This window comes from Paractinoplanes abujensis (genome assembly GCF_014204895.1).
GTDB lineage: Bacteria > Actinomycetota > Actinomycetes > Mycobacteriales > Micromonosporaceae > Actinoplanes > Actinoplanes abujensis.
The window spans coordinates 6018624-6130344 of record NZ_JACHMF010000001.1 but is presented as its reverse complement, the minus strand read 5'-3'; the positions used below and the strand labels follow the sequence as shown (position 1 = coordinate 6130344).

Here is a 111721-nt window from a genome sequence, read left to right as displayed (position 1 = left end):
CCACAACGAGTCCACCGGCCGCCGCGGCCGCGGCCGTTAGTCCGGCTCAGAACGTGTAGGTCTTGGCCACGGCGAGCAGTTCGCTCGTGTGGGAGCCGACGATGCCGACCGCGGCCGGGCGGGGCCGGAAGCCGGGCAGCTCGGTCAGGCCGTCGCTGCCGTCCATCGCGCGGAACCTGACCGGGCCGGTGGCGCGCACGGTCAGCGTGACCTCGACGCCGTCGGGGGGTGGGGCGTGGAAGACGAAACCCCAGCCCCAGGCGCCGTCGATGGGTTCGCGCGGGGGCATCGTCCGCCCGCCCACGGTCGCGGAGGCGACCGGGGTGCCGGCCGCCACGTGCAGGGTGACCAGGCGGGCTTGCCGCTGCGGTTTCAGTCGCACCGTGAGCGTGCGGGTTTCCCCCGTACGGCTGTCCGACTCGACGGTCAGCGCCGGTGCGGGCAGAGCGGCCGCGGGGGCGTCGCCGGTGCGCACCTGCTCGGGCCCGAACGACGGCAGCGTGTCGTCGACCCGGTGCGGCTCGCCCCGCACGAACTGGCCGGTCCAGTCATGGACCGCGGGCTCCTCGCTGATCCAGCGGGCGGTGTTGTTGTCGGCGTCGAGCGCATACATCAGCTGGGTCAGGGCGGGTCGCTCGGCGTCGAACCGGTCGACCGCCAGGCCCGTGACCGTGCAGACCAGTGCGGCCACGACCGCGGCCAGGGCGGGCAGCGCGGCCCGGCGCCGGCTGCGCAGGGCCTCGAGGCCGCGCTGACCACCGGCCCGCGGGTGGATCAGATCGATCACCGGCAGCAGGGCCAGGCCGAGCAGCACGGTCAGGAACGCTCCGGCCGCACCGAGACCCATGCCCAGCGCGGGGAACAGCATGATCACTGTCGGCAGCAGGATGACCGTGGCCACCACGCCGCCCAGCGTCACCGCGACGATCGGCAGCCGGCCTCTGGTGCTGACCGCGAACAGACCGGTCAGTGCGCCGGCCAGCGCGGGGACGGCAGCCAGGTAGGAGCCGCCGGGCACGAACGCGGCCAGCACGATGCCGAGAACGGCCAGCCAGCCCAGCCCGGCGATCGCCAGGGCGGCCGGGCCGAGGCGGCGGCGCAGCAGCGCGAACCAGCCCAGCACGACGGCCGCGGACAGCAGGATCACGGCCACGCGGTAGAGGCCCGGACGATACGGGTCGATCGGCAACTGGGCGTACGGGGGACGGATCTCGGTCAGCAGGAACCAGAGCCCCTGGGCCAGCAGCGGCGCCACCACGATCGGGACCAGGGTCAGCGCGCCCGCCTTGAGCAGGCGCCGGCCCCCGGTCAGCCGGCGGCGGCGGGCCAGCCAGGCCAGCGCGGCCACCGCGACCAGGGCCAGGATCGCGAGCGGCCGGACCAGCGCGCCGGGATAACGCACCAGCAGGCCGGGCACGGGGAAGTAGGTGGCGTCCCCGCCGTCCGAGCCCACCAGCGGGGCCAGGTCGCGGCCGGCCAGCTCGCGCGTCACGGCCAGCGTGTTGGCCCCGTGATGCTGCAGACTGTCGCGGTTCATCGCGGCGGGCACGTCGGTCGGCGCGTGATAGACCGCCGCGCCGTCGATGTAGGCCGCGTTCATGCCGGCGAAGCCCGACTCGCGGAACGGGGTGAAGTCGGTGTCGTTGGGCAGCAGCCGATAGATCTCGACCGCGAACGACGTGCCCACCGGTTTCGCGGCGTGCGCGTAGGCCCCGATCAGCCCGCTGTTGCCGGCCGAGGTCTCGAACATGATGGCCGGGCCGCTGGAGCCCCGGGCCTCGATGTTGAGCACCACGCCGCCGTCGCGGGCCAGGGGGTGCTGGTCGACGAAGGCCTTGGCGCCGCAGAGGCAGGCCTCCTCGCCGTCGGTCAGCACCAGCACGACGTCGTTGCGCGGGCGCGGACCGGCCAGCAGCGCCCGGGCCGTCTCGAGGATCGTCGAGGTGCCCGCCGCGTCGTCGTTGCCGCCCGGCCCGACCTGCACCGAGTCGTAGTGCGCGACCAGGAAGACCCGCCCGGTGGAGGAGGTGCCGGGGATCTGGGCGATCACGTTGCGGACCCGGGCCAGCCCGGCGCCGCCCGCGCCGGCCGACAGCCCGGCCCCCTCGATCGACACTGTGTCCTGCACCTCGGGGGTCAGGCCGAGGCCGCGCAGCGTGGTCAGCAGATGCTCGCGCACCTCGTCGTTGGCCGGGCTGCCGACCGGATGCGGCCGCCGGGCGATCGCCTGCACCTGCTGGAACGCGCGCCCGGCGCTGAACTCGGACTCCGGGGCCGAGGCGGGCCGGGCTGCGGGCGGCCGGATCGTTTCCAGGCCCGCGACACCGGCCAGGATCAGCACCACGACGGCCACGGCGGCGGCCAGGCCGCGGCGGGCCGGGTCGGTGATCGCGGGAGCACGCATGGGTGTATCTAAGCGGTTGGGTACGACACCGGGTAGTCGGAAGATCGTTTCTGGCGTGGCCTAGCGTTGTCGGGGTGAGCACGCCGATCGACCCCGCCGCGGTGGTGGCCGCGTTCATCGACGCCGTCGCGCCCTACGACCCCCACCCCGACGCCGGTCCGGTGGCGATGGTGGGGGTGCGCACAGCCATGGGCGAGGGCGTGTTCCCGGTCAGTGACCACGTGATCCGGGCCATGTGCAAGGCCCTCGCGGCCTATCGGGACCCGGAGGACAGGGGCACCTGCGTCGAGTGCGGCGGACGTCACCTCGACGAGAATTTGCACTGCCAGGACTGCGGACGGCTGCACGGCATCCTGGGGGAGGTCATCGCGCAGCACGCCCGTCGCGTGGCCGCTGAGGAGGCCACGTGAGAGTGTTGTGCGCCCGCACCCGGTGGTACACGATCAGCGGGACAGGGGCCGATAGGCGGACGAGTGGGAGGTCGGCATGACTGAGCGCTCGGTCGCGCCCCGCGCCCGGTCCGGCACGCCGGTCTACCAGGAGCGGCTGCGCGTCCTGCTCGTCGAGGACGACGAGGGCGACGCCTTCCTTGTGCGCGAGCTGCTGCACGAGGCCGACGCGCCGTTCGACCTGCGCGTGGCGACCAGCCTGCGCGAGGCCCGCGGCCAGCTGCGCGGCATCCACTGTGTGCTGCTCGACCTGGGCCTGCCCGACGCCGAGGGCATCGACGGGTTGCGCAAGCTGCTCGCGGTGGCCGGCAGCGCCGCCGTCTGCGTGCTCACCGGCCGGTCCGACGAGCACCTGGGCGTCGCCGCGGTGGCCGAGGGCGCACAGGACTACCTGGTCAAGGGCCAGGTCGACGGCGTGCTGCTGACCCGGTCGCTGCGCTACGCGGTCGAGCGCAAGCGGGCCGACGAGAACGCGCAGCGGCTGCGCGAGATCGAGCTGCGCCAGGCCGAGTCGGCCCGCCTCGAGCGTGGCCTGTTGCCCCAGCCCCTGATGTCCACCGATCGGGTGGCGGTGCACACGTTCTACCGCTCCGGCCGGGCGATGGGCCTGCTCGGCGGCGACTTCTTCGACGTCGTCCAGGTGGGCGACAACAAGCTGCAGGTGATCGTGGGCGACGTCTGCGGCCACGGCGTCGACGAGGCCGCGCTGGGCGTCGAGCTCCGGGTCGCCTGGCGCGCGCTGGTGCTGGCCGGCGTGCCCGACGAGCAGATCCTGGCCTCGCTCGAGCAGGTGCTGATGAGCGAGCGCCGGGCCCGGGAGATCTTCGCGACCGTCGCCGCGCTGACCATCGACCTCGACACCAACCGGGCCGTCGTCCGGCTGGCCGGCCACCCGCCCCCGGTGCTGCTGGGCGACGGCGGAGTCGGTCCGGTCGAGGCCCGCACCGGCATCGTGCTGGGGGTCAGCCCGCGGCCGACCCCCGCGACCGAGGTGGAGCTGCCCGCCGATGACTGGTCCCTGCTGCTGTACACCGACGGCTTGATCGAAGGGCACACCGGTGAGGGCAACGAACGGCTCGACGTGACCGGGCTGTGCTCCCTGCTCTCCGAGCCCGCCGCCCGTACGGTGCCATTGCCCGCGTTGCCGGCCTGGCTGGTCGGGCGGGCCGAGCACGCCAACGGCGGGCCGTTGGCCGACGACGTGGCCATGTTGCTGATCTCGCGGGGGAGCGGCCGATGAGCCTTTTCGACATGCGCACCTGGACGCTGCGGCGGCGCATCATCGCTCTCTGCATCACGGTCGGGGTGCTGCTCGGGGCGCTGGGTGTGTTCGCCGCGATCACCGCCGCGGGCCACAACCGTCAGCTCGACGACGTGCTCAACCGGGCCAGCCCGATGCGGGCGGCGGGGGAGTCGCTCAACACGGCGTACGTCGACCAGGAGACCGGCATCCGCGGTTTCGCGATCACCGGTGACGAGGCCAACCTCAGGCCGTACACGCAGGGCATCGCCGACGAGAATCGACTGGTCGGGCGGATCGACGCGCTGCTGAATCCGGAGGACACGCAGATCCGCGAGGCTCTGCAGCTCGTGCAGCAAAGGGCCGACGACTGGCACCGCGAGGTGTCCGACCCGGTCATCGCCCTCATCCGGGCCGAGGGCACCCAGGCCGGGCAAAACCGCCTCAAGGGCACCTCGACCGAACGGTTCGACGCCCTGCGGGCCGCCATCGGCGCCATGCAGGACGACATCCAGGTGATGCGGACGAAGTCAGCCGACGCCGCCAAGAAGAGCAGCCAGACCATGGTGGCGATCCAGATCGCCGCGGCCGCGATCATCATCCTGGCCGGGTCGGCGCTGCTCCTGCTGCTCGACCGGATGGTCAGCCGCCCGGTCACCGAGCTCGCCGGGCAGGTGCGCGAGGTGGCCGACGGCGATTACGACAGGCCCATCAGCAGCGCCGGCTCGCCCGAGCTGGCCGATCTGGCCGTTGACGTCGACGGCATGCGACGGAAGATCGCGGCCGAGCTGGCCGAGGTGCGCGAGGCCCGGGCCCAGATCGAATGGGTCAACGACCAGCTCAAGGTGCAGGCCGAGGAGCTCACCCGGTCCAACCGCGACCTCGAGCAGTTCGCCTACGTCGCCTCGCACGACCTGCAGGAGCCGCTGCGCAAGGTGGCCAGCTTCTGCCAGCTGTTGCAACGGCGGTACGCGGGGCAGCTCGACGAGCGCGCGGATCAGTACATCGCGTTCGCGGTCGACGGCGCCCAGCGGATGCAGCGGCTCATCAACGACCTGCTCGCGTTCTCGCGGATCGGCCGGCTCACGGCCGGGTTCACCGACGTGCCGCTCGACCGGGTGCTGACCGAGGTCAAGTCGCAGCTCGAGGTGCGGGCGGGTGACGACGCCGAGATCAGCTGGTCCGAGCTGCCCGTCGTCGAGGGCGAGGAGCCGCTGCTCACGACGCTGTTCGTCAACCTGATCGGCAACTCGCTCAAGTTCCGCCGGCCCGAGGTGCCGCCCGTGATCCGCATCAGCGCCGAACGCGACGGCGACGAATGGCGGATCAACGTACGCGACAACGGCATCGGCATCGAACGCGAGTTCGCCGACAAGGTCTTCGTGATCTTCCAGCGGTTGCACGCCCGGGACGCGTACGAGGGCACGGGAATCGGTCTGGCGATCGTCAAGAAGATCGTCGAATATCATGGCGGACGGATCTGGCTCGATCTCGACGCCGAGACCGGCACGTCGATCTGGTTCACCCTTCCGGTGGTGCCGGGCTTCTCGGCCGACGAGGAGTCCCCGGTGTCGCAGGAGACGAGAAAAGAGGTCACGGCATGACGGCTCCCATTCGGGCCGACGGCACCCCGATCGAGGTGTTGCTGGTCGAGGACGATCCGGGCGACGTGCTGATGACCCAGGAGGCGTTCGAGGAGCACAAGGTCCGCAACCGGCTCAACGTCGTCTCCGACGGGGCCGAGGCGTTGGCCTACCTGCGGCGCGAGGGCGATTACGCCGGCGCCGTGCGCCCCGACCTGATCCTGCTCGACCTCAACCTGCCCAAGCGGGACGGCCGCGAGGTGCTGGAAGAGATCAAGAAAGACGACGAGCTGGGCCGCATCCCGGTTGTCGTGCTCACCACCTCGGCCGCCGACGAGGACATCCTGCGCAGCTACCAGCTGCACGCGAATGCGTACGTGACCAAGCCGGTCGACTTCGAGCGGTTCATCACGGTCATCCGCCAGATCGACGAGTTCTTCGTCAGCGTCGTGAAGTTGCCGCCACGTGCTTGATCAGGTCGGCGAGCTCATCCGGGAGGTCGCGGCCACGATCGTGCTGCCGCGCTTCCGTCACCTGTCCAGCGACGAGATCGCCCAGAAGGCGCCCGGTGACCTGGTCACCATCGCCGACAAGGAGTCCGAGCAGGCGCTCACCCGCGGCCTGACCGCCCTGCTGCCCGGATCGGTCGTGGTCGGCGAGGAATCCGTGGCGGCCGACCCGCGCGTGCTCGACCGGCTCGGCTCCACGGGCCCGGTCTGGATCGTCGACCCGGTCGACGGCACCAACAACTTCGCCGCCGGCAAGACCCCGTTCGCGGTGATGGTGGCCCTGCTGCGCGACGGTGAGCCGGCCGCCTCGTGGATCCTCGACGTGGTCGGCGACAACCTCACGGTGGCCGAGGCCGGCGCGGGGGCCTACCGTGACGGCGTACGGGTCAAGGTCCGCACCGACGACCCCGGAGCGGGGGCGCTGCGGGGCGTCGTCGCCACCCACTACCTGCCGGAACACTTGCGGAAGGTGGCGGCCGCGCACACTGGCGCGTTCGGCGAGGTGACCAACGGCCACCACTGCGCGGGCTACGAACATCCCGCGGTCGCGCTCGACGAGCAGCAGTTCGCGCTGTTCTGGCGGATCCTGCCGTGGGATCACGTGCCGGGTTCGCTGATCGTGCGCGAGGCGGGCGGCACGGTGCTGCATCTGGACGGCTCGCCCTACCGCCCGACCGACAGCGAGCGCGGCTTGCTGGTCGCGGCGAACGAGGACATCTGGCGGACGGTCCGCGACACGCTCTTCCCCGACACCTCGATCCTGTAGGGCCCATGTCGGCGTACCTGGAAAGCATTTTCGGTCTGGCCGGCCGCACGGCGATGGTGACCGGCGGCAGCTCGGGCATCGGCCGGGCGATGGCGATCGCGCTGGGCCGGGCCGGCGCTCGCGTGCTGCTGGTGGCGCGTCGTCCCGAGCCGATGGCCGCGGTGATCGGCGAACTGGGCGGCTTCGGCGCCGAGGGGCACGCGATCGAGGCGGATCTCGCCGAGCGTGCAGCCGTCACCGTCCTCATCGCACAAACCCTGGACCGGTACGGCGCTCCGGACATCCTGGTCAATTCGGCCGCGGTCAACCGGCGTCCGCCGCTGAACGACCTCACCGAGGACGACTGGGACGTCACCATGGCGGCCAATCTCACAGCCCCCTTCCTGCTCGGGCAGGCTTTCGGGCCGCGGATGGCCGAGCGCGGCTGGGGCCGGATCATCAACGTGGCGTCGCAACAGGCCTTCCGGGCCTACGGGAACAGCGGGGCCTACGGCGCGTCCAAGGCCGGTCTGGTCGGTTTGACCAGGTCGCAGGCCGAGGCGTGGTCGGCCCGCGGCGTCTGTTGCAACGCGATCGCGCCCGGAGTGGTGCATACGCCCCTGACCGAGCCGGTCTTCGCGGATCCGGCGGTCGTCGCGAAACACGCGGCCCGCGCCATGATCGGCAGAAACGGCGTACCTGAAGATTTCGGGGCGTGTGCGGTCTTTCTGGCCAGCGATGCCGCCGTCGCCGTGACGGGCCAGACACTCTTCGTCGACGGTGGTTACTCCGCCAGTTGATCGATCTGCCGCTTCCCTACGTATCACGGTAGAGTCTGCCCGCGCTGACGATGGGGAGGTATCCGTGGCGGCGGTTTTTCAGCGCCGGCTCAGTGGTGTGCTCGTGCTGGTCGTGGCGGCGTGCGCGCTTCTGCTGGCGGTCACGCCGGGGGCGGCCCACGCCGATCCCGACGAGGGCGACGACAAGACGCTGCGCAGCGCACTCGAGTCCGCGGCCAAGGGCCAGGCGGTGGCGATCCAGAAGCTGAACTCGTCGAAGAGGCGCTCCGTGGCCCTGCAGAAGACGGTCGTGCAGGCGACGGCCGCCGCCAAGGCCATGGAGGGTCAGGTCAACGAGATCGCGGCCCGGTCCTACCGGCTCGGCCGGCCCAGCACCGCCTCGATGCTGCTCGACTCGACCTCGCCCGACGTCTTCCTCGAGCGCATCCAGCAGCTCGACATGATGGCCCAGCTCGACGGGCAGATCCTCGCGCAATATCGCGCATCGCTCGACAAGGCCAAGGCGGCCAAGGCGGCGATCGACAAGGAGGTCGTCGAGCAGACCAGGCAGGTCGCCGCGCTGGGCAAGAAGAAGAAAGAGGCCGAGCGCGCACTGGCCAGTGTGGGCGGTGGCGGCGTGGCCGGCGGGTTCGTCTCGGTCAACTCGCCGCTGGCCAAACCGGCGCCGCGCAACTCCGACGGCTCCTGGCCCGACGAGAAGTGCACGATCGACGACCCGACCAGCTCGGGCTGCCTGACGCCGCGGACCCTGCACGCCTATCAGGAGGCGAAGTCGGACGGCTTCACCCGCTACACGGTGTGCTGGAGCCAGCGGAACTCGGGCGAGCATCCCAAAGGCCGGGCGTGTGACATGTCGTCCAACGAGACGACGTACAAGACCTCGCCCGCGACCGGCGACGACAAGGCGTACGGGGATCGGCTCGCCGCCTACTTCGTGAAGAACGCCAGCCGGCTCGGCGTGATGTATGTGATCTGGTTCCGGCAGATCTGGCTGCCCGGCGACGGCTGGAAGAGCTACAGCGGCAGCGGCGGGGCCTCCGCCGAGCACACCAACCATGTGCACGTCTCCATGCTTTAGCGCCGCTTTTCCCAGCGGTCAGCTTCCTTCCAGGTAGCGGCGGCTAGCATCCGGCGAATGGAAACCCCGCCCCGTGCGCTTCCGTCCGGTCTGGCCACCGCCCTGGTGTTCGGCACGAGCGGGGCGGTGCTCGTCCTCGAGATCGTCGCGCTGCGGCTCGTCGGGCCCTACGTGGGCGTCACGCTGCAGGTGAGCAGCTCGGTCATCGGCATCGCGCTGGCCGCCATCGCCTACGGCACCTGGCTCGGCGGGCGCCTGGCCGACCGCTACGACCCGCGCTCGCTGCTGGTGCCGGCGCTGCTGCTGGGCGCGATCTTCACGGCCGTGACCCTGCCCCTGGTCCGCTTCGGCGGCGAGGTCCTGCGAGGCGGGGCCGCGCCGGCCGTGCTGCTGCTCGCCGCCCTGGCCGTCTTCCTGCCCGCCTTCATCCTCTCGGCGGTCACCCCACTGGTGGTCAAGCTGCAGCTCAGCGACCTCAACCGGACGGGTTCGGTGGTCGGGCGGCTGTCCAGCATGGGCACCCTCGGAGCGATCACGGCCACACTGGCCACCGGGTTCATCTTCGTCGCGGCGGTGCCGTCGAGCTGGATCATCATCTCGCTGGCGGTCCTGCTGGCCCTCGCGGGTGGCGGGCTGGCCTGGTGGCTGCGGCGGCACGGCGGGACGACGCCGCTGCCCGGCAAGCCCCGCACACGGGCGGTGCTGGTGTCGGTGGGTCTGGTCGGCGCGGGGCTGGGGGTGGCCGCGCCCAACCCGTGCGACGTCGAAACGGCCTACCACTGCGCGCGGGTGGAGGCGGACCCGGCCGAGACCGGGGGCCGTGACCTGATCCTCAACTCGGCGCGCCACTCGTACGTCGACCTCGACAACCCGCGCCACCTGGAGTTCGCGTACATCCAGTGGATCGGGGCGGTGGCCGACGTGCTGCCGGCCGGCCCGGTGGACGCGCTGCACCTCGGCGGGGGCGGGTTCACGATGCCCAGCTATGTGCGGGCGACCCGGCCCGGCAGCGACCAGCTGGTCATCGAGCTGGACGGCGGTCTGGTCGAGCTCGACCGCCGCAAGCTCGGCCTCGAGACAGGGCCCGACCTCCGCGTACGGGTGGGGGACGCGCGCGTCGGCGTGGCCGCCCAGCCGTCCCGGTCCTACGACTTCGTGGTCGGCGACGCGTTCGGGCACCTGACCGTGCCGTGGCACCTGGCCACACGCGAGATGGCGCAGGACATCGCCCGCGTGGTGCGGCCCGGCGGGATCTACGTGCAGAACGTGATCGACTATCCGCCCGACCGGTTCATCCGGGCCGAGCTGGCCACCGTGGCGGCGGCGTTCCCGCACGTCGCCGTGATCAGCAGCCGGGAGGCCCTGGACGGCGAGGTGGGGGCCAACTTCGTCATCATGGCGTCGGCCGACCCGCTGCCCACGGCGGAGGTGGCCCGGCGGGTGGCCGCGGTCGAGGACCCGGCGGTGGTGCTGACGGGGGCGGAGCTCGATGCCTTCGTCGACGACGCCCGGGTGCTGACCGACGACTACGCCCCGGTCGACCAGCTGCTGGCCGGCTAGCGATCAGCCTCGCACCACCCGCGGCGACCCCTTGCCGCCCCCTCGTGGCGCGCACCTTGGACCGCGCCGGCCTCGCGCCGCGCCGCGCCCGCCTCGCGCCGCGCCCGCCTCGCGCCGCGCCCGCCTCGCGCCGCGCCGGCCTCGCGCCGCGCCCGCCTTGCACCGCGCCGGCCTTGTGCCGCGCCGGATTTGTGCCGCGCCGGCCTTGCACCGCGCCGGCCTTGCACCGCGCCCGCCTTGCACCGCGCCGGCCTTGTGCCGCGCCGGATTTGTGCCGCGCCGGATTTGTGCCGCGCCGGCCTTGCACCGCGCCCGCCTTGCGCCGCGCCGGCCTCGCGCCGCGCCCGCCCGCCCTGCTCTCTCATCACATCGCTAAAGAGAAGCCTGTTCCGCCGGTGGCCTTGGTCGCCGGTTTCGGGATGGGGCTCTTCTCGGAGGTGCCGACTCGCCTCTGCGGTGTGCCGACCTTGCGGGACGAGCGACTGCGGCGAGGTTCGCCGCTCTGTTCGCTGATCTCCGCGGTGCCGCTCAGTGGCCGGTTCTTGCGCTCGTGACGGCTGATCGGGGTGTTGGCCAGCACTTCGGCCCGGCATCGCACGCCGTCGACGGCGAACGCCAGCGGCAACGGGTTGTAGTCGCGATACTCGCCACGCAACGTGAACGACTTGAGCTTGCCGTGACCCTTCGCGGTCACCCTGCGGCCCTTCTGAGTGACCGCGCTCGACGGGCCGGTGAGCTGCTGACTGCCCGGATAGAGGAACTGCACCCGCCACGAGCTGTGTGCCAGCTCCGCGGTGGTGGCCACGGTCAACTGGGCCTCGTAGTCCCGGCCGGAGTCACGCCGCAGCTGATAGCGCACCGCGCAACCGCCGTCGTCGCTCGGCCCGGCGGCCACCACCCCCGCGCCGGCCGCCTGAGCCTCCCGTACGTCGGGGGTGTCGCGCGCAGCGGCCCAGCTGATCCCGGCCGTCGCCACCACGGCCAGCGCCACCAGCGCGGTCTGCACCCGCTGCCGCCCGCGCGGAAGACCCGGTGCCGGCAGGCCGCCGCCCACGAACAGCCCGCCGCCCAGCGGGCGCACCTTGCCCAGCCGCAGCGCCGCCCCGATCTTCAGCCCGGCCCGCAACCGCAGCATCCGCACCGCCGGTCGCGGGCCCGGCGATCCGCCCGGCAGGCCGAGGTAGGCCAGCACGGCCCGGCCCACACCGGGCCGCCGCCGGGGCACGACCGCCGGCGGGTAGGCGGCACCCCGTACCGGCTCAGGGGCATCGGCCGCCCGCTCGACGACCGGCGGAATGATCGCCTGCACGCCGACGACCTCGGCCAGTTCGCGGGCCACGCCGGCGGCCGTGGGGCGGTCGGCCGGATCCTTCGTCAGACAGCGCAGGCACAGGTCGGCGACGGCCGGGGGCAGGTCCGGGAGCGCGGGCAGCGGCTCCGGGTCGGCGTACAGGTGCGCGCGCAGCGCCTCCGACGTGGTCTCGGCGGGCCAGGGCAGGCGGCCGCAGAGCGAGCGGTAGAGCAGCAGCCCCAGCGCGTAGACGTCGGCCGACGTGGAGACCTGGGAGCCGCCGAGCCGCTCCGGGGCGAGGTAGGCCGGGGTGCCGAGCAGGCTGCCGTCGGGCGCGGCGTCGCGCTGGCCGACGATCGCCGAGATGCCGAAGTCGACGACCTTGGCCCCGCCACCGGTCAGCATCACGTTGGCCGGGGTGACGTCGCGGTGCACCACGCCGCGCGCGTGGGCCGTGGCCAGGGCGGATGCGACCTCGACGGCGACCGTGACCGCTTGCCGCCAGGGCAACGGCCCCTGCCGTGCGATCCGGCTCGCCACGGATTCGCCGTCGTTGAGCTCCATCACCACGTACGGGAGGGAAAGGTCGTCGAGAGGTGACTCGCCGAAGTCGAAGATGCCTGTGATGTGCGGGTGGTCCAGGCGAGCGGCGGCCAGCGCCTCCTGCCGCATGCGATCGCGGAACATCTGATCGCCGGCCAGGCGCGGCGAGAGCACCTTGACGGCGACCGGGCGGCCGAGCGTCTCGTCGTAGCCGCGCCACACCTCGGACATGCCGCCGGTGCCGAGCTTCTCCACAAGCCGATACCGGCCGATACGGAGCGACCCGATCTGCCCTTTTCGCTCCGTCCGCCCCATGTGCCGATTGTGACCCGAGGGACGGGCCGCTCGAAGGCGTCCCGGGAAACCCGTAACCCTCGTGCCCAGATGCCGGGATTGCCGCTAGTCTGGCGGCGTCCTGACCGGCATCGGTTTAGGGGGTTGGCATGCAACGCACCTCGGTGGAGCTCTTCGCCCCGACGCGAGGACGCTAGGGCTTCCTGGCCGTCACTCCTCGCCCGGGGCAGTCGCCTTCGACTGTTTCCTTCGCTCGAGGAGCTCTTTTGCGTGCCCTTTTCACCGCACCGATGGGTGCGGATTTCTGGAAACTCTGGACCGCTTCCGCCGTCACCAACGTGGGCGACGGCATCACCATGGTGGCCGGCCCCCTGCTTGTCACCTCGCTCACGTCGAGCCCGGCCGCCGTCGCCGGGGCGGCCTTCGCCCAGCAACTGCCTTGGCTGCTGTTCGCCCTGATCAGTGGGGCGTGGGCGGACCGGCTGGACCGGCGGCGGCTGGTCGTGGCGGTCAACCTTCTGCGGGCGGCGGCCCTGGCCACGCTGGCCGTCGCGGTGACCCTGGACAACGCCACCGTCCCGCTCATCCTGGCCGTGTTCTTCCTGCTCGGCACCGGTGAGACCCTGGCCGACACGGCGTCCGCGGCCTTCGTCCCGGCGATCGTGCCCGCGGCGTCGCGGCCACGAGCCAATTCCCTCATGTACGCCAACTTCAACGTCCTCAACCAGTTCGCGGCCAAGCCGCTGGGCGGTTGGCTGTTCGTCGTGGCCGCGGCGGTGCCGTTCGCCGTCAACGCCGTGACGTTCGCGGTCTCGGCCGCCCTGATCGCCACGATCCGAGCCGTCTCCCCGCGTCCCGCTCCATCCGCCTCCGTCGATCCACGGTCCCCCGGACTGCGGGCGGAGATCGCCGAGGGCGTGCGCTGGCTGATGCGGCACCGCCTGCTGCGCACCCTGGCCCTCACCATGGCCGTCGGCAACGTCGCCTTCTGCGCCGCCTTCGCGATCTTCGTGCTCCACGCCGAGCAGCGTCTGGGCCTGAACGAGGTCGGCTACGGAACCCTGCTGATCGCTTTCGCGGCCGGCGGCTTCCTGGGCACCTTGGCGGCCCCGGCCCTGATCCGCCGCTTCGACGCCGCGCCACTGCTCCGACTGGGCCTGCTGATCGAAGTGGCCCTCCACGCCACTCTGGCCCTGACCCGCAACCCCCTGACCGCCGCCGCAATGATCGTCGTCTTCGGCATCCACACCACTGTCTGGGGCGTGGTCGCCACCACCCTCCGGCAACGCGACGTCCCCCCAGCGATGTTCGGCCGGGTCACGAGCGTCTACTCCTTCCTGGACCTGGGCGGCGCGGCCCTGGGTTCTCTGCTGGGCGGGGCCATAGCCGGCGCGTACGGCGTGGTCACCCCGTACTGGGTCGCCGCCGTCGCCATGACCCTGGTCGCGGCGGCCGCCTGGCGTCCGCTCGGCTCCGCCACCCTCCGAACCTCCTGACAACCCATTCCGCCCCCGGTCCCGCTCCTCGCGGGGCCGGGGTGCGGGCCCGCCGATAGGGTTGGGGCATGTCGAGGCTTGCGGTGGTCAGCGGGGGCGGAACCGGAATCGGCCGCTCGACGGCGGGAATGCTCGCCGGCGAGGGCTACGACGTGATCATCGTCGGCCGGCGCCCCGAGGTGCTGGACGAGGCGGTCGCCTGGATCGGCCCGCAGGCGTCCGCCGTCACCGCCGACGTCTCCGACCCGGCCCAGGTCGCCACGGTGGTCGCCGCCGTGGGTGACCGCCCGATCGACGTGCTGGTCAACAACGCCGGCGCCTTCGTGGGCGGCGGCCGCTCCACTCTCGACGAGGTGGCCACCCAGTGGCGGGCCAACTTCGACTCGAACGTCCTGACCGCGGTGCTCCTGACCACCGCGCTGCTGCCCCGCCTGCGCCGCCCCGGCGGCCACATCATCCTGACCAGCTCGATCGCCGCCCAGCGCGGGGGCGGCGGCCCCTACTCGGCAGCCAAGGCCGCACTGCATGGCTATGTGCTGGACCTGGCCACCGAGCTCGGCGTGGACGGCATCACCGCCAACGTCATCGCCCCCGGCTACGTCACCGACAGCGAGTTCTTCGACGGCCGGATGACCCCCGAGGGCCACCGCGCCCGCGTCGACGCGACCCTGCTCAAGCGCCCGGGCGAGCCCGACGACATCGCCGAGGCCGTCCGCTGGCTGGCCGGCCCCGGCGGTCGCTACGTGACCGGCCAGATCATCAACGTCAACGGCGGCTCGGTCCTCGGCCGCTGACCGGGCGGCCCCCAGCTGTGGCACTTCGAGGCGACTGCGGCCAGCCCGTGCGTCTTGCGCCCCACGCCGACGCAGCCCATTCGCGAGCCCTCGGCGCGGTGGGTGCTACTTCGTGCCGCCGATCCGCGAGCCCTCGGCGCGGTGGGTGCTACTTCGTGCCGCCGGTGAAGCGGCCCTCGCCCTCGCGGTTGGGCCGGAAGCGCAGCCCGGACCAGCTGTCGTCGATCGCGACCTGCCCGCACGGGCGCATGTCGTAGTCGGCGACGATGGGCCACAGCGAATCCCGGTTGATGTCGGCCTTGTTCCCCTTGGGGTAGGCCACCCAGAACACCCCCGGTTTGGCCAGGTCGGCGCGGTGCTCGTCGAGCTTCTGGCGGGTGCTCTCGGCATCGGAGACGAAGAGCACCGCCGTGCTCGCCGTGGACAGCGTGTCGACCTCCCGCACGCCTTCCGGCATCGGTGTCAGCAGTGCCACGTGAGCGGGATCCGACAGCCAGACCGTGGAGTTCGGTTTAATCAACAGCTTCTCGGCGATCGTCTTCGACATGAACCGAGCCTCGCACCGACAAGAAAAGTTGTCAACGATCTGCCAGGCGTTCTGCAGGCTCATGACCTCGTTCCGGACCACCGTGCCGGGCCCGCCGAGCACCAGCCTCCGGTAAAAACGCCGGGGCGGGCCGTCGACATGCTCGGCGGCCGGCTTGATCCCGTGGCTCCGGCGGCGATGGGGCGGCGTCGCACGCGACGGGAGGGGTGCGTAACGGCCGGACCGGAGACGCCTCAAGGCCACGCCGCCGGTCGGCCCGAGGCGCGGACGCTCCTCCGCAGCGCCGCCGTCCACACGCTCGACGAGCCGGAGCGGGCGGGCCGGAAGGCCGGGCCCCGGGCTGACGAGCGGCAAGGGGTTGCCGACGAAGTCGAAAAGGTCGGGGCGGACATGTGTCTCCGCGCGTGTGCGGGCCTGGCGGCGCCGGCGGCGGCCCAGCGCGGGGCCTTTGCCGGTGGTCGCCTGGCGGGCCGACCGGGAAGAACTGGACTGTGGAGTCACGGCTCGCTCCTTGCTCGGAGGTGCGGGGGCGAGGCCGATCCTGGACCCATCCGGCCCGGCGCCGCGCGAGATTCTTCGCCGCCTGTGGACAACGGGGCTGCCTGTGGATAACCCGCCTTCTGTCGGACCGGGCTGATAGACATGCCGGGTGACCGAGACCCGAGCGACAGCCGAGCAAACCACCGCAGCCGACCGTGCCGCCGTGCGTGAGCGGGCCGAGGCGGTGCTGCGCCGGCTCGCCGGTGATCACGCGGTGCTCCGTGAGGATCAGTGGCGGGCGATCGAGGCGCTCACCGTCGACCGCAGGCGGGTGCTGTGCGTGCAACGCACGGGGTGGGGCAAGTCCGCCGTCTATTTCGTGGCCACGGCCCTGCTGCGCGACACCGAGGGCGCGGCCGCCGGCCCCACGGTCATCGTCTCCCCGCTGCTCGCGCTCATGCGCAACCAGGTCGAGGCGGCCGCCCGGGCCGGCATCCGGGCCCGCACGATCAATTCGGCCAATCTCGACGAGTGGTCCGAGATCGAGGCGGAGATCCGGGCCGGCGAGGTCGACGTCCTGCTGATCAGCCCCGAGCGGCTCAACAACCCCGACTTCCGCGACAACGTGCTGCCCGGCCTGGCCGCCGAGACGGGCCTGCTCGTGGTCGACGAGGCTCACTGCGTCTCCGACTGGGGCCACGACTTCCGCCCCGACTATCGCCGCCTGCGCACGTTCCTGGCCGGCCTGCCCAGCCGGACGCCGGTGCTTGCCACCACCGCGACGGCCAACTCACGGGTCACCGCCGACGTGGCCGAGCAGCTGGGCGACGCGCTGGTCCTCCGCGGCCCGCTCGACCGCGACTCGCTGCGCCTGGCCGTGCTCGACCTGCCCAACCCCGCACACCGGCTGGCCTGGCTGGCCGACCATCTCGACCGGCTGCCCGGCTCGGGCATCATCTACACGCTGACCGTGGCCGGCGCGACCGAGACGGCTGACTTCCTGCGATCACGTGGATTCGCGGTGGCGTCCTACACGGGCCAGGTGGAGGATGCGGATCGCCGCGCGGCCGAGCAGGACCTGCTGGACAACAAGATCAAGGCGTTGGTCGCCACCTCCGCGCTGGGCATGGGCTTCGACAAGCCCGATCTCGGCTTCGTCGTGCACCTGGGCGCCCCGCCGTCCCCCATCGCGTATTACCAGCAGGTCGGCCGGGCGGGCCGAGCTGTCGAACACGCCGAGGTCGTGCTGCTGCCCGGCCGGGAGGACGCGGCGATCTGGCGCTACTTCGCGTCGCTGGCCTTCCCGCCGGAGGATCAGGTGCGGTCGGTGCTGGCCAACCTGTGGTCCGACCGCCCGACGTCCACCCAGGCCCTCGAGCCGCTGGTCGACCTGCGTCGCAACCGCCTCGAGATGATGCTCAAGGTGCTCGACGTCGACGGCGCGGTCCGCCGGGCGAAGGGCGGCTGGCTGGCGACCGGCGAGCCCTGGACCTACGACACCGCCAGGCTGCGCCGCGTCGCCGAGGCGCGGGCCACCGAGCAACAGACCATGATCGATTATGCGACGACCACTGCCTGCCGCATGGAGTTCCTCCGTCGCTGCCTGGACGACCCCGAGGCCACGCCGTGCGGGCGCTGCGACAACTGCGTCGGCCCACTGTTCGACGCCGAGGTGTCGGCCGCCTCGGTCGCGGCCGCCGACGCGTTCCTGGGTCATCCCGGTGTGGTCATCGCCCCTAAAAAGATGTGGCCGACCGGCCTGGGCGCGGTCGGCGTGAACCTCAAGGGCAAGCTCGCCGCGGGGGAGCAGATCGAGCCCGGCCGCGCCGTGGGCCGGCTCTCCGACCTGGGCTGGGGCAGCCGGTTGCGCGCGCTGGTCGGCCCCGAGTCACCCGACGCGTCCATCCCCGACGATCTCGCGGGCGCCGTGGTCGAGATCCTCAAGGACTGGGCGCACGGCGACGACGCCTGGGCGCTGCGCCCGGCGGCGGTGGTCGCGGTCGCGTCGAGGAGCCGCCCCGAGCTGGTCGGTTCGCTGGCTCGGCACATCGCCCAGGTCGGCCGGTTGCCGCTGCTCGGCACGGTCGAGGTGGCGCTGGACGGCGAGTCCGACGGCCGGGGCAACAGCGCCCAGCGGGTGCGGGTGCTGCATGACGCTTTCACGGTTCCGCCCGCGGTGGCCGCCGAGCTTCCGGGGCTGTCCGGCCCGGTCCTGCTCGTTGACGACCTGGTCGACTCCGGCTGGACGATGACGCTCGCCGGTCGCGCGCTGCGCCGGGCCGGCGCCGAGGGGGTGCTGCCGCTGGCGTTGGCGGTCGCGGGCTGAGCGAGCGGGGCGCGGCGACCGGGGCGCGCCAAGCGGGATGTGGGGCGCGGCGCGCGGGATGCGGCCCGGGGGCGCGCCAAGCGGGGTGCGGCGTGCGGGTGCGGCGTGCGGGCGCGGCGTGCGGGCGCGCCAAGCGGGATGCGGGGTGCGGGGTGCGCGAGCGGGATACGGGGAGGGGGTATGCTGGCGGCATGTCCGATGAGTCGACGCCGCAGCACGGTCCGCATGGCTATTCGGGGGACAAGGCGGCACTGCTCGGGCGCCTCAGGCGCATCGAGGGGCAGATCCGCGGGCTCCAGCGGATGGTCGACGAGGACACGTACTGCATCGATGTCCTGACGCAGATCTCGGCCGCCAAGAGCGCCCTGCAGGCGGTGGCGGTCGGGCTGCTCGAGGATCACCTGGCCCACTGCGTCGTCGACGCGGCGCGGGCCGGTGACCCCACCGCCAAGGTCAAAGAGGCGTCGGACGCGATCGCCAGGCTTGTCCGCTCCTGAGCGCTCTGCGTTCCGGCTCCAACCGTTTCCGAAAGGCTTTCTGCCATGGCTGTGACCAGCACCTACACCGTGACCGGCATGACCTGTGGGCATTGCGTGCAGGCGGTGACCGGCGAACTGTCCGCTCTGCCCGGTGTGGACGCCGTGCAGGTCGACCTCGCCTCCGGCGCGGTCACCGTGACGAGCGAGGCCCCGCTCGACGGCGAGGCGGTGCGGGCGGCGGTCGACGAGGCCGGCTACGAGCTCGCGAATGCCTGACGACCCCACCCGCGACGACCTCCCGGCCGGCGCAGTGGCGACGAGTGAGGCTGACGACCGCGGCGGCGACGAGCCGGCCGGGGAGACGCCGGTGGGGGACAAGGCCGGGTTCCGGCTGGCGGCCTTCGGGGCGGTGCTCGTGGTGGTGCTGTTCGCGGGCTACGGGCTCGGCCGGCTGAACAACTCGACGGCCTCCGCCGAGGCGCCGGCCGTGGGCGGGACGCAGAGTCCGGCCGCGATGCCCGGCATGGGCATGGACGAGAGCCAGCCGCACACGCACGACTCCAGCGGCACGGTCAGCCAGCCCGGCGCCACGGCGATGCCGATGGGCGCGTCGGTCGGCGGGCTGTCCCTGAGCTCAGGCGGGCTCACCCTCGTGCCCGAGACGACGAGCTTCGCGGCCGGTCGGAAGCAGCGACTCGCGTTCCGGGTCGCCGGGGCGGGCGGGGCGCCGGTCACCACGTACGCGGTGGTGCACGACAAACCCCTGCACCTGATCGTCGTACGGCGGGACCTGACCGGCTTCCAGCATCTGCATCCGACCATGGCCGCCGACGGCACCTGGGGCATCGACCTCACGCTGCCCGAGCCCGGCATCTATCGCATGATCGCCGACTTCACCGCGATCGTCGGCGGGCAACAGGTCGCCACCACGCTGGGCGCCGACCTGACCGTGGCCGGTGACTACGCGCCACGGGCGCTGCCCGAGCCGGGGCGCACCGACAAGCCGGCGACGTTCACGGTGTCGTACGAGGGAACGCCCAACACGCAGGCCACCCAGCCGCTGCTGATGACGGTGACCGGGGCCGACGGCAAAGTCGCGAAGCTCGATCCGTATCTGGGCGCCTTCGGCCACCTGGTCGTGATGCGGCAGGGCGACCTCGCCTACGTGCACGTCCACCCGGAGGCGACGCTGGTCGACGGCAAGGTCAAGTTCTGGCTGACCGCGCCCAGCAGCGGGACGTACCGGATGTTCTTCGACTTCCAGGTGGCCGGTCAGGTGCACACGGCGGCCTGGACCGCCACGATCGACTAGCCGGGACTGGCCTTAGGGGAGCATCTTCTCCAGGGCCGGGATCACGCCCCACTCCGAGGTGAGGGCCTCGTACTCCGCCCGCTGCGTGTCGGTGGGCGGAGCGGCGGTGTGGCGGGCCCGCAGCAGCAGGTTGCGCGGGGTGTGGGCCGAGTCGATGAACTCCACGACCTCGACCTTGTAGCCGTTGAGCCGCAGGAGCGCGGCCCGCAGCGAGTCCGTCAGGACGTCGGCGAAACGCTCCCGCATGATCGCGTGCCGGGTCAGCTCGCTGAACGGGGCGGGGGCGGGGCGGCCCTTGAGCTGCTTCGCGATGTCGTGGTGGCAGCACGGCGCGGCCAGCACCCACTGGGCCCGCCAGTCGACGGCACGGGCCAGGGCCTGGTCGGTCGCGGTGTCGCAGGCGTGCAGCGCGAGCACCAGGTCGGGCTCGAACGGCAGTTGCGCGTCCTCGATCGTGCCGGCCACGAACGTCACGTCGCCGGCGCAGCCCAGCGAGGCCGCCACGGCCGTGTTGCGTACGCGCTGATCCTCCCGCACGTCGACGCCCACGACCTGCACCGCGTCGACGCGGTCGGCCAGGTAGCGGTAAGCCGCGAACGTCAGGTACGCGTTGCCGCAGCCCAGGTCGACCACCCGCAGCGACGAGGGCAACTCCTTGGGCAGGGTGGCCGCGAGTGCCCGCAGGAACGCGTCGATCTGCCGCCGCTTGGCCGCGTTACCGCCGATCACCTGGAACAGCGGATCTCCGGGATCGAGCAGCCACTGCTTCTCCCTGTCGTGATCTTGGGGGGAGGCCTGGGCGGCAACGGGTGCGGCCGAGGCGGCCGGGGCGGGCGCCCGGTGGATCTGCGCGTCGCCCTTTTTGGTTACTCGGAGTTGCACAGTCAGGGCAGTGGTTTCGACGTGCCAGTTGCCGAACGGCTCGGCCAGCAGCTCGTCGATCGCCGTCGCGGCGGACGCGCCCGGAGCGGCGTTGCGAGTGAAGGGCCGGGAGCCGTCGTCCGTCACGATCTGCAAGTGCGGGCCACCCTTGAGGGTTACCGGCCGTACCTCGGCCCGGGTCACCGAAGGAGTGAATCCGCGACGGCGGCCGGCCGCCACGGCGCGGGTCAATCCGGGGCCCAGCAGGAGTTCCCGGACCTCGGCCAATGCGGAATCGAGCGGTTGTGGCATCCCTCTATTCTGCCCCGCCCTTCGCGGTAACGATCGCCGCGTAAGATCCTCGCCCACACGCGGCGTGAGGACCGCCGTGAGCAGTAAGTGGATCTATGGATAGGCTGATGGGCCGGGAAGCGAGGTGCCTTGCCGATGTCGTTGATGGCCGATCCGCCGGGGGCCGACCGGCTTTCAGTCCGTGTGCGCCGAAACACAGTCGGCGACCACGACGAGGCCCAGCGCAGCGGATTCCTCGACGCGCTGGCGGCCGGCCGGCTGCCCTGGGAGGCCTACGCCGACCTGACGGCGCAGCACTGGTTCGTCTACGAGGCCCTGGAGTCGGCCGCCACCACGATGGCCGACGACCCGGTGGTCGGCACGTTCCTCTTCCCCGAGCTGCGCCGGCTCCCGTCGATCGAGTCCGACCTGCAATTCCTGTACGGGCCGCGCTGGGCCGATCACCTGTTCGCGCTGCACGCCACGACCGTCTACTGCACCCGCCTGCGGGACGTCGCCCACCGCGCGGCCACCGGTTTCGTCGCCCACCAGTACACGCGTTACATCGGCGACCTCTCCGGCGGGCAGTACCTCGGTCCCGCCATCGCTCAGTCGTACGGGCTGCCCGGCGCCGAGGGGCACCGCTTCTTCATCTTCAACGGCGTCGACCCGATGGCCTTCAAGACGCACTATCGCGGCCTGCTCGATACGGCGCCCTGGACGCGCGCCGAGCAGGACGAGTTCATCGCCGAGGTGGCCGAGGCGTATCGGCTCAACATCGGCATGCTGGCGGAGTTGCAGACCCGATGGGGGCAGAGGTGACTGATCCGTTTCCGCCCGAGGTGGTCGAGCAGATCGCCCGGCACATGAACGACGACCATGCCGCCGACAACGTGCTGATCGTGCGGGGACTCGGCGGTGTGCCGACGGCGACCGCGGCCCGCATGTCCGGTCTGGACGCCGACGCGATGGAGTTCAAGGCGGCGGTCGACGGCATCGAGGTGCCGGTCCGCGTGCCGTTCTCGGAGCGGCTGACCGAGCGCCGGCAGGTGCGGGCCGAGGCCGTCCGCATGTATCGCGACGCCTGCGCGGCCCTCGGGGTCGAGCCCAGCCACTGAGCACACGAAAGCCCCTCGGTCCACAGCCGGGACCAAGGGGCTTTCCCCGTACGGAGGGTCAGGCCGTGGTGCCGACCCCGGCCTCGGACCCGCCACTCATGTCGGCCGGGGCGTTGTCGGAGGCCGCACCGTCCTCGGAGGTGGCGCCCGCGCCCGAACCGGACCCACGGCTGCCGCGACCCCCACGACGACGGCGGCGGCGAGGACGGTCGGCGCCACCCTCGTCGTCGGCCGAGAAGTCGTCATCGGCGTCGGAAGCCGGGGCGGAGTCTGCGGCCTGGGTGGAGTCGGTAGCGGTCACGGCCGCCGCGTCCCCGTCGGAGAACACCGGGGTGGCCACCCGGCGGCGAGTCCGCGTACGGGCCGGGCGGTCCTCGCCCGCCTCAGCGGACGAGTCGGACGCATCGGACGCGCCTTCCGGCGTGACGGCCGGCTCCCCTTCGGCGGGCTCGACCCGCCGCCGGCGACGCTGCCGCTTGGGCCGCTCGCTGTCGCCGCCCTCGGACGAGGGGGCGGGGGAGTCGGAGCCGCCCCGCGACGACCGTCCGCCCCGGCCGCGCCCACCGGACTCCCGGCGCCGGCGACCGCCGCCACCCAGGTCCTCCTCGACCTCGGCGGACAGGCCGGCCCGGCTGCGGTCGGCGGTCGGCAGCGTGCTCGACACGTCGGTGGGGATGTCGAGGTCGCTGTAGAGCGCCGGGCTCGTGTGGTACGTCTCCGGCGGCTGCGGCATGTTCAGGCCCATCGACTTGTCGATGAGGACCCACCGCGGCATGTCCTCCCAGTCGACGAAGGTCACGGCGACGCCTGTGGCGCCGGCCCGGCCGGTGCGGCCGATCCGGTGCGTGTAGGTCTCGGGGTCTTCCGGGCAGTCGAAGTTGATCACGTGGGTGACGCCGGAGACGTCCAGCCCACGGGCCGCGACGTCGGTGGCCACCAGCACGTCGATCTTGCCGCTGCGGAACGCGCGGAGGGCCCGCTCGCGGGCGCCCTGGTTGAGGTCGCCGTGCACCGCGGCCACCGCGAAACCGCGGAAGTCGAGGTCTTCGGCGAGCCGGTCGGCGGCCCGCTTGGTGCGGGTGAAGATCATCGTGAGGCCGCGCTCGCGGGCCTGCAGGATGCGCGCCACCATCTCGACCTTGTTGAGCGGATGCGTACGGTAGACGACCTGCTTGGTCAGCGGCGACGGCCCGCTGTCGGCGGTGTGGCCGGCGTGGATCGTCACCGGGTGGCTCAGGAAGCGGCGCGACAGGGCGACGATCGGATCGGGCATGGTCGCCGAGAAAAGCATGGTCTGCCGCTTCTCGGGGAGCATGGCCAGGATCTTCTCGACGTCGTCGAGGAAGCCCAGGTCGAGCATGCGGTCGGCCTCGTCGAGCACCAGCGCCTGCACCGAGTCGAGCTTGAGCTGCTTCTGCTTGGCCAGGTCGAGCAGGCGGCCGGGGGTGCCGACGAGGATCTCGACGCCCTTCTTGAGCGCGTCGACCTGCGGCTCGTAGGCCACGCCGCCGTAGATCGGCAGCACGCGGACGCCCCGGGTGCTGCCCGCGGCGGCCAGGTCGCGGGCCACCTGCAGGCCCAGCTCGCGGGTGGGTACGACGATGAGGGCCTGCGGGCGGCCGTCGGCGCCCTCACCGGGCGACGTCACGCGCTCGAGGATGGGCAGGCCGAAGCCCAGGGTCTTGCCCGTGCCCGTGGGGGCCTGACCGATCAGGTCGGTGCCGCGCAAGGCGATCGGCAGGGCGTACTCCTGGATGGCGAAGGCGCGGTTGATCCCGGCCTTGGCCAGCGCCTCGACCGTCTCGGCGCGAACTCCCAGCTCGGCGAAGGTGGGGCTGTCGGGACGGACGGGGGCCCGGTTGGTCACTGCTACCAGTGCGGGTTCGGTGTTCTCGATGTCGGTCATGAAGTTTTACGGGTGCCTCTCGTGGTGCGCCCGTGGGAAGTCTTGGGGCGCGGTGTGGATAGGGCGCGGGCCACACGCTGCTCAGTTTTCAGAGCGCAGCGGGCCGCACGCGCGGGTCGCCGCGGCGGATCGGTGAAGATCGACGTCGACGGCAACGCCCCCAGTCTACCCGACCGGACGATCGTGCACCTCAGAGCGGACTTCGGAGCCGAAAGCACGCCGAGGACGCCCCCGCGACAGGGGCGCCCTCGGCGAAACGGAGAACTATTCTCAGCGCGCGGTGAAACCGAACGGGCGAGCGCTCGACTCAGCGATCTCCACGTACGCCACCTTGGCGATCGGGATGATCACCTTGCGGCCCTTCTCATCCGTGAGCGACAGCACGCTGTCCTTGGCCATCGCCTCGGCCACGGCCTGCTCAACCTCCGCCGGGGTCTGCGCGCTCTCGAGCACCAGCTCACGCGGCGTGTGCTGCACGCCGATCTTGACCTCCACGGGGCCCTCCCTTTTCGTGGCTCTTACCGTCGAAAAGGTTATCCGATTTCGGCCGGTGTTCCGCCGGATGCGCCGCCCTGAAGCGGGAAGCTGGCGATCCCGCGCCAGATAAGTGCAGCTACGAGCGCTTCCGCTTCAGCTTTAGGCGTACGCCGTCCGTTGGCCAGCCAGTACTGGGCGGACTGCCCGGCCGCCCCCACGAGGCCCGACGCCAGCAACTGGGCGGCGTCCGAACTCAGGTTGGTGTCCGAGATGATCGTGTCGGTGACGGCGGCGATGCAGCCCTGTTCGACCCGCTCGACGCGCTGGCGCACCTGTGGGTCGTTGCGCAGGTCGCTCTCGAAGACGAGCCGGAACGCCTCACTCTCGTGATCCATGAAGTCGAAGTACGCCCGGACGGCTCCCTTGACCCGTTCCTTGTTGTCGCTGGTGGCCAGCATGGCGTCACGAACCTTGGCGATTATCGCGTCGCAGTGGGTGTCCAGCAGTGCCAGATAGAGCTCCAGCTTGCCCGGGAAGTGCTGGTAGAGCACGGGCTTGGAGACCCCGGCGCGCTCGGCGATGTCGTCCATCGCGGCGGCGTGATAGCCGTGCGCGACGAAGACCTGCTGAGCGGCGGCCAGCAGCTGCTTGCGGCGCGCGGAGCGAGGCAGCCGGGTGGGGCGGGCCGTCTGAGCTCCGCCGGACGCAGCGGTCATGTCTCTCTAACCTCCAGGGGGTCAGTACCCCGTTTGCCGGCGCGGATTGCCCGTATCGGCGCGTGTTGCTTCCTTGAGCAATTGTCGCGACGCTGCAACTTATCGCCACTGCAAGCACACGGTAGCCTCAGCGGGGGCGAGCGAGGAGCGCGCGGTGGATGAATCAGGGCATTCCGGCGACACCGGGGCCGCAGAGGGCGGCAACGGTGCCGATTCGCGTGACCGGGCCCGGGTGAACGGCTGGGCGACGTCCGACAGCCCATGGTCCTATCAGGGGACTGGCGTCGAGACCGACAGTGACGTGCCGTCCTGGCGTCGTTCGGGCGCCGAGACGCGGTCGTTTCCGCGTAATCCGGCATTTCCGTCATCGGCGGTGCCCGCTTCCGCCCCGCCCTCTTCCGACCTTCCTTCGCCCGCGGCTGCGCCGGCCCCGCCGGGCTTCGTCGACGCGAAACCAAGCGGTGAAATTCCCCCGTCCGGGGAATCCGGGCCGGGCTCCCGCTGGGACAGGTCGCGCTTCTCCGAGTTGCTGAGCCCGCTCACCCCGTCCGGACAGCCCCGCGCCCAGCAACCCGGCCCGGACGAGCCGCGCCTGGAGCGGTCCCGCGCCGACCTGCCCCGCCCGCAGGCCGCCCCGGGCTCCCCCCTGCAGCCCATCCCGCCCACCCCCCGCGAGCCCGGCTTGGGCACGGGCGACCGGCGCGAGCCCGGCCTGAGCACGGGCGACCGGCGCGACGCCGGCCTCGGCCCCGGTGAGCGGCGAGAGCTGGGTGAACGGCGAGAGCCGGGCCTGAGCACAAGTGAGCGTCGCGAGCCCGGATTCGGCACAAGTGAGCGCCGCGAGCCCGGCCTGAGCACCGGCGAGCGCCGCGAGCCCGGCCTCGGCACGGGCGCCCGCCGGCCGGGCCTCCCCGGTGAGCCGCGCGAACCCGGCACGAGCAGCGGCAGCCTGCGCGCCTTCGACGTGCCCACACCCAACAGCGCCCCGCCCTACCCGTACGAGGGCGACCTGGACGACGAGCCCGCGCCCCCACCCCCGTCGCCGATCGTGCAGCAGCGCGCCGCCGTCCCGTTGGTGCGTCCGTCCACGCCCGGCGGTGGCCGCCGCGCCGACTGGGGCACGGCCGAGCACAGCACCACCGACCCCCGGCACGCGCTCAGCGGCGGCACTCCCGTCCAGGGTGTGCCGCGGGTGGCCGCCGACGAGGCGCGCCCGGCCTACGACCCGTCGAGCTTCCCGCGCCGCCTCTCCTACGAGCCGCCTCCGCCGTACGAGATCCCCCAGCCCTACGAAGCCCCCGCCCCGGTCCCACCGCAGCCGGAGCCGTCGACGTATTCGGGTTTCGGTGAGACCACCGCGCGCCTCGACCCAACCGGCGAGCGTGGTCTGCCGCAGCGCGTCCCCGCGCAACCCGACGTGCCCAAGGGCGTATCGGAGCCGCCGCTCGTGGAAGCCACCGCCGAGACCCCCGCCCTGGCCCGGATCGCCTCGCACCTGCGCCGCGGCGACGTGCAACCCGCGCAGGAACGGCAGGAGGGCTTCGACGTGCAGGCCATCCTGGCCGCCGTGCGCGAGGTCGACGGGGTGCGCGACGCGTCGCTGCGCTCGACCCCGACCGGCGCCCACAGCCTGCGCCTGGATCTGGCCGAGGGCGCCGACCCGGCCGAGGTCAGCCGTCAGGTGGCCCGCCTGCTGCAGGACCGCATGGGCCTCGACGCGGCCATGCCCGGTGAGGTCGCGCCGCCCGCCGAAACCCCGCTCGCCGCCGCCCCGGTCTCGCCGCCGGCCCTGGTGCCCCGGGTGCGTCAGGCCGAGCAGATCTCGGCCCCGCCGGTGTCGCAGACCCCGCTGGCCGACAGCATCGCCCCAAATGGGGAGCGCGAGACCCGCGAACGGGAGCGCGAGACCCGCGAACGGGAGCGCGAGACCCAGCAGCGCGAAACCCAGCAGCGCGAGGCCCGGGAACGCGAGGCCCGGGAACGGGAGACGCGGGAGCGCGAGACCCGCGAGCATGAGGCCCGGGAACGCGAGGTCAGGGAGCAGGAGGGCCGGGAGCGTGAGGCCCGCGAACGCGAGGCGCGCGACCGGCACGCCGCCGCGGCCCGGCTCGTTCCCGAGGTCGACGAGTCGGCCGAGGTCGTGCCGACCGGTGTCGACTGCGGACCGCCTCGCCCGCTCTACCCCAACGAGCACCCCGGCCCGCGTGTCGTCATCGAGAACGTGCACGTCAACACGTTCGGAGCGGACGCCACGGTGGAGGTCAGGCTGGCGGTCGGCGGCCGCACGGCGTCGGGCACGGCCAGCGGGCCCGCGGTCGACGGCTATCTGCTGCGGCTGTGCGCGATGGCCACGGCGGGCGCGGTCGACGAGCTGCTGTCCCACTCCGACCACCCGGACGGCCCGGCCCGGTGCTTCGTCGAGCACGCCGCGGCCGTCCCGTTCGGGGCCGCCCAGGTCGCCGTCGTCGTGCTGCTGCTGTCGTGCGGCGGCTGGGTCGAGCAGCTGGCCGGCTCGGCCGTGGTGACCAGTGACGACCGGCATGCCATGGTGCGCGCCACTCTGGCCGCGGTCAACCGCCGGCTTGAGGCACTCTTGACCAGATGAAAGGCGCCCTACTGGCCCCCGACAGCGCGCTGCTGCCGGAGGGCGAAGCACCAGCACCCTGGCCCGCTCGACGGGTGACCATCGGCGGGGCCATGCTGCACGTCCGCGACACCCCGGCGACCCGGCCCGACGCCGAACCGGCCGTCTACGTGCACGGGCTCGGCGGGTCCTCGCAGAACTTCACCGACGTCGCGGGCCTGCTGGCCGACCGGTTCGACGCGCAGGCGGTCGACCTGCCGGGTTTCGGCTACAGCGATCCCAGCCCGCGCTATTCGATCCCGTCCTTCGCGTCCACGTTGATCGCCTATCTCGAGCACGACGGGCGGGGCCCGGTCCACCTGGTCGGCAATTCGCTCGGCGGCTCGATCGCGGTGCGGACGGCCGCGCTGCGCCCCGATCTGGTGCGCACGCTGACGCTGATCTCCCCGGCGATGCCGTTCCTCGACGTCCGGCGTACGGCTCAGGCCCGGGCTCTGCCCCTGCTGGCGTTGCCCTACGCCGACCGGGTGCTCGGGTGGGCGTTCGCCCGGCTGACCGCCGAGGAGATGGCCGAGCAGGTGCTCGCCGCGTGCTTCGGCGACACCCGCAAGGTCACCGCGCAGCGGCGGGCCGAGGCGATGGAGGAGATCCGGCTGCGCTACACGGTGGCGCACTACCCGAAGGCGTATCTGGGCACCTTGCGCGGCCTGGCGTCGAGTTTCGTGCGGGCCTATCTGCCGGGCGAGAACTCGCAGTGGCGGCTGGCCGCCCGGGTGCAGGCGCCGACGGTGGTGATCGGCGGTCTCAACGACAAGCTGGTCGATTCCCGGGTGCCGGCGGTGGTGGCCCGGACCATCCCCGATGCGCGGCTGCTGATGCTGCCCGGCGTGGGCCATGTGGCCCAGATGGAGGTGCCGCGCCTGGTCGCCCGCGCGGTGGTGGGCCTGCTGGACGAGGTCGGGTCGCCGGTCCCGCGATAGGGATCTCACAAGATCCATTGGGGCAGACACCGTTCAGGGGCGTGTGCGACGCTGGCGGACGATGATCGACGAAGCCACCGTGCCGCCCGCCTCGCCGCCGACCACCGGCCGCGACCGCTGGCGTACGTGGTGGCTGGTCGCTTTCGCTCTCGTCGTCCTCGTCGCCGGGGGTTTCGTGGTGGGCCGGCGGATCGAGCAGGGGGGCGCCACCCCGGCCGCCGCGCCCACGGTCGTGGCCCCGGCGTCGAGCGCACCCGTTCCGGAGAGCACGCCGACCCCGTCCCCGAGCCCGGCCCCGGCGCGGACCGTCGACCGCAGCGTGCTGCAACTGCCCGGCGCCGTGCCCGTCCGGGGTTCCGGCCAGTTCTCGTACGCCACCTCGCGCGGCCCGGTCCTCGGCAGCAAGGGCGAGTTGCGGCGCTTCCGGGTGGCCGTCGAGAAGGGCAGCAACGAGAACGCGGAGGAGTTCGCCACCCAGGTCGCGAACACCCTCGGGGATCCGCGCAGCTGGATCGGCGGCGGTCAGGTGCGCCTGCAGCTGGTCGGCGGCTCGGAGGCGGCCGACTTCACCGTCTACCTGGCCACGCGTGACACGACCGGGAAGATGTGCCTGCGGGGCGGGACGAACGTGAGTGTCGGCGGCCGTCCGTACACGTCCTGCCGGACCACCGGGAAGGCGATCATCAACCTCGACCGGTGGCGGCGCTCGGCGACTCCGTTCGTGAGCGGCAAAGTTCCGCTGAGCACCTATCGGCAGTACGTGATCAACCACGAGGTCGGCCACGAGCTGGGTCACCGGCACGAGGGGTGCCCGCGCGCGGGCGGGCCGGCCCCGGTCATGGTGCAGCAGACGCTCACGCTACGCGGCTGCAAGGCGTACGCCTGGCCTCGCCTCGACGGGAAGATGCTGCGCGGCCCCCGTTTGTGAACGGGCGGGGAAATTCCCGTGTCCCGCATGTCGGGCCGGTGTTGAACGTCATGGCCGTTCAAGCCGGTCGCGAGTGACAATGGTGACCGATCCTTACCGTCAACCCGGGGAGTTAACGTGGCACTGCCCCCGCTCGTCGAGCCGGCCGCAGAGCTGACCGTCGATGAGATCCGCCGTTACTCGCGGCACCTGATCATCCCGGATGTCGGGATGGACGGGCAGAAGCGGCTGAAGAACTCGAAGGTCCTGGTCGTCGGCGCGGGCGGCCTCGGTTCGCCGGCGCTGCTCTATCTGGCCGCGGCCGGTGTGGGCACGCTGGGCATCGTCGACTTCGACACCGTCGACGAGTCCAACCTCCAGCGCCAGATCATCCACGGCGTCTCCGACATCGGCCGGCCCAAGGCCGAGTCCGCCGCGGCCAGCATCGCCGAGGTCAACCCGCTGGTGAACGTGGTCATCCACAACACCGCGCTCGACGTCGACAACGTCAAAGAAATCTTCAGCCAGTACGACCTGATCGTCGACGGCACCGACAACTTCGCGACGCGTTACATGGTCAACGACGCCGCCGTGCTGCTCGGCAAGCCGTACGTCTGGGGTTCGATCTATCGTTTCGACGGCCAGGCCTCCGTCTTCTGGGAGGAGCACGGTCCCTGCTACCGCTGCCTCTACCCCGAGCCCCCGCCGCCCGGCATGGTGCCGAGCTGCGCCGAGGGCGGCGTGCTGGGCGTGCTGTGCGCGTCGATCGGCTCGATCCAGGTCAACGAGGCCATCAAGCTCCTCACCGGCATCGGTGAGCCGCTGGTCGGCCGGCTGATGGTCTACGACGCTCTGGAGATGGAGTACCGCAAGATCAAGGTCCGGAAGGACCCGAACTGCGCGCTCTGCGGCGACAACCCGACGGTCACCGACCTGCTCGAGGACTACGAGGACTTCTGCGGCGCGGTTTCGGCCGAGGCCGAGGAGGCCACGCTCAACGCCACCATCACGGCCCGCGAGCTGAAGGACTGGCAGGACTCCGGCAAGGACCTGTTCCTGGTCGACGTCCGCGAGCCGGCCGAGTGGGAGATCAACCGGATCCCGGGCGCGACCCTGATCCCCAAGGGCGAGATCCTTTCGGGTGAGGCGCTGTCGCGCTTCCCGCAGGACCGGCAGATCGTGCTGCACTGCAAGTCGGGCGTGCGCTCGGCCGAGGCGCTGGCGGCCCTCAAGGCGGCCGGCTTCAAGGACGCCGTGCACGTCCAGGGCGGCATCGTCTCGTGGGTCAACACCATCGACCCGTCGCAGCCGTCGTACTGAACCGTTTCACGCTGGGGAACCGCGCTGCGACTCCCCAGCGTCACGGAATCGGCACAGCGTTTTTCCGGAAGGCGCTGTAGCGTGCAATCGTGGTAGATATCGACGCCGCAATCGGCTATGTGGTCGCCCACGGCGACACCGTGGAGCGGGCCCGGCTGTCATATCTGCGCACCGGTCAACCTCCCGATCCGCTCGTCATCGGGCGCATCACCGCCGATCAGTCTGAGGCCGGCGGCTGGTCCGCGTCGGCCGGCGCCCCCGTCGACTCGATCGACGCCACCTGTTTCCGGCTCAACGAGCTCGACGACCTGGGTGGTCTGCACGGTGAGCCGGTCGACCGGGCCCTGGCCTGGCTGGCCAGCGTGCAGCGCCGCGACGGCACCTGGCAGGAATCCGAGACGCTGGCCGCCGAGGCGCCCGCGTGGGCGATGCCGGGTGACCCCGAGGCCACGCTCTACCTGACCGCGGCCGCGGGTTTCTGGATGACCGTGGCCGAGTACGAGGCGCACCCCCAGTTCGACGTCCCGGCGCGTTACGGTCACACGCTCGGTGCGGCCGCCCAGTGGGTCGTGGGCCGGCTACACCCCGACGGCACCTGGCCGTCCTTCCTGGCCGCGGGCTGGCACGCCGCGGGCCTGCTCTACGGCGCGCAGTATTTTTACGAGTCCGCCCGCGTGCAACTCGTGCTGGGCGACCGCCTGCCCGACATGGAACCGGCCGACATCGCCTCGATGGCCGCCGCACTGCGCCGGATCAACCTGGGCGACGACTGGTTGCTGCAGAGCGCCCGCAAGCGGCTCGGCGAGACCCAGCGCACGGACGGCGGCTGGGACAGCGCCGAGGGGCCGAACTTCGACGTGAACACGACCCTGACCGTGCTTCGCGCCTGTCGCTGACTGTCAACGACCTGCCAGGGCAACACCTTCACCATCCCGGTCGAGGTCAAGGCGGAGAGCGGCGCGTCCTGATGTCGATCCGGCGTCGGGGCGTGCCGGAGACGACGCCGGCGGAGTCGCCGAAGCCTAGCCCGGAGATCACGGACGAGGCGACTCCGACGACGTCGGTCACCGTCGAATGTGGCCGTTGCCCGTGACGATGTATTTGGTCGACGTCAGCTCGGGCAGGCCCATCGGCCCGCGGGCGTGCAGTTTCTGAGTGCTGATGCCGATCTCGGCGCCGAACCCGAACTCGCCGCCGTCGGTGAAACGGGTCGACGCGTTCACCATCACCGCGGCCGCGTCGACCCGGGCCGTGAACCGCCGCGTCGCCGTCACCGACTCGCTCACGATGGCCTCGGTGTGCCCGGTTCCGTACTGCCGGATGTGGTCGAGCGCGTCGTCCAGCGAGTCGACGATCGCCACCGCGAGGTCGGCCGACAGGTATTCGGTGCCCCAGTCCTTCTCGGTGGCCGGCACCACCTGCGAGTCGTACGCCACTACCTGCGGGTCGCCATGAACGGTCACGCCGGCCTCGAAGAGGGCAGGAAGCACCAGCGGCAGGAACCGATCGGCGACCGCCGCGTGCACCAGCAGAGACTCGGCAGTGTTGCAGGTGGACAGCCGCTGCGTCTTCGAGTTGACCGCCACGGCCAGCGCTTTCTCCAGATCGGCGTGCTCGTCCACATAGACGTGGCAGTTGCCGACCCCGGTCTCGATCACCGGCACCGTCGATTCCTCCACCACCGTACGGATGAGGGAGGCGCCGCCGCGGGGGATCAGCACGTCGACGAGGCCGCGCGCCCGCATCAGCTCCTTGACCGAGTCGCGGGTGGTCGCGTCGAGCAGCTGGATCGTGTCGGCCGGCAGGCCCGCGTCGGCCACCGCCTTGCGCAGCACCGACACGATCGCCGCGTTCGAGCTGAGCGCCGAGCCCGACCCGCGCAGCAGCGCCGCGTTGCCCGACTTGAGGCAGATGCCCGCCGCGTCGGCCGTCACGTTGGGCCGGCCCTCGTAGATGATGCCGACGACGCCGAACGGCACCCGCACCTGCCGCAACTCGAGCCCGTTGGCCAGCGTCGAGCCGCGCACCACGTCACCCACCGGGTCGGGCAGCGCCGCCAGCTCGCGCAGCCCCTGGGCCATCGCCTCGACCCGCGCCGGGGTCAACGTGAGCCGGTCGATCATCGACTCGGACAGCCCGGAGGCGCGCGCGTTGGTCACGTCGACCTCGTTGGCCGCCACGATGTCGGGCGAGCGCTCGACCAGGCGGTCGGCCATCAGCTCGAGGGCGCGATCCTTTTCGGTGCGGGTGGCGGCGGCCAGGTCGATGGCGGCCACGCGGGCGTCGGCGGCCTGCTGGAGGACGGTCGTCATGGCGATTTCCTTCATAGGAGGACTAGGTCGTCGCGATGCACGACCTCACGTTCATATCCCGGCCCGAGGGCGGCGGCCAACTCGCCGGTGGTCCGCCCGAGCAGGGCGGGCAATTCGATCGCATCGTAATTGACCAGGCCGCGCGCGACCGGGGCGCCGGCGGCATCGACCAGGTCGACCGGGTCGCCCGCGGCGAACGAGCCGTCGACCGCGGTGATGCCCGCGGGCAGCAGCGACTTGCGCCGCGCGACCACCGCGGCCACCGCGCCCGGGTCGAGGTGCAGGCGGCCGCGCGGGGCGGTGGCATGGGCCAGCCAGAAGAGCCGGGCCGCGGGGCGGCTGTCGGCCGGCCGGAACAGCGTGCCCACTTCGTCGCCACTCAGCGCCGCGCCGGCCAGGGGAGCGGCGGTGAGCACGACGGGGATGCCGAAGCCGGTGGCTATCCGGGCCGCCTCGACCTTGGTCACCATGCCGCCCGTGCCGACCTTGGACTTGCTCGGCGTCGCGATGTTGATGCCTTGAAGATCAGATTCGGTTTCCACGTACGCGATCCGGCGCGACGACGGATCCGACGGGCTGCCCGTGTAGAGCGCGTCCACGTCGGAGAGCAGAATCAGCAGATCGGCGTCGACCAGGGCGGCGACCAGAGCGGCGAGCCGGTCGTTGTCGCCGAAGCGGATCTCGTCGGTGGCCACCGTGTCGTTCTCGTTGACGATCGGCAGCGCGCCCAGATCGAGCAGTTTGCGCAGCGTGCGGTACGCGTTGCGATAGTGCGCGCGGCGCGTCACGTCGTCGGCGGTGAGCAGCACCTGGCCGACCTGCAGCCCGTGCCGCGCGAAACCCGCCGCGTAACGCCCGATCAGCAGCCCCTGCCCGACCGAGGCGGCCGCCTGCTGGGTGGCCAGGTCGCGCGGCCGGCGCGGCAGGTGCAGCGGGGACAGGCCGGCGGCGATCGCGCCGCTCGACACCAGGACCACCTCACGCCCGCCGGTGGCGAGCCTGCCCAGCACGTCGACCAACTCGCCGACGCGCTGCTCGTCGATCCCGCCGGAGGCCGTGGTCAGCGAGGACGAGCCCACCTTGACCACGATCCGGCGTGCTCCGGTCACCAGTTCACGCACCGGCCAATTGTGCTCGGGCGGGCCGACAGAACCGGGCCGAGATCCCATATCGTGGCCCGCGTGACACCACAGGAGTACGTCGAAGAGGTGCTTTCCCTCGTGGAGCGCATCCCCGAGGGGTGCGTGATGTCGTACGGTGCGATCGCCGACGCCCTGGCCGACGTCTCGGGACGCAACTCGGCCCGCCAGGTCGGCACGATCATGGCCCGGCACGGCGGTGGTGTCCCGTGGCACCGCGTGGTCAACAGCTCGGGCCGCATGCCGCCCGGCCACGAGCAGGAGGCCCGCCAGCGGCTTTTGTCCGAGGGCGTGCCGCTGAAGGGGGAACACGTGGACATGCGCCGAGCGAGCTGGCAGCCCTGATGGAGGCCGGTCAGCCGAGCCGCACGGCGATGAGTGCGGCCCGTTATCGCGCGGCCCATCAGCTCCTCGAGGGCGGCCGCATCTTCTCCGACCCCTTGGCCGTACGGATCCTGGGCGTCGACGAGCAGGAGCTGCTGGCCGACGCGCCCCGCCGGGGCATGCGCGTGTTCATCGCGGCCCGGCACCGCTTCGCCGAGGACGCCCTGGCCGCGGCGGTCGCGCGGGGCGTACGGGAAATGGTTGTGCTGGGTGCGGGCCTGGACACCTTCGCCTATCGCAACCCCCATCCCGGCCTGCGCGTCACCGAGGTGGACCACCCCGACACGCAGGCCTGGAAGCGCGACCGGCTGGCCGCGTCGGGCATCGCGATCCCGCCGTCGGTGCGCTACCTCGGCGTCGACTTCGAGAAGGAGACGCTGGAGCTGCCGTCGGACGAGCCGGCGTTCTTCCTGTGGCTCGGCGTGGTGCCCTACCTGACCCGGGAGGGGTTCGACGCGACGCTGGCCGTGGTGGCCGCGCACGAGGGCAACGAGGTCGTTTTCGACTACGCGCAGCCGCCCGCGCACATGCCCGCCGAGCGCCGGGCCTGGCTGGAGGCCCGGGCCGAGCGGGTCGCCCGTCTGGGTGAACCGTGGCTGACGTATTTCGAGCCGTCCGAGATCGCGTCGCAGCTCGGCTCCTCGGGCTTCGGCGAGATCGAGGATCTGGGCCCGTCCGAGCTGGCGTCGCGGTTCTTCGGCCGGGACGATGTTCCGCCCGGCACCGCGGGCGGGCACGTGCTCAGGGCGCGTCGGTCATCCCGATGAGGTGGGCCGCCCCGCGCATCTGGAACTCGAAGAAGCCCCTGCGATCCTCCTCGACCGACGCCGTGAGCTGCCCGAACAGCTCGCCGCTGATGGCGCCGCTCAGGTGCAGGAAGGCGGACAGCGCCGCCGCGACCAGCCTCGGGGGCGCACCAGTCGTGTAGCGCTGCGCGATCACGGCCAGTTCCTCGGCGTACCGGCCGGTGATCGGCGGCCGCTCGGTGATCCGGCCGTTGGTGTAGGCGCTCTCGACCAGGCTCGCGATGAGCAGGATGACGCGGGTGGCGGGGCCGATGGTGTCCTGCGGGGCCTGATAGCCGGGGACGGGGCTGCCGTAGATCAGCGCCCACTGGTGCGGGTCGTTCAAGGCCCATTCCCGTACGGCGTGGGCCATGGCCAGGAAGGCCTGAAGCTCGTCCGTTCTGTCGCGAGCAGCCTGCTCCGCTCTCTCGCCCACGGAGTTGTACGCGTCGATGATCAGCGCCGTCAGCAGCTCGTCCCGGCTCGCGAAGTACCGGTAGACCGCGGACGAGGCCATGCCCAGGTCACGGGCGACCGCGCGCAGCGACAGGTTGGCCCCGTCGGTGGCGAGGTGCCGGCGGGCCACGGTCTTGATCTCTTCGGTCATCTCGGCCCGCACTCGGGCGCGCACTCCGGGGGCACTCATGCGACCAGTGTGCCATAACGAGAGCACTGCTCTTGCTTTTGCCGGACGATCGTGTAATCGTTGTTCCTAACAGAGAGCACTGCTCGCAAAGGAGAACAGCAATGTCGACTCACGTCATCGTCGGTTCCGGCCCGGTCGGCTCCTCCATCGCGCGGCTCCACGCGGACCGCGGCGACCAGGTCCGCATGATCACCCGCAGCGGCAGCGGCCCGTCGCACCCGCTGATCGAGCTCGTCGCCGCCGACGCCTCCGACCCGCGCCGGCTGACCGAGCTCACCCAGGGCGCCGAGACGCTGTACAACTGCGCCAACCCGCGCTACACGGAGTGGGAGAAGCTCTGGTTCCCGATGAACGACGCCATGATCGCCGCGGCCAAGGCGGCCGGCGCGGTCTACGTGATCACCGGCAACCTGTACGTCTACGGCCCGCAGCCCGGCGGGCACATGACCGAGAACAGCCCGCTGGCCGCCGTCGGCCGCAAGGGCAAGGTGCGCATCAAGATGTGGCGCGACGCGCTGGCCAGCGGCGTCCGCACGGTCGAGGTGCGGGGCTCCGACTACATCGGCGCCGGCGCGATCGGTGTCTTCGCGCTCAGCATCCTGCCCGCCATCGCCGCCGGCCGCGCCGCCTGGGCGCCCGCCGACATCGACCTGCCGCACAGCTTCACCTACACCGGCGACATGGCGAGCACGATGGTCTCACTGGCCCACGACGAGCGGGCCTGGGGCAAGGCGTGGCACGCCCCGACCGCGCCCGCGGTCACGATCCGCGAGATCGCCGACCGCTACACCGACCTGATCGGCCGGCCCCGCCTGACCATGCACAAGATGCCCCGCATCACGATGCGCGCGGCCGGCCTGTTCGTCCCCATGGCCCGCGAGATGGCCGAGATGGACTACCAGTTCTACCGCCCGTTCCACCTGGACAGCACGCTGACCGAGCGCACCTTCGGCCTGCAGCCCACCCCCATCGAGGTCGGCATCCGCGAGACCGCCGACGACGCCCAGGCCATCGCCGCCCGCCGCATGTGACGCCTGGGCGCTACAGCACCAGGCCGACGCCGTCGCGGCGGGGATCGCCCGCCGCGCCGGCCTGGCCGACCGCGGTGACGCCGCCGAAGTAGTGGTTGAGCCCCGGCCACTGCTTGATCTGCCAACCCGCCGCCCTCAGCGCCGCCAGCTCGTCGCGCGGACAGCCCGGTTCGGCGTGCACGGTCTCGTCGACCACGTGGAAGCGCGGACGCGCGATCGCCGCGGTCATGTCCAACCCGTCCACCAGCGTCCCGAGCAGCGTGTCGACCAGGGCCGTACGGATCCGGCTGGCCCCCGCCGACCCGGCCGCCACCGCGAGGTCGCCGTCGGGGTCGATCACCACCAGCGGGCACATGTTGGACACCATCCGCTTGCCCGGTGCCATGTCGCCGGTGACCAGCTCACCCTCGCCGAGCATGGAGTTCAGGTTGATGCCGAGGCCCGGCAGCCACACCCCGGAGCCCAGCCCGAGCGTCGTCGTGATCACGCAGGCGTTGCCGTCGGCGTCGACCACCGAGACGTTGGTCGTGTCGCCGATCCGCTGCCGGCCCTGGTCGCGCAGCGCGGTGGCCACACCGACGGCCCGGCCGGGGCGTGACAGGTCGGCGGGCAGCCCCGCGATCGTGTCGACCGTGCGGCTCATGTCGTGCCGGGCCAGCACCCGATGGCCGGCCAGCGTCGCGTGGTCGACGGGGGTCTCGAGCACCCGGTAGTCGGCCAGGTCGCGCGGGCCCAGGGCGCCACCGGCGGCGCGCACCGTGTCGACCAGCACCTCCGCGTAGTCACCGGTGTAGAAGATCTGCGGCCCGGTGTCGGCCAGCCGCGTCATCGCCCCGGCCAGTCCATCGTGGAACAGCCGGTCGCCGCCGCGCAGCAGTTTGCCCGCCGGTGTGTAGACCGCGGCGCCTTCGCCCCAGGCCAGCGCGGGCGCGCAGGACTCCAGCGTGCGGGCGTGCGCCGCCGGCACGGAGACACCCTCGGCGGCCAGGCCGATCGCCGGCGCCACGACGTCGGCCCACGGCAGCCGGCCCCAGCGCCGGTGCACCTCGCCGCAGCCGGCCGGCACGCCGGGTACCGCGACGCTGGCCCCGCCGATCGAGTAGACCTGCGGCATGCCGCCGAAGAACACGTCGACCGCGACCATCGGGCCGGCCTCGCGGTCACCGTCGGTGCCGGGCACGGCGACGAAGAAGTCGAGGCAGGTGACCTCGCCGCTCGCTGCGTCGAAGTAGGTGGCGAAACCACCGCCGCCCAGCCCGGTGTAGATCGTCTCGGCGACGCAGCAGGCCAGCACCGCGGCGACCGCGGCGTCGGCCGCCGTTCCACCGTCCCGCAGGGTGCGCAGCCCGGCCGCGGCCGTGGCCGGATGACTGGCGGCGACCCCGGCCGCAACCTTTTTCATCTGGCGAAGCGTAGGCGGTATCCCCTGATCGTGGTTACCATCCGCGTTCATGGCGACCGCTGATCCCACTCCCGGCGTACGGCCGGGGGCCGTTCTGCCGCGGCGCGTTCTGGCCGGATACTCGCTGGGTTCGCTGGTCACGGGCGCCTTCGGAACGGTGCCGGGTTTACTCCTCCTGCCCTATCTGACCGATACGTTAGGTGTGGCGGCCGGCGTCGCGGGTCTGCTCGTGCTGCTGCCGAAGGCGTGGGACGTGCTGGTCAACCCGGTCGCCGGGCGGATCTCCGACCGGCGCGGCGACCGGCGGCCGTTCCTGCTCGGGGCGGGCCTGCTGCTGGCCGTGCTGTTCGCCGCGATCTTCGCCGGGCCGGTGAGCAGCGGGGCCGCCGCCGGTGCCTACGTCGCCCTCGCCTTTCTGGCCGCCGCCACCGCCTACGCGTTCTTCCAGGTGCCCTACGTCGCCATGCCGGCCGAGCTGACCGACGGCTACGCCGAGCGCACCCGCCTGATGACCTGGCGCGTCGCCGTGCTGGCCCTGGCCATCCTGATCTCGGGCGCGCTCGCCCCACTGGTCGTCGAGCAGACCGGCGGCGGCCTGACCGGGCACCGCTGGTCGGGCCTGTTCGTCGGCGCGCTCATCGTCGTCGGCACGCTCGGTGTCTACTTCGGAACCCGCTCGGCCGAATCCCGTACGGTCGAGGCGGTCGAGCCCGACCTGCGTGCGCAATTGCGCGTCGCCGCGGCCAACCGTCCGTTCCGGGCACTGCTCCTCCTCTGGATCATCCAGGCGGTCGGGATCGGCACGATGCTGGCCGGCGTGCAGTATTTCGCCGACCACGTCGTCGAACGCGACTCCGGGGCCACCTTCCTGTTCGCGGCCTTCGTCGGGCCGGCCCTGCTGGTCATGCCGCTCTGGACCCGCGCCGGCCGCCGCCTCGGCAAGCCCGCCGCACTGGCTGCCGGGTCGCTGCTCTTCGGGGCGGGTGCCCTGGCCCTGCTGGCCGCGCCCGCACTGCCCCCGGTGGCCGTCTATCTGATCGTCGCGGTGATCGGCGTCGGCTACGCCGGGCAGCAGGTCTTCGCGATGGCGATGCTGCCGGACTGCATCGCCTACGACACCGAGCGCACCGGCCGGCGCCAGGCCGGCGTCTTCACCGGCCTCTGGACCGCGGGGGAGACCCTCGGACTCGCGCTGGGCCCCGGCCTTTACGCACTGCTCCTCCAGCTCTTCGGATACGTCTCGTCGTCGACCGGCGAGGCGGCCCGCCAGGACGACACCGCTCGTCTGGGTGTGCTGCTCGGTTTCACGATCGTCCCCGCCCTCCTGGTCGGCCTCGCGGTGGTCTTGCTCCGCGGCTATCGCGACGTCATCCGACACCGGTGAGCGCGACCCGGACAGCGCCTTCGGCACCGGGTCTTTCGGCGGTCCCCACGCCCGCCGTCCTGGGATAGCGTGATCGCCATGGTGGAGGCGCTGCCCGAGAAGGGCGTCCCGGGGGAGCAGATCCTCGCCGAGCTGAGCGAGCTGCGAGCGGCCGACCTGCCCACGCACGGCGGCCGGCTCTTCGCCTATGTCTACGACCCCGCCCTGGACGGGCTCGACGAGCTGGCCCGCCAGGCCCATGCGATCTCCGACCACGTCAACGGCCTCGACCCGACCGCGTTCCCGTCCTTGCTGGCCATGGAAAACGCGCTCGTCGGGGCGGCGGCGCGACTCCTCGGCGGCGGCGACGGCACGGTCGGCAGCGTCACCAGCGGCGGCACCGAGTCGCTGATCCTGGCCGTCAAGGCCGCCCGTGACTCCCGGCCCGAGCTCACCACCCCGCGCCTGGTGATCCCGTCCACTGCCCACGCCGCGTTCGCCAAGGCCGCGCACTATCTGCGGGTCGCCCTCGACGTCGTGCCCGTCGGCGCCGACCTGCGCGCCGACCCCGCGGCCGTCCAGGCCGCTGTCGACGAAGACACCGTGCTGGTCGCCGCGTCCGCGCCGTCCTACGCCCACGGCGTCGTCGACCCGATTCCCGAGCTGGCTGCGATCGCCGGCGAGCGGGGCGTGCGGTTCCACGTCGACGCGTGCTTCGGCGGCTGGCTTCTGCCCTATCTGCGCCGCCTCGGGGCCGGCCTGCCCGCCTTCGACTTCACCGTCCCCGGCGTCACCAGCATCTCGGTCGACCTGCACAAATACGCCTACGCGCCGAAGGGTGTCTCGATCCTGCTGCATCGCGACGAGGCGCTGCGCCTCCCGCAATACTTCGCGTATGCGGGCTGGCCCGGCTACACGATGATCAACCCGGTCATCTCGTCCACCCGCTCCGGCGGCCCGATCGCCGCGGCCCTGGCCACCCTGCGCCACATCGGCGACGCGGGCTACCTCGAGCTGGCCGCCCGCACCCGCGGGGCCGTCGCCACGCTGGCCGAGGCGGTGCGCCGGACCGGCGGCGTGCGCCTGTTCGCCCCACCCGAGACGAGCGTCGTCTGCCTGGCCGCAGACGACGTCGACGTCGACCTCTTCGTCCTGGCGGACGAGCTCGCCGCGCGCGGCTGGCACACCCAGCCCCAGATGGCGTACGGGGACATGCCCGCCACCATCCACCTCACCGTGACCGCCGCCGTGGCCGGCACCGCCACCGACTTCGGGCCCGATCTCGCCGCGGCCGTGACCGCCACCCGCGCGGCCGGTCCCGCCGACGTGCCACCCGCCCTGCTCGAGGCGGCCGGCGCGCTCACCCCCGAGATGGTCACGCCCGAGCTGATCGCCGGCTTGGCCGAAGGGCTCGGGCTGGGCGGGGGCGACTTCACCCGCATGGCCGCGGTCAACTCGCTGCTCGACGTCGCCCCGCCCGCGTTGCGTGAGGCCCTGCTGACCGGCTTCCTGAGCCTGCTCCAACGCCCCGGCCGCGCGACGGAGTAGGTTGACGTCGTGGCCGGTCTGCCAGGAGTGCTCGGGGAACCCATCCGGTTCGTGCTGAACTGGGGGCGGCGCTATTCGCTCTGGGTGTTCAACTTCGGGCTGGCGTGCTGCGCGATCGAGTTCATCGCGTCCAGCATGAGCCGCCACGATTTCATGCGCATGGGCGTCATCCCGTTCGCGCACGGCCCGCGCCAGGCCGACCTCATGGTCGTCTCGGGCACGGTCACCGACAAGATGGCCCCCGCGATCAAGCGGCTCTACGACCAGATGCCCGAGCCCAAATACGTGATCTCGTTCGGCTCCTGCGCGAATTGCGGCGGCCCCTACTGGGACTCCTATTCGGTGACCAAGGGCGTCGACCAGATCATCCCGGTCGACGTCTACGTGCCCGGCTGCCCGCCCCGGCCCGAGGCGCTGCTGCACGGCATCCTCCGCCTGCAGGAAAAGATCGCCGGCGAGCAGTCCGGCCCGGGCGGCGTGCCCCGGCCCGATCCGCTGGCGTTAACTGCCCCTTTGGTGACTCCGCCGCGGGCAAGTGGGGACTAGTGTCCGCACTATGACGGACCAGTCGCGCGCGGACTTCATCATCGACGTTCTGACCAGGGAATTCGGCGAGTTGATCGCCATCGATCCGGCCGCTTTCCGGCGCAAGTTCCGCAAGATGGCGGCGTCGCCGTTCGCCTTCTACCGGGGCAGCGCGTCGCTGTTCTACGCCGACCTGTCCGGCTCGGGCAACGACACCTATGTCGACGACAGCTTCCTTGACGAGCGCACCAGCCGCGTCTGGATCCACGGCGACCTGCACGCCGAAAACTTCGGCACCTACATGAACGCCTCCGGGCACCTCGTCTTCAACGTCAACGACTTCGACGAGGCGTACGTCGGGCCCTTCTCCTGGGACCTCAAGCGCTTCGCGGCCAGCGTGGCCCTGCTCGGCTACTCCAAGGCCCTGTCCGACGAGCACATCAGCGCGCTGGTCACCGGCTTCGCCCAGTCCTACCTGACCGAGTTGCGGGCCATCGCGCTCGGCGGCGACGACGCGATCGGCTCGATCACCCTGGAGAACGCGGACGGGGCGCTGCGCCGCGTGCTGCAGGAAGCCCGGCTCAGCACCCGCATCGACCTGCTCGGCGCGCAGACCACGATCGACGACTACGAGCGCCGGTTCACGCTGGCCGACGGTGTCTTCGAGGTCGACGAGCCCACCCGGGCCGCGGTGCTCGAGGCGTTCGAGCGTTACCTGCCGACGTTGCCCGAGCAGAGCCGCCCGGTCTCGACCACCATCAAGGACATCAAGCTGCGCAAGGGCGTCGGCATCGGCTCGGCCGGCCTGCCCTCGTACAACCTGCTCCTCGAGGGCCACACCGAGGCGCTCGAAAACGACGTGATCATCTATATGAAGCAGGCGCAGGTCCCGGCCGTCGCGCGCTGGATCGACGACGAGCGTGTCCGGTCCTACTTCCAGCACCAGGGCCACCGTACGGCCGAGTCGCAGCACGCGCTGCAGGCGCACGCCGACTCCTGGGTGGGTTACACGACGCTCAACGGCGTGGGCCAGCTCGTCGCCGAGGTCTCGCCGTATGCGGCCGACCTGGACTGGTCGGACGTCAACGAGCCCGAGGAACTGGCCGGGGTCATCGCCGATCTGGGCCGGGCCGTCGCCCGCATGCACTCGGTGGCCGACGACGAGTCCAGTCACGACCTGGTCGACTTCTCGACCGAGGAGGCGATCGTGGCCGAGGTCGACAAGGACGAGGCCGGTTTCGTGCAACACCTGGTCGACTTCGCCCACCGTTACGGTGACCAGGCCCGCGAGGACCACCAGGATTTCGTCGACGTCTTCCGGAACGGCCGTCTGACCGGGCTGTGACCGGCGAACTCCTAAGATGACCCCATGACGCCTGAAGAGGTCGGCGAGCGCCTGGTCGCGCTGCTGACGGACGACTCGCCGGACGCGCCTCCGGGCGAGATCGTCGCCGGCCTCTCGGGCGGCGGCCCCGGCCACACCCGGGCCGTGGTCGACGTGCCGGTGGCCCGCTGGTGGGAGACGGTGGGCACGGCCAAGCACAACGGCGCCCTCGGCTGTGACTACTTCGACTGGCTGTCCGCCGTCGACGAGCTGGACGACGGGTTCCGCGTGGTCGCGCATCTCTGGTCGATCCGCCGCCACCACGCGCTGCTGCTGCGCACGCTGGTGCCCCGCGACAACCCGGTGATCGAGTCCGTCGTCGAGCTCTTCCCCGGCGCCGCCTGGCACGAGCGCGAGACGTTCGAGATGTTCGGCATCACCTTCGCCCGCCATCCCGATCTGCGTCCGCTGCTGCTGCCGCCCGGTTTCGAGGGCCACCCGCTGCGCAAGGAGTTCGTGCTGGCCTCCCGCGTGGCCAAGGCGTGGCCCGGCGCCAAGGAGCCCGGCGAATCGGTGGCCGGCACCTCCAAGCGGGCCCCGATGCGCCCGCCCGGCGTCCCCGACCCCAAAGAGTGGGGGCCGCGGGCGGGGGAGGACGCCTGATGCCGATCTGGCTCGACCTCATCGTCCGGGTGGTCGCCGTCGTCGCGGCCTTCCTGGTGCTGCCGCTCGTCGTCGGTCAGGCCGAGCACAAGGTCATGGCCCACATGCAGGGCCGCCTGGGCCCGATGTATGCGGGGGCCTTCCACGGCTGGGCCCAGCTCGTCGCCGACGGCGTCAAGTTCGTGCAGAAGGAGGACGTCGCCCCCGGCGAGGCCGATCGGCGGGTCTTCCGGCTCGCCCCGATCGTCGCCCTGTTCCCCTATCTGCTCGTGCTGCTGGCCATCCCGCTCGGCCCGGACGGTCTGGTCGCCCAGGGGCTCGACGTGGGCCTGTTCTTCGTGCTCGCGGTGCTCGGCATCGGCGTGCTCGCGGTCCTCATGTCCGCCTGGGCCTCCGCCAACAAGTACAGCCTGCTCGGCGGTCTGCGCGGCGCCGCTCAGCTGCTCGGTTACGAGCTGCCGCTGGTGCTGGCCGCGGCGAGCGTGGCCATGGCCGCGGGCACCCTCAGCCTGCCCGGCATCGTCGAGGCCTGGCGCCCGTGGTGGCTGCTCTGGCAGGCCCCCGCCGCGATCGTCTTCTTCGTCGCCGGCCTGGCCGAGATCCGCCGCCCGCCGTTCGACATGCCGATCGCCGACTCCGAGCTCGTCTTCGGCTACATGACCGAATACACCGGTCTGCGCTTCGCGTTCTTCCTGCTCGCGGAATACGTCGGCATCATCGTGATCGCCGCGCTGACCACGGTGCTGTTCCTCGGCGGCTGGCACGGCCCGCTCGCCGACCAGCTCGGCTGGCTGTGGACGCTCGTGAAGATCTTCGCGGTCTCGTTCGTGATCATTTGGCTGCGCGTCAGTTTCCCCCGGCTGCGCGAGGACCAGCTGCAGAGGCTCTGCTGGCTGGTCCTCGTGCCCTTGGCCCTGGCTCAGCTGGTGCTGACCGCAGCCGTCAAGGTGCTCACGTAGCCGTCAAGGTGCTCACGTAAGCGTCAACCTGCTCACGTGAGCAGCGTGACCGAGTAGTCGTTCGTGGTGCCGCTTGCGGTGTAGGTCGCGGTCTGGCCGTTCGCGCAGTACGACACGAACACGTTGCCGGGCACGCTGTCGCCGGCCGTCGCGTTCACCAGCGGCCGCACGTCCACACCCTCGGCGAACGGGGTGGAGGCGAGGTCGACGATCCGCCACTGGTTGATCGGGTAGGTGTCGGTGGGCGCGGAGAGCTGCCCGTCCCGCGTGGTCAGCTGGAAGTTGATCGTGAACCCGCCGTTGTTGACGACGGCCACCTTCTGCACACACGGTTCCGCCAGCGCTTGCGGTGCCGCCGCGGCGGGCGAGGCCAGTGCTCCGACAATTCCGGCCGATCCCACGAAGGCCAAGGCCAGTCGTCCGGTCCTGCTCATACGAAGACTCTCCGTTCACTCGGATGAAGCGGTCAGCCGTGTAGTAACCGGACACCCGGGCATGAAACCGATGAACGTCTATATAAAATGCTTTTACTGTTATCCACTCTGAAGATTAGAAAAACCGCTTCCCGTACGCATCGTCGACTCCCATAGCGGCGCAGGTCAGCGCCCGCGACCGCCCAGCTGGTCCACGCGGCCAGGTGGCCGCGAACGGCCGTAGCGCGCGACCGGGATGTTCCCGATGGTCACGCGAAAGGGCTCAGAGGTTGCGCGGGCGGACGGCGCTGAGGGGGATCGCGATCGGCCACGGACGTTCGAGCCGGATCGTGTCGTCACCGTCGAAGGAGCCGATCGGCTCGTAGGCCGTCGTCTCGGTGTTTAGCTCGTAGGCCGCCACGGAAAGACCGCCGCCGGTCTCGATCAGCCAGTAGAACGGGATGCCGGCCTGCGCATAGTAGGTGGGCTTGGTCACCCGATCGGCGTTTTTGGTGCTCGGCGAGACGATCTCCACGGCCAGGACGACGTCTCGGGCCGCGAACTTGCCGGTGCCCGACCTGGCGGCTTCGAAATTCGCCACCAGCAGGTCAGGGATGTACGTCCGGTCGGGACTCAACACGATGTCGTTGGCCAGACTGACGAAGAGGTGCTCGGGGCAAGACGCGGACAGGAAATAAAACAGGAAGCCGGAAAGGGCCTGATGAATGCTCGAAGGCGATGGGGTCACGTGGAGTTCTCCGTCGTAGATCTCGCGACGAATGCCGTCCTCGGGCGTCCGATCGAGATCGGCGGCAGTCCACCCGCCCTGAGGCGGCATGTCGCTGGTGGCAGCGGTCATGCGATGCCTCCTACGCGCGGAAAAACTGACCCCGCGATGAGCTTACCGGAAGATTCGGTGGGGGTGTGCTCGCATCAAATGGGGCGACGGGGCAGGATATGCGTTTGTGAGTGACGACGGGGAGCGCAGCACGCCCGGGAAGGGCCTCGTGCAGGGGCTTGCCGTCACGCTCAAGACGATGACCCAGCGGTCGACAACCCAGCAGTATCCGGATGTCGAGCCCGAGCTCCCCCCGCGCAGCCGTGGGGTGATCGCGCTGCTCGAGGAGAACTGCACGGTCTGCATGCTGTGCGCCCGCGAGTGTCCCGACTGGTGCATCTACATCGACTCGCACAAGGAAGAGGTCGTGGTCCCCGGCGCGGCGCGCTCGCGTCAGCGCAACGTGCTCGACCGGTTCGACATCGACTTCTCGCTGTGCATGTATTGCGGCATCTGCATCGAGGTCTGCCCGTTCGACGCGCTGCACTGGACCCCCGAGTTCGAGTACGCCGAGACCGACGTCCTCGATCTGCTGCACTCGAAGGACCGCCTGGGCGAGTGGATGCGTACGGTGCCGCCGCCCCCGGCCCACGACGTGCTCGGCGAGCCCTCGAAGGAGGAGGCCACGGCGGCCCGTAAGGCGGCCGGCCCGGGCGCGGCCACGGCGGCCAAGACCGCGCGTCCCGCCGCCCGGCCCCCGGCGAGGGCGGCTGAGCCGGGCGAACCGGAGCAGGAGCGGTGACCGTCGCGGACGCGCTGATGCTGGCTCTCGGCGCGATCGCGGTGGGCTCCGGCGCGCTCGTCGTCACCAGCGCTCACCTGGTCCGTGCGGGCTTCTACCTGGTGGTCAGCCTGGGCGCGATCGCCGGGCTCTATCTGGTGCTCGGCGCCGAGTTCGTGGCCTGGGTGCAGATCCTCGTCTACGTCGGCGCGGTCGTCGTGCTGCTGCTCTTCGCCGTCATGCTGACCCGGGCCCCGATCGGACCGTCGAAGGATCTCGACCGGCCCGCCCTCCCGGCCGCGATCATCGGCGGCGGTGTCGGGCTCGGCCTGACGGTCCTGCTGGTGGACGCCTTCCGCTGGACCGAGTTCGAGTTGCCCCCGCCCGGTAACGGCCGCCGCGTGGGCGAACAGGTCTTCGGCGCCTGGGTGCTGCCCTTCGAGGTGCTCTCCATCCTGCTGCTGGCCGCCCTGGTCGGCGCGATCGTGCTGTCCCGGCCCGACATCGGCGCCCGCCCCGGCCCCGACGCCGGCACCGAGCCGTCGCTCCCGCCGGGCCCGGTCGGGGAGTCGCCCGAGGTGGCCGCCCGCCTGGAACGCATCGCCGCCCGCCAGGCCGCCGCCCAGTCCCGGCTCCGGGCCCAGCGCGCCGCCGAACGCGCCGCCGCGGGCGAGGACGCGCCGAGTGGCGCCCTCGAAGAGGCCGCGGGACGACGTGGCGGCGCCCCGCAGGGGGAGGCCACCCGCGAAGACGTCCTGAAGGACCAGGCCCGGGACGTCGTCTTCCGCGCCCGCGAGGCAGGCCCCAAACTCGGCGAGCCCGACAATCCCGAATTGCCGGCCGGTGAGGTGGCCGGCCGCAGGGTCATCGAAGGGACGAGCACGGAGACGAGCCGAGACCGCCCCGCCCTGCCCAGCGCGGAACCGTCCGCGGGCGGCAAGGCGCTGCCGGGCCGGGAACGGATCCAAAGGGCACTACCCAGCCGCGAGGACGAGGGGGAGTGATGCACGCGGTCATCCCGTACGTCGTAGCCGCCCTGCTTTTCGGTCTGGGTGTCTACGGCGTGCTCCGGCGGCGTAACGCCATCCTCGTGCTGATGGCCGTCGAACTCATGCTCAACGCCGTCAACCTGATCCTCGTGGCGGCCGACAGCACGATCAAGTCGTCGCTGGTCGGCGTGCCGTCCGAATCCTGGGCCCACGCCACGGCCGAACCGCGGGCGGGCGCGATCTTCGCCCTGTTCGTCATCGTGCTGGCCGCGGCCGAGGTCGGGGTGGGCCTGGCCATCGTCCTGCAGTATTACCGCCTGCGCCGCGCGGTGGTCCTGGACGAGGTGGCGCTGCACGAGCACGACCACGAGCAGGTGCCTCGATGACCGCGGCCGCGCTGATCCCTGGCGTGCCCCTTCTCCTGGGCCTCGCCGGCTTGTTGCTGCCGATGGAGAACCGTCGCCGGCCCGCGGCGGTCCTCGGGATCACCGGCGCCGCCGTCGCGCTCCTGGTGACGCTCGGCGTCCTGCTGGTGCAGGACAAGCCCGTCGAGTGGTCGGCACACTGGGTGAGCCTGGGCGACATCCAGCTCACGCTCGGTGTCAGCGCGGGCCACGCCGCCCTCTACATCGCCCTCGCCGTCTGCGCCGTCGCCCTGGCCGTCCAGGTCTACTCGGTGGCCTACCTGCACGACGACCCCCGCTACGCCCCGTACGCGGCGCAGATCAGCCTCTTCACCGGCGCGATGCTCCTGGTGGTCACGAGCGGTGACCTGATCACGCTGCTGATCGGCTGGGAGGTGATGGGCGCCTGCTCGTACCTGCTGATCGGCCACGACCGGCGGCTGCCCGAGGCCCCGGCCGCCGCGGTCAAGGCCTTCCTGGTCACCCGGGTCGGCGACGTGGGTTTTCTGCTCGGTGTGGCGTTCCTGATCGTCGACGCCCGCTCCAGCCAGATCGCCGTCGTGCTGGCCGAGCCGCCGCACGTCGCCGCGCTGATCCTGATCCTGGCCGGGGTGGCCGGCAAGAGCGCCCAGTTCCCGCTGCACACGTGGCTGCCCGACGCGATGGCCGGCCCCACCCCGATCTCGGCCCTGATCCACGCGGCCACGATGGTCGCGGCCGGGGTCTACGTCGTGTTCCGGCTCTATCCGCTGTACGACCGGTCGCCGGCCGCGCTCGCCGTCCTCGGGGTGATGGCCGCGATCACGATCCTGCTCGGGGCGCTCAGCGCGACGGCTCAGGACGACCTGAAGCGCGTGCTGGCCTGGTCCACGGTCAGTCAGATCGGCTACATGACCGGCGCGCTGGCCGTCGGTTCGCCCGCCGCCGCGCTGTTCCACCTGCTCACCCACGCCGCGTTCAAGGCCCTGCTGTTCCTCGCGGCGGGCGCGGTGATCCACGCCGTCGGCACCAACTATCTGTCCCGCATGGGTGGGCTCCGCGAGCACATGCCGGTCACGTTCTGGTCGTTCGTCGTCGGGTTGGGCGCGCTGGCCGGGCTGCCGCCGCTGGCCGGCTTCTGGTCGAAGGAGAACGTGCTGACCGCGGCCGCGCACGCCACCGAGGGCGGCGGGGCGACCCCGGTCTGGGTGGGCTGGGTGGTGTGGGTGGCCGCGCTCTTCGCGGTCGCGATCACCGCCTGGTACGCCACCCGCCTGCTGCTCCGGGCCTTCTTCGGGGTCTCGCGGGCGCACGGCCCCGACGGGCCCGACTGGGAGGTCGGTTTTGACGACGCCCGCTACGCCCAGCCCGCCGCGCCGCACGACCCGCCCGGGCTGATGCGCTGGCCGATCCTGGTGCTGGCGATCCCGTCGGCGCTGCTCGGCCTGGCCGCGTACGCGCCCGGTTTCCGCAGCGCCCTCGAGCTGGAGGATCCGCACCTCGGCGTGGCCATCCTGCTGCCCCTGGTCCTGCTGGCGGCCGGAGCGACGGCCGCGTGGTGGCTCTGGCGCGCGGTGCCCGGCGTCGACCCCGCGCTGGCTCTGGGCCGCGCGCGTCCCCTGCTGGCGTCCGGTTTCCGGCTCGACGAGATCCAAGACCGTTTCCTCGTACGCCCGGCCCGCGCGCTGGCCGAGGCGGTCACCACGGCCGACACCAAGGTCGTGGACGCGACGGTCGAGGGCACCGGCACCACCACCTCGACCGTCGGCGCGGCCCTGGCCTATGCCCATCGCATCCCGCTGCCCGCGGCGGCCGCGGCCGTCCTGGCCGGTGCCCTGCTCCTCGGCGCCGCCGCGGTCCTGTTCGGAGCGGCCGCATGAGCGTGGCCCTCGTTGCAGTGCTCCTCCTCCCAGCCCTGGGTGCGGCCGTGCTCGCGCTGTTCCCCGCCCGGAAAGATCAAGCCGCCCGCGTCACCGGCACGATCTTCGCCGCCGCCACGCTGATCCCCATCGTGGTCCTGCCGTTCGCGCGCGACGACGCCTGGACGTCCTACTCCGCCAACCCCCCGGCCGTACGCCCCTGGGCCGAGCTCGATCACCCCTGGGTGCCCGCCCTGCGTCTCGACTTCCACCTCGGCGTGGACGGCGTGTCCTACCCCCTGATCGCCCTGACCGGCCTGCTCACCCTGCTCTGCTGCGGGTACACGATGCGCAAGGTCCCGGCCGGTGGCACAGGCCGTACGCTCGTGGCTCTCCTGCTGGTCCTGGAGACCGGGATCCTGGGCACCTTCCTGGCCCTCGACCTGCTGCTGTTCTTCCTCTTCTTCGAGGTCGTCCTGCTACCCATGTACGCGGTGATCGCGGGCTGGGGCGGCGACGACCGGCGGCGGGCCGCCCGCAAGTTCGTGCTGTACACGCTTTTCGGCTCGGTGTTGCTGCTGCTCGGCGTGGTGCTGGTCGCCGTCACCGCGGGCACGGGCGACATCGTCCAGCTCACCGGGGGCACCGGCCTGAGCCGATCGGTCCAGTACGGCGCGTTCGCCCTGTTCGCGATCGCGTTCGCGGTCAAGGCCCCGCTCTGGCCGCTGCACACCTGGCTGCCCGACGCGCACACGCAGGCCCCGACGGTGGGCTCGGTGATGCTGGCCGGGGTGCTGCTCAAAATGGGCACGTACGGCCTGATCCGGATCGGGGTCGGGGTCACCCCGCTGGGCGCCGGGTGGGCCGCCCCGGTGCTGGGTGTCCTGGCCGTGGCGGCCGTGCTGGCCGGGGCGCTGATCTGTCTGCGCCAGACCGAGCTGAAGCGCCTGATCGCCTATTCGAGCGTGGGCCACATGGGTTTCGTGCTGCTCGGCATCGCCACGCTGACCGCCACGGGACTGCAGGCGGCACTGCTCGGCAACGTCGCCCACGGCCTGATCACCGGTCTGCTGTTCTTCCTGGCCGGCGCGATCAAGGACCGGGCCCACACCGGCGAGCTGGCCGAGCTGGGTGGCCTGCGCGAGTCGGCGCCCCGGCTGGCCGGCCTGTTCGGCTTCGCCGCGATCGCCTCGCTCGGCCTGCCCGGTCTGGCCGGCTTCTGGGGGGAGGCGTTCGCCGTGGTGGCCGCGGTCGAGCGGGGCGGCGGTCTGTGGGTCACCCTGGCCGTGCTGGCCGCGATCGGTGGCGCCCTCACCGCGGCGTATTTCCTGCGTCTGCTGCGCAAGCTGACGCACGGTCCGGCCCGGGGCAGCGTGTCCCCGGAGATCACCGGGACCGAGTGGCTGGCCTGGTCGCCGCTGGCCGCCTTGACCCTGGCCGTCGGGGTCGCGCCGGTGCTGGTGCTGGCCGCGACGAGCGCGCCGGTGCGAGCCCTGACGGAGGCCCTGCGATGAGGGCGCAGACCGTCGACCACGTCTCCCTGCTTCCCCTGTACGCCGCGGCCGGCACCGCGGTGCTGGTGCTGCTGGCCGATCTGCTGCTCGCCCGGCGTACGGCGGTCTTCGCCGCACTGGGACTGGGCGGCCTGGCCACCGTGGCCGGAGCGATCGTCACCGGTTCCCGCGCGGGGACGTTCTGCGACCCGACGGGCGGCGCCTGCTCGTGGGAGCCGAGCCCGCCGGCCGCGACGGCCGCGGTGGTGTTCGCCGCCCTGACCGTCGGCGTGCTGGCCCTCTCGATCCCGTCGTTGCGCCTGGGCACGGCCCCGGCCGGGGAGTTCTGCTTCTTGCTGGCCGCCTCGATGACCGGCGGCCTCGTGGTCGGCTACGCCGGCGACCTGATCACCTTGATCGTCGGCTTGGAGACGCTCACCCTGCCGCTCTACCTGCTGGTCGGTCTGCGCCGGTTCGCGCCGGGGGAGCGGGTGACCCCCTCGGCCGCCTCCGCCTCCGTCACGTTCTTCCTGATCAGCGTCGTCTCCACGGCGATCGCGCTGCTCGGGGCGGCCCTCAACTACGCGGCCACGGGTGCCCTGCACTTCGACCGCCTGGTCGACGGGGCCGGTCCCGCGGCCCCGGTCGCCCAGGCCGGGGTGGCCCTGCTGGTGATCGGTCTCGCCTTCAAGGTGGCCGCCGTCCCGCTGCACGCCTGGGCCCCGGCCACCTACGAGGGTGCTCCGCTGCCGGTCGCCGCCTACCTCTCCACGGCCTCCAAGCTGGGCGGTGTGCTGGCCCTGGCCGCGGTGGTGACCCGCCTCGACGCGGCGACCCTGACCGCGCTGCTGGCCCTGGTCACGATGACGGTCGGCAACCTGGTCGCGCTGCGCCAGACCCGCATGGTCCGCCTGCTGGCCTGGTCGTCGATCGCGCAGGCCGGTTACATCCTGGCCCCGCTGGCCCTGGGCGCCGACGGTGTGCGGGCCGCGGCCGCGTACGCGGTCTTCTTCGTGGTTCTCGAATTCATCGCGTTCGGCGTGGTCGTGGCCCTGCGCCCGGCGGGCGGGGACGGCGGCGACATCACGTCCTATCGGGGTGCCGCCCGCCGCTCCCCGTGGCTGGGCGCCGCCCTCGTGCTGGCCCTGGCCGGTCTGGCCGGGCTGCCCCCGGGCCTGGCCGGCCTGTTCGCCAAGGTCACGATCGTGGACGCCCTGATCGACGGCGGTCAGACCTGGCTGGCCGTGATCGTGGCCCTCAACGCCGTGGTCGCCCTGGCCTACTACATCCGCGTGGCCGCCCTGCTCTACGCCGCCCCGCCGCGCGTCGGCATCGCGGTCGCGGACCCCGCCCTGCTCGAGGCGGCCACCCACCCGCGCCCGGCGGTGACCCGCCCGGTGGCGGCCGCCCTGATCACCGCGGCCGTCGTGGCCGTCACCCTCGGTTTCGCCCCGCAGTTGCTGTTCGACGCCCTGTCATGACCCTGCCCAACACGTACGAAGTGGCTCTCGGCGACGGCCGGGTGCTCCGTTACTGCCTGTACGGCCCGGCCGACGGCGTCCCGGTGATCTTCCACGGCGGGTCGCCGAGCAGCCGGTGGAAGCGGCCCGACGTGCTCGACGTGATGGAGCGCAGCCGGCTGCGCCTGCTCGTGTACGACCGGCCCGGCTACGGCGGTTCCACGCGCAGCCCCGGGCGGACGGTGGCCGACGCCGCCGACGACGTCCGTGTGCTGGCCGACGCGTACGGGTGGGAAAGGTTCGGGGTCTTCGGCGGCTCGGGCGGTGGGCCGCACGCGCTGGCCTGCGCCGCCCGGCTGGCCGAGCGGGTCACCCGGTGCGCGGTGCTGTCGGGGATCAAGCCGGGCGGCCCGCCGCGCGAGGAACCGGCCGTACGGGAAAAGACCGTCGAGCACTCGAGGTCGGTGATGGCGCAGGTGGCGGCGGGCGGGCCCGAGTTCATCGGCGAGCCCGGGCCCCCCGCCCGCGACGACCCGCTGGCCATGGCGCGGTTACGGGCCACGTTCGCCGACAGCATCGACGGCTGGGTCGACGACACGCTCGCGTTCAGCCGGCCGTGGGACTTCGACCCGGCGACCATCACCGCCCCGGTCGCGATCTGGCGCGGCACGAACGACACCGCGGTGCCCGCCGACCACGCCACCTGGATGCTCGGTCGCATCCCCGGCGCGGTGGAGCACGTCTACGACGGCGGGCACCTGCCCGGCCCGGTCACGTACTCCGAGATCTACGACTGGCTGGCCGGCTGAGCACGGCCCGCCCGGCCAGCAGCAGCGCCAGCACCCCGAACCCGGCCGTCAGACCGGCCAGCGACGCCACCCCGGCCACCAGCAGCGGACCGCCGGCGTCGCCCAGTTCGCGCCCCAGCTCCGCCGTGCCCATCGTCTGCCCCAGCCGGGCCTCGGGGGTCGACGCGGCCAGGGCGGCGAAGGCGAGCGGGGTGATCAGGCCCGTGCCCACGCCGGTCAGCACGGCCGAGGCCAGGATGCCGGCCAGGCCGGGCAGCACCACCGCGGCCAGGCCGGCCGTGGTCAGCAGCAGACCCGCGAACACCCCGGTGCGGGTGCTGAGCCGGCCCTCGTCGAGCAGCCGCCCGGTGCGCGGCTGCACCAGCGCGGCGCACAGGGCCAGCACCGAGACCGCGGCGCCGGTGGCGATCACACCCAGACCGGCCTCGCGGCCCAGCACGGGCAGGAAGCCGACGGCCACCGACAGGGCGGCGGTCGCGGCGGCCAGCGCGCTCGTCGGGCCCAGGAAGGCGGGGTCGGCCAGCCGGCGGGCCAGGTCGACCACCGTCTGGCGGGTCTTGGGCAGGGGCGGCACCGAGGGCACCGCCACGGCGGCCCAGATCGCCACCGCGACGCCCATCACCGTCATGACCAGGAACAGCAGCCACAGGCCGCCCGCCCAGACCAGCACGGCGCCGAGCAGCGGGCCCAGCGTGTAGCCGATCGACTTGTAGAACCCGTACGAGCCGAACGCACGCCCGTGCTTGGCGGCCGGGTTGAGCCGGGCCACCAGCGCGGACGCCGACGGGGAGAACGCCGAGGCGGCCGCGCCCTGACCGAGCCGGGCCGCCCACAGCCAGCCGGGGTCGTCGGCGAGCACGTAGACGGCCGAGGCCGCGGCGAACGCGACCAGGCCGCCGAGCAGCACCGGGCGCAGGCCGATGCGGTCGGCCAGGCTGCCGAAGATCGGCTTGAGCAGCACCTCGGCGCCGTCGTAGAGGGCCAGCAGCGCACCCAGCATGATCAGCGAGGTGGCGCCGCCCAGGTTGGCCGCGATGGCGTGAGCGCCGAAGGCGGTCGTGAAGCCTGCCGCGTAGAGGGGCCACATGCGCACATGAGCACCGTACGGGTTCAGCCAACTCACAGCCTGACCGGGATGAACAGCCAGGTGAGCGACGTTCTTCAGAGTGCGTGGCCCTACCGGGTCACCTGGTTAAGGAGTCCCTGTTGCACAGCCATCACAACGGCCTCAAGACGGCCGCTCTGCTGGGTCTGCTGACCGCTCTCATCCTGGGCGCCGGCTATTGGCTCGGCGGCAGTGGCGGTCTGGTCTTCGCGGTTCTCATCTCGCTGGCCATGAACGCCGGCACCTACTTCTTCTCGGACAAGCTGGCCCTGCGGGCGATGCGTGCGCAGCCGGTCAGCGAGGCCCAGTTCCCCGAGCTCTACGCGATGGTGCGTGAGCTCTCGCAGGCCGCCCGGCAGCCGATGCCCCGGCTTTACGTGTCGCCCACGCCGCAGCCCAACGCGTTCGCGACCGGGCGCAACCCGCAGCACGCGGCGGTGGCCGTGACCGAGGGGATCGTCCGCCTGCTCAGCCCGCGTGAGCTGCGTGCGGTGATCGGGCACGAGCTGTCGCACGTCTACAACCGCGACATTCTCATTTCGAGCGTGGCCGGCGCCCTGGCCGGCATCATCACGATGTTCGCCCAGCTGGCGATCTTCCTGCCGCTCGGCGGGTCGGACGACGAGGACAGCCCCAACCCGGCGTCCCTGTTGCTCATGCTCATCCTCGGCCCGCTGGCCGCGTCGGTCATCCAGCTGGCGATCAGCCGCAACCGCGAGTTCCAGGCGGACGCGGACGGCGCCACGCTGACCCGTGACCCGCTGGCCCTGGCCAGTGCCCTCGAGAAGATCCAGTACGGCGCGCAGCGGCTGCCCCTGCCGGCCGACAACCGGCTCACCAGCGCGGCCCACCTGATGATCGCCAACCCGTTCCGCGGCGGCGGCCTGGCCAAGCTCTTCTCGACGCACCCGCCGATGGAGGAGCGTGTCGCCCGGCTGCGTCAGCAGGCCGGAGCCATCCAGTACGTTCGCTGATCCGTCCAATCAGGAGGGGCTGCTCACCTTCGAGCGGCCCCTCCTGTGTTTCCGGACACCACCCCCCATATTTCGGTCGTGTTGTGCGGGCCTCCGGCGTTAGGGTCGGGGAGCCGTAACAAGCGTTACCGAATGATGGGGGAGGCGGACACCGTGACCGCGTTGCGTCAGTATCTGGGCGTTTGGCAGCTGCCGGGCGGGCGGGTCCTGCTCAGCGTGGGCATCCTGGCCCGGCTCGGCATCGGCATGACCCCGCTGGCCCTGCTCCTGCTCGTGCAGCAGGCGACCGGCAGCTACGCGGCGGCCGGTCTGGCCGGCGGCGTCTACGCGCTCGCGGGCGCGGCCCTGAGCCCCGTCGCGGGCCGGCTGGCCGACCGGATCGGCCCGGCGCCGATCCTGGCCACCACCGCCGTCCTGCATCCGCTCGCGCTGGTCGCCCTCGTGCTGACCAGCCGGGGCGGTGCCGGGGTGCTGCCCTGGATCTTTGTGATCGCGGCCTTCGCGGGGGCCACCTATCCGCCGCTCAGCGCGGCCATCCGGCGTGCGTGGACCGACATGACCGAGCCCGGCAGCGGGCAGCATCACCTGCGGGGGGCCGCCATCGCCGCCGAGACCTCGCTGTTCGAGCTGGTCTTCGTGCTCGGCCCGATCCTGGTGGCGGCGTTCGTGGTGGTCACCAGCCCGGCCGCGGCCCTGCTGGGGGCGGCGGTGGCGACCCTGCTCGGCACCCTGTGGATCTCGCGGTTGCCGGTCATGCGCCGCCGTCACCGGGCCGAGAGCGACGACGCGGCCCGCGGGCTGGGCCCGCTCAAGGTGTCGGGTTTCCCGGCCCTGCTGGTCTGCGTGATCGCGCTCGGCATCGGGTTCGGCGCGGCCGGCGTCATCGTCCCCGCCTACGCCAGCCAGCACGGCGGCGGCGACGGCCTGGGCGGTGTCCTGCTGGGCATCTGGGGCGTGGGCAGCGCGATCGGTGGCATCTGGTTCGGCACCCGGCGCCCGGCCATGGAGCTGCCCCGGCAGTTCGCCTGGCTGCTGGGTGCGGTCTCGCTGAGCTTCCTGGTGCTGGCCTTCATGCCGAGCCCGCTCTGGCTGGGCGTGGCCCTGGTGCTCGGCGGCGCCGTGATCGCACCGGCCCTGACCGTCGAGACCAACCTGGTCGGCCGGCTCACCCCGCCGGCGATGTTGAACGAGGCGTACACCTGGGTCGTTACCGTCTCGGTGGCCGGCAGCGCCGCCGGCGGAGCGACAGCCGGCGCGATCGTCGACCAGCCGGGCGGCCTGGGCTGGGCGTTCGCCCTCAACGCGGCCGTCCTCATGGTGGCCGCGCTGGTGGCGGCCGTCCCGCACGGCTCGATCGCCCGCGCCGACCGCCGGGCCACGGCCCGCCTGAGCGAGGCCCTGGGCCGCTAGAGCGGCTTGACCAAGGTCAGGGCCTGGAAGCGGACGCCGGCCCGGTCGTCGTAGACGTGGAAGTCGAGCACTTCGAAGACCTCCCGGGCGTACTCCAGCAGCTGCCGGTCCGACCGGAACGAGAAGAACCGGGCCGGCACGTGCTGGTCGTCGGAGGCGACGCCCTCCTCCTGGTCGCCGCCGAAGACGCCCAGATAGAAGAGTCCGCCGGGGACGAGCACGGCCCGGATCGCCCGCAGCGCCGCGTCCAGGTCGGAGTTGGGCACGTGGAGCAGCGTGTTGAGCGAGTAGGCCGCATCGAACGACTCGGCGGGGAGGTCGAGCGCCATCAGGTCGCGGACGAGGGCCTTGATGCCTTTGGCCGTGGTCTTCTCCACCATGGCCGGGGACACGTCGATCGCCGTGACGTCGAGCCCCTCCTGCTGGAAGAACACGCTGTCCTGCCCGGTGCCGGAGCCGATCTCGAGCAGCGTGCGGGCGCCGGCGGCGCGCAGCCGGTCGAGGAAGGCGGCCCGCTCGTCGACCTTCCAGGCCGATTTGGGATGGGCGTCGCGCCGGGCCGCCTCGGTCTCCCCGTACGACGCGCGGTTGCGCGCGACCACCTCGGCGTAGGTTGCCGGACCGGCGTTCTCGAGGCGCAATCTCATGGTTTTCCCCCCTGCCGACTGTTCGTGCCGCTCGGATAGCCTGACCCGATCGACGGGGGTGCGTAAAGGAGCGACCGATGGCGAAAGAGGTCCGGGCCGACATCGAGACGATGCGAGCCGCCGACACCGATCGTCAGAAGGTCGCCGAACAGCTCAAGACGGCGCTCGACGAGGGCCGGCTGACCCTGCACGAGTACGACGAGCGGGTGGCCCTGGCCTATTCGTCCAAGACCTACCAGGAGCTGCTGATGCTCCTGACCGATCTGCCCCGCCCCGGTCTGAGCGCGAGCGAGGTGCGGGCCCGGCACGAGGCCGAGCAGCGCCGGGCCGCCCGCCGCATGCCGGTCGCGATGCTGGTGCTGTGGACCATTTGGGCGTCGCTGACGGTGGTCAACCTGGTGGTCTTCGCCCTCGTCGCGGCGGGCGCCGACGATGCGATCTACCCCTGGCCGGTCTGGATGGCGGTGCCCGGCGCGGCGCTGGCCGCGGTGACCGTCGGCGTCCAGGTCATCCGCCACCAGCAGCGGCACTGACTTACTTCCGGGGGAAGAGCGCCTCGTCGAGCAGCGGCGAGATCGCGTGGGCGTAGGCCAGCGTCATGTGGCTGTTGTCCTTGTAGACCAGCACGTTGCCGACCACGATCGGGCACTTCGTCGCGTCGCAGAACCACGGCGTCGGGTCGATCACGCGGATGCCGGCCGTGCGGGCCGCCTCGGCCACCAACTCGCGGCGGTTCTTCTCGGCGATCGCCTTGGTCAGCGGCCGGTCGCACTTGGCCAGGCGGCGCGCGTTCTCGGCGGCGCACTCGGGCGCGTCCCCGGCCGGCCACGGCGTGTCCTGCAGCAGCACCTTGGGGATGCCGTCGAACTTGGCCCAGGTCTGCTTCCAGCGGGCGACCCAGACCGGGTCGTCCTGCGCGCCGGTGCGCGCGATGAGCTGGCCGTCCTCCCCGACGATGCCGCCGTTGTCGAGGTCGTTGGAGGCCATCACGAGCAGGTCGGGCTTCGCGTCGGCAACCCGCTGGACGATCTGGTCACGCCAGGTCACACACTCGGTGTAGTTGCGCTTGAGGGCCGAGTTGTAGGTCAGCACCTGGGGCAGCTGGCAGGCCGCCTTGGTCAGCGCGACCAGCTTCCAGCCGTTGTTCTTGGCGGTGTCGTCGACCGCCGGGAACCAGTGGGCGGCGTGCGAGTCGCCGATCAGATACATCGTCTTGGCGCCGGCCGGGTCGCCGTAGACGCATTCCCGGTTCTGCTCGACCTGGGTGTAGTTGAAGTGGCACTGGTCGTCGTAGATCTGCGGGCTCTGCGCCCCGGCGTCGGTGACCTTCGGGGTCAGGTTCTTGGGCAGCTTCTCGCCGCCGAGCGAGCTCGTGATCAGCTCGGTGATCCGGGCCTGGGGGTCGGCCGCGGCGGCCACCTCGGCAGTGGTGTCGGGGGCGGCCGGGCCGGCCGGCAGCGGCGGCGTGAACTGGCCGATGATCAGCGCGAAGAGCGCCGCCGAGGCCGACAGGACCAGGCCCAGCGCCAGGCCGTTGCGGGCGCGGCTGCGCAGGGCAGGCCGCATCCGGACCGGATTTTCCACCGTGTGGTAGGTCACCCAGGCCAGGCCGAGCGCGGCCACCGCGAAGACCAGATTGCTCTTGATGCCGGGGTCGCGCGAGAACGCGGCCGGCCAGATCATCAGGACCGGCCAGTGCCACAGATACCAGCCGTACGACAGCTTGCCGATGAACCGGAAGGGGCCGGTGCCGATCAGTTTGCCGGCGCCCCAGCCCTCGGCGCTCGTGCCACCGGCGATCACCGCGGCGGTGCCGAGCACGGGCAGCAGGGCGTGGTAGCCCGGGAACGCGGTCGCCTCGTCGAAGGTCACGGCGGCGATGACGACGGCCACGAGGCCGCCCCACGTCAGCACGGCGGCCAGCGCTTTCGGCGTACGGCGGAGGAAACCGGCACCGACCGCGACCAGCGCGCCGATCCCCAGCTCCCAGGCGCGGGTGTGGGAACCGAAGTAGGCCCACGGCGCGGCGCTGGTCGTCTGCTGCACGCTGACCACGAGCGAGACCACGACCAGGGCGCTCAGCGCGAACAGGGCCCGCCGGTGGGCCCGGCGCCCGGCCCAGACCGCGAGCAGCAGCAGCGGCCAGACCAGATAGAACTGCTCCTCGACCGCGAGCGACCACAGGTGCTGCAGCGGTGAGGGCGCGGCAGTGGCGTTGAGGTAGTCGGTCCCCTCGTACGCGAGCCGCCAGTTGATCCCGTAGAACGTGCTGAACAGCGCGTCCAGCGAGATCGACTTGAACCGGGTGGCGGGCAGCCAGAGCCACGCCGCGACGACCGTGGCCACCAGCACCACCGTCGAGACCGGGAGCAGCCGGATCGCGCGCCGGGCGTAGAAGCCGGGCAGCGAGATCGTGCCCGTCTTGCCCAGCTCCTTGAGCAGCAGCGTCGTGATGAGGAAGCCGGAGATGACGAAGAACACGTCCACACCGACGTAGCCGCCGGCGAAGGTGCTGATGCCCGCGTGGCTGAGCACCACGAGCACCACCGCGATGGCCCGCAGGCCCTCGATGTCCGGCCGGAACCCGATGTGCGGGCCCTGAGCGCGCGGCGGCGCCGGGGGAGTCCCGGTGCCCTGGGTGTCCTCGGTCGAGGACGGGGGCCGCTGGCCGACGATGGGGGTATGGACTGAATAATTCATGGTCGCCGCACAAGATACTCAGTAGGCGGGCCAGGGTCGAGGTGAACCGGCTCGCGCTAGGGTCGAAATGTGACCTTGATCGAACGTGTTCCACTGTCCGTTCTTGACCTGGCCACGGTCCGTGAAGGGCACTCCAGCGCCGATGCCTTGCGGGGCACGATCGCGATCGCACGCACCGCTGACGAGCTCGGGTACCGAAGGTTCTGGGTAGCAGAGCACCACAACATGCCTGCCGTCGCTTCGACGGCGCCTCCCGTCCTGATCGCTTCGGTGGCCGCACAAACCAGAACGATCCGGGTCGGGTCGGGTGGCGTGATGCTGCCCAATCACATGCCGTTCGTGGTGGCCGAGCAGTTCGCCATTCTCGAAGCGCTGCATCCGGGACGTATCGACCTCGGTATCGGCCGAGCGCCCGGGACGGACCAGGCGACCGCGGCCGCTTTGCGGGGTGTCTCCCCCTATCTGACGGTCGAACAGTTCCCCGACCATCTGCGCACGGTGCTGGCCCTTCTCGGCGACGACCGGATCGATCCCGGCCCGGCGGCCCGGCTGCGCGCCACCCCGGTCGCCGAAAGTCATCCGGAGGTCTGGATGTTGGGCTCCTCGACGTACGGGGCACAGGTCGCGGCCGCCCTCGGACTTCCTTTCTGTTATGCGTATCACTTCGCGATGGGCTCCGACGTGGACACGGCCCTGCAGCTCTACCGGGCCGGTTTCCAGCCGTCACCGCGCTTCCCCGAGCCGTACCCCATGGTCAGCGCCTCGGTGATCGCGGCCGGGACGACGGCGGAAGCGCAGTTCCTGGCCGGCCCCAGCCGGGTCATGGTGCAGAGCCTGCGCACCGGCGGCCGGCTCGGCCCGATCGTCGCCCCCGAGAACGCCACCGATCTCGACCCGTCTTTGCCCGGCACGCAGTACGCGGGCACGGCGGAAGAGGTCGTGGCCGGTCTCGACGCGCTGGTCGAACGCACGGGCGCCCGCGAGCTCATGCTGGCGGGCACGGTCTACGACCCGGCGACCAGACAGGACACTCTTGCCCGAATAGCGAAGGCTTGGGGGCTTTAGGCAGCACGGGGTCGCGCGCTCACGCGTAGCGACGACATGATCGCTCTATGAGCTGGCAGCTGACCGACGACGTCGAGACCTTCGCCGCCACCGCCGGCGATTTCCTGCGCTCCCGCCCGATCGAGCACACCACGCTGCTGACCGTGCTGGCCACGCTGCAACGGCGCGGCCCCTACGCGTACGGGCCGGCCGAACCGGTCCTCGGCTGGTGGAGCACCCCGGCCGGGCAGGTGTCGGGGGTGCTGATGCAGACCCCGCCGCACCCGATGATGTTCAGCGAGCTGCCACCGCGGGCAGTGCCGGCGGCGGTGCTGGCCCTCAGCGGCCGTCACCTGCCCGGCGCGAACCTGCCCGCGGACGCCGTCGACGGGTTCGCCGCGGGCTGGCGCAGCCGCGCCGGAGTGCGCACCCAGGTCGTCCGGCGGACCCGGCTCTACCGGCTGGAGTCACTGATCTTCCCGGCCGAGCCGCCGCCCGGGCACGCCCGCTACGCGGGGCCGGACGACCGCTCGCTGCTGCAGGGCTGGCTGCTCGCGTTTCACGACGAGATCGGTGAGCGTCGGCCGGGTGATCCGCTCGCGGCGATCGACGACCGGCTGGCGTACGGGGGAATTCTGCTCTGGGAGGACGGCGGGCAGCCGATGGCGATGGCGATGACGTCGCATCCCGAGGCCGGCATGGTGCGCGTGCAGATCGTCTACACCCCGCCCGTACGTCGTGGGCGGGGCTACGCCGGGGCGGTGACCGTGGTGGCGGCGCAGACGGCCCTCGACTCCGGTGCGCGCGATGTCGTGCTCAACACAGACTTGGCCAACCCGACCAGTAATGCTTTGTATCAGCGGCTCGGCTTCCGCCCGGTCGAGGATCGAGTGATCGTGGAGTTCACGAGATGACAGACGGCAAGGTGCTTTCGGTGAACGTCGGTGTCGCCCGGCCCAACCCGGCCAAGCGCAACGGCGGCCTGACCGGCATCGACAAGCTGCCGGTGGAGCACGCCGTGGACGTGCGCGCACCCGGGCCGAAAACGACCGGCCTGCACAGCGGAGTGGTCGGCGACCCGATCGGCGACGTCAAGAACCACGGCGGGAACGACCAGGCCGTGTACGCCTACTCCCGCGAGGACTACGACTGGTGGCAGGAGTCGCTGGGCCGCACACTGCCGCCCGGCATGTTCGGCGAGAACATGACCACCGTCGGGCTCGACCTCAACGAGACCCGGATCGGCGAGGTCTGGCGGATCGGCGACGTGCTCGAGCTGCAGACCACGTTCGGGCGAATTCCGTGCGCGACGTTCGCAGTCAAGATGGGCGAGAAGCAGTGGCTCAAGCGGTTCGCGCGGGAGGCCCGTACGGGCACCTACCTGCGGGTGATCACGCCGGGCCCGCTGCGCACGGGTGACCCGATCGAGATCGTGCACCGCCCGGCGGAGAGCATCGGTGTCTCGGAGGCCTTCGACATCTACATGCACCGCAAGGAGGAACTGGCCCGCCTGCTGGTGGCCGAGGCCCTGCCCGCCGACCTGCGGCAGGAGATCGAGCGCAGGCTGGGATGAGAAAAGGCCCCCGACCGGAGTCGAGGGCCTTTCGTGCGCCTGGTGGCGGGTGAAGGATTCGAACCTTCGAAGCTTTCGCGACGGATTTACAGTCCACGGCGCGCACCATCTTTGACCTGCTGAAACACCGGGGGCGGGCGTTGGCGGGGGACGTATGGGGGAGGAGATGCCAGCCCCTCGGTGTTTCAGCCGTCCTTCGGAGCCTCATCGGCCGGCGCCGAGGCGGCGCGTCCCAGAGTCAGCTCGCGCCACTCGCCCGGCCCTTCAGCGGCCCGGAGACGGTCCACCATCGCCCGTGCGGCGTCTTCCGTGGCGAAATCCCACGAGAGCACTCTGCCGCCCTCTGAGCCGCCCTGACGGGCCGTGACCCGGAAGCTGACCGAGAGCCACACGTCCCGCCGGCCGATCCGACCCCAGACGCCGTTCCACCACCGACCAACAACCGCCATTCCAAGAGATTAGTCGAACGCCTGTACGAGAGAATAGTGACAGCTGCTAGTGCCGTATCACTCCGCGTTTCCGCAGCTCTGACGCGTCGGAGTGACAGCAGTGACAAGGGTGACGGAGGGCCGCCCGCCGTAGCGGCGAGCGGCCGCCCTGGATCGTGTCGGTGGCGCTGCTACTCGCCACGCCCCACCTGCTCACGGCCGTGGCCGGCGTGCGCGAGGGAGTGTCCTCGCCGACCACAGCAGCGTCGCACGTCCACAGGAGCGCAGCGGCGCCTGTGGATAACTTACGGCTCGCCGGTATTTACCTCAGCCGGCGCCGCCGCACCTGTCGTACCCCTAGGTCATCATGACCGGCATGAGTGGCTACGTCCCAAACAAGGTTTACGACCGCGCCGAGATCCATGCTGCGGCTAAACTCGCCGGTCTGCCGCCGGGGAACGCCACCGCCGGTATCACCACCGTAGGCGCCGACCTTTGCGTGTTCTGGAACCCCTTCCGCGGCCTCTACGCCAACCGGTGGATCAAAGAGCCTGACGAATTCGTCTACTCGGGCGAAGGTAGTACGGGGCCTATGACCTATACCGGCGGCAACTGGCAGCTGAAGGAGTGTCATGAGCAGGCGAGGCCTGTGCCCGTTTTCTACAAGGTCAAGCGGACCGGCTCTCACTGGCTACACCTCGGCGAATTTACCGTCATGGAGGTCATCGCGGGCATTAGCCGCGACAAGGAACAGAACTTGCGCGACGACATTCGCTTCCGCTTCCTGCGGATCACGCAAGAGCTGATCTCGCAGCCAATGCCGGAGCGTCCGCAACTCACGCCGCCGGCGCCCCCAACAGAAGCCGAACTTTGGGCGTTGATTGCGGCCCGGACCGACAAGACCGGCGGTAAAAGGAGGCGTGCAACCAAGACCAGCCGAGATCGACGGGTCTCAGACCCCGTCCTTACGGCGTACGTCCTCCAGCGAGCGATCGACAATGGAGGGGCCTGCGAGTCCTGTGGCGTGGCCCCAGGATGGTTGGACGACTTTGGTCGCCCACACTTTCAGGCGCATCACATCGACCCAGACATCGATCTCACAGACTGGATCGGAGCGGTTTGTGGGACCTGTCATGACCGACTTCACCACGGGAGCGACAGGCGTGAGCAGGCTACCCTCCTGCGAGCCACTGTCCGTGCCCGGCAGCTTGAGGCCGGCCGTGCCATTTTTGATCAACGCTGAACCACGCACTTCCCGGCCCGCCAGCCTATGAATTTTTCTCGGCTTGCAGAGGCAACGTAGCGTCTATTGCGTGAGGACGGCCAAGAAACGGACGCGTGCTGCCATGTCGCCGCAACATCTTCAAAGTCGGATTCGAAGGAAGCGGCCTAACGCGATAGAGATTCCCTCGGCCTCGCCAGCGGAAAAGTATCTGCCGGCTTTGATTCCTGTCGGGCTGGCGATATTGCCGTTCCTGATGGCGGCTATTGCGATTACCCGTGCAGCTGGTGGCGACCGGCTGACTTATTTGGCACTTTTACAAAATCTAGATCTGGTCCCTATGGTTTTCGTCGCAGTGCTCGACACCTTGCCGCTCTATATAGTCTTTGCTCTCGCCGCACTCGTGGCAAGAGGGACTGTCGCTCGTTCAGTCGCTTTCGGAGTCCGCTCAGTTTGGGCGCTCTTGACGGTTCTCGCAGTTGCTCTAGCAGTATTCTATCTACCTATGGATCCCTTCGGGAGGTGGTATACCGCTATCCTTGGCGTGGCCATGGCAATTTATCTACTGCTTGTCGGGAAGATTAAGAGAGTAATTGTCGGCTGGCTGGGGTCTCCCGACGAAGCATTTGGCGGTCCCGTAAAGCCTTTACTCTTAGGCGGCATGACGGCCGCGCTGCTATTCATCCCTACAGTGACTGCTCCCCTTAATAGGGGAATGTGGTTACCGATCGAATCTATAACTGTGAAGTCTTTTTCGCCTCAAACTGGTTATGTATTAAGCCGCAAGGATGATGAGACGACGATTTTATGGACAGGGTCAGATGGTGTTAAGCGTTATAAAAGTGACGACATCGTAAAGAGGTTAATCTGCGACTTTCCGGGCCGGTCTTCCAAACAGACTATTCTCGTAGACGATTTGCGTAAGCAGCGAACTGTGGACGTTGCCCCGATTATTCCACCATGTCCCGTAAAGGTGTACAGCAATACTGTCCAAGTAACAGTGACGCCACCGCCGCGATAGCTCCACGTTGGGATCTGGCGCCGTCCGAGATAGTGGCGCTTCTGTTGCCGGATCTGACCAAACATAGATGGCCACCACTTAAGAGGCGCGCCGGCCGAATGCGTTGACGGTGACCGGGGTGGCCTACCCTCTATGCAACCGGCGCCTTGGTGTTCATTTTGTCGCGAATGCGATCGTTGCATCGTCACTTCGCTTGTTGCGCGGCCATCGGATCCCGTATGGGTCGGCTGCCTCGGCGGCGCGTACCCGCCGCAGTACGCTTTCAGGACTCTCCGCTTCCGCGAGATCGAGAAGATCTCTCCACTCCATTTCGTTAAATGGGCTGATCGCACGTGCCGCGCCGTCAGTTAGCACAGCGAAGCGTCGGAGACTGGCTTCAGGCAGTCGGCCGATGAGGGCGTGCTCTGCCACGGATGGATCTGCAGCCGCGATCCAGTAACCGCCGTGCCGATTTCGCATCGCAAGTTCCGCATGTTTCATGCGGATCATTGCTTGTTGCTTTTTCGCAGTCCCTATGGGATGGGCGTCCGCAGCGCGGCGCTCGACCAGTGCTGTTTGGCTGACTCTTTCATCTGACACAACTATGGGGTCGTTGCCGTCATCGAACACGACTGATACGTCGCCGAGAACTAGATACTCAGCCCAGTCCCCGGCTATGCGGACAATGGCTACCGCTGCAGACGGGGTGCCCTCATGCGTGAGATCGCAGGATGGGTGCAGGCTGGCTACTCGTTCGATTCCCATTGAAAGCACGTGCGGTAGCGACTGGTTGACATCGTGCGCTCCCTCGGACAGGGCTGCGCCGAGGTGTGCGGCATACCAAGAGACGCCGTGTTGGCATCCGGTATCGGTCCTCGCGGTGGCGCCATCGAGCACGACGATAAGGTGCGGAGATGCGGAGTACCAGTCCTCGTTAGATCCATCTTCGCTGGAGGGAAGTGAAGCTACGGCAGTACGCATGGGGTGCGTCAACCTTCGTGGCGGAAGAGCGGCGTGACCCGCTCTGTAGATGTGATCTGAAGGCGATCGTTCTCGCTGTAGCGGCAGAGAATGACGGTTGAGAACCGCCGAGTTTTCAGCTCTCTGTGCAGCTCCGGCAAATTGTCGGCCACATAGCGGGCAGTTCCGAGAGTTCCTTGCGCGTGTGTGCCGGCTATGTAGAGGAAGGATCCCTTCCCATCTGGCCGCGGTAGGCGGCCAAGGTAGCCATAGTCCGCGCACTCGCCGCTGTCGCGGGGCGAACGGTACTCCTTGCCCGTGTCGGGCTCTTTGATGAACCAGCCGTTCCGATCCTCGACATAACGGAGATGCGGATCGGCTTCCATTACTTGGCTCAAGAAGGGGAGAAGCCGCGGGTTGGTTAGGACAATCAGATTCGGGCGGTTGAGGTGCACGTGCCCTGGTGGGGGAACCACCTCGTAGGCAGCATCGAGTCCAACTGCCCTCGCGGTCTCGGCGAGAACCTCGTACGCCGTAAAGGCTTCGGCAGACAACACAGCGCCGGGGTCGCTTCGGCCGACCTCGAACTTTCCCCCGATTGCCATGGTGATGCGGCCGGCGCCGAGGAATGCCCGTTCGGGCCGTGTCCCGGCGGAGAGAAGCTGCGAGACGCGTGAGCGCGACATGTCGAGCATTTCCGCTAGCTGAGCTTGCGTCATGTTGTCACTGAGCAGCTCTTCGAGCGCAGACCGCCGGATCCGGGATAACTCCGCGATTGCCAGCTGGTGGTCGTCGATCAGCTTATGTGCGGTCAGGGCACGCTCGCGTGCGTTGGTGAGGGCCTCAACGTCGGCCAGATCCTTCAAGGCGAAATCTCCCCACAGCCGTCAAGGGGCCTAATCATACTCGGCTCCCGGTCAAGGGGGGATGGCAACTTGAGCAGTCATCTAGTCCCATGAAGTTATCTGTTAAGGGGGGTTGACTACGGCGAGGTCGGCATGGTGCTCTGTTGGTGCACCCCCCTGAACGATGCAGTGAAGGGGGGCGAACACCGGCACCTATTCCCGATCATCGCGAAGGAGTGCGTCTTGAGAGCCGCAGACCGAAAGTTCGATCCTTCCCCAGAGGCGTTGTCCGCGATTGAGGTCGAGTGGCCGTTGATCGAGGCTGAGTTGTCTCTGCTAGACGCCGAGATCACCCTGATCCACGCCGCTGACCACGGCGGCCCGTCGCCGCTGGACTGGCGTCGTTTGCGTCGGGCTGAGGCCCGCGTGACGCGCCTCGCCGCCGACCTGGCCGCGCGTCCCGCCGCCTTCCGGGAGGTGGCCTGATGACGCAGGACGTCGTTCGACTCAAGCGCATCGGTTGGGGCACCCGAGGCGTGTTCGCCCTTGGTATCGCCGCATCGCTCGCGGGCAACGTGCTGCACGCCGCGGACAGTCCGGTCAGCAAGGCCATTTCGGCGTGGTCACCGCTGGCGCTGTTGCTGGCGGTCGAGCTCATCTCGCGTGTCCCGGCTCGCCGCGGTTGGACGTCATACGTCCGGTTGGGTGCTACCGGTGTGATCGCGGGCATCGCTGCGTGGGTGTCGTACTGGCACATGGTCGCTGTGGCGTCCCGCTACGGCGAGACGGACGCGAGCCCGTACCTGCTCCCGCTGAGCGTGGACGGCCTGATCATCGTCGCCTCGATCAGTCTGGTGGAGATCGGCGGCCGGATCCGCGCGCTGACCGAGGCGGAGGTTCCCGCAGCTGCGCCAGCGCCGACTCCGGTGCTCGCCACGGTCATTCCTGCGCCGGTAATCGAGCCTGAGCCCGCCTCGACGCCTGAGCCGGCGCAGCCGGTCAAGAAGGCTCCCGCGAAGCGCGTCACGCCGCGGCCGGCGTCGGCCGACAAGGTGGCCAAGGCGGCTGCAAAGCTGCCTGGCGCGAGCGTCGCCGAAATCGCCAAGAAGGCCGGTGTGTCGATCTCGACCGCCCGCCGGCACCTGCCCCCCGCGCCCGTCACCGATGCGTCACCATCCGCACCGGTTCCTGCGGAAATGCCCACTCTCGTAGCCGCGTGAGGCGGCCTGCGATGACCGAGCCCGAGATCTACGAGGCGCACGCCGAACTGCACAACCTGCGCACCGACCTGGCGAACCTGCACGACTGGGCCGAGAACGCGCTGAACGACGAGCACGACCGGCAGTACATCGCCGAGTACCTGTCCGCGGCAGCCGCCGCACTGGCCCGCGGCGAGCCGCTCCCGCGGCGCCCTTTCTGATCCGCCCGGCAGCACGGCTCAACCGACCAAAGCAGCGCCGTGCCGCCGGTCTCCCATCCGCCAAGAACGTCAAGGAGACCCCCATCATGTTCCGCCACAACACCTCTGGTGAAGACCCTGTCCGCAACGCCACTCACAAGGCCGACGTCGCCGCCGGTCAGAAGGCAGCTAAGACGGCCGACTCAGCCCGCCTCCGGGCCGGGCACGCCGCCGGCCGTGACAGCCGCTCGATCGGCCTCACCCGCGCGAAGGGCTGACTCGACATGCGTTTCTGGTACCTGCTCGCCATCCCCGCGGTCTTGTTCGCCGTGGACGCCATCACCGACCCCGGCGCCGGATGGTGGCTGTCCGCCGCCGCCTCGGTGGGGTTCACCGTCAGCACCGTTCTCGCCGCCCGCACCGCCCGGAAGGAGCACCAGCGATGACCAGCCCGCAGAACAACCCGGAGAACTTCGACTGGACCGCCGCCGAGGCCGACGTCGCCGTTGCCGCCGAGGGCGCCGAGGTGGTCGACCTGGACGCTGAGCGGACCCGCCGGGCCGAGGCCGGCACCCACTTCGACATCACGCTGGACGAGCACCCCCAGCCGGGCGGAAAGCCCGTTGACGCCGAGCCGGTCAGTCCGTCCGGGCGGCGGCCGATCGTGCCGGTGAACTGGTCTACGTGGCCGAACATTCGGCACAGCCTCGCGCAGGCGGCCGAGGTGACCGGCTACCGGATCGGTTTCCACGCCCTGCGCTCGCCGATGTACGCCGTCCTCGCCATGTTTTGGGCGACGGTGGGTGTGGTCCGGCTTGCCGGGCGTCAGCTCAAGTGGTGGTGGGTGACCGAGCAGTACCGGCTGCGGCAGGCCGCCGCCGACGCCAACGACCCCGCGATGTGGCTCAAGCTGCACCGCGAGGTCAAGGCCACTCGCATGTGGCGGTTCCTCGTGCTCGCCGCCGAGGTGCTGCTGATCGGGATCGGCTTGCCGGTGCTGTGGGCGACCGCCTCGTGGTGGGTGCTTCTGCTGGTCACGGCTGGGATCGTGGCGTTCCTGGCGCATGTCGGCCGGCCGGATGACCGACGCATCATCACCCCGGCCACGGTGGCTGGCCGGTTCCGGCGGGTCAACTCCGACATCGTGCTGCGCGCCTACTATGCGGCCGGTCTTGGGCACCCGGACAAGGCGCATCAGCAGATCGGGTTCGGGTCCACGATGGGCCGTGACCCGTCCGGCACCGGCTCGCAGGTGTCGATCGACCTGCCGTACGGCAAGACGTTCGATGACGCGGTCAAGGCACGCGGCGCGATCGCTTCGGGGCTGGACGTGGCCCTGTCGCAGGTGTTCATCACCCGTGACCCCAGCAGCCACCGCCGGCACGTGCTGTGGGTGGCCGACCGGGACCCGCTCGCGCAGGCCGCCGGCCGGACGCCGCTGCTGCGATGCAAGCCGACCGACATCTGGCAGCCGGCCCCGTTCGGGCTCGATGAGCGCGGCAACAAGGTCACCGTCGACATGCTGTGGAACAGCATCCTGATCGGTGCGCAGCCTCGGCAGGGTAAGACATTCGCGGCCCGCGCGCTGGCGCTGTATGCGGCGCTGGATCCCTACGTGAAGCTGACCGTGCTCGATGGCGGCGGCAAGCCCGACTGGCGCAAGTTCGCCCTGGTCGCGGACCGCTGCGCGTTCGGGCTGGCGATGACCCGCGACGGCGACCCTGCCGAGATCGTGCTGGAAGCGCTGCGGGAGATCAAGGCCGACGTGCAGGACCGATACGAGCGGCTGTCCAAGCTGCCCGCCGACGTCTGCCCCGAGGGTAAGTTGACTCGCGAGATCGCCCGGGACCCGAAGTACGGCATGCCGGTGCGTGCCGTGTTCCTGGACGAGTTCCAGGAGTACTTCGACCTTGGCGACATCAGCAAGGAGATCGCGAGCCTGCTGGTCTACCTGGTCAAGGTGGCCCCCGCGGCCGGCGTCATTTTTGTCGACGCCACCCAGCGCCCGAGCGGTGTCGGTGGCGGGCAGGTGGCCACCCAGTTCATCAGCTTCCGCGACAACCACCAGGTCCGGTTCTCGCTGCGTACCGGCTCATGGCAGGTCTCAGACCTGGTCCTCGGCGCTGGGGCGAACTCCGAGGGCTACGACTCGTCCACGCTGCTGCCCAGCTACAAGGGCGTCGGGATCCTGCGCGGCGCCTCGGACGCCACCCCGACCGTACGCACGTACCTGGCTGACGCCGACGACGCCGAGAAGATCCTGATCGCCGCGCGCAAGCTGCGCGAGGAGGCCGGGACTCTGTCCGGCATGGCCGCCGGCGAGGACATCGCCCGCGAGCACCGCGACGTGCTCGCTGACGTCCGCTCGGTGATCGAGCGCGGCGAGACCGGCGCGCAGTGGGACGAGATCGCCACCCGGCTCGCCGAACGGCTGCCCGAGGCGTACGCGGACCTCACCGCCGAATCGATCTCTGCTCAGGTCCGCTCGTTCGGTGTACGCAGCGTAGACGTCAAGCGGTCCGGCAAGGCCCTCAAGGGCGCCAAGACCGACGACATCGACGCCGCGATCGGCCGCCGCAAGGCTGCCTGAACGGTCGCGGCCCACCCGCGACCGGTCGCGTCACCGCGACTCAACCCGCGACCGTCCTGGTCAGCGCAGACCTTCACCGGTCGCGGGTTGCGCCGCCGGCCCCTCACACCCTGAAACCGGCCCCTGGAGGCTCACTGTGCCTACCCTCGCCGCGACCGCAACCCCCGAAACCACCATGATCGGCGCCCTGATCCTCGCCGCCATGATCGCCACCCTCTGTTACGCCCTGGGCTGCTGGATCTGGCCGTTCGGCAACTGCCGCAAGTGCCACGGATCCGGCAAGCGCCGCTCGCCGTTCGGCCGCGCGTTCGGCCTGTGCCGCCGCTGCCACGGCGACGGACGCCGCCTGCGCATCGGCCGCCGGATCATCAACACCGTGCGCGAACTGCACGACAAGGGCACCCGATGAGCGCCCGGACCATGGCCCACTTCCGGCGCGAGCCCACCGAGCACACGCCATGGTGCGCCCGTGACCACCGCTGCGGGATCACCGAGCATCGCTCACCCGACCTGATCGCCGATGAGATCGGCGGCCGCGCGATCGTCACCCGTGTCCGCGCCGGCGACGTGGACTACATCGAGATCCGCGCCCGGATTCCGTTGCACCACACCGAAACCGGCGCCCGCTGGCAGCTCGCCACCACGCTGCGCCTCATGCGCGAGCTGCTCGCCGAGGTCGCCATCCGCCAACAGATGGTGCGGCACCGAACCGAGCGACCTGCGGTCGGGCGTAGGGCCGCGCAATGAGCCGCATCCGGGCCGCGTTCCACGACCCCGAGGGCGACCGGTACGGGCTGCCGACGTTCTGGTGGCGCGGCGCGCCCGAGGGCTATGCCACCCGCCGGCAGTTGCGCGCCCGCGGACTGTGCCCCGGTCGCCAGCCGATCGCCGCGCAAATCCTGTGGGCAGGGATCGGCGGCACCCGGACCGCGCATCTCTACCGGCTGGACCTGGCCCGGCCCAAGCGGCCCGCGAGCCCTGCGCAGCAGCGCGCGATCCGGGCCGCGCTGCGCGCCCGCCGCACCTGCCCGACCTGCCGCGAGACCCGCGACTACTACATCCCGCGCTCGCTCGGTCAATGCCTGACCTGCTACGACGGACGGAGCACCCGATGACCCTGGCACCCGAACACACCCTCGGCGGAACCCGGACGAGTCACCGCTGGGGCGAAATGCCCGGCGGCTGGGACCGGCTCAACACCCGCGCCCTGTTCTCCAGCAGCAACCCGTGGGGCATTCCCGACCTGCCCCCGGTGACCTGCGAACCTGCACGGTTGCTGCCCTACAACGACCGCCGCGCCACCGCCGCCGCGCGGCCGGGCGACGCGGTGCACTTCTTCCTCGATGACTACCGGTTCGAAATCGTGTGGACCAAACCCGAACGCGGCCTGTCCCGCTGCGCCTCGGTCGGCGCCGCCCTCACCCCCGATTTCAGCTTGTGGACCACGATGCCGCTGGTCATGCAGCAATGGCAGGTCTACCGCTCGCGCTGGTGCGGCGCCTGGATGCTCGCTCACAACATCACCGCGATTCCGACCGTCAGCTGGTCTACCCCGGACAGCTACCCGTTCGCGTTCGCTGGCATCGCCGCCGGCTCGACCGTGGCCGTGTCCACCGTCGGGATCGTCCGTGACCGGGAAGCACGGGAGCTGTTTGCGGCTGGCTATGAGGCGATGTGCGAGCGGCTCCGTCCCGCGCTCGTGCTGGTCTACGGCACGGCCTTGCCGACCTGCACGGTTGGTGACGCGCCGATCCGCGCGTATCCGTCGCGCTGGGCAGGTCGGTGATGGGCGGCCGCGGCGGCAAGGGCCGCTCGAGTAAGCCGCCCGGCCCCGGTGCGCCGCCGCCGGTCCCGCCGCCCGAGGTTGCCGAACCGGACACAGAAACCGAGCAAGTCGCCGCGCCGGCCGATCGGATCCGCAGCACCGTCTTCGAGCTGCTCGGTAGCGCCGAGGGCTGGGTGGCGCTCTCCGACATCCGCGACGCGCTGTCCGACCTGAGCCGCCAGGAAGTCGACGCCGCCCTCCGCGAACTGTTCCGTGATCCCAACGTCACTCTCGTCCCGGAGACCAACCAGAAGGTCCTTACCCAGGAGCAACGCGACGCCGCTATCCGGATCGGCAACCAGGACAACCACGCGATCAACATTCGCAAGCCGATCGACTCCGGCGCCCGCGAACGCATCGTCAGCGGCGGCGTCACCGCAGCGTCCGACGCCGACCTGGCCATGGCCCAACGCGACACCGCCACCCCAGGGGCGCTCTACGACGAAATCCGGGCCGAGGTCCGCCGGCGCCGCGACACACCATGACCAGCCGCACCGTGCCGACCGGCTGGCTCGACTGGCGCGAGCACCTCGCCGGCTCCCCACTGCCCTGCCGGATCTGCCACCTCCCGGCGATCTGCCGCGACGAGCACGACCGGCCCTGCCACAAAACCTGCGCCGAACAAGCGCTCACACCGCCCACCACCGACCCGAAGGAGCGGATCCCCATGCACAGCAACGAATTGCTGACCGCCGCCCTATCCGCCGCCGCCCGCGGCTGGCACGTCTTCCCCCTGCGCCCCGGCGACAAACGGCCCGCGATCGAGCGGTGGGAGACCCGCGCCACCGTCGATCCCGACCGGATCCGCCGCTGCTGGCAGACCGGCCCGTACGGGATCGGCCTTGCCTGCGGGCCGTCCGGGCTCGTGGTGCTCGACTTCGACGCCCGCAAGACCGGACAAGCCGCGCCCGAAGGCCGCGAGGGCTACCTGCACGGTTGGGGCGTCTTCACCGACCTGTGCGCCGACCTCGGCCACCCGATCCCCAATCACACATACGCCGTGGCCACCGGCCGCGGCGGGCTCCACCTATACTTCCGCCACCCCGAGCACGGCGAGTTGCGCAACACCGCAGGTGCCCTCGGCTGGCTAATCGACACCCGCGCGCACGGCGGCTACGTCGTCGCCGCTGGCTCGACTGTCGCCGGCCGGTTGTACACAGTCCGGCTCGACACCCGCCCGACCACGCTGCCCGGCTGGCTGACCGATCGGCTACGACCCGCACCGCTACGGCCGGAAGGCCCACCGCTCGTTGTCGAGCTGCCCGCCGACCGGCGCGGCGCCTACCTGCGAGCCGCGATCGACGGCACACTGGCCAAGCTTGCCGAGGCACGTGAGGGCGGCCGGAACCGGGCGCTGTTCATGGCCGCCCAAACCCTCGGCCAACTCGTCGCCGGCGGCGCCGTCGCCGAGGACACCATCACCGCCGTCCTCGCCGACACCGCGACCCGTCTCGGCCTTGGACCCCGCGAACTCGAGAACACCATCCGCTCCGGGCTCGTCGCCGGCGCCCGCCGCCCGCGGCAGGTGGCCTGATGACCGCGCGGCTACTGCTCGGCACCCACCAGCCCGGCTGGCTCGGCAAAGCCGGCGTGCCGCTGTTCGTCTCCGACACCCGGCTGCGCGTCTACAAGACGCTGCCCCGCGCCGTCGCGCCGTGGGGCTGCGACTCGGGCGGTTTCACCGAGCTGCAGAAGTTCGGCCGGTGGACGATTGAGCCCCGCGACTACCTGGCCCGGCTCCGCCGCTACCGCGACGAGATCGGCGAGCTGTTGTGGGCGGCACCGCAGGACTGGATGTGCGAACCCATCGTGATCAACGGCGGGCAGGCCGGCCCGATCCGGTTCGCTGGTAGCCACCTGTCGGTGGCTGAACACCAACGGCGCACTGTGCTCAACTTCGCGCTGCTGCGCGAGCTCGCTCCGGACCTGCCCATCATCCCGGTCGTGCAGGGCTGGGAACGCGACGACTACCTCCGCTGCGCCGATCTCTACACCACGCTAATCGGCTACGACCTGGCCACCGCGCCGCTAGTCGGTGTCGGCTCGGTGTGCCGCCGGCAAGGCACCCGGGACGCGGGCCGTATCCTGCGCGCCCTTCACATTCGCGGTGTCCGCAGGCTGCACGGATTCGGGTTCAAAACCCTCGGCCTCGCCGCGCATGGGCACCTGCTCACCTCGGCTGACAGCCTCGCGTGGTCCGACGTCGCCCGCAAACTGCGACGCCCCGCGCTACCGCAATGCGTCGCCGCCGGGCGGCACCGCAACTGCGCGAACTGCCTGCCCTACGCCCTGCACTGGCGTACCCGCGTGCTCGCCGCAGCTGCGCGGCCCGCGCCGCAGCCCGCCCTCTTCGACTGGGAGGCCGCCGCATGACCGCGCCCATCCCCGCGGAGCGCCCCGCGCTGCGCGTCGCCGGACCGGACGACGCCGCCGCCGTCCTCACGGCCGCCGACCGTGGTCAACCTGCACGGTTGCGGACCTCGTGGACCGCCGCGGACATCATGGCGATGGAGTTCGCCCCGCCCCGGTGGGCCGTGCCCGGGGTGATCTCCGAAGGGTTCAGCCTGCTCTGCGGTCCACCCAAGGTCGGCAAATCGTGGATGTCCCTCGGCCTCGGCGTAGACGTGGCCCTCGGCCACAAGGCGCTCGGTGCGATCGACGTCGAACCCGGCCCCGTGCTCTACCTCGCGCTGGAGGACACCGCCCGCCGACTGCAAACCCGGCTCCGCAAAGTTCTCGGCGACCGGGAGGCGCCCGCCGGGCTCACCCTGGCCACTCAATGCCCGCCGCTCCCGCAGGGCGGCGCCGAGGCGATCGCGGCGTGGCTCGACCGGCACCCGTCCGCGCGGATGGTCATCATCGATGTGTTCGCCAAGCTGCGCGGCAACTCGGCTCCCGGCGCGTCCGCGTACGACGCCGACTACGCCGCAGTCGGCCGGGCGAAGAAGGTCGCCGACGACTACGGCGTTGCCATCGTCGCGGTCCACCACGTCCGCAAGGCCGGATCCGACGACTTCCTGTCCGAGGTGTCCGGCACCAACGGTCTCGCCGGCGCCGCGGACGCCACCCTCGTGCTCAAACGCGCACGCAACCAAGGCGACGGGGTGCTCCATGTGACCGGCCGCGACGTCGACGAGGCCGAATACCCGCTGGCCTTCGAGCCCGGGACGGGCGCATGGCGGATGCTGGACGGCCCGGCCGCGGACTACCGGGTCAGCGACACCCGCGCGGCGATCCTGCGCTTCCTGCGCACCGCGCCCGGCAGCACACCCAAGGCCATCGCCGAGGGCACCGGGCTCAAGCCGGACACCGCCCGGCAGACCTGCTCCCGCATGCTCGCCGATGGCCAGCTCGCCGCTGACCCCGGCGGCCGGTACCGCGTCCCCGGTGTCACCGCTGTCACTCCTGTCACTGCTGTCATCCAACCCTCGCTGACCAGCCAAAACGAGAGTGACAGTACGAGTGACACCCGCGGAGCGGGGTGGCCATGACAGATCTACTGAAACAGGGGCGATACAGCAAATACCCCTGCAGATGTATAGGAACACCCTCGGAGGGTCGAAATCTTGGCTTAGCGGGGCTCTCAGGGGCCCGCTCTCCGCCCCTCTGTCGACCGCCGCAGGTGACTCCCGCACTGACGCCAGCCGGCGCCGATCGGCTGGCAGAACGCTCCATAGCGCCCGTACGACCCCAGCCAGGGAGGCCGGAACCCATGGCTAACCGTCAATCCATCAGCCTCGCCGAGTTCCTCGCGGCCGAGGGCGTCCCGAAGTCGACCTTCTTCCGTTGGAAGGCCCTCGGTCTGGCGCCCCGGACCTACAAGCTGCCGAACGGCCGCATCCGCATCCGCCTCGACGCCTACGAAGCCTGGCAGAAGAGCCTGGAGGAGCCGCAAGCCGCATGAAGACCAGCTATGACGTGCAGGTATACAAGATCGAGGAGCGGAACTATCCGGCCGCCAAAGGTCGCAAGGCCCGCACCTCCTACCGGGTGCGGTGGGCCGTCGCCGGCCGCAAGTTCGGCGACACCTTCCGCACCAAGGCCCTCGCCGAGAGCTTCCGCGCAAAACTGATCACCGCGCAGCGCGAGGGCCTCGCGTTCGACACCGCCACGGGACTCCCCGAGCCGATGGCCCGGGCACTGCACACCCGATCGTGGTACGACCACGCGGTTGCCTACGTGGATCTCAAATGGTCGCGAGCCTCGGCCAAGCACCGCCGGGACATCGCCGACGCCCTGGTAGCCGTGACCCTGGCGCTGCGGACCACCGAGCGTGCCGCACCGGCCGAGGTCGACCTCCGGGCCGCGCTGCGGGGGTGGTCCTACAACAGGGGCCGCCGCGCCGCCGCCGACCAGCCGCCGGCCGACCTGGCGGACGCCGTGCGCTGGCTCGGAAGCAACACAGTGGATCTCGGCGCCCTTCTTGATCCCGCCGTGATCCGCAAGGCTCTCGATGCGCTCGCGCTGCGCATCGACGGCAAGGCCGCCGCGGCGAGCACCGTCCAGCGCAAGAAGGCGATCTTCAGCGGCGCTTTGCGGTACGGGGTGGAGACCGGGCACTTGGTGGCCCACCCGTTCGACAAGGTCCGGTGGGAGGCCCCGAAGCTCACCAACGAGGTCGACCGCCGGGCTGTGGTCAACCAAGAGCAAGGGCACCGGCTCCTGCTCGCCGTCCGCCGGACCACACCCGAGCTGGAAGCGTTCTTCGGGACCTTGTATGACGCCGGACTCCGACCCGAGGAAAGCCTCATGCTGGCCGACGCCGACTACGAGCGGCCGAAACGACAGGGCGACTGGGGCTGGCTTCACCTGAGCGGCGCCATCTCCGAGGCTGGGAGCGCGTGGACCGACGCGGGGGAGTCGACCGAGGAACGCGGCCTCAAGCATCGAGCCGCGACTGCGGTCCGCTCCGTCCCCGCGCCACCCCGGCTGTGTGCCCGACTCGACCGGCACATCGAGCGGTGGCCGCCTGCCCCGAACGGGCGATTGTTCGTCACCCGACGCGGGCCGGGAGGGACGTACGTCACCGCGAGCAACCGACCGCTCACCCGCAACGCCATCAGCACCGCGTGGCGGAAGGCACGCGAGACCGGACTCACCCCGGCCGAACTGGCGTCCCCGCTCGCACGCCGGCCGTACGACCTGCGCCACGCCTGCCTGTCCTATCAGCTGTCCCGTGGCATCTCCCCGGCCCTGGTCGCCCGGTGGGCCGGCAACAGCATCAAGGTCCTGCTATCGATCTACGCGACCTGGATCTATGGGGAGGCCGAGGCCGCGATGCGACGGATCGAGGAGGGATACGAGCAATTTCCCACCGACCCCGACACGCCCAAATGATCAAGCCCGAAGTTTGGGGGACGTATGGGGGACAGCAAGTGAGATCCAGCGGTACCGACTGAGACTCAGTGAGACACACGAAGAAGGCCCCCGGCCAGCATCACTGCTGGTCAGGGGCCTTCTTGTGCACCTGGTGGCGGGTGAAGGATTCGAACCTTCGAAGCTTTCGCGACGGATTTACAGTCCGCTCCCATTGGCCGCTCGGGCAACCCGCCTGGGCACACCACCACGGTTGCCCGTGGCAGCGGAGAACAGCTTAGCCGTACCGCGGAGGCGATTCGCAACCGGGTACGGTCGGCATGTCGGCGCCCGTTCCGCGGGCCCCGCCTTCATCGACGAAGCCAGCATCGCAGGAGTCCTGATCATGGCAGCCAGCCCGTCCTTCGACATCGTCAGCAAGGTCGACCAGCAGGAGGTGGACAACGCGTTCCACCAGGCGGAGAAGGAGCTCGGCACCCGGTTCGACTTCCGGGGCACGGGCACCTCGCTCGCCAAGTCGGGCGACGCCGGGATCACCATCACCTCCGAGACCGAGGAGCGGGCCAGCGCGGCGCTCGACGTGCTCAAGGAGAAGTTGGTCAAGCGCAACATCTCGCTCAAGTCCCTCGAGGCGGGCGAGCCCCGGCAGTCCGGCAAGACCTACAAGATCGACTGCAAGGTCATCGAGGGCATCGAGACTGACAAGGCCAAGGCGATCAGCAAGAAGATCCGCGACGAGGGCCCCAAGGGCGTGCAGGCCCAGATCCAGGGCGACCAGCTGCGGGTCACCGGCAAGAAGCGCGACGACCTGCAGGCAGTGATCGCCCTGCTCAAGGCCGAGGACTTCGGAGTCGCCCTCCAGTTCACGAATTACCGCTGAATCGTCTGGCTCAGGCCCCAGACTGGGGGCCATGAGCACCAGTTCGTGGACCATGGTGGCCGGCGGCCTGGCCGGGGCCGGACTCGCGGTGTTCGGCCTGGTCATCCTGGTGACCGGCCGGGCCCCGGGGCCGACCGCACGAGCCTTCCGCTCCGTCCGTGACGCCGGCTTCTACCACTTCTTCTTCGGCGCCGCCCTGGGCCTGGTCGTGATCGGCACGGGCATCAACAACCCCGTGGTCACCACCACCATCACCGTGCTGGCGATCGTCATGGCGGGCACGGCCCTGGTCCGATTCCGGCCGCGCCCCCGCCGGCGCCCCGTCAACCGCGTCTAGTCCGACCGGCGGTGCGCCTCCCAGGCGGCCTGCTTGGTGGTGCCCAGCGCGGCGCCGATCTGGGCCCATGAGGCGCCGGCCTCGCGAGCGACCCGCACCATCGACTGCCGCGCATAACCCGCCTTGCGGATGACGACCTCGCCGAGCGCCAGCATCTCCAGCGTCTCCTCCCGCGTCAGCGGGACGGCGTTTCCCTTTCCCGGTCCGGCCACCGCCGCCAGGGCGTCGCGCATCCGCAGCTCGTCGTAGCGGGTGGTGGCCGTGGACAGCGTGTGCTTCCGCTCGAGGTCGTCCGGAGTCGCACTCACGGCGGGAGAGCATGGCGTCAGGAGCGCTTGACGTCAAGATCACCTGACGTTGACCACGCGAATTGCCCTCACTTCTCCCAATATTTCGGGCGTAAAGTCGTCAATTTTGCGCGTAACCGAGGGGGGCGTGGCTCAACCGTTCGGTCAGGATTTCCTCATGTGCGGTTTCGACCCGCCGCCGGACACTGCCAGTCGCACACCGCGTGTGGCACCATCATGGAACCCCCCACCGGAACGCGTAACAAAAGCGCAGGAGATAAACATGATCGCGAGGAAGCTGGGCCGTTTCGCCGGCTTGGTTTTCGTGCTCGCCGCCGTCTTCGGCGGTGTGGCTGCTGTGGCTACGAGCGACGCCGATGGGCTCAATTCCGCTGCCGCACGCACGTACAACTCTGGCCCGGTGCAGACCACAAACGGTGGCCTCGAGTGGGAATAGGGGTCCGCCCCTTCGTGATCCGTCGAGTCACCCGCACGCCCGACTGACAAGGAGCGCGATGGCCGAGCGCCCGCGAGCGCGGCCGCGCTCCGCCCAGTACGCATGGCTGGTGACCGGCCCGCTTGCCGCCTTCACGCTCGCGTGTTTCGCCGTCTTCTGGGCCACCGATCGCGATTGGTACGACTACTGGCCCGAGGGCCTGCTGGCGCTGGCCGGCATCGGGCTGGTCTACGTCGGCGTCTTCCACGTCGTCATCCGCCGCAGTGCTTACGGCATCGTGCTGGTCGAGGTCCCGTTCGTCCTGGTGCTGTATTACCTGCCGCCGGCCATGGTGATCTCCGTCGTCGCCATCGCCACCCTGATCACGCAGGTGATCCGCTCGGCCGTGATCACGCCGACCAAGCTGTGGTTCAACGTCGCCAAGGCCTCCGCCGGCATCACGCTGGCCTCCCTCGTCGTCGCGGCCCTGCCGCACTACGACGGCCGCGACCCCCGGACGTGGCTCATCCTGGCCGGCGCGCTGCTCGTCTACACGGCCACCGACGTCTTCAGCTTCGCCGGGGTCATGACCGTCGTGCAGGGCCTGCGCGCCGGTCAGGACGTCCTGCGGGGCGGCGTGCCCGGCATGATCATCGCCAGTATCAATGTGGTGATCGGCCTGATCTTCCTGGTCGCGTTCGAGGCCACGCACTGGTCGGCCGTGCTGCTGGCGCTGCTCGTCGGCGCGCTCATCCTGATCCTGCGCTCGTTCGCCGAGTTCTTCCGCCAGCACCGCACGCTGGCCGAGGTCTACGAGCTGACCAAGGCCGTCCGCGAGGCGAGCGACGGCGCGGGCCTGCCCGACGTGCTGCTCGGCCGGGTCCAGGCGCTGATGCGCTCGGAATACGCCACCCTCTGGCTCGCCCCGCAGGACCGGCATCCCGAGGTCCTGCTCACCGCGCGGGTGGAGAACAAAGGCCTGCTCGACATCTCCCCGACGCCGGCCTCGGTGCGGGAGCGGGCGGTGGCCGGGGGCGGCGCGCTCGCCGTCGGCCCGAGCTTCGTCGAGACCCAGGACCTGCGCAAGCCGCTGCGCGACTCGAAGATCAAGGACGTTCTGATCGTCCCGCTGCGGTCGGGGCAGACGACGATCGGCACGCTCGAGGTGGTGAACCGGCTCGGCGACGCGCGGTCGTTCCGCCCGGCCGACATCCAAGTGCTCGAGACGATCGCCACCCACGCCGCCGCCGCGGTCGAGAACGGACGCCTGGTCGACCGGCTGCTCTACGACGCCTACCACGACCGGCTGACCGCCATGCCCAACCGCCGCCGGGTCACCGACGCGCTGGCCGAGTCGGTCAAGGTGCGCGCCGAGGACGAAGTAGTCGCGGTCCTGCTCTTCGACGTGGACGGGCAGCGCGACGTCAACGAATCGATGGGCCACGCCGCCGGCGACAAGCTGCTGGCCGAGGTGGCTGGTCGGCTGCGGTCCATCGCCGGGCCGGGCGCGCTGGTCGGGCGGATCGGCGGCGACGAGTTCGTGGTGACGTTGCGCGCCGAGAGCACCGACGCCACCGTCCAGCTGGCCACCGAGATGCGCGAGCAGCTGCGCGGCCCGATGACGGTCGGCACGCTCACCCTCGACGTCGACACCGCGGTCGGCGTGGCGGTCTACCCCGACCACGGTGGCGATCCCGAGATGCTCCTGCAGCGGGCCGAGCTCGCGGGCAACGCGGCCAAGGTCCTCCCGTACGGGGTGCAGCTCTTCCACCCCGCGCTCGAGTCCCGCGCCGTGCGCCGCCTGGGCATCGCGGCCGACCTGCGTACGGCTCTCGACAACGGCGCCCTCGACGTCTACTTCCAGCCCAAGGTCACGCTGACCGACCGGCATCTCGTCGGCGTCGAGTGCCTGGCCCGCTGGCAGCACCCGGCGCAGGGTGAGGTGGCCCCGGAAGACTTCGTGGCCGTGGCCGAGCACACCGGTCAGTTGTCCCGGCTGACCGAGGTGGTGCTCACCGAGGGCCTGCGGCGCTGCCGGGAATGGGCCGATCAGGACCGTCCGCTCTCGATCGCGGTCAACTTGTCGGTCCGTACGCTGCTCGACTCGCGCTTCCCCGACCAGGTCGCCACGCTGCTCGAGCAGTACGGCGTGGCCGCGGCCCAGGTCACCTTCGAGATCTCTGAGCCGGGCATGCTCAACGACATCGAGCGCGTGCTGCCCACCCTCTATCGCCTGCGCGATCTCGGGGTCAAGCTCAGCGTCGACGACTTCGGCACCGGCGCGTCGTCACTGTCCTATCTGCGGCAGTGGCCGGTGCAGGAGGTCAAGATCGATGACAGCTTCGTGCAGGGCATGGCGACCGACACCGGCGACCTGGCGATCGTCCGCGCGGTGATCAGCCTGGCCCGGGAGTTCGGCCTCACGGTGGTGGCCGAGGGCGTCGAGAGCGAACTCACCCTCGATCTGCTGGAGGAGATGGGCTGCGAGATCGGCCAGGGTTACCTGTTCAGCCGCCCTCTGCCGTACGAGCGGCTCGAGGCCTGGTTCAGCGCGCAGACCGAGCCCGCGACCACCGACGCGGGTGAGGTCAGAAGGCTTCGAGCCGTGATCTGACCTGCGGCGACACGGGTTTGGGGGAGTCGATTTCACCCCCTGCCCGGGGCCGTGTAAGCTTCTCCCTGCGCACCAAGCGAGCGATCGCGCGCAAGCCCCCTTAGCTCAGTCGGCAGAGCGTCTCCATGGTAAGGAGAAGGTCTACGGTTCGATTCCGTAAGGGGGCTCTACCGGGTTCGTTCCCGCCTCAGGCGATGGACTTGAGCCTGGCTCTGGCGGTGTAGCTCAGATGGCAGAGCAAGCGGCTCATAATCGCTGTGTCGCCGGTTCAAGTCCGGCCACCGCTACTTTGCAATAGGGATCCCACCCGGGGTCCCACTTTGCATGTCGGCGCTCCGATGAAGTAATCTGGAGCGTCGTTAAACCCCGTTAGCAGGAAGGCAATCCGTCGTGGCCAAGGCGACCGACGTCCGTCCGAAGATCACTTTGGCTTGTACGGAGTGCAAGGAGCGGAACTACATCACCCGGAAGAACCGGCGTAACGACCCGGACCGGGTCGAGCTGAAGAAGTTCTGCCCGCGCGACGGCAAGCACACCCTGCACCGCGAGACCCGCTGATCTTTCGCACTTCACCTGCGCCGTCCGGTTCCGACCGGGCGGCGCAGAGTCGTTCGAAGGCAAGTAGTTTCTTAGCCATGCCCCTGGATCAGTCCTTCGTCGGCCGCACGTGGCCGGCCACCGAGCCCTACCAGGTCGGTCGCGAGAAGATCCGCGAGTTCGCCCGCGCGATCGGCGCCGCCGACGCCGCCTACCACGACCCCGAGGCGGCCCGAGCCATCGGCTATCCCGACGTCGTGGCCCCGCCCACGTTCCCCGTCGTGATCACCATGGCCGCCAGCCGGCAGATCATCGAGGACCCGGCGCTCGGCCTCGACTACAGCCGGGTCGTGCACGGCGACCAGAAGTTCTCGTACCAGCGCCCGGTCGTGGCCGGCGACGAGCTGGTCTGCGTCAACTCGGTCGACGACATCACCTCCCGGGGCGGGCACGACTTCCTGACGACCCGCACCGAGGTCACCACGGTCGCCGGCGAGCCGGTGGTCACCGTCTGGTCCAAGCTTGTGCAGAGGGGCGCCGAGTGAGCGACACGCTGGAACCGCAGACCTTCCGGATCACCCGGGCCGACCTGGTGCGCTACGCGGGCGCCTCCGGTGACTTCAACACGATCCACTGGAACGACCGGATCGCCCGGAGCGTCGGCCTGCCCGGCGTCATCGCGCACGGCATGTTCACCATGGCCCTGGTCGGCCGGGCCGTCACCGCCTGGGCCGGCGCGCCCGACGCGGTCGTCGAGTACAACGTGCGTTTCTCCCGCCCGGTGCCGGTGCCCGACACCGACGAGGGTACCGAGGTGGTCGTCACCGCCACGGTGAAAGGGACCACCGACGAGGGCCACACCAAGCTCGCCCTGACCGCCACCTGCCAGGGCGAGAAGGTGCTTTCCATGGCCCAGGCGACCATCCGTAAGAGGTAGGGCGAGCCCGGGTTGGGCGAACCCGGTGTGAACCCGTACACTGGTGCGCCGTGGGGCAATGACCCCCGGACCAGCCTGCCTGGGACGGGGTTTCAGTTGCCTCGCACAGGGGTGTAGCTCAATTGGCAGAGCAGCGGTCTCCAAAACCGCAGGCTGCAGGTTCAAGTCCTGTCACCCCTGCGCAACCCTCCTAGACGTGCCCGCCCGGTGCGCGGTCCGCACGACCTCCGCGCCCGTGACGAGCGCCGACAGGGGACCCCCACCACCGATGACGGAAGTAGGGCGCCATGGCCGACAGGAACCGACCCGGTGACGCCGGCGACCCTGCCGACGACGAGGTGTTCGACGACGCCGTCGAGGACGACAAGGACGCGACCGACGGCGACGAGCCGGTAGGCCGGGGCGGCACCGCCGTCGCCGAGCGCTCGGCGAAGCCGAAGAAGGAGGTCCGCCGGTCCGGCTTCTTCGGGCGCATCGGCGGATTCTTCCGTGAGGTCGTCAGCGAACTGCGTAAGGTCATCTGGCCCACGCGCAAGGAACTGCTGACCTACACGACGATCGTGATCGTCTTCGTGGCGGTCATGACCACCATCGTCGGCCTGCTGGACCTCGGCCTGGGCAAGGCCATCCTCTGGGCGTTCGGCGGCTGACCCCGCAGTTTGAGAAGACATAGCTGGAAGTGAGCGAGCGTGCCTGAGTACGACGACGAGACCGCGCAGTCCGTCGACGAGCAGTCGTCGGTGGCCACGGCGGACAACGACGAGTCGGTCGAGGCCGCTGAGCCGCAGGACGAGGCGACCGAGCCGCAGGAGCCCGCGGCCCCGGCGGTCGAGGATTCCTCCGCGGTCGAGGACTCCTCCGCAGCCGGGGGCTCCTCCGCAGCCGAGGACGACGAAGACTTCGACCCGGTGCAGGAGCTGCGGCAGAAGCTGCGCTATGCGCCCGGCGACTGGTACGTCGTGCACTCCTACGCGGGCTACGAGAACAAGGTCAAGACCAACCTCGAGACCCGCATCACCAGCCTCGACATGGAGGACTTCATCTTCCAGGTCGAGGTGCCGACCCGCGAAGAGGTCGAGGTCAAGAACGGCAAGCGCCTCCAGGTCAACAACAAGGTTTTCCCGGGCTACATCCTCGTTCGGATGGATCTGTCCCCCGAGTCGTACTCCTGTGTTCGCAACACGCCCGGAGTGACCGGCTTCGTGGGTGCGACCGACCGCGTCGACCGCCCCGCCCCGCTCTCGCTCGACGAGGTGCTGAAGTGGCTGGCGCCCGCGGTCGAGCAGGAGGAGAAGAAGGTCAAGCCCGAGGTCAAGGTGCTCGACTTCGAGGTCGGCGACTCGGTCACGGTCACCGACGGCGCGTTCGCCTCGCTGCCCGCCTCGATCAGCGAAATCAATGCCGACCAGCAGAAGTTGAAGGTTCTGGTCTCCATCTTCGGCCGTGAGACGCCGGTGGAACTGAACTTCAACCAGGTCGCCAAGATCTGACAAGCACGTCAGTGGGAGGGCCTCGCGACGAGGCCCGCCATCTACCACACAGGAGTAAGTGAAATGCAGCGCAGCAAGGGCTACCGCAAGGGCGCCGAGCAGATCGACCCGAACAAGCTGTACGAGCCGGCCGAGGCGATCAAGATCGCCAAGGAGACCAGCCCGACCAAGTTCGACGCCACCGTCGAGGTCGCCATGCGTCTCGGCGTCGACCCGCGTAAGGCCGACCAGATGGTCCGCGGCACGGTCAACCTGCCCCACGGCACCGGCAAGACCGCCCGCGTGATCGTCTTCGCCCAGGGCGCGAAGGCCGAGGAGGCCGTCGCGGCCGGCGCCGACGAGGTCGGCACCGACGAGCTCGTCGCCCGCATCCAGGGTGGCTGGCTCGACTTCGACGCCGCGATCGCCACCCCCGACCAGATGGCCAAGATCGGTCGGATCGCCCGCATCCTCGGCCCGCGTGGTCTCATGCCCAACCCGAAGACCGGCACCGTCACCATGGACGTGACCAAGGCCGTCAACGAGATCAAGGGCGGCAAGATCACGTTCCGGGTCGACAAGCACTCGAACCTGCACCTGATCATCGGCAAGGCGTCGTTCACGCCGGAGCAGCTGACCGACAACTACGCCGCCGTGCTCGACGAGGTGCTGCGGGCCAAGCCGTCCGCGGCCAAGGGCAAGTACCTCAAGAAGGTCACCGTCACCACCACCATGGGCCCCGGCGTGCCGGTCGACCCCAACGTGGTCAAGGGCCTGACCAACGCCGAGGCCTGATCACTGCTTCAGCGAAGCCCCCGGGGACATCCCCGGGGGCTTTTCTGTGGCAAAGTTCGCCCGTGCGTTTCGACGGGGTGTGGTTCCGCTACGGCCGCCGAGCCGACTGGACGCTCCGCGCGGTCGACGCCGTCGTCGAGCCGGGCCAGACGGTGGTCGTGCTGGGCCGCAACGGCGCCGGCAAATCCACGCTGCTCCAGCTGGCCGCGGGCGTCCTCCGCCCCCGACGCGGCGCCGTGCGCGACCGCCCGCCGATCGTGGGCTGGGTGCCCGAGCGCTTCCCGGCCGACCAGCCGTTCACCGCGGGCGACTACCTGCACCGAATGGCCACGCTGCGCGGCCACGCCCCCGCCCGGGCCGACGAGTGGATCGAGCGCCTGCTGCTGACCGGCCACACCGGCACCCGCCTGAGCGACCTTTCCAAGGGCACCGCCCAGAAAGTCGGCCTGGCCCAGGCCCTTATCGCCCGGCCCGGCCTGCTCATTCTCGACGAGCCGTGGGAGGGCCTGGACGCCGCGGCCCGCACCCTGATCCCCGAGATCGTCGCCGAGGTCACCGCCACCGGCGCCATGGTGCTGGTCAGCGACCACCGTGGCGAGATAGCCGCCCTCCCCGGCGCGACCCACTGGTCGGTCACCGACGCCACCGTCGAACCGGCCCCAGCCCCGCCTGCTCCAGCCCCGCCGGCCCCAGCCCCGCCGGCTCCGCCTGCTCCGTCCGCCCTGCCTGCTCCTTCCTCCCCGGCGGCTCCGTCGGCCGTGCCTGCTCCGTCGGCCCTGCCTGCTCCGTCGGCTCTGCCCGCGCCGTCTGGTTCGCCGGCCCCGGCCTCTCCCGGCCGCGACGAGGTCGTCATCGAGATCTCCGTCCCGCGCGCCGCCGCCGACGAGGCCGTGGTCCGGCTGCGGGCCCAAGGCCACGCCGTCCTGGGCGTCCGCGACGTGAGCTCCGGTGACGCCCGATGAACGCCCTGATCCGGATGCGTCTGGCCGCCCTCCTCCGCGGCGGCCGGATCCTCCCACCCGCCATCGCCGTGCTGGTCGTGCTGGGCGTCATCTACGGCGGGGGAGCGTCGCCCGCGGCGGTGGCCTACGGGTATTCCGCCGCCGCGCTTTTCCCCGTGCTCGCCTGGCAGTCGAAGCTGCTGCTCGACACCGAGCCCGACGGGCAGCGCCGCCTGGCCCGCGTGGCAGTGGGCGCCCGCGCCGAAGCCGCAGCCGGTCTGCTGGCCGCCGCCGCGCTGTCGCTGATCGTCTGCGCCCTCGCAATGGGCGCACCCTGGCTGTTCCACGGCATCGACACCGAGAAGCCCGTGCTCTCCGGCACCCTGCTCGGCATACTGGCCCACCTGCTGGCCGTGCCACCCGCCGTCGCGATCGGCGCCCTGGCCAGCCGGGCCGTCACGCGCGGCGTCCGCAACGGCGTGGCCGTGCTCGTCACCGCGGCCGTCCTCGTGGTCGTGCTGGGCTTGCAGGGCTCCTTCCTGCCGTGGTTGGTCCCGCCTGTCATGGCCACGGCACGCGCCCTCACCCCCGACACCACCCCGTCCGCGGCAACGCTGGCCCTGCTCACCCTGTGGGCCACTGTCTGGTGCACCGCCGCCCTGACCATCTACGCCTACCTCCGTCGCTCCCGTTCCTGACAAGGCCGCCCCGGCTCGGACGGCTGCTCCCAGCTCCGGCGGTGAGGCCGCTCCCGGCTCCGGCGGCGAGGCCGCCCCCGGCTCGGTTGGCCGTTTCCAGCTCCGGCGGCCAGGCCGGTCCCGGCTCGGTCGGCCGCTCCCAGCTTCCGCGTCGAGGCCGGTCCCGGCTCGGTTGGCTGCTCGCAGCTCCGGCGGGCAGGCCGGTCCCGGCTGGGTTGGCCGCTTCCAGCTCCGGCGGGCAGGCCGGTCCCGGCTGGGTTGGCCGCTTCCAGCTCCGGCGGCCAGGCCGCTCCCGGCTCGGTTGGCTGCTCCCGGCTCCGGCGGCCAGGCCGCTCCGAGCTCCGACGGCCGTTCCCGGCTTCCGCGAGGCCGGTCCCGTTCCTGTCGCCGGCGATCCTGCCTCCTCGCGCCAAGATCTGCCCTGGGCCCTGTGGATAACCCGTAACTGTGGATAACTCCAGTCCCGCCGCCGGGGCCGCGTAGGCTGAAAGTGGGTGGCCACCCCGGGTGGGTGGGGTCTATGGGTAGGAGAGGTAAACGCGTGTAGACAACCGCCCCGGCAGGTGATTTGGCGTTGACGGACGGGTCGCGTACAGTTCCTTGTCGAAGTTCCACCCACAGACCGCTGGTCGCCGTGGCCGTTTTCCGGCCGTGGTCGAAGGTCCCGCAGATGCGGGCGGCCCGCGCAGGGGAGAACGGTTCGTGACTGGGCTCGGGTCGATCCGAGTCTGTTCCGCCCCGTGCGCCCTGCGCCGGGGCGTTTCTCATTTCGCCCCTCCTTCGATGCCGGCCAGTGGTTCGAGCATTGAGAGAGGAGGGACATGGCGGACAAGCCGGTCCGGGCCGACAAGGCCACTGCCGTTGCGGAGCTGACGGAGGACTTCCGTAACTCGTCGGCCACCGTGCTGACCGAGTACCGCGGTCTCACGGTCAAGCAGCTCACCGAGCTGCGCCGTTCGCTGGGCGGCGACACCAAGTACGCGGTGTCGAAGAACACCCTGGCGAAGCGCGCTGCGAGCGACGCGGGCATCGAGGGCCTCGACACTCTGTTTGCCGGTCCTACCGCGCTCGCTTTCATCAGCGGCGACCCGGTCGAGGCGGCCAAGGGCCTTCGGGCTTTCGCCAAGGCCAACCCCGTCCTGGTCATCAAGGGCGGTGTTTTCGAGGGCAAGGCGATCTCGGCGGATGACGTCAACAAGATCGCTGACCTCGAGTCGCGTGAGGTTCTGCTGGCCAAGCTGGCCGGCGCCATGAAGGGCAACCTGGCCAAGGCTGTGGGCACGTTCCAGGCCCCGCTTGCGCAGGTGGCACGCCTCGCGGCCGCTCTTCAGGAGAAGCGCGAGAAGGACGGTCCCGCGGAGGCCTGAGCCACCGCGCACCAGCACGACTTTTTTACTCAAAAGCTAGGAAAGGTTGCCAGACATGGCGAAGCTCAGCACCGACGAGCTGCTCGACGCGTTCAAGGAGATGACGCTGATCGAGCTGTCGGAGTTCGTGAAGCAGTTCGAGGACGTCTTCGACGTCAAGGCGGCCGCCCCGGTTGCCGTCGCGGCTGCCCCCGGTGGCGGCGGCGCTGCCCCCGAGGCCGAGGCCGAGAAGGACTCGTTCGACGTTGTCCTCGAGGGTGACGGTGGCAAGAAGATCCAGGTCATCAAGGTCGTGCGTGAGCTGACCGGCCTGGGCCTCAAGGAGGCCAAGGACGCCGTCGAGTCCGCCCCCAAGGCGATCCTCGAGGGTGTCAACAAGGAGAAGGCCGAGGCCGCCAAGGCCAAGCTCGAGGGCGAGGGCGCCAAGGTCACCCTCAAGTGATCTAACGCTCCACTGCATTCTCTTGCGAATGGCGAGGACCCGTGTGCGGGTCCTCGCCATTCGTGTTCATAACCCCTTGACCAGGTATGACTTGGGAAAGCCGAGCTGTCGGACGGCCGACGTACAAAGCGGGTTCAATCGGGCAAGCCGTGGAGTATGGTCGCTAGAGCGCGCCGGGTGGGCGACGGCGGGGGTTCGACCCGCGCCAGAGCCCTTGACTGTGTGTCCCCTGACAGGCACGCTGATGACAGCAAGTTTCCGCGCTTGCGACAGCCGAGCCGAGGGTAATCCGGTCTCACCGGTTCCCGCGGAGAGGCACTAGAGGGAGAGTTGCCGCGTTCCGAGCGGCCCCGCTCTTGGCCCTGGCCCCTGAGGCGCAGGTCAGAGGCCGCGGGGATGCGTTCCGCAGGCCCCCTCAGGTGTGGGCTGGACAGCGGTTAGCCGAGCGGCTACACTGCTAGTTTGCGCTGCCTTCTGTCTTGAGCCCTTTCGGGACATCCATTCGGATGAATTCCTGGGGGCTCGTTGGAGTGCACGCAGACAGTTGCATACCGCAGCTGCAGCCGCATCAGCAGCACCGGTCCTCGGAAGGACGCATCTTGGCAGCTTCCCGCCCTGCGAAGACCAGCCGTACGTCGAGCGCTTACGCACCCCGCCGTGTCTCTTTCGGCAGGATCACCGAGCAACTTGAGGTCCCCAACCTCCTCGCCCTCCAGACGGAGTCCTTCGACTGGCTGGTCGGGAACGAGGCTTGGCAGGCCCGGTCGACGGACGACCCGCATGCCCACTCGGGCCTCGCAGAGATCCTCGAAGAGATCAGTCCCATTGAGGACTTCTCCGGCACCATGTCGCTGTCCTTCTCGTCTCCCCGATTCGACGAGGTCAAGGCCTCGATCGAGGAGTGCAAAGAGAAGGATCTGACCTACTGCGCACCGCTGTTCGTGACCGCGGAGTTCACCAACAACACGACTGGCGAGATCAAGAGCCAGACCGTTTTCATGGGTGACTTCCCGATGATGACCCCCAAGGGGACTTTCGTCATCAACGGCACCGAGCGCGTCGTGGTGAGCCAGCTCGTCCGTTCGCCGGGCGTGTACTTCACCAAGGAGCCGGACAAGACCTCCGACCGCGACCTTTCCAGCGTCAAGGTCATCCCCAGCCGGGGCGCCTGGCTGGAGTTCGACATCGACAAGCGCGACACGGTCGGTGTCCGGATCGACCGCAAGCGCCGGCAGGCCGTCACCGTCCTGCTCAAGGCGATCGGCTGGTCGGCCGACCAGATCCGTGAGCGCTTCGGCTGGTCCGAGCTCCTCATGACCACGCTGGAGAAGGACCACATCGCCGGGCAGGACGAGGCCCTGCTCGACATCTACCGCAAGCTCCGCCCCGGCGAGCCCCCGACCCGGGAGAACGCGCAGACCCTGCTCGACAACCTCTTCTTCAACCCGAAGAGGTACGACGTCGCCAAGGTCGGCCGTTACAAGTTCAACAAGAAGCTCGACATCGACGTCCCGATCGTCCGCGGCACGCTGACCGAGGAAGACATCGTCAAGACGGTGGACTACCTCGCTCGCCTGCACGCCGGCGAGGAGGGCTACGAGGCCGACGACATCGACCACTTCGGCAACCGGCGTCTGCGTACGGTCGGCGAGCTCATCCAGAACCAGGTCCGCGTCGGCCTGTCCCGGATGGAGCGCGTCGTCCGCGAGCGCATGACGACTCAGGACGTCGAGGCGATCACGCCGCAGACCCTGATCAACATCCGTCCCGTCGTGGCGGCGATCAAGGAGTTCTTCGGCACGTCGCAGCTGTCGCAGTTCATGGACCAGACGAACCCGCTGGCGGGCCTGACCCACCGGCGTCGTCTGTCTGCGCTCGGCCCTGGTGGCCTCTCGCGTGAGCGGGCCGGCTTCGAGGTCCGCGACGTGCACCCGTCCCACTACGGCCGGATGTGCCCGATCGAGACGCCCGAGGGCCCGAACATCGGCCTGATCGGCGCCCTGTCCACCTTCGCCCGCGTCAACCCGTTCGGCTTCATCGAGACGCCGTACCGGAAGGTTGAGAACGGCACTGTCACCGACGAGGTGCACTACCTCACGGCTGACGAGGAGGACAGGTACATCAAGGCGCAGGCGAACGCCACGCTGAAGAGCGACGGCACCTTCGCCGACGACCGCGTCCTGGTCCGCCGTAAGGGTGGTGAGGTCGACTACGTGCCCGGCACGGAGGTCGACTACATGGACGTGTCGCCGCGTCAGATGACCTCGGTCGCGACCGCGATGATCCCGTTCCTCGAGCACGACGACGCCAACCGTGCCCTCATGGGCGCGAACATGCAGCGTCAGGCCGTGCCGCTGGTCAAGGCCGAGGCGCCGCTGGTCGGCACCGGCATGGAGTACCGTGCCGCGGTCGACGCCGGCGACGTGGTCGTGGCCGAGGTCGGCGGCGTGGTCGAGGACCTGTGCGCCGACTACGTGACGGTCCACCAGGACGACGGCCACCGCCGTACGTACCTGCTGCACAAGTTCCGCCGCTCCAACGCCGGCTCCTGCGTCAACCAGAAGCCGGTCGTGTTCGAGGGTGACCGGGTCGAGGCCGGCCAGGTCATCGCCGACGGCCCGTGCACCGACGAGGGGGAGATGGCCCTCGGCCGCAACCTGCTCGTCGCGTTCATGTGCTGGGAGGGTCACAACTACGAGGACGCGATCATCCTGTCGCAGCGCCTCGTCCAGCAGGACGTCCTCACCTCGATCCACATCGAGGAGCACGAGGTCGACGCCCGCGACACCAAGCTCGGCCCGGAGGAGATCACCCGCGACATCCCCAACGTCAGCGAGGAAATGCTCGCCGACCTGGACGAGCGCGGCATCATCCGGATCGGCGCCGAGGTCGTGCCGGGCGACATCCTGGTCGGCAAGGTCACGCCCAAGGGCGAGACCGAGCTGACCCCCGAGGAGCGGCTGCTCCGCGCGATCTTCGGTGAGAAGGCCCGGGAGGTCCGGGACACCTCGCTGAAGGTGCCGCACGGTGAGACCGGCACGGTCATCGGTGTCCGCACGTTCTCGCGGGAGGACGGCGACGAGCTGCCCCCCGGCGTCAACGAGCTGGTCCGGGTCTACGTGGCCCAGAAGCGCAAGATCCAGGACGGTGACAAGCTCGCGGGCCGCCACGGCAACAAGGGCGTCATCTCCAAGATCCTGCCGGTCGAGGACATGCCGTTCCTTGAGGACGGCACCCCGGTCGACATCGTGCTCAACCCGCTCGGTGTGCCCTCGCGTATGAACATCGGCCAGGTTCTGGAGACCCACCTCGGGTGGATCGCCAAGACCGGCTGGGAGGTCGAGGGCGAGGACGCCGAGTGGAAGCGCCAGCTGCGCGCGATCGAGGCGCACGAGTCCCCCAAGGACTCGAACGTCGCGACCCCCGTCTTCGACGGTGCGCAGGAGGAGGAGATCAAGGGCCTCCTGGAGTCGACGCTGGTCAACCGCGACGGTAAGCGGCTGGTCAACGGTGACGGCAAGGCGCAGCTGTTCGACGGCCGCTCCGGCGAGCCGCTGCCGGACCCGGTCTCGGTCGGGTACGTCTACATCCTCAAGCTGAACCACCTGGTCGACGACAAGATTCACGCTCGGTCGACCGGCCCGTACTCGATGATCACGCAGCAGCCGCTGGGTGGTAAGGCGCAGTTCGGTGGCCAGCGGTTCGGCGAGATGGAGTGCTGGGCGATGCAGGCCTACGGCGCCGCTTACGCGCTGCAGGAGCTGCTCACCATCAAGTCCGACGACGTCCTCGGTCGCGTGAAGGTCTACGAGGCCATCGTCAAGGGCGAGAACATCCCGGAGCCGGGAATCCCCGAGTCCTTCAAGGTGCTCCTCAAGGAGCTGCAGTCGCTGTGCCTGAACGTCGAGGTGCTTTCCAGCGACGGTGTGGCCCTCGAGATGCGCGAGACGGACGACGAGGTCTTCCGGGCCGCGGAGGAACTCGGTATCGACCTGTCACGGCGCCCGAACGAGGGCGTCAGCAGCGTCGAAGAGATCTGACGGAAGCGTCCCCCGGGGTGTGAAAGCCCCGGGGGACGCCACCGCCGGCCTGGAACCCATTCGAGCAACGAAATACGAGGGATAGACCAAGTGCTCGACGTCAACTTCTTCGACGAGTTGCGCATCGGCCTGGCCACCGCTGACGACATCCGGCAGTGGTCGCACGGCGAGGTCAAGAAGCCCGAGACGATCAACTACCGCACGCTCAAGCCCGAGAAGGACGGACTCTTCTGCGAGAAGATCTTCGGTCCGCAGCGGGACTGGGAGTGCTACTGCGGCAAGTACAAGCGGGTCCGGTTCAAGGGCATCATCTGTGAGCGCTGCGGCGTCGAGGTGACCCGGTCCAAGGTCCGCCGTGAGCGCATGGGCCACATCGAGCTGGCCGCCTCGGTCACGCACATCTGGTACTTCAAGGGTGTGCCGAGCCGCCTGGGCTACCTGCTCGACCTTGCGCCCAAGGACCTCGAGAAGATCATTTACTTCGCCTCGTACGTGGTCACGAGCGTTGACGCCGAGGCGCGTCACCGCGACCTGTCCACGATCGAGAACGAGATCTTCGCCGAGAAGCGCCAGTCCGAGAACAGCCGCGACTCGGAGATCGAGAAGCGTGCCGCGAAGCTGGAGCAGGACCTCGCGGAGCTCGAAGCCGAAGGGGCCAAGGCGGACGTGCGCCGCAAGGTCAAGGAGGCCGGCGAGCGCGAGATGCGCCAGATCCGTGACAAGGCGCAGCGGGAGATCGACCGGCTCGACGAGGTGCTCGACACCTTCCGCAAGCTCGACTCCAAGCAGCTGGTCACCGACGAGCTGCTCTACCGCGAGCTGCGGGACCGCTTCGGTGAGTACTTCACCGGTGGCATGGGCGCCGAGGCGATCAAGGCGCTGCTGACGAACATGGACCTGGACGCCGAGGCCGAGAACCTGCGCGAGATCATTCGTACGGGTAAGGGCCAGCGCAAGATCCGTGCTCTCAAGCGCCTCAAGGTCGTCGCCGCGTTCCTGAACACGCGTAACTCGCCGCTCGGCATGGTGCTGGACTGCGTTCCGGTCATCCCGCCGGACCTGCGCCCGATGGTGCAGCTCGACGGTGGCCGCTTCGCCACGTCCGACCTGAACGACCTGTACCGCCGCGTGATCAACCGCAACAACCGGCTCAAGCGGCTCATCGACCTCGGCGCGCCCGAGATCATCGTGAACAACGAGAAGCGGATGCTGCAGGAGGCCGTCGACGCGCTGTTCGACAACGGCCGCCGCGGCCGGCCGGTCACCGGCCCGGGTAACCGCCCGCTCAAGTCGCTGTCCGACATGCTCAAGGGCAAGCAGGGCCGGTTCCGTCAGAACCTGCTCGGCAAGCGCGTCGACTACTCCGGCCGTTCGGTCATCGTCGTCGGCCCGCGCCTGAAGCTGCACCAGTGCGGTCTGCCCAAGCAGATGGCGCTGGAGCTGTTCAAGCCGTTCGTGATGAAGCGCCTGGTCGACTTGAACCACGCGCAGAACATCAAGTCGGCCAAGCGCATGGTCGAGCGTCAGCGGCCGGTCGTGTGGGACGTCCTCGAAGAGGTCATCAGCGAGCACCCGGTGCTGCTGAACCGCGCGCCGACGCTGCACCGCCTGGGCATCCAGGCCTTCGAGCCGCAGCTGGTCGAGGGCAAGGCGATCCAGATCCACCCGCTCGTCTGTACGGCGTTCAACGCCGACTTCGACGGTGACCAGATGGCGGTGCACGTGCCGCTGTCGGCCGAGGCGCAGGCCGAGGCCCGGATCCTGATGCTCTCGTCGAACAACATCCTCAAGCCGGCCGACGGCAAGCCGGTCACCATGCCGACCCAGGACATGGTCATCGGGCTGTACTACCTGACCCACGAGACGCCCGGCACCAAGGGCGAGGGACGGGTGTTCAGCTCGGACGCCGAGGCGCGGATGGCCTTCGACAACGGCGAACTGCACCTGCAGGCGCCGGTGAAGATCCGGCTGCGCGAGGTCATCGGCGTCGACAACGGGGCCAAGGGCGCCGCGTGGACCGCGCCGGAGGACTGGACCGAGGGCGAGCCGCTGCTGGTCGAGACCACTCTCGGCCGGGTCATCTTCAACGAGACGCTGCCCCCGGGCTACCGTTTCGTGAACTACGAGATCCGCAAGGGTCAGCTGTCGGCGATCGTCAACGACCTCGCCGAGCGCTTCCCCAAGGTCAGCCTCGCGGCGACCCTGGACGCGCTCAAGGAGGCCGGCTTCCACTGGGCCACCTGGTCCGGTGTGACGATCGGCATGGGCGACGTCATCGGCCCGGAGCGCAAGCCGGAGATCCTGCAGCGCTACCAGGTCGAGGCGGACCGGATCGACAAGCAGTACCAGCGTGGTCTCATGACCGCCGAGGAGCGTCGCGGCGAGCTCATCGAGATCTGGACCAAGGCCACGAACGAGATCTCCAAGGAGATGGAGAACTCGCTCCCGCACGAGAACCCGCTCTGGGTCATGATCAACTCGGGCGCCCGCGGTAACCTGCTGCAGCTCCGGCAGATCGCCGCGATCCGTGGCCTGGTGGCCAACCCCAAGGGTGAGATCATCCCGCGGCCGATCACCTCGTCGTACCGCGAGGGCCTGACCGTGCTGGAGTACTTCATCTCCACCCACGGTGCTCGTAAGGGTCTGGCCGACACCGCGCTGCGTACCGCCGACTCGGGTTACCTGACCCGTCGTCTGGTGGACGTCTCGCAGGACGTCATCATCCGCGAGGAGGACTGCGGCACCGACCGCGCGATCCCGATGCAGGTGGGCGAGCGCGAGGCCGACGGCACGCTGGTCGTGCACGTGCACGCCGAGACCGGGGTGCACGCTCGTACGCTGGCCGACGACATCAAGGACGCCAACGGCAACCTGGTCGTGGCGCGCGGCTCGGACCTCAACTCGATCCTGGTCGACCAGCTGGTCGCGGCGGGTGTCGAGAACGTCCGGGTGCGCTCGGTGCTGACCTGCGAGTCGAAGCTCGGCGTGTGCGCGGCCTGCTACGGCCGTTCGCTGCCGACGGGCAAGGGCGTGGACATCGGTGAGGCGGTCGGCATCATCGCCGCCCAGTCCATCGGTGAGCCGGGCACGCAGCTGACGATGCGTACCTTCCACACCGGTGGTGTCGCGGGTGAGGACATCACCCAGGGTCTGCCGCGTGTGCAGGAGATCTTCGAGGCCCGCGTGCCCAAGGGCAAGGCGCCCATCGCCGACACCCCGGGACGCATCCGCATCGAGGACGGCGAGCGCTCGCGCAAGATCATCGTGGTGCCGGACGACGGCAGCGAGGAGATCGTCTACGACAAGATCTCCAAGCGCGTCAAGCTCCGGGCCCACGACGGCGACCACGTCGGCGTCGGCGAGAAGCTGACCGAGGGCACCATCGACCCGCACGAGCTTCTGCGGATCATGGGTCCGCGGGCGGTCCAGGTCCACCTGACCTCCGAGGTCCAGGAGGTCTACCGCTCGCAGGGTGTGCTCATCCACGACAAGCACATCGAGATCATCATTCGCCAGATGCTCAAGCGGGTGACGGTCATCGACTCGGGCGCGGCGGAGTTCCTGCCGGGCGTGCTGGTCGACCGGGCGCTGTTCGAGTCGGAGAACCGCCGGCTCGTCGGCGAGGGTGGCGAGCCCGCCGCCGGTCGTCCGGTGCTCATGGGTATCACCAAGGCCTCGCTGGCCACCGACTCCTGGCTCTCCGCGGCCTCCTTCCAGGAGACCACCCGGGTGCTCACCGACGCTGCGATCAACTCGCGCAGCGACTCGCTGGTGGGCCTCAAGGAGAACGTCATCATCGGTAAGCTCATCCCGGCCGGTACGGGTATCTCCAAGTACCGCAACATCCGGGTCGAACCGACCGAGGAGGCCAAGGCCAAGGTGTACTCGATGACCGGGTACCCCGAGACCGACTACGGCTTCGGGCCGGCCAGCGGGCAGGCTGTGCCGCTGGACGACTTCGACTTCGGGTCGTACCGGTAAGGCTGTAAGCACCGGGGCGGCCGCGCACTGCGCGGCCGCCCTTCGGCGTTTCTAAGATGGTGGGGTGACCCTTCCGATGACCGTGCCGGACCGCCACCCCATGGACCCGGATCCTGAGCCCTCGTCGAAGGCTCGGGCGGTTTTCGCGCTCGGCCTGGTGGGTTTCCTGACCGGCGCTTTCGTGGGCGGTGTGATTCCGGCCACCATCGCCCTCCTGCTGGCCAAGCAGACGGCCCGGCAGGCGTACGAGGCCAAGGGCTATCTGACCGGCTCGGCGTGGATCAGGCGGGGCCGCCGGCTGGCCTGGGCCGGCATCGTGCTCGCGCTGACGGCACTCGTGGTCGCGTCGATCGCCGGTCTGCTGCATCTGGCGGGCACCCCGGGCGGCGCCGACTTCTCACCCGGCACCGACTAGCCGCGGGCGGGATGCGGCCGATCCCGTACGAGTGACATGCTCTTGTCATGACGGTCCCGCCCCCGCCGCAGGTGCCCTACCCGCCGGCAGTGCCACCGCCGCCCCCGTCGGGCCGCTGGCGCCCGGAACGGGTCGACGCGATGCCGGGCACCGAGTTCGGCCTGGTCCAGCTGCGGGTCGAGCCGATCACCTCGGGCCTGGCGATCGGCTCCCTGATTGCCGGCATCGGCTCGATCCTGGCCTCTCTGCTCGTGCTCTGCTTCGGCCTGGCCGGCTCGGCAAGCGGCTGGGGCGGCTGGGTCTCGGGCGCCTTCACGCTGCTCAGCGTGCTGGTGGGCGGGGGTGCGATCGCGCTCGGGGCGGTGGCTCGCCGACAGGTCCGCACGTCGGGCCGGACCGGTCACGTGCGCTTCACCGGAGCCGGGCTGGGCATGTCGGGGATCGTGTGCGGCGCCGCCGGCGCGGGAATTGCGCTGCTGTCCCTCGCGTTGACTCTGGTGTTGCAGATTTCGGTCTGAGGCTGGATCCGGCACCGCGGCGTTGCTTCCGTGAGCCACCCGGTACACTTGTATCGGAGATATCCGTCGCGTGGTCCTGGGCCTCATTTTGACCTGGGTGCTCGGGGTGGGTAATCTTTCCCCTCGTGCCCGGGCTTGCCCGGGCAACTCGTGCGTGCGCCCGAGTCCGCGTCAAAGCGACTTGGTGGCGCCACGCCGAGCCGGCGCCCAGCGGGTGTCGACCAAGACAAGACCCGGTGCGCGTTGACCAACGCGCGGCGGGACCGTGAGCCGGACGACACGCCCGACCGCGGGTGCCGGACAGTCCTCTCGTACCGGGGATTGACCAGCACACAGAGGCAGACATAAGACGGTGCGGCCGCCTAGGAAGCGGCCGAAGGGAGCGGAGAAACCCGGTGCCCACGATCCAGCAGCTGGTCCGCAAGGGCCGACAGGCTAAGACGAGCAAGACCAAGACGCCGGCGCTTAAGGGAAGCCCCCAGCGGCGCGGCGTGTGCACGCGCGTGTACACCACCACCCCCAAGAAGCCGAACTCTGCGCTGCGCAAGGTCGCTCGTGTGAAGCTCAGCAGCCAGATCGAGGTGACGGCGTACATCCCCGGTGTCGGCCACAACCTGCAGGAGCACTCGATCGTGCTCGTGCGTGGCGGTCGTGTGAAGGACCTGCCGGGCGTCCGCTACAAGATCGTCCGTGGTTCGCTGGACACCCAGGGTGTCCGCAACCGCAAGCAGGCTCGCAGCCGTTACGGCGCGAAGAAGGAGAAGAGCTGACATGCCGCGCAAGGGCCCCGCTCCGCGCCACCCAGTGGTCGCGGACCCGGTTTACAACTCGCCGCTCGTGACCCAGCTGGTCAACAAGATCCTGGTCGGCGGCAAGCGTCAGCTCGCTGAGCGCATCGTGTACGGCGCCCTCGAGGGCTGCCGCGAGAAGAACGGCACCGACCCCGTGGTGACGCTCAAGCGCGCCATGGACAACGTCAAGCCGACCCTCGAGGTCCGCAGCCGCCGCGTCGGTGGCGCGACCTACCAGGTTCCGGTCGAGGTCCGCACCCCGCGTCAGACCACTCTCGGTCTGCGCTGGCTGGTCCAGTACTCCAAGGCCCGCCGCGAGAAGACCATGATCGAGCGCCTGCAGAACGAGCTGCTCGACGCCAGCAACGGCCTGGGTGCCGCTGTCAAGCGTCGCGAGGACACCCACAAGATGGCGGAGTCCAACAAGGCCTTCGCGCACTACCGCTGGTAAGACCCCGCTGCCGGCCCGGCATCCGCCGGGCCACAGCGCAAGTCGTACCGGTCCGAGAGACGACGACGAAGAAAAGTAGGGATTGAAGTGGCCGCCGCAGACGCGCTCGCCAACGTACGCAACATCGGCATCATGGCGCACATCGATGCCGGTAAGACCACGACTACTGAGCGAATCCTCTTCTACACCGGCATCACCTACAAGATCGGTGAAGTCCACGATGGCGCCGCCACCATGGACTGGATGGAGCAGGAGCAGGAGCGCGGTATCACGATCACTTCCGCCGCCACCAAGTGCGAGTGGAAGGGCCACACGATCCAGATCATCGACACGCCCGGCCACGTCGACTTCACGGTCGAGGTCGAGCGGTCGCTGCGTGTGCTGGACGGCGCGGTCGCGGTCTACGACGGCGTGGCCGGCGTGGAGCCGCAGACCGAGAACGTGTGGCGCCAGGCGGACAAGTACCACGTCCCCCGGATGTGCTTCGTCAACAAGCTCGACCGGACCGGCGCCGACTTCTTCCGCTGCGTGCAGATGATGATCGACCGGCTGAACGCGACCCCGCTGGTTCTGCAGATCCCGATCGGGCTCGAGGGCGACCACATCGGCGTCGTCGACCTGGTCGAGATGCGCGCCCTCACCTGGCGCGGCGAGACCCAGAAGGGCGAGGACTACGCGATCGAGGAGATCCCGGCCGACCTGGTCGACTCCGCGAACGAGTGGCGCGAGAAGCTGATCGAGACCCTGGCCGACGTCGACGACGCGGTCATGGAGAAGTACCTCGAGGGCGAGGAGCTCTCGCTGGACGAGATCAAGGCCGCCATCCGGCGCGCCACGATCGCCAGCAAGGCCAACCCGGTGCTGTGCGGCTCGGCGTTCAAGAACAAGGGCGTGCAGCCCATGCTCGACGCCGTGGTCGACTACCTGCCGTCGCCGCTGGACATCCCGGCCATCGAGGGCACCGCCACCGACGGTGAGACCCCGATGCAGCGCAAGCCGTCGAACTCCGAGCCGTTCTCCGGCCTGGCGTTCAAGATCCAGACGGACAAGCACCTCGGCAAGCTCACGTACGTCCGGGTCTACTCCGGCACGCTCGACTCCGGCTCCCAGGTGGTCAACTCCACCAAGGACCGCAAGGAGCGGATCGGCAAGATCTACCAGATGCACGCGAACAAGCGTGAGGAGCGCGCCACCGCGCAGGCCGGCGACATCATCGCCGTCCAGGGTCTCAAGCAGACCACCACCGGTGACACGCTCAGCGACCCGGCCAACCCGGTCATCCTGGAGTCGATGACCTTCCCGGAGCCGGTCATCCAGGTCGCCATCGAGCCGAAGACCAAGTCGGACCAGGAGAAGCTGGGCACCGCGATCCAGCGTCTGGCCGAGGAGGACCCGACCTTCCGCGTCTTCAACGACGAGGAGACCGGGCAGACCATCATCGCCGGCATGGGCGAGCTCCACCTGGACATCCTGGTGGACCGCATGCGCCGCGAGTTCAACGTCGAGGCGAACATCGGTAAGCCGCAGGTGGCCTACCGCGAGACGATCCGCGGCACCGTGGAGAAGTACACGTTCGTCCACAAGAAGCAGACCGGTGGCTCCGGTCAGTACGCGAAGGTCGTCGTCACCATCGAGCCGCTGACGCTCGAGGCGGACGGCCCCACGTACGAGTTCGTCAACGCCGTGACCGGTGGTCGCATCCCCAAGGAGTTCATCCCCTCGGTGGACGCGGGCGCGCAGGACTCCCTGCAGTACGGCGTTCTCGCGGGCTACCCGCTGGTCGGCGTCAAGTTCACGCTGGTCGACGGTCAGTACCACGAGGTCGACTCGTCCGAGATGGCGTTCAAGATCGCCGGCTCCATGGCGATGAAGGAGGCGGCCCGCAAGGCCGACCCCGCGCTGCTCGAGCCGATGATGTCCGTCGAGGTCACCACGCCCGAGGACAACATGGGCGACGTGATCGGCGACCTCAACTCCCGCCGTGGCATCATTCAGTCGATGGAGGAGCGCTCCGGCGCCCGCGTCGTCAAGGCACTGGTGCCGCTGTCGGAGATGTTCGGCTACGTCGGCGACCTGCGGTCGAAGACGGCCGGCCGGGCAAGCTACAGCATGCAGTTCGACTCCTACGCCGAGGTCCCGCAGGGCGTCGCGAAGGAGATCATCGCCAAAGCGACTGGTGCCTGATACCACGCTTGATCGATGAGGCGCGTGCGGTCCGTCGAGGGCCGCACGCGCACGAGCAGTCGACAGAGTCCCCATCGCCTTATCGGGCGTGCCGGGCGCAAGTAATTCCACAGTCCACAGGAGGACACCAGTGGCGAAGGCGAAGTTCGAGCGGACTAAGCCGCACGTCAACATCGGCACCATTGGTCACATCGACCACGGTAAGACGACGCTGACTGCGGCCATCACGAAGGTCCTGCACGACGAATACCCGGACCTGAACCCGTACACCCCGTTCGACGAGATCGACAAGGCGCCTGAAGAGAAGGCCCGTGGTATCACGATCTCGATCGCGCACGTCGAGTACCAGACCGCGGCGCGTCACTACGCGCACGTGGACTGCCCCGGCCACGCTGACTACATCAAGAACATGATCACCGGTGCCGCCCAGATGGACGGCGCGATCCTGGTGGTCGCCGCGACCGACGGCCCGATGCCGCAGACCAAGGAGCACGTGCTCCTGGCCCGCCAGGTCGGCGTTCCGTACATCGTCGTCGCCCTGAACAAGAGCGACATGGTGGACGACGAGGAGCTTCTGGAGCTCGTCGAGCTCGAGGTCCGCGAGCTGCTCAGCACCTACGAGTTCCCGGGTGACGACCTGCCGGTCGTGCGGGTCTCCGCGCTCAAGGCGCTCGAGGGTGACAAGGAGTGGACCGGCAAGCTCCTCGAGCTGATGAACGCGGTCGACACCGCGATCCCGCAGCCCGAGCGTGAGACCGAGAAGCCGTTCCTCATGCCCATCGAGGACGTCTTCACGATCACCGGTCGTGGCACCGTGGTCACGGGTCGCGCCGAGCGTGGCATCCTCAAGCCGAACGAGGAGGTCGAGATCGTCGGCATCCGCGAGAAGTCGACGAAGACCGTCTGCACCGGCATCGAGATGTTCCGCAAGCTGCTCGACGAGGCCCGCGCCGGCGAGAACGTCGGTCTGCTGCTCCGCGGCATCAAGCGCGAGGACGTCGAGCGCGGCATGGTGGTTGTGAAGCCGGGCACCACGACTCCCCACACGGAGTTCGAGGGCCAGGTCTACATCCTCTCGAAGGAAGAGGGCGGCCGGCACACCCCGTTCTTCCAGAACTACCGCCCGCAGTTCTACTTCCGCACCACGGACGTCACCGGCGTCGTCACGCTGCCCGAGGGCACCGAGATGGTCATGCCGGGCGACTCCACCAGCATGTCGGTCAAGCTGATCCAGCCGATCGCCATGGAGCAGGGCCTGAAGTTCGCGATCCGCGAGGGTGGCCGCACCGTCGGCGCCGGAACGGTCACGAAGATCAACGTCTGAGGACCCTGACCCCGATTAGCATTGCCGGATAGTTTCCGGCATACTAGTCAGGTTGCGTCCGAGCGGGGTGGGTAGCTGCCTTGGGCAGGTGCCCACCCTCGCCGGGTGTCTGGGGGTGTGTTTACAGCCGCCCCGTGGGACTGAGAAGGCCCGGAGACACCTCAAGATCCCCGCGATCTAGAGAGCTGCCCTGCGCAGGTTTCTGAGAGTCAACGCGACACGCCCGACCGCGGGGGTCGGACAACGCAGGATCAACGGTCCTGCGGGCATGCGAGAGCCACCGCTTTCGCACGTAGCGGCATCGAGAGAAGGAAACAGAAGCCACCATGGCGGGACAGAAGATCCGCATCCGGCTCAAGGCCTATGACCACGAGGTCGTCGACTCCTCGGCTCGGAAGATCGTCGAGACGGTGACGCGTACCGGGGCGCAGGTTGCTGGCCCGGTGCCGCTGCCCACGGAGATCAACCGTTTCTGCGTCATCCGCTCGCCGCACAAGTACAAGGACTCGCGCGAGCACTTCGAGATGCGCACGCACAAGCGGCTGATCGACATCATCGACCCGACTCCCAAGACGGTCGACTCGCTCATGCGCCTCGACCTGCCGGCTGGCGTCGACATCGAGATCAAGCTGTAGGGATCTGCGACTGATGGACAGGCAAGTTAAGGGGATCCTGGGCGCCAAGCTCGGCATGACCCAGGTCTGGGACAACAACAAGGTTGTCCCGGTGACCGTGGTGCAGGCCGGCCCTTGCGTCGTGACCCAGGTCCGCACAGATGAGAAGGATGGCTACGCTGCCGTCCAGCTGGCATACGGCGCGATCGACCCGCGCAAGGTGAACAAGCCCGAGGGCGGTCACTTTGCCAAGGCGGGTGTGTCGCCGCGGCGCCACGTCGTCGAGCTGCGCACCACCGACGCCGGTGAGTACGAGCTGGGCCAGGAAGTCACCGTCGACACGTTCGCGGTCGGTGCGCCGATCGACGTCACCGGTAAGACCCGCGGTAAGGGCTACGCCGGTGTCATGAAGCGTCACGGCTTCCACGGCCTCAAGAGCAGCCACGGTGTCGAGCGCAAGCACCGCTCGCCCGGCTCGATCGGCGCCTGCGCGACCCCGGGTCGCGTCTTCAAGGGTGTCCGGATGGCCGGTCGCATGGGTAGCCAGCGCTTCACCGTGCAGAACCTGACCGTGCAGGCGGTGGACGTCGAGAACAACCTGATCCTGGTCAAGGGCGCTGTGCCCGGCCCCAAGGGCGCGCTTGTTCTGGTCCGCACCGCGGCGAAGAAGGGCGGTGCCAAGTGAGCTCGGTTGACGTGATCAACGTCGAGGGCAACAAGGCCGGCTCGGTCGAGCTGCCGGACTCGGTGTTCGACGTCCAGGCCAACATCCCGCTGATGCACCAGGTCGTCGTGGCCCAGCTGGCCGCGGCTCGCCAGGGCACGGCCAAGGCCAAGACCCGCGGTGAGGTCGCCGGTGGCGGCAAGAAGCCGTACAAGCAGAAGGGCACCGGTCGCGCCCGTCAGGGCTCGATCCGCGCGCCGCAGTTCACCGGTGGTGGCGTCGTGCACGGTCCCGTGCCGCGTGACTACAGCCAGCGGACCCCCAAGAAGATGAAGGCCGCCGCCCTGCGTGGCGCCCTGTCCGACCGGGCCCGCGAAGGCCGCGTGCACGTGGTCGAGGCGTTCGTCAGCGGCGACAAGCCGTCGACCAAGGCCGCGATCAGCACGCTGCGCAAGGCCACCGAATCCACCAAGGTCCTGGTCGTGCTGAGCAGCACCGACGAGCTGAACTGGCTCTCGCTGCGCAACGAGGCGACCGTGCACCTGCTCGAGGCCGGTCAGCTCAACACGTACGACGTGCTGGTGGCCGACGAGGTGGTCTTCACCAAGGACGCGCTCGACGAGTTCCTGGGCGTGCCGGCGACCGCCGAGGGGGAGAACAAGTGAGCACCATCGCCGACCCGCGCGACATCATCATCAAGCCGGTCGTGTCGGAGAAGAGCTACAGCGTTCTCGACCAGAACTGGTACACGTTCCTGGTCAACCCGAACGCGAACAAGACCGAGATCAAGATCGCGATCCAGCAGATCTTCAACGTCCGCGTGCTGACGGTGAACACCGCGAACCGCGAGGGCAAGCGCAAGCGCACCCGGACCGGCTTCGGGCAGCGCAAAGCGACCAAGCGCGCGATGGTCAAGCTGGCTGACGGTGACCGCATCGAGGCCTTCGGCGGCCCGGTCAGCTAAGGGGTTTGAACAATGGCTATCCGTAAGTACAAGCCGACCACGCCGGGCCGTCGCGGCTCGAGCGTCGCCGACTTCGCTGAGCTCACCCGGTCCACCCCGGAGAAGTCTCTGCTGGTCCCGCTGCCCAAGAAGGGTGGTCGCAACGTCCACGGCCGCATCACCACGCGGCACCAGGGCGGCGGCCACAAGCGGCAGTACCGGCTCATCGACTTCAAGCGGGTCGACAAGGACGGCGTGCCGGCCAAGGTCGCTCACATCGAGTACGACCCGAACCGCACCTCCCGCATCGCACTGCTGCACTACGCCGACGGCGAGAAGCGCTACATCCTCGCGCCGAAGGACCTGAAGCAGGGCGACCGCGTCGAGTCCGGCCCGGGCGCGGACATCAAGCCGGGGAACAACCTGCCCCTGCGCAACATCCCGGTCGGTACGACGGTCCACGGTGTGGAGCTTCGTCCCGGCGGTGGCGCCAAGCTGGCCCGCTCGGCCGGTGTCGGCATCCAGCTGCTCGGCCGTGAAGGCGCGTACGCCACGCTGCGTATGCCCTCCGGCGAGATCCGGCGGGTCGACATCCGTTGCCGCGCGACGGTCGGCGAGATCGGCAATGCCGAACAGTCGAACATCAACTGGGGCAAGGCCGGCCGCATGCGCTGGAAGGGCAAGCGCCCGACCGTCCGCGGTGTCGCCATGAACCCGATCGACCACCCGCACGGTGGTGGTGAGGGTAAGACCTCCGGTGGTCGCCACCCGGTCAACCCGGCTGGTAAGCCCGAGGGCCGTACCCGCCGCAAGGGCCAGGAGAGCGACAAGCTGATCGTTCGCCGCCGCTACGCCACCCGCAAGCGCGGGTAACGGGAGTAGAAGAAGATGCCACGCAGCCTGAAGAAGGGCCCGTTCGTCGACGACCACCTGATCAAGAAGGTGGAAGTCCAGAACGAGAAGAATTCCAAGAACGTCATCAAGACCTGGTCGCGGCGCTCGACGATCATCCCCGACATGCTCGGGCACACGATCGCCGTGCACGACGGGCGCAAGCACGTCCCGGTGTTCATCACCGAGGCCATGGTCGGTCACAAGCTCGGCGAGTTCGCTCTGACCCGCACGTTCAAGGGTCACGAGAAGGACGACCGCAAGAGCCGTCGGCGCTAGTCAGTCCACGGATAAGAAAGGGGTTACAGCGATGCCAGCAAAGAACGACGCTCCGGTTCTTCCGGGCAGTCGGGCGGTTGCGAAGCACGTCCGCATCTCGCCGAACAAGGCTCGCCGTGTGATCAACCTCGTCCGCGGTCTGCCCGCGAAGGAGGCTCTCACGGTCCTGCAGTTCGCGCCGCAGGCCGCGAGCGAGCAGGTTTACAAGGTGCTCGCGAGCGCTATCGCGAACGCGGAGAACAACGAGCGGCTCGACCCGGACGCGCTCCTGGTCAGCGAGGCGTTCGTGGACGAGGGTCCGACGCTCAAGCGGTTCCGGCCGCGGGCGCAGGGCCGGGCGTACCGGATCCGCAAGCGCACCTGCCACATCACGATCGCCGTTGAGGCGGTCCAGGTCGCCCGGCCGGCCAAGAAGGCCACCGCGGCGAAGAAGGCCGCTCCGGCCAAGAAGGCGGAGCCGGCTGCCCAGACCCAGACCACGGAGGAGTCCGAGTAATGGGCCAGAAAGTTCACCCCACCGGATTCCGCCTCGGCATCTCCACCGACTGGAAGAGCCGCTGGTTCGCGGACAAGCTCTACAAGGACTACATCGGCGAGGACGTCAAGATCCGCCGGATGATGTCCAAGGGCCTCGAGCGCGCCGGCATCTCCAAGGTGGACATCGAGCGGACCCGTGACCGGGTCCGGGTCGACATCCACACCGCCCGGCCGGGCATCGTCATCGGCCGCAAGGGCGCGGAGGCCGACCGGATCCGTGGCGAGCTCGAGAAGCTCACCGGCAAGCAGGTCCAGCTCAACATCCTCGAGGTGAAGAGCCCGGAGTCGGACGCTCAGCTGGTGGCGCAGGGCGTCGCCGAGCAGCTGTCCTCCCGGGTCAGCTTCCGCCGGGCGATGCGCAAGGCCATGCAGTCGGCCATGAAGAACCCGATCTGCAAGGGCATCCGGGTGCAGGTCTCCGGTCGTCTCGGCGGCGCGGAGATGAGCCGCACGGAGTTCTACCGTGAGGGTCGCGTTCCGCTGCACACGCTGCGCGCGAACATCGAGTACGGCTTCTTCGAGGCCCGTACGACGTTCGGCCGCATCGGTGTGAAGGTCTGGATCTACAAGGGCGACGCCGTGCCCGGCCGCGAGGCCGTGCAGGAGGCGCCCGCGCGTCCGCGCCGCGACCGTGGTGACCGTCCCGAGCGTCCGCGCCGTGGCCGTTCCGGCTCGTCCGGCACGACCGCGGGTGGCACCGAGGCCGGCCGCGCGGCCGCCCAGGCCCGGACCGGGGACACCCCGACCGGCGAGAACACGAACGACGCCGCGGTTGCCGCGGGTCCGGCGCTGGCCGATACGCAGCAGGAGGGCTGACACATGCTGATGCCGCGTAAGCCCCCGAAGGGCTTCCGCAAGCCGCACCACCCGGACCGCCACGGCGCGTCCAAGGGCGGCAACCGGGTTGTCTTCGGCGAGTTCGGTATCCAGGCGCTGGAGCCCGCGTACGTGACCAACCGGCAGATCGAGTCGGCCCGTATCGCGATGACCCGTCACATCAAGCGTGGCGGCAAGGTCTGGATCTCGGTGTTCCCCGACAACGCTCTGACCAAGAAGCCGGCCGAAACCCGCATGGGTTCCGGTAAGGGTTCTCCCGAGTGGTGGGTCGCGAACGTCAAGCCGGGTCGCATCCTCTTCGAGATGTCGTTCCCGAACGAGACGATTGCGCGCGAGGCGATGCGCCGCGCGATCCACAAGCTCCCGATGAAGTGCCGCATCGTGACACGCGAAGTGGGTGAAAGCTGATGGCAGCGGGCGTTAAGGCAGCCGAGCTGCGCGAACTCTCCGGCGAGGAGCTTGTTTCGCGGCTGCGGGAGGCCAAGGCGGAGCTGTTCAACCTTCGCGTGCAGGGCGCGACCGGCCAGCTCGACAATCACCGTCGGCTGCAGGTGGTCCGCAAGGACATCGCGAAGATCTACACGATCATGCGTGAACGCGAGCTCGGGCTCTCGGTTGCGCCGGATGAGGTGACAGCATGAGTGACGAGAGCACGGCCACGGTCCGCGCGAACCGCAAGGTTCGTGAGGGTCTCGTGGTCAGCGACAAGATGGACAAGACCGTCGTCGTCGAGGTCGAGGACCGTGTCAAGCACGCCCTCTACGGCAAGGTTCTGCGTCGCACCCGCAAGCTCAAGGTGCACGACGAGCAGAACGCGTGCGGCGTCGGCGACCGGGTTCTGCTGATGGAGACCCGTCCGCTGTCGGCCACCAAGCGGTGGCGTGTCGTGGAGATCCTCGAAAAGGCCAAGTGAGTGCGGCTGGGCCGGCTCCGGCCGGCCCGGCCCACCATCGTTCCGCCAAGCTTCGGTCGCTGACCGGAGAACTGGCAGACATAGGAGACAGACGTGATTCAGCAGGAGTCGCGACTGCGCGTCGCTGACAACACGGGTGCCCGGGAGATCCTGTGCATCCGCGTGCTCGGCGGCTCCGGTCGCCGTTACGCGAGCATCGGCGACGTCATCGTGGCCACGGTCAAGGACGCCATTCCGGGCGCCGGTGTGAAGAAGGGTGACGTCGTCAAGGCGGTCATCGTCCGCACCGCCAAGGAGAAGCGTCGTCCGGACGGCTCGTACATCCGCTTCGACGAGAACGCCGCCGTCATCATCAAGGACGGCGGGGACCCCCGCGGTACCCGCATCTTCGGCCCGGTCGGGCGCGAGCTGCGCGACAAGCGGTTCATGAAGATCATCAGCCTGGCGCCGGAGGTGCTCTGACCGTGAAGATCAAGAAGGGCGACACGGTCGTCGTCATCGCCGGCAAGGACAAGGGTGCCAAGGGCAAGGTCATCGCGGCCTACCCGCGGCAGGACAAGGTCCTGGTCGAGGGCGTCAACCGCGTCAAGAAGCACGAACGTATCCGCACCACCCAGCGTGGTTCGAAGACCGGTGGCATCGTGACCCAGGAAGCCGCGATTCACATCTCGAATGTGCAGATCGTGGACGACCAGGGCAAGCCGACGCGCATCGGATACAAGGTCGACGAGAACGGCAACAAGGTCCGTATCGCTCGGACGACCGGTAAGGAACTCTGATGACTGCCGCCACCGAGACCAAGACGCTGCCCCGGCTCAAGGAGAAGTACCGCAACGAGGTTGTTGCGGGACTCAAGGAGCAGCACAACTACGCCAACCCCATGCAGATCCCCGGCCTGGTCAAGGTCGTCGTGAACATGGGTGTCGGCGAGGCCGCGCGGGACGCCAAGCTGATCGACGGCGCGGTCCGTGACCTGACCACCATCACCGGTCAGAAGCCGCTGGTTCGCCGGGCGACCAAGTCCATCGCGCAGTTCAAGCTGCGCGAGGGCATGCCGATCGGCGCGAAGGTCACCCTTCGCGGCGACCGGATGTGGGAGTTCCTGGACCGGCTGCTCTCGATCGCGCTGCCCCGTATCCGCGACTTCCGCGGCCTCGACGGCCGCAAGCTCGACGGCCACGGCAACTACACGTTCGGTCTGACCGAGCAGTCGGTGTTCCACGAGATCGACCAGGACCGGATCGATCGTCCGCGGGGCATGGACATCACGGTGGTCACGACCGCCAAGACCGACGACGAGGGCCGGGCGCTGCTCAAGCTCCTGGGCTTCCCGTTCAAGGAGAACTGAGCATGGCTAAGAAGGCGCTGATCATCAAGGCGGCCGCGAAGCCGAAGTTCGCCGTGCGTGCCTACACCCGCTGCCAG

Annotated in this window: 117 protein-coding genes, 4 tRNA genes and 1 pseudogene (2 of these 122 only partly in view); 102 read left to right on the top strand and 20 right to left on the bottom strand. The window is 70.1% G+C overall.

All coding sequences use genetic code 11. The features are described from left to right. Window positions 1-40, top strand: the 3' end of a protein-coding gene (locus BKA14_RS28055) for a Smr/MutS family protein (RefSeq protein ID WP_133873293.1). Its footprint begins 245 nt before the window's first position; only the last 40 of its 285 coding nucleotides appear in the window; the start codon falls outside the window, past its left edge; its stop codon occupies window positions 38-40. A 6-nt stretch (window positions 41-46) separates the two neighbouring features. On the opposite strand, the gene BKA14_RS28050 is transcribed toward BKA14_RS28055, so the two are convergent. Further along, window positions 47-2404 carry a M28 family peptidase gene (locus tag BKA14_RS28050; protein WP_184953812.1) on the bottom strand — a complete coding sequence of 786 codons (2358 nt, stop codon included), beginning with the start codon at window positions 2402-2404 and terminating at the stop codon, window positions 47-49. Between the two features lie 74 nt (window positions 2405-2478). Between BKA14_RS28050 and BKA14_RS28045 the strand changes: the two genes are divergently transcribed. The 8 genes from BKA14_RS28045 (at window position 2479) to BKA14_RS28010 (ending at window position 10368) form a co-directional block, all read left to right on the top strand. Then, a complete protein-coding gene (locus BKA14_RS28045) occupies window positions 2479-2814 on the top strand; it encodes a hypothetical protein (protein WP_184953811.1) in 336 nt (111 codons plus the stop codon). 76 nt (window positions 2815-2890) lie between these two features. Further along, window positions 2891-4093: a PP2C family protein-serine/threonine phosphatase gene (locus tag BKA14_RS28040; RefSeq protein ID WP_184953810.1), complete on the top strand. Its 1203-nt coding sequence runs from the start codon at window positions 2891-2893 to the stop codon at window positions 4091-4093. Further along, the gene (locus BKA14_RS28035; protein WP_184953809.1) at window positions 4090-5697 is read left to right on the top strand and encodes a sensor histidine kinase; all 1608 of its coding nucleotides are present in this window, start codon (window positions 4090-4092) and stop codon (window positions 5695-5697) included. Before BKA14_RS28040 ends, BKA14_RS28035 begins: the two co-directional genes overlap by 4 nt. Then, window positions 5694-6149, top strand: a complete 456-nt coding sequence (locus BKA14_RS28030) for a response regulator (RefSeq protein WP_184953808.1) — start codon at window positions 5694-5696, stop codon at window positions 6147-6149. The genes BKA14_RS28035 and BKA14_RS28030 overlap by 4 nt, the downstream gene beginning before the upstream one ends. Next, a complete protein-coding gene (locus tag BKA14_RS28025; RefSeq protein ID WP_184953807.1) occupies window positions 6142-6951 on the top strand; it encodes an inositol monophosphatase family protein in 810 nt (269 codons plus the stop codon). Before BKA14_RS28030 ends, BKA14_RS28025 begins: the two co-directional genes overlap by 8 nt. 5 nt (window positions 6952-6956) lie before the next feature. Then, window positions 6957-7730, top strand: coding sequence for an SDR family NAD(P)-dependent oxidoreductase (locus BKA14_RS28020; RefSeq protein WP_184953806.1), 774 nt, complete (start codon window positions 6957-6959; stop codon window positions 7728-7730). A gap of 64 nt (window positions 7731-7794) precedes the next feature. After that, a complete protein-coding gene (locus BKA14_RS28015; RefSeq protein WP_184953805.1) occupies window positions 7795-8808 on the top strand; it encodes a coiled-coil domain-containing protein in 1014 nt (337 codons plus the stop codon). A gap of 57 nt (window positions 8809-8865) precedes the next feature. Then, window positions 8866-10368: a fused MFS/spermidine synthase gene (locus BKA14_RS28010; protein WP_184953804.1), complete on the top strand. Its 1503-nt coding sequence runs from the start codon at window positions 8866-8868 to the stop codon at window positions 10366-10368. Between the two features lie 364 nt (window positions 10369-10732). Here BKA14_RS28010 and BKA14_RS28005 read toward each other — a convergent pair whose 3' ends face one another. Next, window positions 10733-12517, bottom strand: coding sequence for a serine/threonine-protein kinase (locus tag BKA14_RS28005; protein ID WP_184953803.1), 1785 nt, complete (start codon window positions 12515-12517; stop codon window positions 10733-10735). Between the two features lie 245 nt (window positions 12518-12762). On the opposite strand from BKA14_RS28005, the gene BKA14_RS28000 reads away from it, so the two are divergent. Together BKA14_RS28000 and BKA14_RS27995 are read left to right on the top strand one after the other, a co-directional pair. Beyond that, the gene (locus BKA14_RS28000; RefSeq protein ID WP_184953802.1) at window positions 12763-13992 is read left to right on the top strand and encodes an MFS transporter; all 1230 of its coding nucleotides are present in this window, start codon (window positions 12763-12765) and stop codon (window positions 13990-13992) included. 68 nt (window positions 13993-14060) lie between these two features. Then, a complete protein-coding gene (locus BKA14_RS27995; RefSeq protein WP_184953801.1) occupies window positions 14061-14786 on the top strand; it encodes an SDR family NAD(P)-dependent oxidoreductase in 726 nt (241 codons plus the stop codon). Window positions 14787-14934: 148 nt separating this feature from the next. Here BKA14_RS27995 and BKA14_RS27990 read toward each other — a convergent pair whose 3' ends face one another. Next, on the bottom strand, window positions 14935-15396 hold the full coding sequence (locus tag BKA14_RS27990) for a hypothetical protein (RefSeq protein ID WP_239093330.1): 462 nt from the start codon (window positions 15394-15396) through the stop codon (window positions 14935-14937). 586 nt (window positions 15397-15982) lie between these two features. Between BKA14_RS27990 and BKA14_RS27985 the strand changes: the two genes are divergently transcribed. From BKA14_RS27985 to BKA14_RS27970, 4 genes are all read left to right on the top strand, one after another. Then, window positions 15983-18139, top strand: coding sequence for a RecQ family ATP-dependent DNA helicase (locus BKA14_RS27985; RefSeq protein WP_239093328.1), 2157 nt, complete (start codon window positions 15983-15985; stop codon window positions 18137-18139). Window positions 18140-18330: 191 nt separating this feature from the next. Beyond that, a complete protein-coding gene (locus tag BKA14_RS27980; RefSeq protein WP_184953800.1) occupies window positions 18331-18636 on the top strand; it encodes a metal-sensitive transcriptional regulator in 306 nt (101 codons plus the stop codon). A 45-nt stretch (window positions 18637-18681) separates the two neighbouring features. Beyond that, window positions 18682-18894, top strand: a complete 213-nt coding sequence (locus tag BKA14_RS27975) for a heavy-metal-associated domain-containing protein (protein ID WP_184953799.1) — start codon at window positions 18682-18684, stop codon at window positions 18892-18894. Further along, window positions 18887-19930: a DUF8832 domain-containing protein gene (locus BKA14_RS27970; RefSeq protein ID WP_239093326.1), complete on the top strand. Its 1044-nt coding sequence runs from the start codon at window positions 18887-18889 to the stop codon at window positions 19928-19930. Before BKA14_RS27975 ends, BKA14_RS27970 begins: the two co-directional genes overlap by 8 nt. A gap of 12 nt (window positions 19931-19942) precedes the next feature. Here BKA14_RS27970 and BKA14_RS27965 read toward each other — a convergent pair whose 3' ends face one another. Further along, on the bottom strand, window positions 19943-21103 hold the full coding sequence (locus BKA14_RS27965) for a class I SAM-dependent methyltransferase (RefSeq protein WP_184953798.1): 1161 nt from the start codon (window positions 21101-21103) through the stop codon (window positions 19943-19945). Window positions 21104-21238: 135 nt separating this feature from the next. Here BKA14_RS27965 and BKA14_RS27960 point away from each other — a divergent pair, with 135 nt between their 5' ends. Further along, window positions 21239-21904, top strand: coding sequence for a biliverdin-producing heme oxygenase (locus BKA14_RS27960; RefSeq protein ID WP_184953797.1), 666 nt, complete (start codon window positions 21239-21241; stop codon window positions 21902-21904). After that, window positions 21901-22200, top strand: coding sequence for a DUF2470 domain-containing protein (locus BKA14_RS27955; RefSeq protein WP_239093321.1), 300 nt, complete (start codon window positions 21901-21903; stop codon window positions 22198-22200). The genes BKA14_RS27960 and BKA14_RS27955 overlap by 4 nt, the downstream gene beginning before the upstream one ends. A 58-nt stretch (window positions 22201-22258) precedes the next feature. Here BKA14_RS27955 and BKA14_RS27950 read toward each other — a convergent pair whose 3' ends face one another. From BKA14_RS27950 to BKA14_RS27940, 3 genes are all read right to left on the bottom strand, one after another. Next, the gene (locus tag BKA14_RS27950) at window positions 22259-24106 is read right to left on the bottom strand and encodes a DEAD/DEAH box helicase (protein WP_184953795.1); all 1848 of its coding nucleotides are present in this window, start codon (window positions 24104-24106) and stop codon (window positions 22259-22261) included. A gap of 270 nt (window positions 24107-24376) precedes the next feature. Continuing rightward, window positions 24377-24601, bottom strand: coding sequence for a DUF3107 domain-containing protein (locus BKA14_RS27945; protein WP_184953794.1), 225 nt, complete (start codon window positions 24599-24601; stop codon window positions 24377-24379). A 38-nt stretch (window positions 24602-24639) separates the two neighbouring features. Then, entirely contained in the window at window positions 24640-25299 is a 660-nt protein-coding gene (locus BKA14_RS27940; RefSeq protein ID WP_184953793.1) for a TetR/AcrR family transcriptional regulator, read from the bottom strand. A gap of 373 nt (window positions 25300-25672) precedes the next feature. On the opposite strand from BKA14_RS27940, the gene BKA14_RS44370 reads away from it, so the two are divergent. The 5 genes from BKA14_RS44370 to BKA14_RS27915 all read left to right on the top strand — a co-directional run bounded on the left by BKA14_RS44370 (window position 25673) and on the right by BKA14_RS27915 (window position 31986). Further along, a complete protein-coding gene (locus BKA14_RS44370; RefSeq protein ID WP_311776115.1) occupies window positions 25673-27904 on the top strand; it encodes a Daple in 2232 nt (743 codons plus the stop codon). Continuing rightward, the gene (locus tag BKA14_RS27930) at window positions 27901-28863 is read left to right on the top strand and encodes an alpha/beta fold hydrolase (RefSeq protein ID WP_184953792.1); all 963 of its coding nucleotides are present in this window, start codon (window positions 27901-27903) and stop codon (window positions 28861-28863) included. Before BKA14_RS44370 ends, BKA14_RS27930 begins: the two co-directional genes overlap by 4 nt. 61 nt (window positions 28864-28924) lie before the next feature. After that, complete coding sequence (locus BKA14_RS27925; RefSeq protein ID WP_184953791.1) at window positions 28925-29791, top strand: DUF3152 domain-containing protein; 867 nt, start codon at window positions 28925-28927, stop codon at window positions 29789-29791. A 117-nt stretch (window positions 29792-29908) separates the two neighbouring features. Continuing rightward, the gene (moeZ, locus tag BKA14_RS27920; RefSeq protein ID WP_184953790.1) at window positions 29909-31090 is read left to right on the top strand and encodes an adenylyltransferase/sulfurtransferase MoeZ; all 1182 of its coding nucleotides are present in this window, start codon (window positions 29909-29911) and stop codon (window positions 31088-31090) included. Between the two features lie 89 nt (window positions 31091-31179). Beyond that, on the top strand, window positions 31180-31986 hold the full coding sequence (locus BKA14_RS27915) for a prenyltransferase/squalene oxidase repeat-containing protein (protein WP_184953789.1): 807 nt from the start codon (window positions 31180-31182) through the stop codon (window positions 31984-31986). Window positions 31987-32154: 168 nt separating this feature from the next. Here the strand turns inward: BKA14_RS27915 and BKA14_RS27910 are convergent, their stop codons facing one another. Both BKA14_RS27910 and proB read right to left on the bottom strand, forming a co-directional pair. Continuing rightward, window positions 32155-33402: a glutamate-5-semialdehyde dehydrogenase gene (locus tag BKA14_RS27910; RefSeq protein ID WP_184953788.1), complete on the bottom strand. Its 1248-nt coding sequence runs from the start codon at window positions 33400-33402 to the stop codon at window positions 32155-32157. Between the two features lie 11 nt (window positions 33403-33413). Beyond that, window positions 33414-34571 (bottom strand): glutamate 5-kinase, encoded by a 1158-nt coding sequence (gene proB, locus BKA14_RS27905; protein ID WP_184953787.1) that lies wholly within the window; start codon window positions 34569-34571, stop codon window positions 33414-33416. A gap of 12 nt (window positions 34572-34583) precedes the next feature. Between proB and BKA14_RS27900 the strand changes: the two genes are divergently transcribed. Together BKA14_RS27900 and BKA14_RS27895 are read left to right on the top strand one after the other, a co-directional pair. Further along, window positions 34584-34886: an MGMT family protein gene (locus BKA14_RS27900; protein ID WP_184953786.1), complete on the top strand. Its 303-nt coding sequence runs from the start codon at window positions 34584-34586 to the stop codon at window positions 34884-34886. Beyond that, window positions 34886-35692, top strand: coding sequence for a class I SAM-dependent methyltransferase (locus tag BKA14_RS27895; protein WP_184953785.1), 807 nt, complete (start codon window positions 34886-34888; stop codon window positions 35690-35692). The genes BKA14_RS27900 and BKA14_RS27895 overlap by 1 nt, the downstream gene beginning before the upstream one ends. Here the strand turns inward: BKA14_RS27895 and BKA14_RS27890 are convergent. Next, window positions 35667-36356: a TetR/AcrR family transcriptional regulator gene (locus BKA14_RS27890; protein ID WP_184953784.1), complete on the bottom strand. Its 690-nt coding sequence runs from the start codon at window positions 36354-36356 to the stop codon at window positions 35667-35669. The two genes, BKA14_RS27895 and BKA14_RS27890, sit on opposite strands and share 26 nt — an antisense overlap. A gap of 101 nt (window positions 36357-36457) precedes the next feature. On the opposite strand from BKA14_RS27890, the gene BKA14_RS27885 reads away from it, so the two are divergent. Then, on the top strand, window positions 36458-37387 hold the full coding sequence (locus tag BKA14_RS27885; RefSeq protein ID WP_184953783.1) for a Rossmann-fold NAD(P)-binding domain-containing protein: 930 nt from the start codon (window positions 36458-36460) through the stop codon (window positions 37385-37387). 10 nt (window positions 37388-37397) lie between these two features. Here BKA14_RS27885 and BKA14_RS27880 read toward each other — a convergent pair whose 3' ends face one another. Beyond that, window positions 37398-38789 (bottom strand): gamma-glutamyltransferase, encoded by a 1392-nt coding sequence (locus tag BKA14_RS27880; RefSeq protein WP_184953782.1) that lies wholly within the window; start codon window positions 38787-38789, stop codon window positions 37398-37400. 49 nt (window positions 38790-38838) lie between these two features. Between BKA14_RS27880 and BKA14_RS27875 the strand changes: the two genes are divergently transcribed. From BKA14_RS27875 to BKA14_RS27850, 6 genes are all read left to right on the top strand, one after another. Continuing rightward, window positions 38839-40173, top strand: coding sequence for an MFS transporter (locus BKA14_RS27875; protein ID WP_184953781.1), 1335 nt, complete (start codon window positions 38839-38841; stop codon window positions 40171-40173). A 78-nt stretch (window positions 40174-40251) separates the two neighbouring features. Further along, the gene (locus tag BKA14_RS27870; protein WP_184953780.1) at window positions 40252-41700 is read left to right on the top strand and encodes a pyridoxal phosphate-dependent decarboxylase family protein; all 1449 of its coding nucleotides are present in this window, start codon (window positions 40252-40254) and stop codon (window positions 41698-41700) included. 9 nt (window positions 41701-41709) lie between these two features. Further along, window positions 41710-42246, top strand: a complete 537-nt coding sequence (locus tag BKA14_RS27865; RefSeq protein WP_184953779.1) for an NADH-quinone oxidoreductase subunit B — start codon at window positions 41710-41712, stop codon at window positions 42244-42246. A 10-nt stretch (window positions 42247-42256) separates the two neighbouring features. Further along, entirely contained in the window at window positions 42257-43570 is a 1314-nt protein-coding gene (locus tag BKA14_RS27860) for a DUF2252 domain-containing protein (RefSeq protein WP_184953778.1), read from the top strand. 24 nt (window positions 43571-43594) lie between these two features. Further along, on the top strand, window positions 43595-44212 hold the full coding sequence (locus tag BKA14_RS27855) for an NADH-quinone oxidoreductase subunit C (RefSeq protein ID WP_184953777.1): 618 nt from the start codon (window positions 43595-43597) through the stop codon (window positions 44210-44212). Continuing rightward, the gene (locus BKA14_RS27850; RefSeq protein ID WP_184953776.1) at window positions 44212-45171 is read left to right on the top strand and encodes a complex I subunit 1/NuoH family protein; all 960 of its coding nucleotides are present in this window, start codon (window positions 44212-44214) and stop codon (window positions 45169-45171) included. Before BKA14_RS27855 ends, BKA14_RS27850 begins: the two co-directional genes overlap by 1 nt. Before the next feature lie 32 nt (window positions 45172-45203). Here the strand turns inward: BKA14_RS27850 and BKA14_RS27845 are convergent, their stop codons facing one another. Continuing rightward, a complete protein-coding gene (locus tag BKA14_RS27845) occupies window positions 45204-45605 on the bottom strand; it encodes a hypothetical protein (RefSeq protein WP_184953775.1) in 402 nt (133 codons plus the stop codon). Between the two features lie 262 nt (window positions 45606-45867). Continuing rightward, window positions 45868-46443 carry a Uma2 family endonuclease gene (locus tag BKA14_RS27840; protein WP_184953774.1) on the bottom strand — a complete coding sequence of 192 codons (576 nt, stop codon included), beginning with the start codon at window positions 46441-46443 and terminating at the stop codon, window positions 45868-45870. A 106-nt stretch (window positions 46444-46549) separates the two neighbouring features. Here BKA14_RS27840 and BKA14_RS27835 point away from each other — a divergent pair, with 106 nt between their 5' ends. From BKA14_RS27835 to BKA14_RS27805, 7 genes and pseudogenes are all read left to right on the top strand, one after another. Then, the gene (locus BKA14_RS27835; RefSeq protein ID WP_184953773.1) at window positions 46550-47164 is read left to right on the top strand and encodes a NuoI/complex I 23 kDa subunit family protein; all 615 of its coding nucleotides are present in this window, start codon (window positions 46550-46552) and stop codon (window positions 47162-47164) included. Beyond that, window positions 47161-47676 (top strand): annotated as a pseudogene (locus tag BKA14_RS27830) (NADH-quinone oxidoreductase subunit J family protein); the annotation flags it as partial. The gene BKA14_RS27835 and the pseudogene BKA14_RS27830, both read left to right, overlap by 4 nt. 470 nt (window positions 47677-48146) lie before the next feature. Beyond that, complete coding sequence (gene nuoK, locus BKA14_RS27825; protein WP_184953772.1) at window positions 48147-48518, top strand: NADH-quinone oxidoreductase subunit NuoK; 372 nt, start codon at window positions 48147-48149, stop codon at window positions 48516-48518. Continuing rightward, a complete protein-coding gene (locus BKA14_RS27820; protein ID WP_184953771.1) occupies window positions 48515-50395 on the top strand; it encodes an NADH-quinone oxidoreductase subunit 5 family protein in 1881 nt (626 codons plus the stop codon). Before nuoK ends, BKA14_RS27820 begins: the two co-directional genes overlap by 4 nt. Then, the gene (locus tag BKA14_RS27815; protein WP_184953770.1) at window positions 50392-51888 is read left to right on the top strand and encodes a complex I subunit 4 family protein; all 1497 of its coding nucleotides are present in this window, start codon (window positions 50392-50394) and stop codon (window positions 51886-51888) included. Before BKA14_RS27820 ends, BKA14_RS27815 begins: the two co-directional genes overlap by 4 nt. Then, window positions 51885-53348 (top strand): NADH-quinone oxidoreductase subunit N, encoded by a 1464-nt coding sequence (locus BKA14_RS27810; RefSeq protein WP_184953769.1) that lies wholly within the window; start codon window positions 51885-51887, stop codon window positions 53346-53348. The genes BKA14_RS27815 and BKA14_RS27810 overlap by 4 nt, the downstream gene beginning before the upstream one ends. Next, complete coding sequence (locus tag BKA14_RS27805) at window positions 53345-54136, top strand: alpha/beta fold hydrolase (protein ID WP_184953768.1); 792 nt, start codon at window positions 53345-53347, stop codon at window positions 54134-54136. The genes BKA14_RS27810 and BKA14_RS27805 overlap by 4 nt, the downstream gene beginning before the upstream one ends. Here the strand turns inward: BKA14_RS27805 and BKA14_RS27800 are convergent. Further along, on the bottom strand, window positions 54099-55223 hold the full coding sequence (locus tag BKA14_RS27800; RefSeq protein WP_184956996.1) for an MFS transporter: 1125 nt from the start codon (window positions 55221-55223) through the stop codon (window positions 54099-54101). The two genes, BKA14_RS27805 and BKA14_RS27800, sit on opposite strands and share 38 nt — an antisense overlap. A 119-nt stretch (window positions 55224-55342) precedes the next feature. On the opposite strand from BKA14_RS27800, the gene htpX reads away from it, so the two are divergent. Together htpX and BKA14_RS27790 are read left to right on the top strand one after the other, a co-directional pair. Then, window positions 55343-56215, top strand: a complete 873-nt coding sequence (htpX, locus tag BKA14_RS27795; protein WP_184953767.1) for a zinc metalloprotease HtpX — start codon at window positions 55343-55345, stop codon at window positions 56213-56215. A gap of 153 nt (window positions 56216-56368) precedes the next feature. Beyond that, on the top strand, window positions 56369-57625 hold the full coding sequence (locus BKA14_RS27790) for an MFS transporter (protein WP_184956995.1): 1257 nt from the start codon (window positions 56369-56371) through the stop codon (window positions 57623-57625). Here the strand turns inward: BKA14_RS27790 and BKA14_RS27785 are convergent. After that, window positions 57622-58272: a class I SAM-dependent methyltransferase gene (locus BKA14_RS27785; RefSeq protein WP_184953766.1), complete on the bottom strand. Its 651-nt coding sequence runs from the start codon at window positions 58270-58272 to the stop codon at window positions 57622-57624. The genes BKA14_RS27790 and BKA14_RS27785 overlap by 4 nt on opposite strands. Window positions 58273-58349: 77 nt before the next feature. On the opposite strand from BKA14_RS27785, the gene BKA14_RS27780 reads away from it, so the two are divergent. Further along, window positions 58350-58805: a DUF1707 SHOCT-like domain-containing protein gene (locus tag BKA14_RS27780; RefSeq protein ID WP_184953765.1), complete on the top strand. Its 456-nt coding sequence runs from the start codon at window positions 58350-58352 to the stop codon at window positions 58803-58805. Window position 58806: 1 nt separating this feature from the next. Here the strand turns inward: BKA14_RS27780 and BKA14_RS27775 are convergent, their stop codons facing one another. Beyond that, complete coding sequence (locus BKA14_RS27775; RefSeq protein ID WP_184953764.1) at window positions 58807-60972, bottom strand: acyltransferase family protein; 2166 nt, start codon at window positions 60970-60972, stop codon at window positions 58807-58809. 78 nt (window positions 60973-61050) lie between these two features. Between BKA14_RS27775 and BKA14_RS27770 the strand changes: the two genes are divergently transcribed. From BKA14_RS27770 to BKA14_RS27750, 5 genes are all read left to right on the top strand, one after another. Further along, a complete protein-coding gene (locus tag BKA14_RS27770) occupies window positions 61051-62037 on the top strand; it encodes an LLM class flavin-dependent oxidoreductase (RefSeq protein ID WP_184956994.1) in 987 nt (328 codons plus the stop codon). Between the two features lie 47 nt (window positions 62038-62084). Further along, complete coding sequence (locus BKA14_RS27765) at window positions 62085-62930, top strand: GNAT family N-acetyltransferase (RefSeq protein WP_184953763.1); 846 nt, start codon at window positions 62085-62087, stop codon at window positions 62928-62930. Continuing rightward, window positions 62927-63589, top strand: coding sequence for an MOSC domain-containing protein (locus BKA14_RS27760; RefSeq protein ID WP_184953762.1), 663 nt, complete (start codon window positions 62927-62929; stop codon window positions 63587-63589). Before BKA14_RS27765 ends, BKA14_RS27760 begins: the two co-directional genes overlap by 4 nt. Window positions 63590-64393: 804 nt before the next feature. Then, entirely contained in the window at window positions 64394-65260 is an 867-nt protein-coding gene (locus BKA14_RS27755; protein ID WP_184953761.1) for an SRA domain-containing endonuclease, read from the top strand. Window positions 65261-65330: 70 nt separating this feature from the next. Then, entirely contained in the window at window positions 65331-66260 is a 930-nt protein-coding gene (locus tag BKA14_RS27750; RefSeq protein ID WP_184953760.1) for a hypothetical protein, read from the top strand. Between the two features lie 153 nt (window positions 66261-66413). Here the strand turns inward: BKA14_RS27750 and BKA14_RS27745 are convergent, their stop codons facing one another. Together BKA14_RS27745 and BKA14_RS27740 are read right to left on the bottom strand one after the other, a co-directional pair. Further along, window positions 66414-67136 carry a protein phosphatase 2C domain-containing protein gene (locus BKA14_RS27745; RefSeq protein WP_369076894.1) on the bottom strand — a complete coding sequence of 241 codons (723 nt, stop codon included), beginning with the start codon at window positions 67134-67136 and terminating at the stop codon, window positions 66414-66416. A 92-nt stretch (window positions 67137-67228) separates the two neighbouring features. After that, window positions 67229-68065, bottom strand: coding sequence for a helix-turn-helix domain-containing protein (locus BKA14_RS27740; protein ID WP_184953758.1), 837 nt, complete (start codon window positions 68063-68065; stop codon window positions 67229-67231). Between the two features lie 222 nt (window positions 68066-68287). On the opposite strand from BKA14_RS27740, the gene BKA14_RS27735 reads away from it, so the two are divergent. The 16 genes from BKA14_RS27735 (at window position 68288) to BKA14_RS27660 (ending at window position 79195) form a co-directional block, all read left to right on the top strand. Then, complete coding sequence (locus BKA14_RS27735; RefSeq protein WP_184953757.1) at window positions 68288-68530, top strand: DUF6284 family protein; 243 nt, start codon at window positions 68288-68290, stop codon at window positions 68528-68530. After that, window positions 68530-69264 (top strand): DUF2637 domain-containing protein, encoded by a 735-nt coding sequence (locus BKA14_RS27730; protein WP_184953756.1) that lies wholly within the window; start codon window positions 68530-68532, stop codon window positions 69262-69264. The genes BKA14_RS27735 and BKA14_RS27730 overlap by 1 nt, the downstream gene beginning before the upstream one ends. 11 nt (window positions 69265-69275) lie before the next feature. Next, window positions 69276-69464, top strand: coding sequence for a hypothetical protein (locus tag BKA14_RS27725; RefSeq protein ID WP_184953755.1), 189 nt, complete (start codon window positions 69276-69278; stop codon window positions 69462-69464). A gap of 86 nt (window positions 69465-69550) precedes the next feature. Beyond that, the gene (locus BKA14_RS27720) at window positions 69551-69721 is read left to right on the top strand and encodes a hypothetical protein (RefSeq protein ID WP_184953754.1); all 171 of its coding nucleotides are present in this window, start codon (window positions 69551-69553) and stop codon (window positions 69719-69721) included. Between the two features lie 6 nt (window positions 69722-69727). Continuing rightward, window positions 69728-69889 carry a hypothetical protein gene (locus BKA14_RS27715; RefSeq protein ID WP_184953753.1) on the top strand — a complete coding sequence of 54 codons (162 nt, stop codon included), beginning with the start codon at window positions 69728-69730 and terminating at the stop codon, window positions 69887-69889. Continuing rightward, window positions 69886-72033, top strand: coding sequence for a cell division protein FtsK (locus tag BKA14_RS27710; RefSeq protein ID WP_184953752.1), 2148 nt, complete (start codon window positions 69886-69888; stop codon window positions 72031-72033). Before BKA14_RS27715 ends, BKA14_RS27710 begins: the two co-directional genes overlap by 4 nt. Before the next feature lie 136 nt (window positions 72034-72169). Next, window positions 72170-72442 carry a hypothetical protein gene (locus tag BKA14_RS27705; protein ID WP_184953751.1) on the top strand — a complete coding sequence of 91 codons (273 nt, stop codon included), beginning with the start codon at window positions 72170-72172 and terminating at the stop codon, window positions 72440-72442. Further along, window positions 72439-72780 carry a hypothetical protein gene (locus BKA14_RS27700; protein WP_184953750.1) on the top strand — a complete coding sequence of 114 codons (342 nt, stop codon included), beginning with the start codon at window positions 72439-72441 and terminating at the stop codon, window positions 72778-72780. The genes BKA14_RS27705 and BKA14_RS27700 overlap by 4 nt, the downstream gene beginning before the upstream one ends. After that, window positions 72777-73148, top strand: a complete 372-nt coding sequence (locus BKA14_RS27695; protein WP_184953749.1) for an RRQRL motif-containing zinc-binding protein — start codon at window positions 72777-72779, stop codon at window positions 73146-73148. The genes BKA14_RS27700 and BKA14_RS27695 overlap by 4 nt, the downstream gene beginning before the upstream one ends. After that, on the top strand, window positions 73145-73819 hold the full coding sequence (locus BKA14_RS27690; protein ID WP_184953748.1) for a DUF4417 domain-containing protein: 675 nt from the start codon (window positions 73145-73147) through the stop codon (window positions 73817-73819). The genes BKA14_RS27695 and BKA14_RS27690 overlap by 4 nt, the downstream gene beginning before the upstream one ends. Then, window positions 73819-74343 carry a hypothetical protein gene (locus BKA14_RS27685; RefSeq protein WP_184953747.1) on the top strand — a complete coding sequence of 175 codons (525 nt, stop codon included), beginning with the start codon at window positions 73819-73821 and terminating at the stop codon, window positions 74341-74343. Before BKA14_RS27690 ends, BKA14_RS27685 begins: the two co-directional genes overlap by 1 nt. Continuing rightward, window positions 74340-75392: a bifunctional DNA primase/polymerase gene (locus tag BKA14_RS27680; RefSeq protein WP_438861910.1), complete on the top strand. Its 1053-nt coding sequence runs from the start codon at window positions 74340-74342 to the stop codon at window positions 75390-75392. The genes BKA14_RS27685 and BKA14_RS27680 overlap by 4 nt, the downstream gene beginning before the upstream one ends. Then, window positions 75392-76231 (top strand): deazapurine DNA modification protein DpdA family protein, encoded by an 840-nt coding sequence (locus BKA14_RS27675; RefSeq protein ID WP_184953746.1) that lies wholly within the window; start codon window positions 75392-75394, stop codon window positions 76229-76231. Before BKA14_RS27680 ends, BKA14_RS27675 begins: the two co-directional genes overlap by 1 nt. Continuing rightward, the gene (locus BKA14_RS27670; RefSeq protein WP_184953745.1) at window positions 76228-77349 is read left to right on the top strand and encodes an AAA family ATPase; all 1122 of its coding nucleotides are present in this window, start codon (window positions 76228-76230) and stop codon (window positions 77347-77349) included. Before BKA14_RS27675 ends, BKA14_RS27670 begins: the two co-directional genes overlap by 4 nt. Before the next feature lie 221 nt (window positions 77350-77570). Further along, window positions 77571-77762: a helix-turn-helix transcriptional regulator gene (locus tag BKA14_RS27665; RefSeq protein WP_184953744.1), complete on the top strand. Its 192-nt coding sequence runs from the start codon at window positions 77571-77573 to the stop codon at window positions 77760-77762. Beyond that, complete coding sequence (locus tag BKA14_RS27660; protein ID WP_184953743.1) at window positions 77759-79195, top strand: tyrosine-type recombinase/integrase; 1437 nt, start codon at window positions 77759-77761, stop codon at window positions 79193-79195. The genes BKA14_RS27665 and BKA14_RS27660 overlap by 4 nt, the downstream gene beginning before the upstream one ends. 131 nt (window positions 79196-79326) lie before the next feature. Here the strand turns inward: BKA14_RS27660 and BKA14_RS27655 are convergent. After that, a tRNA-Tyr gene (locus tag BKA14_RS27655) sits at window positions 79327-79410 on the bottom strand. Window positions 79411-79559: 149 nt separating this feature from the next. On the opposite strand from BKA14_RS27655, the gene BKA14_RS27650 reads away from it, so the two are divergent. Beyond that, window positions 79560-80054 (top strand): YajQ family cyclic di-GMP-binding protein, encoded by a 495-nt coding sequence (locus BKA14_RS27650; protein WP_184953742.1) that lies wholly within the window; start codon window positions 79560-79562, stop codon window positions 80052-80054. 31 nt (window positions 80055-80085) lie between these two features. Beyond that, window positions 80086-80391, top strand: a complete 306-nt coding sequence (locus tag BKA14_RS27645) for a hypothetical protein (protein WP_184953741.1) — start codon at window positions 80086-80088, stop codon at window positions 80389-80391. On the opposite strand, the gene BKA14_RS27640 is transcribed toward BKA14_RS27645, so the two are convergent. Next, entirely contained in the window at window positions 80388-80699 is a 312-nt protein-coding gene (locus BKA14_RS27640) for a hypothetical protein (RefSeq protein WP_184953740.1), read from the bottom strand. The genes BKA14_RS27645 and BKA14_RS27640 overlap by 4 nt on opposite strands. Window positions 80700-80961: 262 nt before the next feature. Here BKA14_RS27640 and BKA14_RS27635 point away from each other — a divergent pair, with 262 nt between their 5' ends. From BKA14_RS27635 to BKA14_RS27450, 38 genes are all read left to right on the top strand, one after another. Further along, window positions 80962-81135 carry a hypothetical protein gene (locus tag BKA14_RS27635; RefSeq protein ID WP_184953739.1) on the top strand — a complete coding sequence of 58 codons (174 nt, stop codon included), beginning with the start codon at window positions 80962-80964 and terminating at the stop codon, window positions 81133-81135. A 58-nt stretch (window positions 81136-81193) separates the two neighbouring features. Continuing rightward, entirely contained in the window at window positions 81194-83728 is a 2535-nt protein-coding gene (locus BKA14_RS27630; protein ID WP_184953738.1) for a putative bifunctional diguanylate cyclase/phosphodiesterase, read from the top strand. 94 nt (window positions 83729-83822) lie between these two features. Further along, window positions 83823-83895: transfer RNA gene (locus tag BKA14_RS27625), tRNA-Thr, on the top strand. A gap of 47 nt (window positions 83896-83942) precedes the next feature. Continuing rightward, window positions 83943-84015 (top strand) — tRNA-Met (locus BKA14_RS27620). A 103-nt stretch (window positions 84016-84118) separates the two neighbouring features. Beyond that, on the top strand, window positions 84119-84286 hold the full coding sequence (gene rpmG, locus BKA14_RS27615; protein ID WP_184953737.1) for a 50S ribosomal protein L33: 168 nt from the start codon (window positions 84119-84121) through the stop codon (window positions 84284-84286). A gap of 77 nt (window positions 84287-84363) precedes the next feature. After that, window positions 84364-84810 carry a MaoC family dehydratase N-terminal domain-containing protein gene (locus tag BKA14_RS27610; protein ID WP_184953736.1) on the top strand — a complete coding sequence of 149 codons (447 nt, stop codon included), beginning with the start codon at window positions 84364-84366 and terminating at the stop codon, window positions 84808-84810. Next, entirely contained in the window at window positions 84807-85202 is a 396-nt protein-coding gene (locus tag BKA14_RS27605; RefSeq protein WP_184953735.1) for a MaoC family dehydratase, read from the top strand. Before BKA14_RS27610 ends, BKA14_RS27605 begins: the two co-directional genes overlap by 4 nt. Window positions 85203-85309: 107 nt before the next feature. Further along, a tRNA-Trp gene (locus tag BKA14_RS27600) sits at window positions 85310-85382 on the top strand. 107 nt (window positions 85383-85489) lie between these two features. Next, a complete protein-coding gene (gene secE / locus BKA14_RS27595) occupies window positions 85490-85852 on the top strand; it encodes a preprotein translocase subunit SecE (protein WP_184953734.1) in 363 nt (120 codons plus the stop codon). A gap of 39 nt (window positions 85853-85891) precedes the next feature. Then, window positions 85892-86692, top strand: a complete 801-nt coding sequence (nusG, locus tag BKA14_RS27590; RefSeq protein WP_184953733.1) for a transcription termination/antitermination protein NusG — start codon at window positions 85892-85894, stop codon at window positions 86690-86692. A gap of 63 nt (window positions 86693-86755) precedes the next feature. Beyond that, window positions 86756-87466, top strand: coding sequence for a 50S ribosomal protein L1 (gene rplA, locus BKA14_RS27585; RefSeq protein ID WP_184953732.1), 711 nt, complete (start codon window positions 86756-86758; stop codon window positions 87464-87466). A 62-nt stretch (window positions 87467-87528) separates the two neighbouring features. Then, window positions 87529-88428, top strand: a complete 900-nt coding sequence (locus tag BKA14_RS27580; protein WP_184953731.1) for an ATP-binding cassette domain-containing protein — start codon at window positions 87529-87531, stop codon at window positions 88426-88428. Then, a complete protein-coding gene (locus BKA14_RS27575) occupies window positions 88425-89105 on the top strand; it encodes a hypothetical protein (protein WP_184953730.1) in 681 nt (226 codons plus the stop codon). Before BKA14_RS27580 ends, BKA14_RS27575 begins: the two co-directional genes overlap by 4 nt. Before the next feature lie 821 nt (window positions 89106-89926). Further along, entirely contained in the window at window positions 89927-90472 is a 546-nt protein-coding gene (rplJ, locus tag BKA14_RS27570) for a 50S ribosomal protein L10 (protein WP_184953729.1), read from the top strand. A 55-nt stretch (window positions 90473-90527) separates the two neighbouring features. Then, window positions 90528-90914, top strand: coding sequence for a 50S ribosomal protein L7/L12 (gene rplL / locus BKA14_RS27565; protein WP_184953728.1), 387 nt, complete (start codon window positions 90528-90530; stop codon window positions 90912-90914). Window positions 90915-91513: 599 nt separating this feature from the next. After that, entirely contained in the window at window positions 91514-94954 is a 3441-nt protein-coding gene (gene rpoB, locus BKA14_RS27560) for a DNA-directed RNA polymerase subunit beta (RefSeq protein ID WP_184953727.1), read from the top strand. A gap of 90 nt (window positions 94955-95044) precedes the next feature. After that, window positions 95045-98935 carry a DNA-directed RNA polymerase subunit beta' gene (locus BKA14_RS27555; protein ID WP_184953726.1) on the top strand — a complete coding sequence of 1297 codons (3891 nt, stop codon included), beginning with the start codon at window positions 95045-95047 and terminating at the stop codon, window positions 98933-98935. 76 nt (window positions 98936-99011) lie between these two features. Further along, window positions 99012-99350, top strand: a complete 339-nt coding sequence (locus BKA14_RS27550; protein WP_184956992.1) for a hypothetical protein — start codon at window positions 99012-99014, stop codon at window positions 99348-99350. A 47-nt stretch (window positions 99351-99397) separates the two neighbouring features. After that, window positions 99398-99868: a hypothetical protein gene (locus tag BKA14_RS27545; protein ID WP_184953725.1), complete on the top strand. Its 471-nt coding sequence runs from the start codon at window positions 99398-99400 to the stop codon at window positions 99866-99868. Window positions 99869-100263: 395 nt separating this feature from the next. Continuing rightward, a complete protein-coding gene (gene rpsL / locus BKA14_RS27540; protein WP_014440718.1) occupies window positions 100264-100638 on the top strand; it encodes a 30S ribosomal protein S12 in 375 nt (124 codons plus the stop codon). 1 nt (window position 100639) lies between these two features. Continuing rightward, window positions 100640-101110 carry a 30S ribosomal protein S7 gene (gene rpsG, locus BKA14_RS27535; protein WP_133873229.1) on the top strand — a complete coding sequence of 157 codons (471 nt, stop codon included), beginning with the start codon at window positions 100640-100642 and terminating at the stop codon, window positions 101108-101110. 87 nt (window positions 101111-101197) lie between these two features. Further along, window positions 101198-103294, top strand: a complete 2097-nt coding sequence (gene fusA, locus BKA14_RS27530; protein ID WP_184953724.1) for an elongation factor G — start codon at window positions 101198-101200, stop codon at window positions 103292-103294. 130 nt (window positions 103295-103424) lie between these two features. After that, window positions 103425-104618: an elongation factor Tu gene (tuf, locus tag BKA14_RS27525; RefSeq protein ID WP_184953723.1), complete on the top strand. Its 1194-nt coding sequence runs from the start codon at window positions 103425-103427 to the stop codon at window positions 104616-104618. Window positions 104619-104944: 326 nt separating this feature from the next. Further along, complete coding sequence (rpsJ, locus tag BKA14_RS27520) at window positions 104945-105253, top strand: 30S ribosomal protein S10 (RefSeq protein WP_007073037.1); 309 nt, start codon at window positions 104945-104947, stop codon at window positions 105251-105253. 13 nt (window positions 105254-105266) lie between these two features. After that, the gene (gene rplC, locus BKA14_RS27515; protein ID WP_184953722.1) at window positions 105267-105917 is read left to right on the top strand and encodes a 50S ribosomal protein L3; all 651 of its coding nucleotides are present in this window, start codon (window positions 105267-105269) and stop codon (window positions 105915-105917) included. Beyond that, a complete protein-coding gene (gene rplD, locus BKA14_RS27510; protein WP_184953721.1) occupies window positions 105914-106561 on the top strand; it encodes a 50S ribosomal protein L4 in 648 nt (215 codons plus the stop codon). Before rplC ends, rplD begins: the two co-directional genes overlap by 4 nt. Then, window positions 106558-106860, top strand: coding sequence for a 50S ribosomal protein L23 (gene rplW / locus BKA14_RS27505; protein WP_184953720.1), 303 nt, complete (start codon window positions 106558-106560; stop codon window positions 106858-106860). The genes rplD and rplW overlap by 4 nt, the downstream gene beginning before the upstream one ends. Window positions 106861-106872: 12 nt before the next feature. Further along, window positions 106873-107712 carry a 50S ribosomal protein L2 gene (rplB, locus tag BKA14_RS27500; protein ID WP_097322774.1) on the top strand — a complete coding sequence of 280 codons (840 nt, stop codon included), beginning with the start codon at window positions 106873-106875 and terminating at the stop codon, window positions 107710-107712. Window positions 107713-107727: 15 nt separating this feature from the next. Next, window positions 107728-108009 carry a 30S ribosomal protein S19 gene (gene rpsS / locus BKA14_RS27495; protein ID WP_014440726.1) on the top strand — a complete coding sequence of 94 codons (282 nt, stop codon included), beginning with the start codon at window positions 107728-107730 and terminating at the stop codon, window positions 108007-108009. A 31-nt stretch (window positions 108010-108040) separates the two neighbouring features. Beyond that, entirely contained in the window at window positions 108041-108505 is a 465-nt protein-coding gene (gene rplV / locus BKA14_RS27490; RefSeq protein WP_184953719.1) for a 50S ribosomal protein L22, read from the top strand. Then, window positions 108505-109362 (top strand): 30S ribosomal protein S3, encoded by an 858-nt coding sequence (gene rpsC, locus BKA14_RS27485; RefSeq protein WP_184953718.1) that lies wholly within the window; start codon window positions 108505-108507, stop codon window positions 109360-109362. Before rplV ends, rpsC begins: the two co-directional genes overlap by 1 nt. Window positions 109363-109365: 3 nt before the next feature. Then, complete coding sequence (gene rplP / locus BKA14_RS27480) at window positions 109366-109791, top strand: 50S ribosomal protein L16 (protein ID WP_097322770.1); 426 nt, start codon at window positions 109366-109368, stop codon at window positions 109789-109791. Then, window positions 109791-110024 (top strand): 50S ribosomal protein L29, encoded by a 234-nt coding sequence (gene rpmC / locus BKA14_RS27475; RefSeq protein WP_127499785.1) that lies wholly within the window; start codon window positions 109791-109793, stop codon window positions 110022-110024. The genes rplP and rpmC overlap by 1 nt, the downstream gene beginning before the upstream one ends. Then, window positions 110021-110296: a 30S ribosomal protein S17 gene (rpsQ, locus tag BKA14_RS27470; protein ID WP_133873220.1), complete on the top strand. Its 276-nt coding sequence runs from the start codon at window positions 110021-110023 to the stop codon at window positions 110294-110296. Before rpmC ends, rpsQ begins: the two co-directional genes overlap by 4 nt. 93 nt (window positions 110297-110389) lie before the next feature. Then, complete coding sequence (gene rplN, locus BKA14_RS27465; RefSeq protein WP_015619002.1) at window positions 110390-110758, top strand: 50S ribosomal protein L14; 369 nt, start codon at window positions 110390-110392, stop codon at window positions 110756-110758. After that, window positions 110755-111075 (top strand): 50S ribosomal protein L24, encoded by a 321-nt coding sequence (gene rplX, locus BKA14_RS27460; RefSeq protein ID WP_184956991.1) that lies wholly within the window; start codon window positions 110755-110757, stop codon window positions 111073-111075. The genes rplN and rplX overlap by 4 nt, the downstream gene beginning before the upstream one ends. Next, window positions 111075-111644, top strand: coding sequence for a 50S ribosomal protein L5 (gene rplE / locus BKA14_RS27455; RefSeq protein WP_184953717.1), 570 nt, complete (start codon window positions 111075-111077; stop codon window positions 111642-111644). The genes rplX and rplE overlap by 1 nt, the downstream gene beginning before the upstream one ends. 2 nt (window positions 111645-111646) lie before the next feature. Continuing rightward, on the top strand, window positions 111647-111721 hold the beginning of the coding sequence (locus BKA14_RS27450; protein WP_014440734.1) for a type Z 30S ribosomal protein S14. Its footprint extends 111 nt past the window's final position; the window shows 75 of its 186 coding nt (coding positions 1-75); it begins with the start codon at window positions 111647-111649; its stop codon lies off the right edge, out of view.

Bases quoted from the DNA above. Each gene is read 5' to 3' on its own strand.
- BKA14_RS27785 (WP_184953766.1), bottom strand. From the start codon at position 58,272: ATGAGATTGCGCCTCGAGAACGCCGGTCCGGCAACCTACGCCGAGGTG.
- BKA14_RS27635 (WP_184953739.1), top strand. From the start codon at position 80,962: ATGATCGCGAGGAAGCTGGGCCGTTTCGCCGGCTTGGTTTTCGTGCTC.
- BKA14_RS27965 (WP_184953798.1), bottom strand. From the start codon at position 21,103: ATGCCACAACCGCTCGATTCCGCATTGGCCGAGGTCCGGGAACTCCTG.
- BKA14_RS27665 (WP_184953744.1), top strand. From the start codon at position 77,571: ATGGCTAACCGTCAATCCATCAGCCTCGCCGAGTTCCTCGCGGCCGAG.
- BKA14_RS27980 (WP_184953800.1), top strand. From the start codon at position 18,331: ATGTCCGATGAGTCGACGCCGCAGCACGGTCCGCATGGCTATTCGGGG.
- BKA14_RS27975 (WP_184953799.1), top strand. From the start codon at position 18,682: ATGGCTGTGACCAGCACCTACACCGTGACCGGCATGACCTGTGGGCAT.
- rpmC (WP_127499785.1), top strand. From the start codon at position 109,791: ATGGCAGCGGGCGTTAAGGCAGCCGAGCTGCGCGAACTCTCCGGCGAG.
- rpsG (WP_133873229.1), top strand. From the start codon at position 100,640: ATGCCGCGCAAGGGCCCCGCTCCGCGCCACCCAGTGGTCGCGGACCCG.
- BKA14_RS28050 (WP_184953812.1), bottom strand. From the start codon at position 2,404: ATGCGTGCTCCCGCGATCACCGACCCGGCCCGCCGCGGCCTGGCCGCC.
- BKA14_RS27700 (WP_184953750.1), top strand. From the start codon at position 72,439: ATGAGCGCCCGGACCATGGCCCACTTCCGGCGCGAGCCCACCGAGCAC.
- BKA14_RS27810 (WP_184953769.1), top strand. From the start codon at position 51,885: ATGAGGGCGCAGACCGTCGACCACGTCTCCCTGCTTCCCCTGTACGCC.
- BKA14_RS27630 (WP_184953738.1), top strand. From the start codon at position 81,194: ATGGCCGAGCGCCCGCGAGCGCGGCCGCGCTCCGCCCAGTACGCATGG.
- BKA14_RS27860 (WP_184953778.1), top strand. From the start codon at position 42,257: ATGACGGACCAGTCGCGCGCGGACTTCATCATCGACGTTCTGACCAGG.
- BKA14_RS27925 (WP_184953791.1), top strand. From the start codon at position 28,925: ATGATCGACGAAGCCACCGTGCCGCCCGCCTCGCCGCCGACCACCGGC.
- rplV (WP_184953719.1), top strand. From the start codon at position 108,041: ATGCCAGCAAAGAACGACGCTCCGGTTCTTCCGGGCAGTCGGGCGGTT.
- BKA14_RS28010 (WP_184953804.1), top strand. From the start codon at position 8,866: ATGGAAACCCCGCCCCGTGCGCTTCCGTCCGGTCTGGCCACCGCCCTG.
- BKA14_RS27575 (WP_184953730.1), top strand. From the start codon at position 88,425: ATGAACGCCCTGATCCGGATGCGTCTGGCCGCCCTCCTCCGCGGCGGC.
- BKA14_RS27545 (WP_184953725.1), top strand. From the start codon at position 99,398: ATGACGGTCCCGCCCCCGCCGCAGGTGCCCTACCCGCCGGCAGTGCCA.
- rplA (WP_184953732.1), top strand. From the start codon at position 86,756: ATGCAGCGCAGCAAGGGCTACCGCAAGGGCGCCGAGCAGATCGACCCG.
- BKA14_RS27995 (WP_184953801.1), top strand. From the start codon at position 14,061: ATGTCGAGGCTTGCGGTGGTCAGCGGGGGCGGAACCGGAATCGGCCGC.
- BKA14_RS27690 (WP_184953748.1), top strand. From the start codon at position 73,145: ATGACCCTGGCACCCGAACACACCCTCGGCGGAACCCGGACGAGTCAC.
- BKA14_RS27610 (WP_184953736.1), top strand. From the start codon at position 84,364: ATGCCCCTGGATCAGTCCTTCGTCGGCCGCACGTGGCCGGCCACCGAG.
- nuoK (WP_184953772.1), top strand. From the start codon at position 48,147: ATGCACGCGGTCATCCCGTACGTCGTAGCCGCCCTGCTTTTCGGTCTG.
- rplC (WP_184953722.1), top strand. From the start codon at position 105,267: ATGGACAGGCAAGTTAAGGGGATCCTGGGCGCCAAGCTCGGCATGACC.
- BKA14_RS27645 (WP_184953741.1), top strand. From the start codon at position 80,086: ATGAGCACCAGTTCGTGGACCATGGTGGCCGGCGGCCTGGCCGGGGCC.
- BKA14_RS27940 (WP_184953793.1), bottom strand. From the start codon at position 25,299: ATGACCGCTGCGTCCGGCGGAGCTCAGACGGCCCGCCCCACCCGGCTG.
- BKA14_RS27755 (WP_184953761.1), top strand. From the start codon at position 64,394: ATGAGTGGCTACGTCCCAAACAAGGTTTACGACCGCGCCGAGATCCAT.
- BKA14_RS27730 (WP_184953756.1), top strand. From the start codon at position 68,530: ATGACGCAGGACGTCGTTCGACTCAAGCGCATCGGTTGGGGCACCCGA.
- BKA14_RS27680 (WP_438861910.1), top strand. From the start codon at position 74,340: ATGACCAGCCGCACCGTGCCGACCGGCTGGCTCGACTGGCGCGAGCAC.
- rplP (WP_097322770.1), top strand. From the start codon at position 109,366: ATGCTGATGCCGCGTAAGCCCCCGAAGGGCTTCCGCAAGCCGCACCAC.
- BKA14_RS27695 (WP_184953749.1), top strand. From the start codon at position 72,777: ATGAGCCGCATCCGGGCCGCGTTCCACGACCCCGAGGGCGACCGGTAC.
- BKA14_RS27805 (WP_184953768.1), top strand. From the start codon at position 53,345: ATGACCCTGCCCAACACGTACGAAGTGGCTCTCGGCGACGGCCGGGTG.
- BKA14_RS27840 (WP_184953774.1), bottom strand. From the start codon at position 46,443: ATGACCGCTGCCACCAGCGACATGCCGCCTCAGGGCGGGTGGACTGCC.
- BKA14_RS27970 (WP_239093326.1), top strand. From the start codon at position 18,887: ATGCCTGACGACCCCACCCGCGACGACCTCCCGGCCGGCGCAGTGGCG.
- rpsC (WP_184953718.1), top strand. From the start codon at position 108,505: ATGGGCCAGAAAGTTCACCCCACCGGATTCCGCCTCGGCATCTCCACC.
- rplJ (WP_184953729.1), top strand. From the start codon at position 89,927: ATGGCGGACAAGCCGGTCCGGGCCGACAAGGCCACTGCCGTTGCGGAG.
- BKA14_RS27550 (WP_184956992.1), top strand. From the start codon at position 99,012: ATGACCGTGCCGGACCGCCACCCCATGGACCCGGATCCTGAGCCCTCG.
- BKA14_RS28040 (WP_184953810.1), top strand. From the start codon at position 2,891: ATGACTGAGCGCTCGGTCGCGCCCCGCGCCCGGTCCGGCACGCCGGTC.
- BKA14_RS27990 (WP_239093330.1), bottom strand. From the start codon at position 15,396: ATGAGCCTGCAGAACGCCTGGCAGATCGTTGACAACTTTTCTTGTCGG.
- BKA14_RS27815 (WP_184953770.1), top strand. From the start codon at position 50,392: ATGAGCGTGGCCCTCGTTGCAGTGCTCCTCCTCCCAGCCCTGGGTGCG.
- rpsS (WP_014440726.1), top strand. From the start codon at position 107,728: ATGCCACGCAGCCTGAAGAAGGGCCCGTTCGTCGACGACCACCTGATC.
- BKA14_RS27715 (WP_184953753.1), top strand. From the start codon at position 69,728: ATGCGTTTCTGGTACCTGCTCGCCATCCCCGCGGTCTTGTTCGCCGTG.
- BKA14_RS27890 (WP_184953784.1), bottom strand. From the start codon at position 36,356: ATGAGTGCCCCCGGAGTGCGCGCCCGAGTGCGGGCCGAGATGACCGAA.
- proB (WP_184953787.1), bottom strand. From the start codon at position 34,571: ATGGGATCTCGGCCCGGTTCTGTCGGCCCGCCCGAGCACAATTGGCCG.
- BKA14_RS27675 (WP_184953746.1), top strand. From the start codon at position 75,392: ATGACCGCGCGGCTACTGCTCGGCACCCACCAGCCCGGCTGGCTCGGC.
- BKA14_RS28005 (WP_184953803.1), bottom strand. From the start codon at position 12,517: ATGGGGCGGACGGAGCGAAAAGGGCAGATCGGGTCGCTCCGTATCGGC.
- rplL (WP_184953728.1), top strand. From the start codon at position 90,528: ATGGCGAAGCTCAGCACCGACGAGCTGCTCGACGCGTTCAAGGAGATG.
- BKA14_RS27950 (WP_184953795.1), bottom strand. From the start codon at position 24,106: ATGACCGACATCGAGAACACCGAACCCGCACTGGTAGCAGTGACCAAC.
- BKA14_RS27725 (WP_184953755.1), top strand. From the start codon at position 69,276: ATGACCGAGCCCGAGATCTACGAGGCGCACGCCGAACTGCACAACCTG.
- rpsJ (WP_007073037.1), top strand. From the start codon at position 104,945: ATGGCGGGACAGAAGATCCGCATCCGGCTCAAGGCCTATGACCACGAG.
- BKA14_RS27885 (WP_184953783.1), top strand. From the start codon at position 36,458: ATGTCGACTCACGTCATCGTCGGTTCCGGCCCGGTCGGCTCCTCCATC.
- BKA14_RS27875 (WP_184953781.1), top strand. From the start codon at position 38,839: ATGGCGACCGCTGATCCCACTCCCGGCGTACGGCCGGGGGCCGTTCTG.
- BKA14_RS27660 (WP_184953743.1), top strand. From the start codon at position 77,759: ATGAAGACCAGCTATGACGTGCAGGTATACAAGATCGAGGAGCGGAAC.
- BKA14_RS28035 (WP_184953809.1), top strand. From the start codon at position 4,090: ATGAGCCTTTTCGACATGCGCACCTGGACGCTGCGGCGGCGCATCATC.
- BKA14_RS27845 (WP_184953775.1), bottom strand. From the start codon at position 45,605: ATGAGCAGGACCGGACGACTGGCCTTGGCCTTCGTGGGATCGGCCGGA.
- BKA14_RS27775 (WP_184953764.1), bottom strand. From the start codon at position 60,972: ATGAATTATTCAGTCCATACCCCCATCGTCGGCCAGCGGCCCCCGTCC.
- BKA14_RS27670 (WP_184953745.1), top strand. From the start codon at position 76,228: ATGACCGCGCCCATCCCCGCGGAGCGCCCCGCGCTGCGCGTCGCCGGA.
- BKA14_RS28020 (WP_184953806.1), top strand. From the start codon at position 6,957: ATGTCGGCGTACCTGGAAAGCATTTTCGGTCTGGCCGGCCGCACGGCG.
- rplE (WP_184953717.1), top strand. From the start codon at position 111,075: ATGACTGCCGCCACCGAGACCAAGACGCTGCCCCGGCTCAAGGAGAAG.
- BKA14_RS27800 (WP_184956996.1), bottom strand. From the start codon at position 55,223: ATGTGGCCCCTCTACGCGGCAGGCTTCACGACCGCCTTCGGCGCTCAC.
- BKA14_RS27780 (WP_184953765.1), top strand. From the start codon at position 58,350: ATGGCGAAAGAGGTCCGGGCCGACATCGAGACGATGCGAGCCGCCGAC.
- BKA14_RS27720 (WP_184953754.1), top strand. From the start codon at position 69,551: ATGTTCCGCCACAACACCTCTGGTGAAGACCCTGTCCGCAACGCCACT.
- BKA14_RS27910 (WP_184953788.1), bottom strand. From the start codon at position 33,402: ATGACGACCGTCCTCCAGCAGGCCGCCGACGCCCGCGTGGCCGCCATC.
- BKA14_RS28030 (WP_184953808.1), top strand. From the start codon at position 5,694: ATGACGGCTCCCATTCGGGCCGACGGCACCCCGATCGAGGTGTTGCTG.
- BKA14_RS27685 (WP_184953747.1), top strand. From the start codon at position 73,819: ATGGGCGGCCGCGGCGGCAAGGGCCGCTCGAGTAAGCCGCCCGGCCCC.
- BKA14_RS27855 (WP_184953777.1), top strand. From the start codon at position 43,595: ATGACGCCTGAAGAGGTCGGCGAGCGCCTGGTCGCGCTGCTGACGGAC.
- BKA14_RS27880 (WP_184953782.1), bottom strand. From the start codon at position 38,789: ATGAAAAAGGTTGCGGCCGGGGTCGCCGCCAGTCATCCGGCCACGGCC.
- BKA14_RS27650 (WP_184953742.1), top strand. From the start codon at position 79,560: ATGGCAGCCAGCCCGTCCTTCGACATCGTCAGCAAGGTCGACCAGCAG.
- BKA14_RS27895 (WP_184953785.1), top strand. From the start codon at position 34,886: ATGGAGGCCGGTCAGCCGAGCCGCACGGCGATGAGTGCGGCCCGTTAT.
- secE (WP_184953734.1), top strand. From the start codon at position 85,490: ATGGCCGACAGGAACCGACCCGGTGACGCCGGCGACCCTGCCGACGAC.
- rpsQ (WP_133873220.1), top strand. From the start codon at position 110,021: ATGAGTGACGAGAGCACGGCCACGGTCCGCGCGAACCGCAAGGTTCGT.
- BKA14_RS27870 (WP_184953780.1), top strand. From the start codon at position 40,252: ATGGTGGAGGCGCTGCCCGAGAAGGGCGTCCCGGGGGAGCAGATCCTC.
- BKA14_RS27930 (WP_184953792.1), top strand. From the start codon at position 27,901: ATGAAAGGCGCCCTACTGGCCCCCGACAGCGCGCTGCTGCCGGAGGGC.
- rplB (WP_097322774.1), top strand. From the start codon at position 106,873: ATGGCTATCCGTAAGTACAAGCCGACCACGCCGGGCCGTCGCGGCTCG.
- BKA14_RS27765 (WP_184953763.1), top strand. From the start codon at position 62,085: ATGAGCTGGCAGCTGACCGACGACGTCGAGACCTTCGCCGCCACCGCC.
- BKA14_RS27960 (WP_184953797.1), top strand. From the start codon at position 21,239: ATGTCGTTGATGGCCGATCCGCCGGGGGCCGACCGGCTTTCAGTCCGT.
- BKA14_RS27850 (WP_184953776.1), top strand. From the start codon at position 44,212: ATGCCGATCTGGCTCGACCTCATCGTCCGGGTGGTCGCCGTCGTCGCG.
- BKA14_RS27820 (WP_184953771.1), top strand. From the start codon at position 48,515: ATGACCGCGGCCGCGCTGATCCCTGGCGTGCCCCTTCTCCTGGGCCTC.
- BKA14_RS27710 (WP_184953752.1), top strand. From the start codon at position 69,886: ATGACCAGCCCGCAGAACAACCCGGAGAACTTCGACTGGACCGCCGCC.
- BKA14_RS27760 (WP_184953762.1), top strand. From the start codon at position 62,927: ATGACAGACGGCAAGGTGCTTTCGGTGAACGTCGGTGTCGCCCGGCCC.